This is a genomic window from Calidifontibacillus oryziterrae, from assembly GCF_000331575.1.
Lineage (GTDB): Bacteria > Bacillota > Bacilli > Bacillales > Bacillaceae_J > Calidifontibacillus_A > Calidifontibacillus_A oryziterrae.
Window position 1 is genome coordinate 1,313,270 of record NZ_KB223527.1, and the last position, 115,343, is coordinate 1,428,612.

The following is a 115,343-nucleotide window of genomic DNA, read 5'->3' on the forward strand; positions in this document are numbered from 1 at the left end:
CTAAAAGTTTATTATAAACGGCTTCATTGATGGCCATCGTAGCAATTTGGTGTGTCTTACTTTCGGCTATGCTCATTAAAGTAGGCTGTATTCCTTTATTAATGATCCACAAGCCTTGAAAAGTGAATAGAAAAAAAATTATGAATGTAATTATAAAAACATATCGAAAAGGCAAAGGTCCTTTTCGGGGTAAGCGCCTCTTTATTCTCGCCAATGGAAATCCCCCCTCTAAACAAGTGTATGTTTGAAAAGGGGGGACTATTTCATTTTTTAGACATTAAAGAAGTATCAGTCTCAACGATAACTACTGCTAATTCATCCTTTAAATCCAGCTCATACGTTGCTTCGATAATTTTTCCATCATGATCAAAAATCCTTATTACCGGGCGATCACTTAAGCCGGGATTTTGGCGAATAACAACACCCCTTCGACCATCACTTAAGCGAACGGTTAACCCTACAGGATAAGCAGCAATTGCACGTCTAAATGCTTCTACCATATGGATCTCAAATTTAGTGCCCGCCCCCGCATACAATATTTCAAGACCTTCTTGCGGAAGCATCGCCTTTCGATATACACGATTGGATGTAACAGCATCGTATACATCCGCAATCGCTAATATTCGACTATAATAATGAATATCTGCACCGGCTAAACCACGCGGATATCCACTCCCATCCAATCTTTCATGGTGCTGATAAGCACAATGGGCTGCTGTTAACGGAATGTTAGGAACGTGGCGCAACAAACTAAAACCATCTTCGGCATGCTTTTTTATGACATCAAATTCATCATTTGTTAGCTTTCCCGGCTTGGATAAGATTTCTGAAGGTACGACCCGCTTTCCAACATCATGAAGCATCGCTCCCATCCCAAGTTCTTCTAATTGCCTATAGGACAAATTAAGCTCCATTCCTAAAGCAAGGGAATAAATCGTAACATTTAAAGAATGTGTAAAAATATAATTGTCATATGCGCAAACATCAGCTAATAAAGAAATTACATCTTTGTGACTTTTCACTTGTGACAAAATATCCCTTACAACAATCGAAAACTTCTTAGCAAGCCTATCAAAAACAAAGGTTTTCGCTAACCGTCGCTCATCCTTGACAATATCAAAGGTTTCCTGTATCGTTTCGATCGCTTCTCTACGAGAGCGCTCAGAAATTGGCTCATGTATCTCTATATCATCAGTTTGTGGATCCTCGATGTATACATAGGTAATTCCTAGGTCTATTAAACGATCAATCATTCGTTTAGTTAGTGGTACACCCTCACTTATAAGAACCTGCCATTTTTCATTAAAAATTGACTTCCCTAATGTCATGTTTTCTTGTAGATAATTCGTTGATATTAATCTCATATATTTCCTTCCCCAAGTTGAAGCTATTCATGAGTGTTTGCTTGTTATTAACCTGATGCCAGTTTCAATAACTCACGTCTATATATTTTCTATTTAGTATAATTGATATTATACTAAAATTGTCTACACATTTCGAAATTTATCGAATCTTGTAGAAAAATGGGTTTGTTTGTATAATTAACTTACAAAATATTTACCATTATTACTATTCTAGTAGCATTTACTTAGGGGGAATTTAAAATCCTGTTGACGAATAACATATCAAACAGAACCAACAGGAAATAATTTGTATATTTTTGTCACATTTTCTCAAATATTGTAAGAGTTCTTTCAAAACCATATCACTAAAGCATTTTTAGCATAGCTTCCTTCCCAATCATGCCAGCTGTAATTCCGTGTTTTTCGGCCTCGATAGTAACTGACTCTAACGGCGCTTCTAACAGCTGTTCAATTGTTCGCACCCCAACAGCACGACCAGCAATAATCCCTCTATCCTTCAACTTTTCATTTAACAACCCAATATCTAAAGCCCCACACATTATATAGCCATTATCACAAGCTACTGCCAATAAATTGGTTTTCGGTAATGCCACGGTAATCGCAGTAAATTGTTGATCATTTATTTTAATCGGCTCCATTTTAATCATGCTTCTCTAGCACTCTCCTTTCCACTATACTTTATGTCCAACTCAAAAAAACGTGTGGGTGTTTGTCCGTTTTCCATTTTTTGCCGGGGTCAGGAACCTCTATGGCTACCTCTATGGACACCGCCCTAGCACCTAAACAACAAAAAACTCGAGACCGGTATTCCAGCCTCGAGTTTTGAGTAGCATATTATATTTGTTAACCAATAGAACCTTCCATCTCGAATTTGATTAAGCGGTTCATTTCAACTGCGTATTCCATTGGAAGCTCGCGCGTAAATGGTTCAATAAAGCCCATTACGATCATTTCAGTTGCTTCTTGTTCAGAGATTCCTCTACTCATCAAGTAGAATAATTGCTCTTCAGATACTTTCGAAACCTTCGCTTCGTGCTCAAGCGAAATATTTTCGTTTAAAATTTCATTATACGGAATAGTATCTGATTTTGATTTATTGTCCATTATTAGCGTATCACATTCGACATTAGAACGAGAACCGTCTGCCTTACGTCCAAAGTAAACAACCCCACGATATGTTACATTTCCACCTTGCTTTGAAATTGATTTTGAGACAATCGTTGATGATGTATTTGGCGCTAAATGAATCATTTTCGCACCTGCATCTTGGTGCTGTCCTTTTCCAGCAATTGCAATCGATAATGTTAATCCTCGGGCACCCTCACCCTTCAAAATGCAAGCAGGATATTTCATCGTGAGCTTTGAACCAATATTGCCGTCAATCCATTCCATAATCCCGTTTTCATCAACCGTAGTACGCTTCGTAACGAGATTAAAGACGTTGTTCGCCCAGTTTTGAATCGTCGTATAACGACAGCTAGCGTTTTTCTTAACAATAATCTCAACAACAGCACTATGAAGTGAATGTGTTGTATAGACAGGTGCAGTACAACCTTCAACATAATGAACGGAAGCATCATCATCAACGATAATTAATGTCCGCTCAAATTGTCCCATATTTTCAGAGTTAATACGGAAGTATGCTTGAAGTGGAGTTTCACATTTCACACCCTTTGGAACATAAATGAATGATCCGCCTGACCAAACAGCTGAATTAAGAGCCGCGAACTTATTGTCTGCAGGTGGAACAACTGTTCCGAAGTACTCTTTGAAAATATCTTCGTTTTCGCGCAACGCAGAATCTGTATCCTTAAAGACAATTCCTAATTCCTCAAGGTCTTTTCTCATATTATGATAGACTACCTCAGATTCGTATTGGGCAGACACCCCTGCTAAATACTTTTGCTCTGCTTCAGGGATTCCTAACTTATCAAACGTATTTTTGATTTCTTCAGGTACTTCATCCCATGACCTTTCCGACTTCTCAGAAGGTTTTACATAATACGTAATTTCATCAAAATTTAATTCTGATAAATCGCCACCCCATTGTGGCATTGGAATTTTATAAAATAAGTCTAATGATTTTAAACGAAAATCAAGCATCCATTGCGGCTCGTTTTTCATCTTTGAGATTTCTTCAACAATCTCTTTCGTAAGACCACGTTTTGATCTAAAAATAGATACGTCCTTATCCTTAAAGCCGTATTTATAATCACCGATATCCGGCATTTTTTTTGCCATCGTTAAGGTCCCTCCTTATGCTAGTTGATACAACAATTTAGTACCCCCAAAAATAACAAATTTGAAGCAAGCAGTACTAGAAAACAAGCTTTCGAGTAACAAAGTGTACATTTGGAAGGGTATATGAGTAACTCAGAAAAAGCGCAGTTGACAACGTAATGCAGCTTATCATTCGTTACCGAGACCTTTTTCCATCGCTTTCCAAGCCAACGTTGCACATTTGATCCGTGCTGGGAACTTCGCCACGCCCGATAGCGCTTCAATATCTCCTAAATCAAGGTCATCGTTATCCTCAAACTCTTTTCCTTGCATCATTTCGGAAAAAATCTTCGATAGCTTCAAAGCTTTTTCAATTTCTAAGCCCTTTATCGCTTGTGTCATCATCGAAGCTGAAGACATGCTGATGGAACAGCCCTCTCCGTCATATTTCACATCTTTCACAATCCCGTCTTCAACTTTAAATTGCAATTGAATTCGGTCGCCACAGGTTGGATTATTCATGTTAATTGTTACATCTCCATCTTCCATCTCCCCGCGGTTACGTGGATTTTTGTAGTGATCCATAATAACCTGGCGATAAAGTGTATCCAAATTTATATTTCTATTAATAGAGGACATTTCCAAAATACTCCTTTGTTTTGGTTAACCCTTTCACAAAAATGTCAACCTCTTCTTCAGTATTATATAAGTAGAAGCTTGCCCGAGCTGTTGCTGAAACCTTCAACCACTTCATTAACGGTTGGGCGCAGTGATGACCTGCCCGTACCGCAATCCCTTCAGCATCAAGTACGGTTGCTACGTCGTGCGGATGGACATCATCAAGATTGAAGGTTACAAGACCAGCACGATGCTTCGGTCCATAAACTGTCACACCTTCAACTTTACCCAACTGTTCAAGCGCATACTGTGCAAGCTTATGTTCATGGTCCGCAATATTATCTAAACCGATTCCTTCTAAAAAGTCGATTGCTGCTCCTAAGCCAATCGCACCAGCGATTATTGGTGTGCCACCTTCAAATTTCCAAGGCAGCTCCTTCCATGTAGAATCATATAAGTCTACAAAATCAATCATTTCTCCGCCAAATTCAATAGGCTCCATTTTTTCTAGCAATGCTTTCTTTCCATAAAGAACGCCAATCCCTGTTGGTGCACACATTTTGTGGCCAGAAAACGCATAAAAGTCACAGTCTAAATCTTGAACGTCCACCTTCATGTGAGGCGTACTTTGGGCACCGTCAACAACCATTACCGCACCATTTTTATGTGCAATCGCTGCAATTTCTTTAATTGGATTGATTGTGCCAAGAACATTCGAAACATACATCACAGATACTATTTTCGTATTGGCTGTTATTGTGTTCTCAACATCATCCAAAGAAATCGTGCCATCCTCTTGCAGTTGAATATATTTCAATGTCGCCCCAGTTGTTTTCGCAACCTGCTGCCATGGAATAATATTGCTATGGTGCTCCATTGGTGTTATCACGATTTCATCGCCTTTTCCCAAATTCGCACGTCCATAGCTAGCAGCGACTGTATTAATAGCTGTTGTTGTACCGCGAACAAAAATAACCTCCGCTGAAGATTTAGCATTAATAAACTTACGAACCTTCTCCCGAGCTCCTTCATAACCATCTGTTGCTAATGTTCCAAGCGTATGTACGCCACGATGAACATTAGAATTATATTCACGATAATAACGATCTACAGCCTCAATCACTTGGATTGGCTTTTGAGATGTCGCGCCATTATCTAAATACACTAGCGGATTATTATTAACTTGTTGGTGGAGTATGGGAAATTGCTTGCGAATTTCTTGAATATTCATTAGCGTACTTTCCTTTCAATGACTTCAATTAATTGACTCTTCACACTATCAATTGCTAGTTCATTGACAACAGGTGATAGGAAACCATGAATGATTAAACGTTCAGCTTCCTTGCGAGGGATTCCACGACTCATCAAATAATAAAGCTGTACAGGATCAACACGGCCTACTGAGGCAGCATGACCTGCCATAACATCATCTTCGTCAATTAATAAAATCGGATTCGCATCACCGCGCGCTTTTTCACTTAACATTAATACTCGTGATGTTTGTTCAGCATTTGACTTAGATGCACCATGTTCAATCTTGCCAATACCATTAAAAATCGTAGCAGCTTCATCCTTTACAACACCATGATTTAAAATAAAGCCTTCTGAATGCTTGCCAAAATGAATAATTTTCGTTGTGAAATTTTGTCTTTGTTCACCGCGACCAACAACTACTGTTTTGGAATCAGCAAAAGAACCGTCACCTTTTAAATTTGTTGTGTTATCAGAAATTGTATTACCATCATTCATTTGACCTAAAGCCCATTCAAGACGTCCATCCCGTCCGACAACACCTCGACGGTTGACATATGTTGTCATTCCTTTAGCAAAATGGTCAACAGCACCGTAATGTATCGTAGCATTCTCTCCTACAATAACTTCTGCAACGATATTAGCGATATTTTCTTTCTCACTGCTAGATAAGTAATTTTCTATATATGTTAAAGAACTGTTATCTTCTGCTATCAAAATTACATGGTTAAACAATGCAAATTCACTATCCTGCCAATTAATTACTTGAATTGGCTCTTCTACTTTAACGTTCTTTGGTACATAAATAAATGTCCCACCGTTTATAAGCGCAGCGTGTAAAGCTGTTAATTTGTGTTCATCCAGTTTTACTGCTTTTGTCATAAAATATTTTTGCAAAAGCTCGCTGTGTCTTTTTACTGCTGTTTGCATATCGGTTATAATAACACCTTTGTTTGCAACCTCTTCAGAAATCACAGCATAGGCTAAGGAACCGTTACGTTGGATCAGTAAAGTTTTAATTTTTGAATCAACTAACGCTTTTACTTCTGCTGGTAACTCATCAACAGAGTTAATCATTTCATCCTTATGTCCATGTTTAAATTTAGTAAAGTTCCAATTATCTATTTTCGTTTTATCAGGCCGTGGTAATGGCAGCACTTGAATCTTCTCCAAAGCATGAAGCCTCATAGAAAGTAACCATTCAGGTTCCCCACGTTCCTTTGAAAAATTACTTACATACGCAGCATCGTATGGAAGCTTTATATCTACTGTCATCAATTGTCCTCCTCACTATTAGAGGTTATTCAAAACCAATTTAATAAATCAGGCTTAGAACAATCTCTATTACGCTTCTAGCTCTACAGTTTCGTCTTCAATCCCTAGTTCTTTTTTAATCCAGTCATAGCCTTCAGCCTCTAGACGCTCAGCTAACTCTGGACCACCAGATTTGACTACGCGCCCTTGCATCATGACATGAACAATATCAGGCGTAATATAATTTAGAAGACGTTGATAGTGGGTAATCATCAAACATCCAAAATCCTCGTTGCGCATTTCATTAATTCCCTTCGAAACAACCTTTAGGGCATCAATATCTAAACCAGAATCGATCTCATCTAAAATTGCAATTTTCGGTTGCAGCATCATTAATTGTAAAATTTCATTACGCTTTTTCTCACCGCCTGAAAAGCCTTCGTTTAAATAGCGTTGAGCCATATTAATATCCATATCTAAAAATTGCATATTTTTATCCATTGTTTTTATAAATTTCATAAGAGAAATTTCATTACCTTCACCACGACGAGCGTTAATAGCTGAACGTAAAAAATCTGAAGTCGTTACACCGCTAATTTCACTTGGATATTGCATTGCTAGAAATAAGCCAGCGCGCGCACGCTCATCGACTTCCATCTCCAACACGTTTTGACCATCTAATTCAATACTGCCTTTTGTAACGACATATTTTGGATGCCCCATAATAGATGATGCTAACGTGGATTTACCTGTTCCGTTAGGCCCCATAATCGCATGGATTTCTCCACCTTTAACCTCAAGGTTTACACCTTTTAATATCTCCTTGCCTTCAATCTCAACGTGTAGATCTTTAATTGATAAAGTTGACGCCATGAATATACCTCCAATTTTATCGTAGCCCTTTATTTTCAACGTTTAAAATAAATGACTTTTCATTCTCAATCTATTCTCATTCTAATCTTATAACATCTGAAAAAACATATCAACCTACAAGATTTATGAAAATATATTTTTTAAACAAAAATGTTTAAAAAATACGCTCTATGTATGAAAAGACCACCTTCCTATGATAAAACATTTTAAATAAAAAGTAAAAAGTGATCTGATGGTAAAATCAGACCACTTTTCTAAAGTACGTAAAGTAAAGTTAATTCGATCTATTATTGTGCAGCCGGAATTACGGCACCATTGTATGTTTCATTTATAAATGCTGCAATCTCTTCTGATTGTAAAACTTCAATTAAAGTTTTAATCTCCTCACGGCTCTCATCCCCTGACCGAACTGCTACAAGGTTTACATACGGATTGTTTTCAGGTGATTCAACTGCAATCGGATCTTTCGCTGGATCTAGGCCAGCATCCAAAGCATAATTTGAGTTAATTAACATCGCATCGCCTTCACCGTTTAAATAGGCTTTTGGCAAAAGACCTGGTTCTACATCAGCTATAAATTTCAAATTCTTACTGTTTTCTACAATATCATCGATTGTTGCTCCTGTTATATCAATGCCTTCTTTTAGCTTGATTAAGCCTTTTTCCTCAAGCATTGATAGAATACGTCCATGGTCTGAAATGGAATTACTCATAATAATTTCAGCACCTTCCGGAAGCTCCTCAACAGATTTATATTTTTGTGAATATAAGCCGATTGGCTCAATGTGCACGCCGCCTGCATTTACAAAATCATATTTAAAGTCTTTCTTTTGTTTTTCTAAATATGGTACGTGTTGGAAATAGTTTGCATCAATTTCTTTATTTTCTAATGCTTTGTTTGGTAAAACATAGTCTTGGAATGTAATAATTTCAAGCTCAATACCCTTTTCAGCTAAAAGCGGTTGTGCAAATTCTAAAATTTCCGCATGGGGAACATTTGAAGCACCAACTACTAATTTAACTGGCTCTGTAGATTCTACCGGTTGTTCAGTACCTTCCTGACTTTCCGTCGCAGGAGCTTCACTTTCTTGTGTAGTGTTGCCACCCCCGCATGCTGCAAGTGCAAAAATTACGAATAACGCACTTAAAGTAAGTATTAATTTTCTCATTTTTTGTTGCCTCCCTTTTTTCCTTTTATCTTTTATCTATTTTAGAAGTGACAAAGTCACCAATAAACTGAATAACAAATACAATAATCAAAATTAATATCGTTGACACTACCGTTACATCGTTATGATTGCGTTGGAACCCCTCCATATAAGCTAAATTTCCGAGACCGCCTGCCCCGATAACTCCTGCCATAGCTGTGTAACCAACTAGCGCAATTGCTGTAACGGTAATTCCTGACACAAGTGCTGGCATCGATTCAGCTAACAATACTTTAAATATGATGGTGCTTGTTTTGGCACCCATCGCCTTTGCAGCTTCAATTACACCTTTATCAATTTCCCGCAAAGCAATTTCAACCATACGAGCATAAAACGGGGCGGCCCCGATAATTAATGCTGGTAATGCTGCCTTTGCTCCAAACATTGATCCTACTAAAAATGTCGTAAACGGTATGAGTAATATAATAAGGATAATAAATGGTATTGACCGAAAAATATTTACAAACGCTGCAACAATTGAATTAATCAGTTTGTTTTCCCACATATTTCCTTTTGATGTTAAAAACAGCAGTAGGCCGAGTAAAATACCAAGAAAAAACGTTGCAGCAACGGAAACAGCTGTCATGTACAAGGTTTCAACTGTAGCCTCCCACATGTTGTCCCATTTTACATTTGGAAGTAAACTCTCAATCATTTACAATCACCTCCACTTCCACTTTGCGATCGTGGATATAGGTAATTGCTTTTTCTATTTCAGCATGATCACCATCTAAATGTATAAATAGCGTTCCATATGCTCCATTTTGTGTTTGTGAAATTTTGCCTTGAAGTATATTTACATTGACATTAAATTTGCAAATAATATCATTAATTAATGGCTGTTCCGCATCATCGCCAACAAAGGTCAACTGAATAACTTGTCCGTTCGGATACTTTGATAGCAAATGCTCAATCGTTTCTTTTGTTTCCTCAGGCTCCGTTACTTGTTTCACAAACCTTTTTGTAATCGCTTGGGTAGGCTTCCTAAACACTTCTAGCACTGGACCTTGTTCAACTATCCTACCATTTTCCATAACCGAAACACGATGGCAGATTTTGCGAATAACATGCATTTCATGCGTAATTAATACAATTGTTAACCCCAGCTTTTCATTAATATCGACTAGCAAATCTAAAATCGAATCTGTCGTTTGCGGATCCAGGGCTGATGTTGCTTCATCACACAAAAGAACCTTAGGGCGATTGGCTAACGCTCTTGCAATACCAACACGCTGTTTTTGACCACCGCTTAATTGCGAAGGATACGCATTTTCACGACCCTCGAGACCAACTAGATTTATTAATTCATTGACCCTTTTGATCCGTTCTGCTTTACTTACTCCAGCAATTTCTAATGGAAAAGCAATATTATCACGAACTGTCCTTGACCACAGAAGGTTAAAGTGTTGGAAAATCATCCCAATTTCTTGGCGTGCCTTTCGTAATTCACTACCACTAATATTGGTCAAGTCTCTACCTGCAACTTCAATAGCTCCAGCTGTAGGCTCTTCAAGTCTATTTAACAATCGAATTAATGTACTCTTTCCTGCACCACTATAACCGATAATGCCATATATTTCGCCTTGATTAATTGTTAAATCCACGTTATCAACTGCTTTAACATCACCACTGGCTGATTTAAAAACCTTTTCAATTCCCCTTAGTTTAATCATGCTGTCCCTTCACCTTCTCTCATTTCAGTTTTCGACTTGTTAGTTATTAAAGGTACGCAATTACAAAAAGCCTTTCCACAGATAAGTGGAAAGGCATAAAATAGCTTTCCTCTCATCTTTCAAAGTTGGATACTTTGTGTGAATTGGCACCATTTCAGGGTCAAACTTGACCTTGACGGTTGCCGGGCTTCATCGGGCACTTCCCTCCACCTCTCTTGATAAGAGTATATCATTTTTATTCTATTAAAACGTACCGAACGACTAGAACATGAGCACGGATGAAGTTTAGCATGGATAGAATAAGGTGTCAATACTATATCTCAATTATAATTTGATGCGTTATACCATCATTAACGAACAAGTTAACTAATTTGATAATTGAACACGGTTAGAAGCAATACCTGTTGCTTTTTCAATCGCTTGCTCTAAATCGTCTAAAATATCATCAATATTTTCAATACCGATAGATAGACGGATTAAGTCCTCTGAAACGCCTGATTTTTTCAAATCTTCAGAGTTCAATTGTGAATGTGTTGTACTTGCAGGATGAATAATCAAGCTCTTTGCATCACCCACATTCGCAACATGTGACCACAATTCAACACTGTTAATTAATTTTGCACCTGCCTCACGTCCACCTTTAATTCCAAACACAACGACAGATCCTGCACCTTTTGGTAAGTATTTTTCCGCTAATTGTTTTGCTGGGTGGTTATCAAGCTCAGGATATAGTACCCATTCAACAGCAGGATGGTTTTCTAAGTATTCAACAACCTTTCTTGTGTTGGCAATATGCTCTTTCATCCGAACATGTAACGTTTCAAGCCCTAGGCTTAGTTGGAATGCATTAAATGGACTTAATGCAGCACCCATATCTCTCAGTAATTGCACCCTCGCTTTTATAATGAAAGCCGCAGCACCAATCGCTTCTGCATAGACAAGGCCATGATAGCTTGGATCAGGTTGTGTAAAACCTGGGAACTTTGGTGAATTCCAATCAAATTTCCCACCATCAACGATAACACCACCCAATGTTGTTCCATTACCACCAATCCATTTAGTTGCAGAATGAACAACAATGTCTGCACCAAAATCAATAGGTCGTAATAAGTATGGAGTAGCAAATGTATTGTCAACAATTAGAGGAACACCTGCTTCATGAGCAATATTCGCAACAGCTTCAACATCTAAAACTTGTAAACTCGGATTACCAATTGTTTCAGCAAAAATAGCCTTCGTTTTCTCAGTAATTGCCGCACGGAAATTTTCTGGGTTTGACGGATCTACAAATGTGAATTTAATTCCATATTTAGGAAGAGTGTTTGCGAATAAGTTATAAGTACCACCGTATAGTGTTGATGCTGCAACGATTTCGTCTCCAGCTTCAGCTATGTTTAATATCGCTAATGTAATTGCTGCAGAACCACTCGCTAATGATAGTGCACCAACGCCACCTTCTAGTAAAGCCATCCTTTCTTCAAAGACAGTACATGTTGGATTGTGAATTCTTGTATAAATATAACCAGGTTCTGCTAAAGAAAATAAATTTGCGGCATGATCTGCATCTTTAAATAAGTAGGCATTGGAAGGATAGATGGCTGTTCCTTGCGCACGTGTCCCTTCGTCTAATTGCAATCCCCCGTGAATTCCTAAAGTTTCAATCCGATAATTTTGTTTTCCCATTACTAATCATCTCCCATTTCAATTTTGTTTCATATTCCTTCTTTTAAAACGTAGCGCCCCCGATAAGAGATATTTGCTATTGCGATGATAGTACCAGCCTAATAATGCTTGATAGTACCAAAAACCCCTCTTCGATAAGAAGAGGGGTCAACAATAACAGTCTCTGCTTATCTTTCAGAGTGTATACACACTCTGTAGGAATTGGCACCGTGTTTTTTGTAAAAACCGGTTGCCGGGCTTCATAGGGCCAGTCCCTCCACCTCTCTTGATAAGAATAATATTAACTTTTTGAAAGCAAAAATTTAAAATGCATTTTAAATTATGGTAATCTTATCACCTAAGTTGGTCTTTGTCAATTTACTTTTTCAAAAAATATTTTAGCAAATTTCGCCATTATTTCCCAAGAAATAATTTGAGCAAAATTAGTTAGCTTTTTTGTCTGTTTTTGAATTTCCGTTCGCTTTCGGGTTTGCTTTTGTGTCTATCTTCGTATTCCCATTCGCTTTCGGGTTTGCTTTTGTGTCTATCTTCGTATTCCCATTCACTTTCGGGTTTGCTTTTTGGTCTACTTTGGAATTTCCGTTCGCTTTCGAGTTTGCTTTTGTGTTTGCCTTCGTATTTCCGTTCGCTTTCGGATTTGCTTTTTGGTCTACTTTGGAATTTCCGTTCGCTTTCGGATTTGCTTTTTGGTCTACTTTGGAATTTCCGTTCGCTTTCGAGTTTGCTTTTATGTTCTCCTTCGAATTTCCATTAGAATTTGGATTTGCTTCAAAGTCCACCTTCATATTATCATTAGGATTCGATTCCGATTTCGGTGTCGAATCTGTCTTCGGACTTGAATTATTGTTATTTCTATTTTCTTTATTTGAAGCTTTTTTATCCTGACCAATAATATTTTTTGTTGAGCCGTTATTATTAGTCTTTCCGCCATTTTTCAGTTCATTATTACGTTTTAATGTGTTGTTTTTAATATTTTGCTCTTTGTTAATTTTAGAGTCTTTTTGACTATTATTGTTTTCTGGTTGATTCCCCTTACTATTAGCACTATTTATAGCAGCATTTTTTCTACTATTTTCGAGTACACTTTCTTTTTTATCCGGACCCAGCTTTTCGTATATTTCACTAACGGAAAGATCCTTCGCTTCCTCTAAAGTGAGAGTTGTAGTTTGAACTGCTTGCTTGTATATTTCGTACTTTCCTGGTGAAATCCCAACATTTTTTGCTTCCTCACGTGTTTTTTCATCTGTTATTAATTCCTCTACCACGATTCCTTGTTCACTTACCTCTTGCTTTATTGCTTCAATATTCGTTTCAATTGTCTCAACTGTTTGTTTATCTATTGCTGTGGCTGTTAACAAAATATCTTTTTTATCATTTAAATAGCCCTGTTGCTTCGCAATATTTATCGTTTGATTAACAAATTGTGTTAACGTTAACTCGGTAATATCTCCTTCGTAGCTATCGACTATTTTTTGACCATCTTCATTTAAGGGGGTGACTTCTACTATATGAAGGTGCTTATCTACCCCTACCTCCAAACTAGGATTTATATCTAGGTTTACATAAGCAGCAATAACCATATTATTATTTAGATTAAATGGTAAAAGCTGACTCGCTAAAAAAATTACAATAATAGCAGCTGCAGCAGCTAGCGCTAGTGACTTTGAGCCAATTTTAAAACGAGTAGTTTTGGTTGGCATCACTATTTCCGCGCCAACTTCAACGTGCTGACCATTTTGAAGCTTCACATTTTCAAAGGATCCTTCCTTTGTTAATACAATGGCATTTCTATTTTTGATTTCCAGCACAACACCTTTCATTTTAATCCCCCCTCTGGCTCAATATAGGATTTTAAGGTTGTAAAATTACCTATATAAATTAGCGCCATAGCAATAATATACTTCCGATTTCTTTCAATCGTTTTTCTGCTACAAGCTACAATATCTTCTAATTCACTTACTGGCAAACGTCGTTTTTCTTCCAAATACGATCGAATATGATGATTTTCATATACTACTTTAGCTATTTTTTTAGCATTTTCTCTTGCATCTATATGTTTAGGACATTGTGAAGTTAAAACTTCAAAAGTAATATCGTAGGTTAATAGTAGTTTTTGGTATTCGAATATTTCCTCGGCACGGGCCTTACTTTCTAGCTCTATTTCATACTTTTCTATAGATGTTCGTCTCTCAATTACATTTTCTTGAACGTTCCCTTCCTCGTCCTCTTCCTCATTAAGTAACACATAATTGTGCCTGCTTTCTTTGCGGATATGATCGATAATTCTTCTATGTATAACTACACTCGCAAAAGTTAGAAATTTATTCCCTTGCTCTTTATCATATTGATCAATCGCTTCATTGAAGGCCAACAAGCCAATACTATATTCATCCATAGATTCTGATATATATCGCTTACAAGCTTTAGAAGCTACTTTTTTTATAAATGGCCGGTACTGTTCTAATAAATCATGGCGAATGCATTCATCCCCATTTTGAGCTTTAGAAACTTGTGTTTCTAAATCGCTTCCTAGCTTTGAATGCTTACTCTTGAACCAAGATTTTATGCGGATAGGCCCCATGCTTACACCTCATTCCCCATAATAATTCGAAAGTATATATATTTTTCTGGGGTTTAATTTAAATTTATATATAATTTTATAACATAACTATACTAGTAGTTGTTAGATTTTAACTAGTAAATGAGGATGATTTATCCACCTTTGCCTCTAGTGCCGATTAAAGACTAAGATTTAATTTTTCCTTTTATATTTCATAATAACATCATAAATGTTAGTAACTGACTGAAAGGCATATATTTTTTCAATGACTTTTCCACCTTGCCACACTGTCAAACAAGGGACGCTTTCTATTTCATACTGCCTCGCAATTACTGGCGTGTAATTTACATTGCATTTATAGAATATGATATCGCGAATCGTCTCGCTTACTATTTCAATCATTTTGCCTGCAAGCTGACAAGTCCCACAAAGAGGTGTATAAAAATAAACAAATTGCACCTCTTGATCGCAAATTATTTCAGCCAAACGACCTTTAGCTATTTCCACCATTTTTGTAGTTTCAGTCATGTTTATGTTTCTCCAAATATATTGGATGCACTTCAATATTTTTGCTAAGTAATTGTAGAGCAAGGTGATATTCCGGCGTAGTTTCAACTTGACGATATACTTTATCAATATAAATGTGGGTTGCATTAGGAAGCTCACGTTGAAATTGTTTTCTAAGCTTTTCGCCCGCTTCGTCTGCATCAGCAAATATATATACATCCTTATACTCTAATCCAAATTCATCCACGATATTTTCAATTTTTTCTGTGCTGACAGTACCATTTGTGCAAATAATTTCGATCGGTTCGGAAATGATTGGGGCAATTTTATTCTTATCTGATTTTCCTTCAACAATAATTACTTTTTGTGGTTCTGTATGTTTCATTAATTTCCCACCCTAAAAAATTATACTTATTTTACATGTTATAACAAAAACGCGCCGCCTGCCATTCAAGACAAACGCCGCGCTTTGAAAATATATTCTTTTGAATTTTAATCTCCTAGACTATTTGGTTAATCTTCGTTAATCATTTCCTCGTATGCTTGTGCTGTCATTAAATTATCCAATTCAGACATATCAGATGGCTCTATAACAATCATCCACGCCTTTTCATACGGAGCTTCATTGACCAATTCTGGACTATCCTCAAGCTCTTCGTTAATTTCAACCACTTTTCCACTTACAGGTGCATATAGCTCTGATACTGTTTTAACAGATTCAACACTCCCAAATGGTTCATTAGCGGTAAGCTCCGCGCCAACTTCTGGAAGTTCAACGAAAACAATATCCCCTAGCTCTGATTGTGCAAAATCAGTAATTCCAATTCTTACTTTATCGCCTTCCACCTTTGCCCATTCATGCTCTTCCGAATAACGTAAATCTTTAGGTAAATTCATACTAACCCCTCCATATGTAGTTCTATACTTTTTAATACTTTCCTAAAAGGACAAGATATAACCATTGTTTAATAAATAATAAATATACATTCATTGAAACCAGTTTCTTGGTGTTTTATGAACAATAGGTCTACCTATATTTTATTTCTATTTAATACTTTAAGTCTATAACCATGTATCTTTATATTGCTGTTCATTAAAACCTACAGTAACTTTTGTCCCATCTGTTAAAATCGGACGCTTTATTAACATCCCGTCTGAGGCTAACAATTCGAATAGTTCTTCGGCGTTAGCTTGAGCAACCTTGTCCTTTAACCCAAGCTCACGGTATTTTTGTCCACTTGTATTAAAAAATTTCTTTAATTCCAATCCACTTTTTTTATAGAGCTCTGCAATTTCATTCTGTGAAGGCGGATTTTCAACAATTTGTATTTCATTAAAGTTAATATTGTTTGCTTCTAACCATTTCTTGGCTTTACGGCATGTCCCACATTTAGGATACCAATAGAACGTTAATGCCATTTCCAACCTCCCTTTCCATATTAAAGATATTTTATCATATAGACGTATGATTTCATAACTTTTTCTAAGGATAATCAGTCTATCCTTTTAGCTTACAGACATCAGGTACCCTTATGCAAAAAGTCCAAATCACGATGTGATTTGGACTTTTAATAGCTGCATTTGTTTTGTTTCTCCATGATTCAGAACTACTTATTGGTCATTAAGGCTCTACGAAGCTACAATTATTTTGTTACTTATACTATATATTTTTGTTCCTCAATGATTCCAACCGCCACTTCACGTTTCTTCGCGATTACGTTAATTGGTGTATAACGTGTAAGCTTACGCAGTGCAGAAAGCATCATTTTTAACATATCGCCTTCTTCTGAAGCAATGATTGTTTCTTTTGCATGGGCTTCGATTTCATTGAACGCCTCTTGGCAATATACTTGTGTGTACAACACTTTTTGCTTGTTCTTTTCTAATCCACTGTTCGCAATTGCTTTTTCCGTTCTTAATACAGCAGATTCCATTGCATAAATGTTGTTGACAATATCAGCAATATTAACAAGAATTTCTTGTTGTTTATCAAGGGCTGGACCGAATTTTTGGACAGCTACTCCAGCAGCAAGCAAGGCAATTTTTTTAGCGTTTCTTACTAAATATTTTTCTTGCTCAAGAACACCGTCACCAACCTCTTCTGGCATCATCATCATTAATTCGCCTTGAAGTGCTTGTGCTTTTTGGAGTAGTGGCAGTTCACCCTTCATTGCTTTTTTCACTAAAGTACCAGGAACGATCATGCGGTTAATTTCGTTTGTTCCTTCAAAAATACGGTTAATACGAGAATCACGATAAATTCTCTCAATCTCGTACTCTGCCATGAATCCATAACCACCATGAATTTGTACACCCTCATCGGCAGCATAATCCAATGTTTCGGAACCGAACACTTTACCGATTGAGCACTCAATCGCATATTCAGCTATTGCCTTTGCCACTGCTTTAGGGTCCTTTTGCTCCTCATCAGATAATGCTGCAAAGCGGTCTTCAAACAATCCAACCGTTCTCCATACAGAGCTTTCTAGCGCGTATAACTTTGTCGCCATATTTGCAAGCTTTTCTTGAATTAAACCAAATTTAGCAAGCGGTGTTTTAAATTGTTGACGTTCGTTTGCATATTTTGCAGCAAGCTCAAGTGCGCGCTTTGTACCTCCAATTGTTCCAACCGCTAGTTTATAACGACCAACGTTTAAAATATTGAAGGCAATCACATGCCCTTTCCCGAGCTCACCTAAAAGGTTTTCTTTCGGCACAAGTGCATCCTCTAAAATTAGCGTTCGTGTAGAGGAACTCTTAATACCCATTTTCTTTTCTTCTGCACCAGTTGATACACCTGGGAATTCACGCTCGACAATAAAGGCTGAGAAATGCTCGCCATCGACTTTAGCGTATACAACAAATACATCAGCAAACCCAGCATTAGTGATCCATTGCTTTTCTCCATTTAAGATATAATGTGTTCCTTCTGCATTCAGCTTTGCTGTTGTTTTTGCGCCTAAAGCATCAGATCCAGAGCTTGGTTCCGTTAAAGCATACGCTGCAATCTTCTCGCCTGTTGCAAGTGCTGGAAGATATTTTTTCTTTTGCTCTTCGTTACCGAAAAAGACAATTGGTAGCGAACCAATTCCAACATGAGCTCCATGGGAAATAGAAAATCCACCCGCTCTAGAGAACTTCTCCGCAATTAACGCTGAACTTACTTTATCTAAGCCAAGTCCACCGTACTCCTCTGGAACATCAACGCCTAATAGTCCAAGCTCGCCAGCTTGCTTTAATAGTTCAACTGATTTCTCAAATTTATGAGCCTCTAGGTCGTCTACATTTGGCAACACTTCATTTACGACAAAATCCTCTGTTGTCTTTGCAATCATTTTATGTTCATCAGAAAAATCCTCTGGTGTAAACACTTGCTCGTATGAAAAGTCTTCAACTAAAAATTCTGCCCCTTTAATTAACTTATCAGTTTGCTTTGACATTTTATATTCCTCCCATAATAATTTAAATTTAATTGTCTTATTAATCATGGCGCTTAGATTCCAGTTAAATTCCCGGTAGGCGATCTTACTCAACCACAGGAATCATTCTTCCTGAATCTTAATGTCTCAAAATAGCGAGATACAATTACTACCTTCACCGCTAATTAAATGAGCTCGAATACTCCTGCTGCTCCCATTCCGCCACCAATACACATTGTGACAACACCAAACTGAACATTGCGGCGTTTCATTTCGTGAATCAAACTTAAGGTTAGCTTCGTTCCTGTACATCCTAATGGATGTCCTAATGCGATAGCACCACCATTTACATTTACAATATCCTCGTCTAGACCAAGCTCGCGAATAACTTGAATGGATTGTGATGCAAATGCTTCATTCAATTCAAACAAACCAATATCAGCTACTGATAAACCTGCCAATTTAAGCGCCTTTGGTATGGCAACGATTGGGCCAATACCCATTAATTCTGGTGGAACACCGCCAACTGCAAACGAGCGAAACTTCGCAATCGGCGCAAGCCCTTCTGCTTGTGCTTTTTCACGATCCATTAATAATACACTTGCAGCACCATCACTCATTTGTGATGAATTACCAGCTGTAACTGAGCCTGCAATATTGAAAGCTGGCTTCAATTTACTAAGTCCTTCTATGGTTGTATCCGCGCGGACCCCTTCATCCTGACTGAATAAAACTGTCCGTTCCTGCACCTTGTTATCGGCACCGATAGAGCGCATGACTACTTCAACTGGTACGATCTCATCATTGAATTTACCTTCTGCTATCGCTTTTGCTGCACGAGCATGACTTCGGACCGCAAAATCATCTTGTTCCTCTCTGCTAATCTTGTATTTATTAGCAACGGCCTCTGCTGTATGCCCCATTGACATGTAGTATTCAGGTGCACTTTCAACAAGCTTTATATTTGGTTTAATCACATGGCCTGCCATTGGAATTAAACTCATCGATTCTGCGCCACCAGCAATAATCGTATCGGATTGCCCTAGCATAATTCGCTCCGCACCATAAGCTATCGCTTGTAGACCAGACGAACAATAACGATTAATGGTGATTGCCGGCGTTTCATAAGAAAGCCCAGCTAACGCTCCAATTTGACGCGCCATATTCATCCCTTGCTCAGCCTCAGGCATCGCACAGCCAATAATGACATCATCAATATTTCCTTCGTAATTTCCTGCACGCTTTAGCGTTTCTTTTATTGTTAATGCCCCTAAATCGTCTGGGCGAACATTAGCAAGTGTACCTTTTTTTGCTTTTCCTACTGGTGTTCTAGCACCAGCAACAATTACCGCTTCTTTCACACCTTTCCCCTCCTTATAAATTTCCTGCAAAATCTACATTTCTTATAAAAATATAGCCAAAGATTCTGCATTAAAATTGCTGCCCGCAAACCATTAGTTTCATAGTTTCGTATAGTGTCGTTTGACATATGCATCGCTTAGTTAAGATGAATTAGTTACGAAGAGGTTTCCCCTTCACAAGCATGTGCTGCATTCTTGCCTGTGATTTCGGCTCAGCAATTAAGCTAAGGAATGCTTCTCTTTCTAAATCTAATAAATATTGTTCATCAACTAACGTTCCCTCTGGAACACGACCGCCTGCAATCACGTGAGCTAATTTCCCAGCTATTTTTAAATCGTGATCCGAAATATATCCTGAGTTTTTAAGATTTTCTGCACCTAACATCATTGTTGCTAGGCCAGCTTCGCCGACAACTGGAATCTTCTTTCGCTGTGGTGCATGATAACCTTTTTCAAATAAACTAAGTACAGTTTGTTTTGCATCATGCAACAAGTGGTCACCATTAAAGCTAATACCATCTTGAGCACGTATGAAACCAAGTTCCTTCGCCTCATGAGCAGATGTTGAAACCTTTGCCATTGCCACCGTTTCGAAAGTACGGATTGCGATTTTTTGCAGGTCACTATGACTAGCTTCCTTAGGTAATTTTTCGAAATGGCGAATATACAATTCTTTATTTCCACCGCCACCCGGGATCAGCCCTACACCAACTTCAACAAGACCCATATATGTTTCACTAGCGGCTTGGATACGAGCGGCAGGTAATGAAATTTCAGTTCCACCGCCTAATGTCATTCCAAATGGTGCTGATACAACAGGTCGACTGCTATATTTAATATTCATCATCGCATTTTGGAATTGACGTACAACGAAATCTAACTCAAAATAGTTTTCGTCCTGCGCTTCCATTAGCATCATCGCTAAGTTAGCACCAACACAGAAGTTCTTGCCTTGATTCCCAATAACAAGACCTTTGTAATTTCGCTCAACTTCTTCGATCGCAAAGTTTACCATTTGGATAATATCTAAACCGATCGCATTATTAGGAGAATTAAATTCAAGTCCAACTACATCATCACCAAGGTCAATTAAGCTTGCACCGCTGTTTTTCTTAATGACATCCTTTTGCTCTTTAATCCGCTTTAGATGAATCACTTTCGGGTTTTCTTTCAGTACTTTGCTCTCACCTTGATGGTAGTATGTTACCTCACCATTTTCTTTCCCATAAAAAGACGTAGCTCCTGAGGCCAATAGCTTTTTAACCCAAGCAGGAATTTGTTCTCCTTCTTGTTCCATTTTTGCAATAGACTTTTCTAAACCAATTGCATCCCAAGTTTCAAACGGTCCTAGCTCCCAGCCAAAGCCCCATTTCATTGCTTGATCAATAGAAACAATATCATCTGCAATTTCACCAACTAACTGCGCTGAATATAGTAGTGTTGGCTTTAAAATATTCCATAAAAATTGTCCTGCTCTATCTTCGGCATAAACTAAGGCACTGAGCTTATTTTTTAAGCCTTTTACTTGCTTTGTCATCTCTGTTGAAGCCGTTTTCATTTTTTTGCGTGGTTCATACTCTAATGTTTCTACATTTAATTCAAGAATTTCTTTCCCTTGCTTTAAGAAAAAGCCTTGACCAGATTTACTTCCAAGCCAGCCTTTTTCAAGCATCTCCTTCATAAAGGCAGGCACTTCAAATACTTTTTGCTCATCGCCTTCAACTTTTTCATACACATTTTTGGCTACATGTGCAAACGTATCTAACCCAACAACATCGAGCGTTCTAAAAGTTGCACTTTTTGGTCTACCAATCATTGGTCCAGTTACAGAATCTACTTCTCCGACACTGTAGCCACCTTTTATCATTTCGCGGACAGTTACGAGTAAACCATATGTGCCGATGCGATTGCCGATAAAGTTCGGTGTATCCTTTGCTTCTACAACGCCTTTACCAAGAACATTTTCTCCAAACGTCTTCATAAAGCTGAGAACCTCTGGATCTGTACTCTTCGTCGGAATAACTTCAAGCAGCTTTAAATAGCGTGGTGGATTAAAGAAATGCGTCCCGAGAAAATGCTTTTTAAAATCATCTGATCGTCCTTCTGCCATCGCTTCAATTGAAATACCTGAAGTATTTGAGCTTACAATACTTCCAAGCTTACGAACTTGATCTATTTTTTCGAACACCGCTTTTTTAATATCTAATCGTTCAACAACAACCTCAATAATCCAATCAACTTCACTTAGCTTCCCAAGATCGTCCTCCATATTCCCAACTTCAATTAAATGAAGATTTTCCTTTGAAGTTAATGGAGCTGGTTTTTGTTTTAATAATTTTTGCTTGGACTCAGCTGCTAAACGGTTACGAACCTGCATATCCTCTAATGTTAAGCCCTTTGCTTTTTCTGCTTCAGTTAGCTCCCTTGGTACAATATCAAGTAGTAATGTCGGAATCCCAATGTTGGCTAAATGTGCAGCAATGCCAGACCCCATTACCCCTGATCCTAAAACTGCAGCTTTTTTGATCATTCGACTCATTTTTTCTCCTCCCCTATCCCTATTGAATGAACACTCATTCATTTTACTGGTAAAAAAATAAGATAATTATTACATAATTTATCTCCTGTAGTTATAACTATAAATTATTTTTAAAATTTTATCAATATTTTAAATAAATATATTATAAGCTTTTTAACCAATATTATTTAACATTTTATTATTGATCATTAAGACAAGTTTGCCATGTTTCCAAAGAACCAAAAAAAGTGTCAACCCATCCTTCTAACTTGACAGAGTTAGTAGTATGACTCTTTCTTTAGTTCAATGGAACACTAAAAATTTCGGATATCATACAAGATTTCTATATTTATATTGAAGATTCATAGATAATCTTATTAAATACCGACCCAACTTACTATATAAACATAGAGAAAAGCCATCCCTGTTAGTGTTAAAAAATACTTACCATTCCACCTAAATGCTACAGTTAAACCATTTTTTCTAACGCATTGGCTAATAATGATATTCATTGCATTTAATGGAGAAATTGCAGATGATAGCATCCATGTAAAAATACACATAAACGCTATAATAACTGCAGATATATGAATTTCTGAAAGATTCAATGATGTTATAATTAGCGGAATCACAATGATTTGATGAACACCTAGGAATGCCATTAGTGTAACAAAAACAATAATGAAAAGAAATAAGATCCCGACTGACTTTGTTGCCGACCATTGCATAATCTGTTCTAAATGCCCTTTAATTGGTGTATGAGAAATCGCATTGCCAAATAAACCGGCACTTAAAAATAGACAAATCTCAGTTTTTTGCATAATGACTCGATCTTTATATTGAGCAACCTCCTCCATAATTACATTGGTCCTTTTTCTTAATAATACCCATATAATTGGAATAATTAAACAAACAACGCTAACTAAAAGAAGCATTGACTTATTAGTTAGTTGTTCCAACACGATTAATAACGCTACGAGACCAAAAACAAATACGATTAATAAGGATAAATGTTTTTTTTGATGAATGTTGAGTGGCACTTCCTGTTCTCTACCAGTAACGTTATTTGAATTTTCAAAGCTTCTTGGTCGAAGGATCGAATACCCAATAGCAATTTGGATAAGTGCAAATATCGCCCCAACTGCCACATAAGAAATATAAGTAATATCAAGATAATAGACAACAATTCCTACGGAAGCAAAAAATGGTGACCACATAACAGCTGGCGTAAATCCATAATAATACGAATTAGATAATATGTTAGGTGTAATTTTAATTTTTTCAACAAATCCATGAACAATCCTCAAAGCACCCATATTTAGTATAGGTGCAAGAATTAACATAAATGAGCTAATTCCATAAAAGATATTGCGGGGATTATTTTTCAATCCGTTTAAATAAAAAACAACAGTGTCCATCACTCCTTCTCTTTTTAATGGAACTGATAGCAATGGCGCTAATACAAGGATAGCTAGAAGAGCCATATTTTGAGTGATTCCTTGAAATAATGCAATTCCACTATCTCCTACAAAAAAGTGAATGACAATCCCTGTTAAAAATAAAGTTAGAGTGAATTTTTTCTGTTTGTGATCCAAGAGGGGAAATAAAAAAAGATAAACCATTACAGCTACGATATCAAATACGATAATTAACCCATCACTTTTAATAAATGATTGGAGAATGTATAGAAAACATAAACTCAATATTAACGAAAATCGCACCATTTTGCTCTAATCCATTCCCAAATTACTACACTCGATCACTACATGTAGTATTTTTAAAATGATTTGCTAAAGATTGTAGCTGAATTTCATACTCAGTAATGACTTCTTGAATCACTTCTTGGACACTTTTTATCTCATTTACTAGACCTACCGTTTGTCCTAAAGCTAAAACTCCACGATTATCATTACTAGTTGATATCAATTCCTGATAAGCTTCCCCACTTATAAACGGAAAAATTTCCTCAAATGATGCCCCATTCTCTTCTAACTTCGCAAGTTTTATGGCGACATCTGTTTTCATAACTCGCGCTGGCTTTCCAATTGACTTTTTTACTATTATTGTGTCCGTTTCCTGTAATTGGAGTAATCTACTTTTTAATAGTGAATGTAGTTGTACTTCCTTCGTCGCTAAAAATCTAGTTCCCATTTGGATTGCTTGGGCACCAAGAGCAAAGGCAGCTAACATTGATTTCCCAGTAGAAAATCCACCTGCTGCAATAACTGGTATAGACAACTGTTGAACAGCCTTTTGTACTAGGATAAGACTTGTTACTTCATCCTTGCCAGGATGACCACCGCATTCAAATCCAACGACTACAACCGCGTCACACCCAAGCTTTTCTGCTTTTTTTGCAAAGCGAATTGATGGAACGACATGAACTACCTTGATATTATGTCGTTTGAAAAGATCGATATATTTTTCCGGATTATTACCAGAAGTAAAAACGACTGGAATTTCGGCTTCAATTACACCTTCTACAAATTCATCCATCGGTTTACGTACACCAATTGTAATATTCACGCCAAACGGCTCTAATGTTAGTCTCCTTGTCGCCTCAATATCTCGAAGCATTTCTTCTTTCGATGAATAGCTTCCTGCTGTAATAAGGCCAAGACCACCTGCATTCGAAACTGCCGCTACAAGCGATGATGTACCAAGTCCCTGCAAACCTCCTTGGATTATCGGATAACGAATATTAAACATTTTTGTTATTGTTGTTTCTAGCATAGCGTTAAAATTCCTTTTGAATCTTTAAAAGCTCGCCACATAGAATTCCAAACTGAATTTTCACTAATTATAAATGAGTATTCACAAACCATAACACTACCGCCTTTCTACTCTTTCCACCATTTCCCTATTCAAAAAAGCAAGTGTGATGCGAAAAAAATATAAAAGAAAACCTCCCTGGTTATATAATTGAAGGACCTAATACCGCAACTATTCAACGCTGATCCACATGATTCCAAGGAGGCAATTATTGTTTAACATACTATGTTTGAAAATGTAATCTCTTTAATGTAATCTCTTTATAGTAGAATCCTCCTAAACTTGAAGGTTTTCAATAATAGTGGATATCCCTTGGCCACCACCAATACAAAGTGTAACTAATCCATATTTCTTGCCCCTTCGTTCCATCTCATGGAGAAGCTTTGTCATGATAATCGCCCCTGTTGCCCCAATAGGATGACCAAGCGCAATTGCTCCGCCATTTACATTAATTTTATCGATGTTCATGCCCGCTTCTCGGATTACAGCTAATGATTGAGCAGCAAATGCTTCATTTAATTCAATCAAGTCAATATCATCCATCGAAAGTCCGCATTGTTTTAAAGCTTTAAACGTTGAAGTAACTGGACCAATCCCCATAATTTCAGGGGAAACTCCACTTACCGCTTGAGCAATTATTTTTGCTTTAGGCTTCAATCCATAATGATTCATCTTTTCTTCTGTCATCATTAAGACTGCCGCAGCTCCATCATTACGTCCACTAGAATTACCAGCCGTAACACTACCATTTTCCTTAAATACCGCCCTCAGTTTTGAAAGAGATTCAATTGTCGTACTTCGCGGGTGTTCATCGGTATTAAATATCGTTGTAGCTTTCCTACTTTTTATTTCGATCGGAACAATTTCCTTTTCAAAACGGCCAGATTCAATTGCAGCATTTGCAAGCTCTTGGCTACGTAATGCGAATTCATCCTGATCAGCTCTTGAAATATTGTACTTCTCCGCTAAATTTTCCGCCGTCATTCCCATCGTTAAGTTTCCGTATGTTTCAATTGGCTGTGAACATGGTTGACTCTCTGTATTCGGGTCTAAAATAAGGCTATTGCCTGCCTGAATACCATAGCGAGCATTGCGGATGTAATAAGGAGCCGTACTCATACTTTCTGCTCCACCGGCTACTATTACATCAGAATATCCAAGTCTAATTTGCATATCTGCAGTGTTAATCGCTTGAAGACCAGATCCACATTGCCTATGTATGGTGAATCCAGTTGTTGTTATTGGTAATCCGGCTTTTAAAGCAGCTAAACGACCAAGATTGGAAGTATCCGCACTTTGCTTTGCCTGGCCTAAAATGACTTCATCCACTTCAACTTCTGGATTTGATCGAACTAGGACCTCTCTTATCACTTTCTCAGCAAGGACATCTACAGTGATATCCTTTAGTGTGCCTCCCATTCTACCGATTGCTGTTCTGACCGATTCAACGATATATGGTTGCTTCATCAATTATACCCCCACAATTTCACGTTTTAATTCATTTGCAATAATATTACGTTGAATTTCTGAAGTACCTTCATAAATTTTTGTAATCCTTGCATCACGGTAATATCTTTCAATTGGATAATCTCTCATATATCCGATTCCACCATGGATTTGCACAGCTAAATCAGCTACTTTGTTGTAAACTTCTGAACCAAATAATTTCGCAATCGCTGCTTCCTTTACAACCCTCATTTTTTGATCAGTCATCCAAGCAACACGGTAAGTGATCGATCTAAGTACTTCAATTTGCATACTCATCTCGGATAACATATTTTGAACCGTTTGAATTTCAATAATTGGTTTCCCAAATTGCTCACGTTCCTTCGCATATTGTAATGAATACTCAAGAAGCTTTTCACAAGAGCCTAAGTTTCTTGCAGCTAAACCAGCACGACCATTGGCAAGTATTTTTAATGCATTAATATATCCTTGGCCTTCAGCTCCAAGAACATTTTCCGCAGGAACTTCTAGATCCTCAAAAAACAGCTCAGCAGAATGGGAGCCTCTTAAACCCATTTTTTTCTCAACACTTCCGACAATAAAACCAGGAAAATCCTTTTCAACTATAAATGAAGTGATTCCCTTTGCACCTTTTTCACGGTCTGTAACAGCCATAACTGTAAAAATATGACCATCAACTGCATTCGTTATATAATGCTTAGAACCATTAATAATATATTTGTCACCTTTACGAACTGCAGTCGTTTTTAACGCTGCCGCATTTGAACCCGCACTAGGTTCTGTTAGAGCAAAGGCACCAATCCATTCACCAGTTGCCATCTTTGGCAAATACTTTTTCTTTTGTTCTTCAGTACCAAGTTCAACTATTCCGACAGATCCAATGCCTGAATGGGCGCCAATCAATGTTGTATAACCGTTATGAGTTTTTCCAAGCTCCTCATAAATCGCACACTTCCCAACCATGTCCAATCCAAGACCACCATATTCTTCAGGTATACTAAGTCCGAATAGTCCCATTTCTTTAGACATTTCCACTATCTTTTCTGGGATATGGTCATTTTCTTCAATTTCCATTGCAAAAGGATCTACTGCTTCCTTCACAAATTTCCGTACGTTACTTCTTAAAAATTCAATATCCTCTGAAAAACTAAAATCCATCCTTAACCTCTCCTTTTACAGATTTACAAACGTTGCTTTCCTTTTTTCTAAAAATGCTTCCGTTCCTTCATTTTTATCTTCCGTTCCAAATGCAATTGCTTGAGATAGCTTTTCTATTAACATTGCTGTTTCTAAATCAACATCAAAGCCTTTATGAATTGCTAATTTTGCTAGTTTTACAGCTACAGGTCCTTTTTCAATGACTTTATTGGCAACTGATTCAGCCTCTTCCTCTAACTTTCCTTCTTCAGCTAAATATGTAGCTAGTCCAATCCTTTCAGCCTCTTCGCCATCAATAATTTTCCCTGTAAGGATCATGTCTAAAGCTCTACCTTTACCAACAATTCTAGTAAGGCGCTGGGTCCCCCCTGCTCCCGGAATAATCCCAAGATTTAATTCCGGTAAGCCAAATTTCGCTTTTTTCGTCACTACCCGAATATCGCAAGCCATCGCCAGTTCACAGCCCCCACCAAGAGCGTAGCCTGTTACGGCTGCAATCGTAACCTTGCTACATTGTTCAATTTTCTTATAGAGACCTTGCATACCTGGAATTAGAGCATCTAGCATTTTCCTTTCACGAAGCTGTTTTATATCGGCTCCAGCGGCGAAGGACTTTTCTCCAGCTCCTTGTACAATAATAACTTTTACTTCATCAGTAGATTCTGCCCATGAAAAAGCATCCTCTATATCCTGTAACGTTTCCTTATTTAAAGCATTTCGAAGTTCAGGACGATTAATTGTTAACCACATTAAACCTCGTTCAACACGAACGAGAAGATTCTCATATTGTTGCATCTTATAATCACCCTCTTACGAATAATGATAGAAGCCACTACCGCTCTTTTTCCCTAGCCTTCCAGCTTTTACATACTTGAGAAGTATCGGGCTTGGACGATATTTTTCACCCAAGGTTTGATACAGATATTCCATATTTCGCAAACGCGTATCTAGACCAACTAAATCCGCGAGCTCTAACGGCCCCATCGGATGATTAAGTCCTAGTTTTATAGCTTTATCAATGTCTTCAGCTGAGGCTACCCCCTCCATCAACATGTTCATCGCTTCGTTTCCTATTAAACAATTCATACGCGATGTAACAAAGCCAGGGAATTCATTAACTTCAACTGTTTCCTTATTCAATTTTTCTGATATTTCTTTGACAATTCGAACTGTTTCATCTGATGTTTCTAGACCTCTAATCAATTCGATGAGTTTCATTTTATGAACTGGATTAAAAAAGTGCATTGCAATGACTTTATCTGGGCGAGCTGTTTGTGCACCAATTTCTGTAGGACTCATTGTTGAAGTATTTGTCGCTAAAATTGTGTCTGGTCGACAAATTGCATCCAACTTTTTAAAAATCTCAATCTTTAAATCTATTTTTTCTAATACTGCTTCAATTACTAGATCAGCATCCTTTGCAGCACTCTCTAAATTTGTTTCGAAAACTAGATTTTCTTTTGCTGTAGCAAGTTGCTCCGCTGAGATAAACCCTTTTTGACAACTGCCTTCCAAAAGTCCATATATATCTTGTTTCGCTTTCTCTAAAACTGTTTCGTTAATATCATTTAAAAACACTTTAAATCCAGAAATAGCACTTGTATAAGCGATGCCCTTCCCCATTACACCCGATCCTACGACGGTAATTATGTCCATTCCTTCTCCTCCTTATCCTGCAATTGGCTTATTGACGTCGATATCTTTTTTAACAAATTTCTGAAATACAAATACTGCTGCAAGAATAACAATACCGATTACATCCGAGGTGAATCCTGGGATAACCATTAATATCGAACCACTAAATAAAATGACCCTCTCATACCAAAAAGCATGACGTAACATCCATCCTTCTGCCGCAAAGGCCAAACCTATGATTCCGATTATCGATGTAACTACCGATAGAGCAATATCAGCAGCCCCTCCAACTAGAAGAAGGGTTTCACCATAAACGAACATAAATGGAACAATAAAGGCCGCTAATCCAAGTCTTACGGCAGTCAATCCAGTTTTCATTGGATCTGCTCCTGCAAGACCAGCACCTGCAAATGCAGCAAGGGCAACTGGCGGTGTGATTGCCGATAAAGCAGCAAAATAAAAGACAAACATATGGGCCGCAAGTGGTGATACACCAAGTTCAACTAATGCCGGTATAGTTAATGGCACCTGAACAATATATGCTGCAACTGTCGGGAGACCCATACCTAAAATAATGCTTGTAATCATAGTGAAGATAAGGGTAATAATCAAAATACCCCCTGATAATTCGATAATTATACTGCTAAATTTCAGGCCTATTCCAGTCAATCCAATAATCCCAATGATAAAACCTGAGGCAGCACAGGCAATTGCCGTCTCAATTGATGCTCTAGCTCCTAGTTCCAAAGCCTTAATAATTTTTGAAAAGGATAATCGGGTTGCTTTTTTCACAGCCGCAGCCACTATCGTTACAACGATTGAAAAAAGACCGGCTCTCATTGGAGAAGATCCACCTACGAGCATGACAACAATTACAATCAGTGGTATAAAGAACAGAAAGCCACCTTTAAATACATTCCAAAAATTTGGCAACTGATCTTTCTTAAGCCCAACTAACCCATTACGTTGAGCCCTTAAATCCACTTGGAAATATAAACACAAATAATAAAGCAATGCCGGCACGATAGCTGCAATCGCAATATCCATATACGGAACACCTAAATAGGAAGCAATGATAAAGGCCGATGCTCCCATAATAGGCGGCATTATTTGACCACCAGTTGAAGAAACAGATTCAACTGCAGCAGCAAAGTGTCCTCTATAACCTGTTTTTTTCATAAGCGGAATCGTAAAAGCCCCTGTCGTGACCGTATTCGCTACCGCACTACCAGAGATTGTTCCTAAAATTGAACTAGCCACAATAGCAGTTTTGGCTGGTCCACCACGATATTTCCCCATCCCTGCTACTGATAAATCTATAAAAAATTGTCCCGCACCCGATACCTCAAGAAACTTTCCAAACAAAATAAAGAGGAAAATAAAGGTTGCGGATACTCCTAATGGCGTACTAAATATACCTGTTGCAGTGTAGAAAAGATGATCCACGATCCACATTGTTGTAAATTCACGATGAGAAAGTGTCCCAGAAAGGAGATGGCCCCATACACCGTAGACTATACAAACGAATATAATGATTACTAACGTATTTCCAATGACACGTCGAGTTGCTTCTATTAATAACAACCCAGCAACTATTCCAATCCCTATCTCATATGGAGTCAGTTTTTCTATATAGCTCATTCGAGATGATATTTCTTGAGCATTCATGACAAAATAAGAATAAGCACCTATGGAAAGTGCGATAAACAACCAATCATACCAAGGAATATTTCCGTCCTTAACAACCTTTTTTGTTGGTTTGTAAATGGCAAATGTTAAAATTAATGCAAAAGCTAAGTGGGCTGAGCGTTGCAAAATAGACTCAAATACTCCAAAAAAAGCAGTATAAAGGTGAAATAGCGACATGATTACTGCAATCGATGCGATGATTATACCAGCTGCGCCCTTTAAAGAGCGCAGCTTTCCATGTTGTACACCATCCTCATCATATTCACTTTCAATATTATGATCTTGTACCTCTGTTTGACCTTTATTCATTAACTCACCTTCTTTTCAAAGAGGAATAGATTGTTATTATTGTAATGCCCCAATTTCTTTATAGTATCTTTCTGCACCTGGATGGAGATTCCCAACGTTATTTACTACTGAATATTCAGCATCAAAATCATTCATAATAGTTGACAAAGTTCTCCAAGTTTCAGCCTCTTCAACCATCATTTTTGTAAGTTTATAAACAGATTCTTCATCCATAAGATCATCGTTAACTAAAAGAACGGTATAACCCGCAACTGTTTTAATATCATCTTTTACGTTTGGATAAGTGCCGCCTTTAATTGTGTACTCTAAATAACCTGCATTTTTTTCATGTAATTTGCTAACAACTTCATCGCCTAATGGAATTAACCGGATTCCTACTGTTGTATCTAGTTCTTGGAATGTGGAAACAGGCGCTGATAGCATATTTGAAATCGCATCTATATGACCATCACGAAGCAAGTCAGCTGCATCTGCCGTACCAATATACTCAATTCCTCCAAGATCGTCATAAGACATACCAACTGCATCTAAAGCATCAATGAAAGCTAGCTCTCCACTATACCCTTTAATTCCAGGGCTTACTTTTTTACCTTTTAAATCTTCTAAACTATAAATATCTGAGTCTGCACGAACAGCAAGATGAAGAATGTTTGGATATAATGTTGCTACTGTACTAACATTTTCAATTTTTTCTTCAAACGGCCCAATTCCATTTAGCGCTTCTGGAACAGTTTGTCCATTACTAAAACCAAGCGCAAACGTACCTTGACTTAAACCGATAAGATTGGCAACTGATCCACCCTCAACCACTGTTACAGAAGAGTCAGGGAAAACTTCTTTCATTTTTTCTCCCATTGCTCCAGAAAGTGTGTACCAGAATCCACCAACTGTTGCTGAACCAAACGCCATATCTTTTGGTGGTCCTACTGGTTCTGAATTGGCGTCTCCATTGTTATTAGTACTAGCCTCATTATTGCTAGCCTCCTCTGAAGAACATGCAGCAAAGATCAATAAAAATAGTGACAACATAACGACTAATAATTTTTTCATTAAAAAATCCCCCTTAAATAACATTTGATTGTATTTGTAATACTTCAAAGCTTGCTTCTGTTATATCCCTTAATTCTTCAATAGATATATTTGATATGATTTCAACTAAATACATTTTCCCTTCTCTAAATTTGAAAACGGCATGTTCTGTTATCACCATATCAGCCCTCCGGTTCCCACTACTTGGGAACGTTAGCTTTTTTACTAGCTTTGGCGAACCGTCTTTAGAACAATGTGTAGAAGCAATAATCATTCGCTTTGCTCCTGCAACTAAATCCATCGCTCCACCAACACCTAGAATTGTTTCCCCAGGCACTGCCCAGTTTGCCACCTCGCCGGATTCATCGACCTGTAGCGCTCCTAAGACTGCCACATCAATATGCCCTCCCCTTATCATTAAGAAGGAGTCAGAACTGTCAAAAAGTGAGGCACCTACGTCAAATGTAATCGGTTTCTTGCTTGCACTGATCAAATCCATATCAACATCTACTTCTGCGGGAGTTGGCCCCATTCCTAAGAGACCATTTTCAGATTGAAGATACACTTTTTTCTCACCTAAAAAATCAGGAATGAGAGTTGGAATCCCGACACCTAAATTTACTATTTCGCCTTCTACTAATTCTTCTGCAACACGCTTGGCAATTTTGATGCGATCAGACTGACTCAACATATCTCCCCCCTTTTTTGATATATTTATTTAAAACTACATAATCCACATATACATGGGGTGTTACAATTTCTTCAGGAGAAAATGTGCCAACTTCAACAATTTCATCTACCTCTGCAATTACAGTTGTAGCTGCAGTAGCCATGACAGGATTAAAATTTCTCGCTGTTTTGTCATAGATTAAATTCCCAAGAGTATCAGATTTCTGTGCTTTAATAATCGCTACATCACCTTTAATTGCTTTTTCTAAAATAAAGGTTTCACCATCGATTATTTTTTCTTCTTTTCCTTCAGCAAGTTTCGTACCAACAGCCGTTTTTGTATAAAAGCCGCCTATCCCAGCACCGCCACAGCGAATAGCTTCAGCTAAAGTCCCTTGAGGTATAAGTTCTATCTCGAGTTTTCCATTTGACCATGCCTTGACAGCATCACGATTTGTTGTAAAATACGATCCCATTGCTTTTTTTAACTTACCAGCTACTAAAAGTTTCCCTAACCCTCTTCCCTCCTCACCTAAATTATTACTAATCACTGTTAAATCTTTTTTATCGGAATTTGCTATTTCATCAATGATTGTTAAAGGTGTCCCAGATAGACCAAATCCCCCGACAAGTAGGGTGTCGCCATTTCTAATAAATTGAATAGCTTCCTCCGAGCTTATTAATTTTTTCATTTTCTTCCCTCCCCTATTTTTGCTTGTTATATGCAAGATAGGACGATAATGCCTTAATTGCTGTATTCTCATGAAAAAAGATAGGGTATTTAGTATCTTTCAAAATCTCAGTTGCATTTTCATCTTGATAACCTTGAGACATGAAAATTGGAATAAAAATACATCTGTTTTCCATCATCAATTTTTTTATTTGGACAGATAAAACTTCATTTTCATAGTCAACTTGAAAAGGAAAAGGGACAATAATATTGTCAAAATCACCTGAGTCATACAATACATCCAGGCTGGAAGTGAGTTTCCTTAAATCGTCATAAACATAGGTTGTTAAATCTAAAGGATTCATAAATACCTTATTAATTCCTATAATTTTTGAAATTTTAGTCTTCAATTCTTCTGATAATGGTGCAAGCGCTATGCTATATTTACAACATAAATCTGCCAAATATATTGAAGTTGCACCTGCCCAAGTAAAGATAACCGTCCGGTCTCCCTTCCCCTCTCCATACGCATCAAACATCCAAGCTACCGCAACTAATTCATCGAGACTTTCTACTTTAATAAATCCTGGATGATTTACAATTTCCCAAGGAATTGCATTTTGATTTGTGCTACCAAGATGATATTTAATAGCAGTACGTGATAATTCATAGTTTCCAATAGGTAAGAAAAGAACAGGTTTTTTCCTTAAGTATGCTTCATGTAAAAGTCGAAAAAAGCGTTCTTCCTCTGTAATTGACTCAACAATTAAAATAATTGTTTTCGTTGAAGAATCATTAATTAAAAACTCAAAACAATCATTTGTGTTTATATCTAATTCATTGCCTGGTGAAAACCAATAGGTAAAGCCTAGCCCTTTTTCATTTGCATCAAGAACTGCTCTCCCTAAACTACCACCATGGCTAATGATTCCAACGGAACCTTTCACCAATTTTTTCGGTTCAAAACGAGGAGAAAACGAAATACCCCAACTATCAATAAATTGATAAAATCCAGGCGAGTTAGGACCGTAGACACTTATGTCTGTCCCTTTTAATATTTCTTTCAACTCTTTTTCCCTTGCAATTCCCTCTAAACCATTTTCAGAGAATCCTGAGCTAAGGATCATAACATTTTTCACATTCTTCCTTACACAGTCATGGATTATTTCTGAAATTCTGTCAGCTGGAATAATTACACAAACTATATCAATGTCTTCTTCAATATCTACTACACTTGGATAGGAAGGAATCCCTGAAATTTCCTCATATTTTGGATTCACTAAATAAATGCTGCCGTGAAAGTTTGATTTTTCAAGATTGACCATTACTCTACCAGCGTTTTTGTGAAAATTATCTGAGGCTCCAACAATCGCTATAGATTTTGGGGATACAATAGTTTGTAATTTACTTTTCATTCTTAAGATCCCCTTCCATATTTTTTACCTTTCTTACGATAGTAGATGGATTCACATCTAATAATCGTGCAATTCCACGATATGAGTGTTCAGTCAATGATGCTTTTCTTATTAGCTCTCTCTCTACTTCAGCGATTGCTTCCTTTAGTGGCATAACTTGATTTACTATAATAGCCTTGCTACTTTCGGCCTCTTGGTTCTTTCTTTCATATAAAATTTGTAAAACATCCTCTTCTTGAATTTCACCACTAACTGTTGTTACATAAAGTCTTTCTAGGATATTTACTAGTTCTCTAACGTTTCCAGGCCATTTATATTTAATGAGTGAACTAATTGCTCTTTTTGAAAAACTAAGGTGCTTATTATACTTAACAGAAAATATACTTGCGTATCTTTCAATTAATAGAGGAATGTCCTCCGTTCTTTTCCGCAATGGGGGGATGTATATCGGAATTACATTAAGACGATAAAACAGATCCTCACGAAAGGTTCCTTCTGTAACTAGATCTTGTAAGTTTCGATTTGTCGCTGCAATAACGCGCACATCAACCTTGATTGGTCTTGAACCACCGACTCTAGTAATCTCCATTTCTTGAAGAACTCGAAGGAGTTTAACTTGGAGTTGCAAAGGTATTTCCCCAATTTCATCTAGAAACAGCGTTCCATTATTTGCTTGTTCAAACAATCCAGCTTTACCACCCTTTAAGGCTCCAGTGAAAGCTCCGCTATCATAACCAAATAGTTCTGATTCCATTAAACTTTCCGGTATTGCACCACAGTTCACCTTAACGAATGGATGGTTAGCTCTATTACTTGATCGTTGAATAAGTTTAGCTATTTCCTCTTTTCCTACACCCGATTCACCATATAAAAGGACAGTTACATCTACTTTAGCAACTTGGTAAACCGTTTCGATAAGTTTTATCATTTCTGGCGAATTCGCAATAAAATGATCTTTATTGCTGGATAAATTGACGTTTTCAAGGATGAATTTTGCTTTTTCTAGTTCATTTCGTAACGCATCGATTTCAGTTATATCTTTAACATTTAAAACTATACGTTCTATCATTCTTCTACTATTTTTTAAAGGAACCGCAGATATGATTAAGGAATTTTGATTCTTCTGATTTTTTCTCATTACATTAAAGGGCTTACCTTTTCTAGACACTTCCATTACAATATCTTTGAAAAAAACAGGTACTTGATTCGACAACTGATTTTCGGGAAAAATTTCAATGAACCTTTTGTTTCTCTTTATAATTTTCCCGCTTTTGTCCATAATACAGATTCCATCACTAGAATTATTAAAAATTGTATCCTGTTCTTTTAGCAGTTGCTTAACAGACTCTAATTCATCAGCCATAAATTCAATTTCAGAGATATCTTGAAATACTCCAACTGCTCCAACAAGTTGTTCACCATCAAAAATAGGTGTACGATGTGATAAATACATTCGATTGCCTACTTTATATTTTTCCGAATGTCCCTTTCCTGTTCGAACAACTCGTAAAAGCCCGCCATTATGGACAATGTCTGTTAAAAAGCTCCCGATAGCCTTCTTTTTCTTTGTTAACGCCATTCTTTCTGCTGCAGGATTAATAGAAGTTATTTTGCCTTCTTGATCAATAGATAAAATTCCGTTGTGGGCAGAGTCAAAAATTGCATCTAGATGACTTAACTCTACCTTCGTGACTTTTAAATAGGACGTAAGATATTGTTCCTTTGTAATAAATCCTGTAATATGGTTGTTTTTATTTTGTACCGGCAAAACATCGTTTTTAAGATATTGAACTATTTTTAGATCATCATTCTCGTTGATAATATGGAGTTCCTTGTTATAAATCTCTTCTAAAGTTTTCTTCCCATTGATAAGACCTTTTAACAAATCACGTTCTGAAAATGTGCCCTTTAAAGCACCTTTTAGGCTATATACCAATCCACCTTTCATATCATCTCGCAACAATTTTTTAGCAGTTTCTTCAATGAAATCGTTTTCGTAAAACTTCGCAGATGTTCTCGTCATTATCCCTTTCACCAACATAATCCATACCCCTTTGAGATCACTCGTATTTTTATTATGCAAGAAGTGTGCCAATATAAAATATTTAAAAAAATACTAATATTTTAAATACTTCTTAAATTATATAATAATTCAAAGTTCCCAAAATTTGTTGCATTTTCGCAACATTTGTTGCATTTTGGCAACATTCGTTGGAAAACCTTTGTTGTTCTTTGTATAAAATTGTCGATTTCTCGCCGTATCATTAATTAGGTGTTGCGTTTTTGCAACACGCTGTTTTCAACTACAATTAGAAAGGGGTATATTGCAAATAATAAAAAAGTACCTTTCTAGTGGAATTAGTTTGTTTGTTAGTTAGTTGACAAACCAATACCAAAGTAAGGTACTTTAACTTTAAATAGATTAAATTGATAGTCTATCACAGTGTTTATCTATCACAATGATAGAAGAACATTACATGAATCCTATTCCTTCTTGGCTTTCAAAAAATGGGATCGACTTTTCAAGAAAATTAGCTACTTACACTACTTTTAATTTCTTCAATTAACAGTGGTACAACATCAAATAAATCGCCGACAATTCCATAATCAGCTACATTGAAGATGTTTGCTTCTGGATCCTTATTTACCGCAACAATTACTTTTGAATTAGACATACCAGCAAGATGCTGGATAGCCCCAGAAATACCTAGAGCAATATAAAGATCAGGCGTTACAACCTTACCTGTTTGCCCAATTTGTAATGAGTAATCGCAGTATTCCGCATCACAAGCACCACGTGAAGCACCTACTGCTCCACCCAATACATTCGCAAGCTCCTGTAACATTTTAAAGCCTTCGGCACTCTTAACACCACGTCCGCCGGCAACGACTATTTTCGCTTCAGAAAGATCTACACCTTCAGACGCTTTGCGTACGACTTCTTTAATTACTGTTCTTAGATCCTTAATTTCAACGTCTAATGATGCAACGTTTCCAGAACGTGACTCATCCTTTTCCAGTGGAGCAATGTTGTTCGGACGAACCGTTGCAAAAATAATACCGTCTGTAACAATCTTCTTTTCGAATGCCTTCCCTGAATAGATTGGACGCGTAAATATAATATTCCCGCCTGCTTCCTCAACATTAACACAGTCAGAAATCAAACCAGACCCAAGCTTTGCTGCAATTTTAGGTGATAAGTCTTTTCCAAGTGCTGTATGACCCATGATCATTCCCTCAGGATTTTCAGATGCAACAACAGCCAGCAATGCCTGCGCATAGCCATCTGGAGTATAATTTTTCAATTGAGGATTTTCAACAACTACGACACGGTCTGCGCCGTGTTGAATCATTGCATTTCCTTGAGATTGAACAGACTCTCCCATTAAGACAGCAACAACTTCTCCACCTTCTGCAACAAGCTTCCCTGCTGCAATGGCTTCAAATGATACATTACGTAAATTTCCGTCGCGAACTTCCCCTACTACTAAAACTTTTCTAGCCATCTTTTTCTCCCCCCGCCTATATTACTTTTGCTTCAGTTTGAAGTAATTTTACTAATTCTTTGACTTGATCATTAAGCTCACCAGACAATACTTTCCCTGCAGCTTTTTGCGGTGGCAAATAGATTTCAAGTGTTTTCGTTTTCGCAGCCACGTCATCTTCATCAATATCTAAATCATCAAGCTCCAACTCATCTAAAGGCTTTTTCTTCGCCTTCATGATGCCTGGTAAAGATGGATATCGTGGTTCGTTTAAGCCTTGTTGTGCAGTAACAAGCAGTGGTAGTGATGCTTCCACCACTTCACTATCTCCTTCCACATCACGGCCAATTACCGCAGTATTGCCATTAATATCGAGCTTTGTGATCGTTGTTACATAATTGATTTGTAATGCTTCTGCAAGGCGAGGTCCAACCTGACCGGAACCACCGTCAATCGCCACATTTCCGCCTAGGATGATATCATACTCTTGTCCTTTGAAATACTCTCCAAGTACACTTGCCGTTGTAAATTGATCCCCATCTTCAATATCATCTTCAATATTGATAAGAACAGCCTTGTCTGCTCCCATAGCTAGCGCAGTACGTAGCTCTTTCTCACTGTCTTCATTACCAATTGTTACAACAGTCACTTCCCCGCCATGTTTATCCTTTAGCTGAATCGCCTCTTCAATTGCATACTCATCATATGGGTTAATGATAAATTCAGCACCATCTTCACTAATCTTGCCATTGTTTATTACAATTTTTTCTTCTGTGTCAAATGTTCGTTTCATGATAACAAAAATTTTCATAACTACTCACCCTCGCTATTCTCATATTTAAGCCCTACTGATAATCCTTAACTCAGTAATTATTCATTGGAAGTTGTACTGATTCTTTTTATTAATTTGATTTAAAATTTCCTACCCATCCACCCACCAATTTTTCAAACCGAAAACTAAACATTAATCATTTCCCCCCATCTTCTTCATTCCTCACTATGTTCTATATGCAATTTTTATGCCACATTTCAAACAAGAGTCATTTGCATTTGAAAAATTATTTGACTTTGTACATTGAATAGAAGCGATGGTCTGAAAAAAGTTGAATATCCTGAAGGCTTTCGTGGAAAAATACGGACGAAAATAATTTGTTTATATTTTTAAGTAGTAACCTAATCTAAAATCAAATAACATAGGAGGAATCTACATGCAGCAGCAACAAAATATGCAATCATTACAGGGAACTTTAAATCAACAAACATTTATGGAACGCCCGCCAACAATAATTTCAACGAAGGATGAGCTTTATTTGAAGGATATGCTTTCCTGGAACTTACTTGCGATGAAAAAGGCGCACTTTTATGCAGCACAATGCACCGATCCTGAGGTTAAAGCCGAGCTTGACAAAGCTGGACAAATGCACCAGCGCCACTATCAAAAAATATTAAGTCATTTACAAAATCCAAATCAACCAACTGGCCAAATTCAATAAGGAGGTCCACATATGAATTATCAAAATCAAAACCAGAATCAGGCACTAAGCCAATCTCAAAATCCTAATCGAATCAAAAACCCCAAAACACAAGTGCCAGAAACACCACAAATGAATGATCGAGATTTCGCAAATGATATGCTTGCCACCGGAAAATATATGACAGATTCCTATTCAACTGTATTAAATGAAGCAAGTCATGAAAGTTTATATCAAGATTTATCAATGATTTTCAAGGAAACACAAGACTGCCAGCGAAATTTTTATAATTTAATGTTTAAAAAGGGTTGGTATAGTATTGAAGCGGCGCCACAGCAAAAGCTACAGCAGGATTATCAGCAATTTCAGGGCTATTCAACCCAATTCCCCTACAACAATAATACAATGCAATGAATGAAAAATTTTCATAAGGCAAATAGTAGAAAGACATAAAACAAAAAGGCATGGTCCAACATCGCACCATGCCTTTAAATAAAACTCAAAGTATATTTTGTTTTATTCCTCAAATTCATCTAGGAATCTAATTAAGTCACCTTGAATGACTTTATCTGATAGACGAAGCTCATGATCAGCTAAATCTTTTAATTGGCTACAATATTTATCTTCTGTCGGATTGCCATCCCAATTTTGGTAGCAAATGCCTTCAGTGTAAGAATAATAATCCGCTACAAAACTGCCATCTCTTAGAACTGCAAAATCTCTGCGGTTCTCATTAAATAAGTCTTCACCAAATTGAATATCTTTACCTGGTTTAATACCTAGTAGATTTAAGATTGTCGGTTTTACGTCAATTTGCCCACCTACAGTAGTCATTTCCTTGCCATCCATACCAGGAATATGGACAATAAACGGCACTTTTTGAAGCTTTAAATATTCAAAAGGTGTTACTTTTTTACCAATTACACTTTCCATTGCTCGATTATGATTTTCTGAGATTCCATAGTGATCCCCATATAAAATAATAATAGAATTGTCGTACAATCCGGTTTCTTTTAACTGCTCAAAAAATAGCTTTAACGCCTCATCAAAATAACGAACGGTTTGTACGTATCGGTTAACAGTTCCGCTACTTGTTTGTAACGTCGGAATCATAATATCCTCTTCATCAAGAACAAACGGATAATGGTTTGTTAGTGTAATAAATTTCGCATGGAATGGCTGCTTTAAATTTTGTAACTTCGGAATAGACTGTTCAAAGAAAGGAATATCCTTTAAGCCATAATTCACTGAATTTTCTTCGCTTACTTCAAAATATGTTTCATCATAGAAAAATTCATATCCTAAATTTTTATACATTAAATCACGATTCCAAAAGCTTTTATTATTGCCATGGAACGATGCAGTAGCATAGCCATTTTCATTTAAAATTGCCGGCAAGCCTTTATACGTATTTTGTGCATTCGTTGTAAATACAGCACCACGTGATAATGGATACAATGAATTATCAACTAAAAACTCAGAATCTGATGTTTTCCCTTGACCTGTTTGCTGGTAAAAATTTGTAAAATAAAAACTTTCTTTAACAAGTTGATTTAAAAACGGCGTTACTTCTTGACCTTCCACTTCATAATTAATGACGAAATCTTGAAGTGACTCCATTGAAATTAAGATTACGTTTTTATCCTTTGCAATACCTGTAAATTCATTTTCCTCATCGAAACCATCACTTACATAGTTCTCTACTTCGATAATATCACTGCTCTCCGCAAACGCCCTTTGAGCGGATGCTTTGGAATGCATGAATAAATCATAAGCATGGTAATTATATACCCCGAGATATTTGACAAGCATTTCACGGTCAAACGTTCTTGTTAATAGCTGTGGCCGTTGTGTTTCAGCAAGCATAACATTAAAGACAAGTAACGCTGCCGCAGCAACAACTAAAAATCTTCTAGCAAGCTTCGGAACTACAATCGACTTAATCCCTTTTTTTCGTCCGAAGAATGAAAGTATAAATAAGTCAACAAACAGCAAAAGATCCCAAGGATTCATTAATCCTTTGGCACTTCCACCTAAGTCTCCAAAGTTTTGAACCTGAAACAATACAGGGATTGTAATGAAATCATTAAAAAACCTGTAATACACTAAATTTGCATACAGTAAAAAAGTAAAAAGTAGGCTTAAAACAAAAATGCCTTGTCTACTCAACTTTCTTCTAATCACCAACGCTCCAATAAATAAAATCAACACAGAGCTAATTGGATTGATTAGCAAAATAAACTCTTCAATCGCATTTTCCAGCGGTAAATCAAAAATAAATCGACTTACAATATATGATTTTAACCAAAGAAATAATATTGCTACTCCAAGAAACTTCTGGTCTATATTTAAATGAAAGCTTTTTATTTTATCTATTAGTACTTTCATTTAATCTCCCCCTTACATAATTTAAAGCAAGTTTTTTTATTTAAATTTCAATAAAATATCATTATAAAATCATTGTAAAAAAATAGCTCAATGAAATGTATCTTACTACGATTCATCTAAACATGCAACAATTTATTATAGTAAATTTGTTAGTTACTTCTAGTTTTTACCAATAATAACCATTTCAACTCCTTTGTTTTTCACCGACAAAAAATTACATATTTATAGACGATTTTCAAAAAGAAAAGTTTCATTTTTTCTAATGTAAATATTTCCCTACCCAATGTAAATATTTCCCTAATGATCTAATTCTAACAATCAATTATACTCCTCAAATTTTAAAAAAACAAAAAAAAGCAAACCCATTTCCTGTTTGCCGCTCTGGGAATTTAGTGACTTAGCAAAAGTTTGAACCTATTTCCCACTTTTTCTAATTAATTTCATACCAATATATCCAATTGTAAAAAATATTGATGTAATGATAACAGGTTCAATATAAGGTGCGGCAACCTCATCAATGTGCTGCCAATTTTCTTCAAGCTTTACACCTATATATAAGAAAAAAACCGTCCAAGGGACAATTGCACTAATCGTATAGAAGGTGAACTTTTGCCATGACATTTTGGCTATCCCAGCAGGTATTGAAATGGCATGACGAACGACTGGAATAAACCGCGCCGTAAATATTACACCCGGTCCGTACTTTTCAAACCATTTTTCAGCTATTGTAATGTGTTTTTCACGAATAAAAATGTATCTTCCGTACTTTAGCAAAAATGGTCTTCCACCATAGAAGCCCGCCCAGTATAAAAACAACTGTGCAAAGGTACCCCCGATTGTTCCAGCAATTACTGCTCCAAAGAAGTTTATTTTCTCTTGCGAGACTAAAAAACCCCCATATCCAAGTACAATTTCACTCGGAATGACTTCAATCATGAGGCCAACAGCAATTCCAACGTAACCAAGGCTAGCTAAACTATTTAAAAATATTAAGATGAACTCATCCATAATTGCTCCCCCATTACTATAGGAAAAATGAAGGTTACCTTTACATGAATAAGAAAAACGCGAATTCACAAGTAAAATGGAAAAATTCAATGTTTTTTTATAATTGGCTTCGTTAATCAACAGACAAGTTTAACAGAGCCTTATAATTAGTCCATTTACAAAGTTAAACTAACTTAAGGAAAAAATAAGAGATTGACCACCTGTGCTTGTCACATTTGTTGGGTCAACCTCTATTTATTTATGATTCTTCATATAAAAATATGACTGTGATTTTTATAGGCAAGTTTGTCCGCTTATTTGCATATGAATCTATTATGGAGCCACATCTAATAAAATCGATGGGCAATTCTACATCTCGAAATGTGTGTATTTCGTAATGCTAATTTGTTTAGTCTTGTTCCGTTAACAAACTTGAAAAAAAATTGGAGTATGATCATGATAATTGCGTTGTTCGTTGTCTTTATTCTTGTCCTGTTATTTCCATTTACGCTTAAAGCCGTTGAGAAAAATCTAGAAGTATTTTTATTTATTATGGGTATTATTGCTGCATTAATAAGTGGTGTATTCGATGGGCCGTTGTTTGTTAAGGCCGCTAGTAATCCGATTAAAATTACGTTAGCAGTATTTATTGCCGGACTTTTATTTAAATGGCTACAGCAACCGTTAGAAAAATCAGTAACTCGTATGAGCAGGATCATTCCGTTTCGGCTTTTTATATGTATTGTCGTCATCACTCTAGGCTTCATTTCTAGTTTAATTACCGCTATTATCGCCTCCCTTGTACTTGTCATGATTGCTAGTTCACTTCATCTTGATCGCGACTCTGAAGTTCGTTTTGTTGTCATTACTTGTTTTTCGATCGGCCTTGGTGCAGCATTAACACCACTTGGAGAACCATTATCAACCATTGCTGTAAGTAAACTTCATGGTGACTTCTTCATCCTTTTGCGGTTAATTGGTACAAAAATTATTGCAGCCATATTGATATTCGGATTGCTAGCAGGATTATTAGTACATCCACCCAAAAAAAATCTTGCCTCTTTCCAGAAGAAACTTAACATCGAGAAGTATGAAGATATTGTTATTCGTTCTTTAAGAATTTACTTTTTTGTAATGGGATTAACCTTTCTTGGAAGTGGCTTTGAACCCCTGATTAATCGTTATTTGCTCGGATTAGACCCATTGCTACTATATTGGGTAAATATGATTTCAGCTGTATTGGATAATGCGACACTTGCGGCAACAGAAATAAGCCAAGTCATGGACCACTTTACAATTGAAGCAATTTTACTTGGTCTACTTATAAGTGGTGGTATGCTAATCCCCGGGAACATCCCTAACATCATTGCAGCAGGTAAACTCCAAATGACTAGTAAAGAATGGGCAGTTGTCGGCGTTCCAATTGGAATTGTTTTAATGATTCTATATTTTTGTATTTTAGTATTTTCATCCTAAGCGGTAGGTTCCCTGCCCTTGGGATTTTTTATGGCTGATGCTTGTTTCAGTTTCTATTGAGCTAGAAGAGTGGAATATGCAGGGCGGAATGTGAAACCGTAAACGGGAATGTGAAGGGTGGAATGTGAAATGAAAGCGTGAATTATGCATTGAAAGTTCGGAATATTGAACACGAGACAATTGAAGTTTCATTGGTTCCTTGTAATAAGTTTCTATTGAATCACGTATCGTTATGTAATAAAATAAAGTCCTTGAGTAAATTGTTACTCAACGTGGTTCGAAACCATCCCACGAAAAAAAACTAAGGAGCGAATTTAATATGAAAGTAAGAGTGCTTGTTGGTAATGGAATTTTAGCAGCGCTTTATATTGCTGTGTCCATGCTTATCCAACCATTTGGGTTTACCCAGGTTCAGTTTCGAGTTTCTGAAATGTTTAACCATCTTGTTGTGTTTAACAAGAAATATTTTTTTGGAATTGTGCTGGGCGTATTTTTAACAAATTTATTTTTTTCACCAATGGTTGCCTATGACTTAATTTTTGGAGTGGCCCATTCGGTGCTTTCATTAGGAATTACAATTATTTGCAGCCGTTTTATTACAAGCATTTGGAAACGGATGATTGTAAACACCGTTGTTTTTACGTTTATGATGTTTTTAATTGCGCTAGAGCTTAAGCTTGCATTTGATTTGCCATTTATGTTTACATGGCTTACAACAGCAGCAGGTGAGTTCGTAGTTTTGGCTGTTGGTATCCCAATAATGTATGCTCTGAACAAACGAATTGGATTTAAAAAGTTATTATAGATTTAGGCACGGACTACGATTTGGATAAACCACCGAAAAAACGCAGGAAATATCAAAAAACATTAGAACTGTATTAATTTTTGAAAAGCATTTGTGAATGTGTTCCAAATGCTTTTTTTATATGGCAAAAAATTTTTACGGACATCAGTTCCGTTATTGCCTAAAATTTCTGCACTTTAACATTAATTCCGGACATCAGTTCCGTTATTTCTTAATAATCATAAGGAAACTGCCTTAAACTAAATAAATAGCGGATCTCATGTCCGATAAATTTGAAAAATAAACCTTCTTCGACAAATAACGGAACCATTGTCCAGTTAATATAGAAAAATTGGAATACATGAGAATTTGAGTTAAAAAAATTTTAAAAATTTTAGTTTACAACTGTTCGTTTCTCGCATACAATAATTTACAAGTTTCCTCAAGGAAACATTGTTTTGTTAGTTTAATACTTTTATGTATGGTAAACATGGTTGTTAAATTAAGGAGGTTATAATTAAGAATGACTGAGAATTTACTACTAGCCTTTGGATTAACTTTGATGGCAGGTCTTGCAACGGGGATTGGTAGTGTTCTTGCTTTTTTCACATCTTCTACTAATACAAAATTTTTATCACTAGCTCTTGGGTTTTCTGCAGGAGTTATGATTTACGTCTCTATGATTGAAATTTTTGTAAAGGCACAGGATGCACTTGTTTCAGCAATCGGTGAAGGATTAGGGAACTGGCTGACAGTGGCAGGATTTTTCGGCGGGATGATTTTAATTGCATTAATTGATAAATTTATTCCAAAGCAAGGGAATCCTCATGAACTTAAAAAAGTAGAGGACATGAATAAACCTGACATAACGAAGGATACACAGCTTTTGAAAATTGGCACATTTACAGCTCTAGCTATCGGGATTCATAACTTTCCTGAAGGGATTGCGACGTTTGCATCTGCCTTACAAGATCCAGCTCTCGGTGTCGCCATCGCAATCGCTATTGCGATTCATAACATTCCGGAAGGGATCGCGGTGTCTGTCCCTGTTTATTTTGCTACAGGAGATAAGAAAAAAGCATTCAAGCTTTCATTTTTATCTGGCCTATCTGAGCCAATTGGCGCGCTTGCCGCATACTTTGTACTACTGCCATTTTTAAATGATATAGTGTTCGGGATTATTTTTGCTGGTGTCGCAGGGATAATGGTTTTTATTTCTTTAGACGAACTTCTGCCAGCAGCTAAAAAATATGACGAGGCCCATATTTCTATTTATGGTTTAATAGGCGGCATGGGTGTTATGGCATTAAGTTTGTTATTATTTATTTAAGGCTGGATAGTACGTTCTTTTCGATAAATAAAAATCTTACGTGTATGCGAATAAAAAAATAATTGCCATTTGCATAATTACTAATCGATGCTTGTCTGCCCATTTTTACTCACGTATAATAAAAGGACACTGAAGTTAAAAGGTGGTATTATCATTGCCTACACCTAGTATGGAAGATTATCTTGAGCAAATATATATACTTATGGATCAAAAAGGATATGCACGGGTTTCCGACATTGCTGAAAATTTATGTGTCCAACCCTCTTCCGTAACAAAAATGATCCAAAAGCTAGATAAGGATGAATATCTCATTTATGAAAAATATAGAGGCATTGTCCTTACTGCAAAAGGAAAAAAAATCGGCCAACGCTTAGTTTACCGACATGAGCTACTGGAGCAATTTTTAACATTAATCGGTGTGAAAGCTGAAAATATTTATACAGACGTAGAGGGGATCGAGCATCATTTAAGCTGGAATTCAATCGACCGCATCGGCGACCTTGTTCAATACCTGGAAAATAATAAAGATTTCGAGAAGTATTTAAAAGAACTGCAAAACAGTGAGAAGAAATAATTGCTTGAAACTTTTGAAAGAACCATTCTATTTGATGGTTCTTTTTTTGGTTCTTTGTCAAATGGTATTGGTGAATAATTTTATTGACATTAGCCGGTAAAATGTAATCAATTAGCTTAGAGGTTGTTTATTTCCTCTAAGCTCTTTTTATTGTCGCTAAATTTTGGGTAATGAGAATCCGATTTTTGAAATGGTAGAAACATCTATAACCAAATGCGATTCGCTTAATTACTTTAGTTTTATTATTAATACCTTCTAAAACACCGTTATTATAATCGTATGTAAGGGTGTGCCCCACATAGTTTATGTATTTCCTAATTGTATTGATGGCCGTTTTCATATAGCTAGAAACGCTCATATATTTGGTAACTAAAGCCTTCTTCAGAAGCTCAAAGTCTTTGTTTTTCATGCAGTAACGCACGTCATGATATAGCTCATATGAGGCTTTTAATTCTGGGTCAAGCTTTAATAAATAATGAATGATATCAATTTCACGCATTAGCTTTCTAAAGCAACGATGGTACGTATAGTTGGTATAATCAATTTTTGTTTGATCTTTTAGGATGAGCTTCCAGTATTTCTTTAACTTGTTATAATGCTTTTTATCTTGATTCATTACTTTGATTCGAGTTTTGTTTAAAGCTCGACTAAATAATTGAATAATATGGAACTTATCAATGATGATCTTAGCTTTAGGGAAAACATCTTGAATCAATGATATATAAGGACTATACATGTCAATCACAATCGTTTGAACAGAGAATCTTGTCTGTTTTGAATAACGCAGGAAATAATCTTTCAGAACATGTAGTCTTCGATCTTCAATGATGTCCACAATTTTTCCTGTTTCAGAATCACAAAATATAAAGGACATGGCACCAGCCGCTGACTTTACTGACTTAAACTCGTCAAAACACAAGTGTGTTGGGAGATAGTTATAATTTGGCTTGTTGTAGGCATAAAAACTATCAATCACTCTACTGACAGTGGAATGAGATACATTATGACTTTTCGCAATATCCTTCTCAGATATTTTTTCTTTCGCCTGAAGGGCAATTGCCGATTTCGTATTATTGGAGATACAACAGTTTTTATCAACCACATCGGTTTGTAAAATAAAAGTTGATTGACAATGTTTACAGAAATATCGTTGTTTTCGAAGATTTAGGTATGTATCAAAACCAGATACACTAGGTATTTTAATGAAGGAAGTTTTAAAACCATGTTTAATAATGCGAGCATCAAAAACATGACCACATTTGTAACAAGCCTTTGGCTGATAAGTCAAAGTGCCATGAAAAACCTTTGATTTAACTCCTTTTATCGTTTCTTCAGAACAAAAATTTTCATCAAAAAGGATACTATTACCTTTTATATTTAGTAAATTAGTATAGAATTATGATGAGACATGTAACATTACTCCTTTTAAAATGTGGTTTGGCGATTACATTTTACCAGAGTTTTGTCACATGTCTCTTTTTTGTGTAAAAAAATTGGTGCTGGTTTAACCACCAACACCAAAAATTATAGAGCCTGCGAATTGTACTCCTATAAGTGTTCTATTTTTTGTTTTCTCTTCCTTTTAAATATCAATTATAATATTTCGCAAATTTTCAAGCATAAGCTTTCATGTTGCGAAAATTTATGGTTGAAGTCTCATCGAGCAAAATAAAAAACCACCAACTATGTATTGGTGGAGACGGTGGGAATCGAACCCACGTCCAGAAATAACGGCACTTAAGCTTCTACGAGTGTAGTCGATATATTAGTGTTTCGCGATTTTTTCTGCCTATCGACGGGCGTCCAAATCGCTAGTCTGATTGTTCTCTTCCTTCATCCTCAGACTGCGGAATCCGGCGTAGCCCACTAAGAGTGAGTCCCTTACCCTACCACATGGGCAATGGAGGGAGGAACCGCTAAGTGCCTATTAGGCAGCTAAAGCGAAGTTGTTTTGTTCTTTGCCAGTTATTGGCTTTGACGTTTTAACGAGGCCGATCCCCTCGACTCGCCACTTAAGCTCGAACTATCCCTGTCGAATCCGTAGCGTCCCCATATATAAAATAGAGAAAGAGCTACTATGATTAAAAAAATTACTTATGAGATAGATTTAGCTTGTTGACTTATTCAATTAGCTTACGTGTTTAATTATAACATATCAGCAGCTACGTTCAACTGCTAATAAAAGAGTAATTCACTAGTATTTTACAATTTGTCCTAGTAGGTCTAGGATTGAATTTATTATTATCCCTATAATATCGTCGTTGTAATAATGACAAAGTTACACCAATGAAAAATAAGTGATTTATTAAAATACAAACTCAACTTAAGTTGAGTTGCATTAGATCCAACTTGCTTCTATTTATATTCTCTACGTTATTATATATTCTCTACGTTATTATATATTCTCTGCGTTATTATATATTCTCTGTGTTATTATATATTCTCTGCGTTACATTTTCTGTCTTTCTCTAAATGCACGCTCGACTTCACGTTTTGCTTCTTTCTTTTTCATATCCTCGCGCTTATCATATTTTTTCTTACCCTTTGCGAGACCAATCAAAACCTTTGCATAACCATTTTTCAAATAAAGCTTTAACGGAACAAGTGAATAACCAATTTCCTTCGTTTCACCAATAAGCTTGCTAATTTCTTTGCGGTGAAGAAGCAACTTTCTTTCACGGAGCGGATCGTGATTATAGCGGTTCCCCTGTTCATACGGACTAATATGCATTCCAATTAAATATACTTCCCCGTTATGAATTCTCGCGTACGCATCCTTTAAATTCACTCGTCCAGCGCGGATTGATTTAATTTCTGTTCCTTGAAGAACGATCCCTGCTTCGTATGTTTCTTCGATAAAATAATCATGATATGCTTTTTTATTTTGCGCAATAACCTTCCCTGCACCTTTAGGCATAAAGATTCTCCTCCTACACCAACCAAAACAACTTTACTTTTACTATACCAAATGAGTTAATGATGTATCAAATTGTTAATTAACCACCATTTAATATACGCTAATATTGCTGAAAAAAGCATCAGTAGCAATTAGGCTACGGGTATTATATTAAAGCAACCATCAAAATGAATAAACTAGCAACGATGAATGTTAACTCGTTACTATCTATCATGAATGTCGTACAAATCATGCTTTGGTGATGATAAATCGCTTTTATCGTCACGTAAAATGATTTCAATGCGTTTTGCTGATAATAAACCGCTTTTATCGTCACGTAAAATGATTCCTGCGAGTTTTGCTGATAATAAATCGCTTTTATCGTCACGTAAAATGATTTCAATGCGTTTTGCTGATAATAAACCGCTTTTATCGTCACGTAAAGTGATTCCTGCGAGTTTTGCTGATACTAAATCGCTTTTATCGTCACGTAAAGTGATTCCTGCGCGTTTTGCTGATACTAAATCGCTTTTATCGTCACGTAAAATGAATTCAATGCGTTTTGCTGATAATAAACCGCTTTTATCGTCACGTAAAATGAATTCAATGCGTTTTGCTGATAATAAACCGCTTTTATCGTCACGTAAAATGAATTCAATGCGTTTTGCTGATACTAAATCGCTTTTATCGTCACGTAAAATGATTTCAGCGCGTTTTGCTGATAATAAATCGCTTTTATCGTCACGTAAAATGATTTCACCGCGTTTTGCTGATAATAAATCGCTTTTATCGTCACGTAAAATGAATTCAATGCGTTTTGCTGATAATAAATCGCTTTTATCGTCACGTAAAGTGATTCCTGCGCGTTTTGCTGATACTAAATCGCTTTTATCGTCACGTAAAATGATTCCTGCGAGTTTTGCTGATACTAAATCGGCCTTGTCTACGAACAACGATTCAAATGATGCTCTTGCGCGTATGCGTATAAATCACTTTCATCCACCATCAACGATCGTTCCATTGAGTATAACGACAGATAATATCCAAGACCTTTACCACTTTCAAGGTAAAGGTCCTCTGTTCTCATTTATTTCATTTTACCATGACAAACACTCTATCACTTTTTCTTCTTCTTTTTCTTTTTACCGATATTTCTGTATTGCGGTTTTTCCTGTTTTTTCTTGTTGCCACTTTTTTGTTTTTTATCACCATTAGACTTGCCTTTGCCACGACTATGAATAACCTTTGGCTTTTGTTTGCGTTCTGGGCGTCTTGATCCTTTCATTCCAACAACTTCAAAGTCAACAATGCGTTCGTCCTTGTCAACATTAATGACGCGAACGGTAATTTCGTCACCAATTCTAAAAATGTTACCTGTCCGTTCACCAATCATTGCATATTGACTTTCATCATAATGGTAATAATCATCAGTCAAATAGCCGACGCGAACTAGGCCCTCTACTGTATTAGGAAGCTCGACGAAAAGCCCAAAATTTGTAACGGAGCTAATGATACCATCGTACTCTTCACCGATTTTATCTAACATATATTCGGCTTTTTTCAAATCATCTGTCTCACGCTCTGCATCAACAGCTCTTCGTTCCATGTTAGAAGCATGCTCGGCAATAAGCGGTAGTTTCTCTTGCCAAGACTGCCTTGTTCCTTCATCAACTTTTTTCTCGAGCAAGTAGGTGCGAATAAGTCGATGAACAATTAAATCGGGATAGCGACGAATCGGCGATGTAAAATGAGTATAAAACTCAGCTGACAATCCAAAATGGCCAAGGCTTTCCGCTTCATAGCGGGCTTGCTTCATTGAGCGTAGCATAACTGTAGAAATAACCGTTTCTTCCGGTGTATCTCTAACATCCTCCAAAATTTGTTGGAGCGCACCTGGATGCACTTCGTTCGCCGATCCTTTTACTACGTAACCAAAGTTTGTTATAAACTCAAAAAACTTTGATAATTTTTCAGCCTTTGGCTCTTCATGAATTCGATAGATAAACGGCACATTCATCCAATGAAAATGCTCGGCAACCGTTTCATTGGCAGCTAGCATAAATTCTTCAATTAGGCGCTCAGCAACGGAACGCTCACGCAGAACGATATCTGTTGGCTTTCCTTCTTCGTTGACAAGTACTTTCGCTTCCTTAAAGTCAAAATCAATCGCGCCACGTTCAAATCTTTTTTTTCGAAGAATTTCAGCCAGTTCCTCCATATGTTGAAACATTGGAACTATTGGTTCATACCTTGCCAAAACATCAGCGTCTTTATCTACTAAAATTTTATTTACATCTGAATACGTCATACGCTCAGTCGTTCTAATAACACTTTGAAAAATTTCATGGCTGACAACTTGTCCTTGAGAACTTATCTCCATTTCACAGGACATTGTTAGACGATCAACCTGTGGATTCAAACTACAAATTCCGTTTGAAAGCCGATGGGGAATCATCGGTATAACACGATCAACAAGGTACACGCTCGTACCACGCTCTAAAGCCTCCCTATCAATCGATGAATTTTCGGTTACATAATGGGATACATCCGCAATGTGCACACCTAATTTATAATTCCCATTTTCTAATTTTGTTACCGTTACAGCGTCATCTAAATCTTTTGCATCCGCTCCATCTATTGTAACAATAATTTGATCGCGCAAATCACGTCGATTTTTTAATTCACTTGGGTCAATTTCATCCGGTGTTTCATTTGCCTGTTCCATAACCTCTGGTGGAAATTCACCAGGTAAGCCGTGCTTGTGAATAACCGAAAGGATATCAATGCCTGGATCATTTTTATGTCCTAGGATTTCAATAATTTCTCCTTCAGCATTCATGCGTCCTTCTGGATATTTTGTTAATTTTATAACAACCTTATGGCCATCAACGGCTCCATTTTTTGCTTCAGTGGCAATAAATATATCGCTTACAATTCGCTTGTCATCTGGAATAACAAATCCAAAATGTTTATTATCAACGTATGTACCTACTAACTGTTTGACACCACGTTCAATAATACGAACAATTGCCCCTTCGGGACGACCTTTGCCAGGTCGACTATCGATACGAGCAAGGACAATATCACCATGCATAGCACTTCTCATTTCCGAAGGTGGAATAAATATATCATCTAAAGATTTATCCTCTTGTTCAACGAAGGCAAATCCTTTTGAATGCGCAATAACTCTACCACGGACCATGTTCATTTTTTCAGGTACACCGTACCGGTTACTTCTTGTACGGATGACAAGACCCTGCTCTTCCATAGTCACTAGAGCTTTTACAAATTCTTTAAATTCACTTGAATCTTCAACCCCAAAAGCCTCTTCTAGTTCTTTTACTGTAAGCGGCTTATATGTTTCTTCACGCATAAATGATAACAAACGTTCAATATGCTCTTGACTCATTTCATTCACTCCTTACTAAATTTACATCTTTAAATATTGATTAGACTGTATTCCTAAGTAATAAGTCAACTATCTTCCTTAAATTAAATTGAATTAAAATTTTGTTTGATAGGTTTGGTTAAGAGTCCGAAAGCCCGATCTGAATTCACCAATTTACTTTTTCTAAAAATTGATAAATATCCTCGTGTAGCTCGTCCCTTTCTTTATCTAGTGTTATTACATGCCCTGATTGTTCGTACCACTTGATATGTTTCATATCTGCTTGGACTTCATTAAAGATAATATTGGCACTCTCGGGGTTTATCATGTGATCATGCCGCGCCTGAACAACGAAAGTGGGCGCATAAATGTGATCAACATGTTTTCTGACATCTTCGATAAACTGTTGTAATGCAGATAAAGTATTCATTGGCGTTTTTTCAAACCGCTCCATTTCAGCTTGAATTTGCTCACTGGATTTTCCTTCCTGCGTTTTATATTCTCTAGCAAATTGTAAAATCCCTTTAAACATTGTTTCCTCACTTTTGATATACATTGGAGCGCACATCGGAATTATTGCTTTTATTGGCTCAGTATAACCTAATTTTAGGGAGAACACTCCCCCTAAGGAAAGACCGCAAACTGCTATTTTTTCATACCCCATGTCCTTTAAGTGACGATAACCGATTACTACATCGTGCCACCAATCATCAGGACCTGTTTGAACCAATTGTTCAGGTGGCACACCATGTCCCTTATAAAGAGGTGCATGACAAGTATAGCCTTTCTTTTCAAGAAAACGGCCTAGCATTCTAACATCTGCTGTATGCCCAGTAAAACCATGGAGCAAGAGAACGGCTCGATCACTTGCTTCTGCTTCAAATGTAAATGGCTTTGGCACGATCATTTTCATGAAGATTGAACTCCTTTTCTTTAATGAAGGAATAAGTGAATGCATAGGGTAACCGATAACATTTATGCATGGAACTAGTAAGTAGTATGACAATTCAATTGCAATTCAAATCAATCTAACTGGTAGGATGTCCCAGCTTACTACTACGATGTCCCAGCTTACAGACGAGATGTCCCAACTTACAGACGAGATGCCCTAACTTATAGACGAGATGCCCTAACTTATAGACGAGATGCCCAACTCATAATCGAGATGACTAAACTTTCAGTCGGGATGCTCAACCTACTTCAACTTTCGTATATCTTATAGTTTGCACAAAACCTATGTATAATAAGCAAAAAAGCAGCAGGCATCATCCGCCTGCTGCTTATTATGCTCTCATTAAATTAAACTTCAAGATAGGTTACAGCGATTGCTAGAATAAAGAATAAAATTGCTAAAACAATCGTAATCTTATGGAAGACTGCATCCATTCCGCGTGCTTTTTGCTTACCAAACAACTGCTCTGCACCACCAGAGATCGCACCTGATAAGCCCGCGCTTTTTCCTGATTGTAATAATACAACGACTATTAAACAAATAGATACTATAATTAACAGCGTTACAGCGACTGCATGCATTGCTATACCTCCTACATACGCACTTTGCAATACTACAACTTTACCATACCTTTTCAGAAATAACAAGTAGAGAACTATAAGTGATTTCCATTTTTTGCCGGGGTCAGGAACCTCTATGGCTACCTCTATGGACACCGCCCTGGCACCAACCCCGGTACGGCTTAGGGACCGGGAATAAATAGAAAGAAAAAGCTGGGACTCGCTTCATTTACAGCGAGTCTCAGCTCTTTATTAGAATTTTTATTTTAAGTTGTAGAAAGCCGCTGCGCCAGCGTATTTGCTTACTTCGCCGAGTTGGTCTTCGATGCGAAGCAATTGATTGTATTTTGCGACGCGGTCTGTACGAGACGGTGCACCTGTTTTGATTTGGCCTGCATTAGTTGCAACTGCAATATCGGCAATTGTACTGTCTTCTGTTTCACCAGAACGGTGTGAGATGACAGCTGTGTAGCCGGCACGTTTTGCCATTTCTATTGCATCAAAAGTTTCAGTTAATGTACCAATTTGGTTTACTTTCACTAAAATTGAGTTGCCTACTCCTTTTTCAATACCTTGTGCAAGCTTCTTCGTATTTGTAACGAATAGGTCATCACCAACAAGTTGAACTCGTCCGCCTAAACGTTCTGTTAATAGTTTGTGGCCTTCCCAATCATTTTCATCCAAGCCGTCTTCGATTGAAATGATCGGATACTTATTGCAGAGATTTTCATAAAAATCAACCATTTCAGCAGATGTTTTCACAACACCTTCACCACTTAAATGGTATTTTCCGTCCTCTTTGCTATAGAACTCAGATGACGCAGCATCCATAGCAAGCTTTACTTGTTCGCCTGGCTTATAGCCTGCTTTCTCAATCGCTTCGATAATCGTTTGAAGTGCTTCTTCGTTTGAACCTAAGTTTGGTGCAAAACCGCCTTCATCCCCTACAGCTGTATTTAAGCCTTTGCTCTTCAAAACTGCTTTTAGGCTATGGAAAATTTCAGCACCCATTCGTAATGCTTCACGGAAGCTTTCAGCCCCTACAGGCATAATCATAAATTCCTGAATATCAACGTTGTTGTCGGCATGAGCCCCACCGTTAATGATATTCATCATTGGAACTGGTAATGTTTTCGCATTAAATCCACCTAAATATGCATATAACGGCATTTCTAAATAATCTGCTGCCGCACGAGCAACAGCCATTGATACACCAAGAATTGCATTTGCACCTAAGTTTCCTTTGTTTTCAGTTCCATCAAGTTCGATTAAGCATTTGTCAATTGCAACTTGTTCTGTCACATCATAACCGATTATTTCTGTAGCTATTTTTTCATTCACATTTTCAACTGCCTTTAAAACACCTTTCCCTAAATAACGGCTTTTGTCACCATCACGTAATTCAACTGCTTCATATTCTCCAGTAGATGCACCGCTTGGAACTAAAGCGCGCCCCATTGCACCTGATTCTGTATAAACTTCTACCTCCACTGTCGGATTTCCGCGAGAGTCTAGCACTTCACGAGCATACACATCAACAATAAATGGCATTTCAAAATCTCTCCTTTACACTTTTTATTAAAATTCTTCTATATTGAATGTCAATTGATAGACCTCAAATCAACGCCTTTCGACGGACCTAAGGCTATGTTAGCAAATTCAACGATCATTTTTTTATCAGTGATTTCCCCGTCATTTCTTTTGGCGGATCAACATTAAGCAGGTCTAATAATGTTGGTGATAAATCCCCTAAAATCCCATCCTCACGCAATGTTAATCCTGCGCGAGTCACAATCACTGGCACGGGGTTCGTCGTATGAGCCGTCATTGGATTCCCGTCTATTGTGATTACCTCATCCGCATTTCCGTGGTCTGCCGTAATAATAGCTGCTCCACCTTTAGCAATAATAGCGTCAACAATTTTCCCTAAGCATTCATCAACCGTTTCTACTGCCTTAATGGTTGGTTCAAGCATACCTGAATGGCCAACCATATCCGGATTAGCAAAGTTCAAAATAATAACATCATGTTTATCCGCTGCGATTTCCTTCAAAAGTGCATCCGTTACTCCATATGCGCTCATTTCCGGCTTTAAATCATAGGTTGCAACCTTTGGTGAATCGATAAGGATGCGTTCTTCGCCTGGAAACTTATCCTCACGACCGCCACTGAAGAAAAATGTAACATGCGGATACTTTTCCGTTTCCGCAATTCGCAGCTGCGTTAAGCCATGCTGCGAAACGACTTCACCAAATGTATTGTCTAAGTTCACTGTTTTAAAAGCAACATAGCCATCGACAGTTTCACTAAAATGAGTTAAACAGACAAAATATAAATCCTTTGGCGCCCTTAGGCCACGGTCAAATTCGCGAAAGTCTTCATTCGTAAATGCCCGTGAAATTTGAATGGCACGATCTGGTCTAAAATTATAAAAAATGACCGCGTCGTTCGAATCAATTTTGGCAACGGGCTCACCATTTCCACGAACGATGACAGACGGAATGACAAATTCATCGTAAATCCCATTTGCGTAAGAATCTTCAATACATTCACTGGCAGATGAATATGTCGGCCCTTCTCCGTAAACCATAGAATCGTAAGATTTCTTAACTCGATCCCACCGTTTATCTCGGTCCATTGAGTAATAGCGACCGGAAATGGTGGCAAACTGACCAACACCTATTTCCTTCATCTTTTGCTCTGCGTCTGCAATAAAGCCTTTCGCTGTTTGCGGGCCAACATCACGTCCATCTAAAAATCCATGAACGTATACACTTTCTAATCCTGCTTCCTTTGCCATTTTCAATAATGCATACATATGGTTTATATGACTATGTACCCCGCCGTCAGAAAGTAATCCAAAAATATGAAGGCTTGTACCATTTTGCTTTGCATGCTCAATTGCTGCACAAAATGTTTCGTTGTTGAAAAATTCACCTTCGCGAATTGAAATATTGACACGGGTTAAGCTTTGATAAACGATTCGGCCTGCACCTATGTTTAAATGCCCCACCTCTGAATTCCCCATTTGGCCTTCTGGTAGACCAACAGCCTCACCACATGCCGTTAAAGTTGCATGTGGGAATTCATTCCAATACCTGTCAAAATTCGGCTTTTTCGCCTGCGCGACTGCGTTCCCTTTTACCTCATCACGCAAACCAAATCCATCTAAAATAATTAAAGCATATGGTATTTTACTCATTTTTAATTGCCTCCAAAAGCTTGAGGAAGGATCCGGAATCTAAACTTGCCCCACCAACTAGCGCTCCATCAATATTCGGTTGTGCCATATATTCCCCAATATTCTCCGGTTTGACACTACCACCATATTGGACCCGCACAGCATCAGCAACTTCTTTTGAAAAAAGCCTAGCAACAACAGCACGGATATACCCACACACTTCATCCGCATCTTTAGCTGACGAAGATCTCCCTGTGCCTATCGCCCAAATTGGTTCATAGGCAATAACAACTTGCTTTGCCTGCTCTGGAGTTAAATTCGCTAGCCCTTTTTCAACCTGCGAACCAACAATCTCATTCGTTGTACCCGCTTCGCGCTGTTCGAGCGTTTCACCACAGCACATAATTGGTAGAAGCTGGTGTTTAAAAGCTGCATGTACTTTTTTATTAACCGTTTCATCTGTTTCTGCAAACATTTCTCGACGTTCAGAATGACCGATAATTACATAGTCGACATCTATATCCTTTAATGCGACTGGACTAACCTCACCAGTAAAAGCACCACTGTCTTCGAAATGCATATTTTGTGCGCCAATTTTCAAATCACTACCGTTTGCCGCCTGAACTAGACGATCCAAAAATAAAAACGGCGCACACACGACAGAATCAACTTGATCAGGACGAGGAATGGAGCTCTTTACTTCGTCCACAAAGTGAATTGCCTCAGATAAAACCTTGTTCATTTTCCAGTTACCTGCAATAATTGGTTTCCTCATGCTAGTGAGCCCACCTCCATAAATGTATTTAAATATAGGCTATGCTAAAGCACAACTTATAAATTATTACTTATCATTAAGAGCAGCAACCCCTGGTAGCTGTTTTCCTTCCATAAATTCAAGTGATGCTCCACCACCAGTTGAAATGTGATCCATTTTATCAGAAACATGAAACTTTTCAACAGCCGCTGCAGAATCACCACCACCAATAACTGTGTAGGTATTTGGTGCTTCAGCTAAGCTTTTCGCTACACCGATTGTCCCATTTGCAAACTTTTCAAATTCAAAAACTCCCATTGGACCATTCCAAATAACTAGCTTAGAGCTTTGAATTACTTCACGGTACTTGTCCACCGTTTTTGGACCAATATCTAAAGCTTGTGCATCCGCAGGAATTTCATCGATATTAACAACCTTCGCTTCCGCATCTGCAGAGAATTCATTAGCAATGACTGCATCTACAGGCATGACAAAATTCACACCTTTTTCCTTCGCTTTTTCAATAAATGACTTAGCTAATTCAATTTTGTCTTCTTCTAAAAGCGACTTACCAATCTCATAGCCTTGAGCTTTAATAAACGTATAAGCTAGGCCACCTCCAATAATAAGATTATCTACCTTCTCCAACAAATTTTCAATAACACCAATTTTATCTTTAACCTTTGCCCCACCGATAATTGCTGTAAAAGGTCGTTCAGGATTCGATAATGCTTTCCCTAAAACTTCAAGCTCTTTTTCCATTAAAAAGCCTGCAACCGCTGGAAGATGGTGGGCGATCCCTTCAGTTGATGCATGGGCACGATGTGCTGCTCCAAAGGCATCATTCACATAAATATCTGCTAGGCTTGCAAATTGACGAGCAAGTTCAGGATCATTTTTTTCTTCACCCGGATAAAACCGGACGTTTTCTAATAATAGCAAATCTCCATCACTTAACTTGCTAATTGCGACATCAACTTCAGAACCAAACGCTTCATTTGTCTTGATAACGTTTTTGCCTGATAGGTCTGTAAGCTTTTTCGCGACCGCATCCAAGCGCATTTCTTCTACTACTTTGCCTTTTGGACGACCTAAGTGGCTGGCAAGAATTACTTTCGCACCATTTTCACTTAAAAATTGAATCGTAGGCAATGCAGCCCGAATGCGAGTATCATCGGTAACTTGACCATTTTGCATCGGGACATTAAAATCCACGCGGCAAAATACCTTTTTACCCTTTACATCGATATCTCGTATCGACTTTTTATTCATATTTGCAGCCCCCTTTAAATTAAATGATCATTTCGAATAATAATTGGCAGTTTGCCACTATCTCTCATCGATATAATGGCTATGTACAGAAAAAGAGGGAAAATAATGGTCATTCTGCTTAATTCTCCCTCTACTACCTATATTTGATTATAAACTTTTCACGTTATCAGTTCACTAAAGATTCTTTACTTTTTCTAACTTTTTCTTATAAAAAATTACTTTGTTAAATTCCTTTTTTAGCAATGAAATCAATTAAATCAACAACTCGATAGGAGTATCCTGTTTCATTATCATACCAAGATACAACCTTCGCCATATTTCCGTCAATAACCATCGTAGATAAAGCATCAATCGTCGATGAAGCGGGTGAGCCATTGTAATCTCTTGAAACTAATGGTAATTCGCTATAATATAAAATACCTTTCAATGAACCTTCAGCTGCTTCTTTAAGGGCTGCGTTTATTTCTTCTACTGTTGTATTTTTTTCAAGCTCTACAACTAAATCCACCAAGGATACATTTGGGGTAGGCACGCGCATTGCCATACCGTTCAATTTCCCTTCAAGCTCTGGAAGGACCTTTGAAACCGCTTTTGCTGCACCTGTTGTTGTTGGAATTATTGATTCAGCTGCAGCCCGAGCACGACGATAATCCTTGTGCGGTAAGTCTAAGATTTGTTGATCATTCGTATAAGAATGAACTGTCGTCATCATTCCTCGCTTAACACCAAATTTATCATTTAAAACTTTTGCAAATGGAGCTAAGCAGTTCGTTGTACAAGATGCATTTGAAATGACATGATGATTTGCAGGTTCATACTTATCATCATTTACCCCCATTACAATTGTAATATCTTCATTTTTTGCAGGAGCAGAGATTACAACTTTTTTCGCACCAGCCTCTAAATGCTTTGCAGCATCTTCGCGCTTTGTAAATCGCCCTGTTGATTCGATCACAACGTCGATACCTAACTCGCCCCAAGCTAACTTAGCTGGATCACGTTCAGCTTTAACGATGACTTCTTTTCCATCAACAACTAAATTAGTGCCGTTTACTTCAACTTTAGATTCAAATGTCCCGTGAACTGAATCATATTGAAGAAGATGTGCCAGCATATTTGCGTCTGTTAAATCGTTGATGGCAACTATATCAATATTAGGGTTTTTACTAGCTGCACGAAATACTGTTCGACCAATTCTTCCAAATCCATTGACTCCTACTTTTATTGCCATTCTATTTCCTCCTTATCATTTTGAAGCTTTGTCTTTATTTTTAAGAGATTGCTCTCTTATTATTTTTTTCGCTGCACCTTCATCAGTAATTAAAATATGGTCTTTCCCTTGCTTCATAACAGCCTCGATTGCATTAGCTTTTGAAGAACCGCCAGCAACTGCGATCACTGTTGTTGCATTATTCAAATCATCCAATTGGAGCCCGATGGTCCTAATTTTATGAACAATTTCCCCTTGCTCATTAAAATAATAACCAAATGCTTCACCAACTGCATGACCTTTTACTAGTTTTTCGTAACAATCCTCACCCGCCTGACGGCGGTTTGCCATTATAATAGCATCCCCAATTCCATGCACGACCATGCTAGCCGATTTAATTAAATCTAATGTTGATTTAATTGAAGGTTCTTCAACAATTGATTCATACATCTTTTCACTGACTTGATCTGGAACATGGAGAAGCCGATAGTGACCGCTACTGTTTTCAGCCATTTTGGCACAAATATTATTCGCTTGATTCTCAACACGCTCCCCAAGCCCTCCTCTTGCCGGTACAAATAAGAGATCCCGATCATTACCATCAGGGGTAATCATTTCAGCAGCTGCAGCTAACGTGGAGCCACCGGTAACAGCAATAATATTATTTGCTTGAAAGCAATCCTTCATTCGGTTTGCACATGCCCTCCCCAGCTCTCTTTTCACTAATAGATTTTCATCGCTGTCACCGGCAACAACAATGACTTCCCCAACATTTAAAAGCTGTTGAAGCTTCTTCTCCAAATCCTTCAACCCAAAAATATTATTCATCAAATCCTCAAGGTCAGTTATTAATGACATCCCTTCGACAGTTAAGCTCATCCCGCTTGTATTCACATCTAAAAATCCTTGTCCCTTTAAAAAAAGTACTTCTCCACGAAGAATTCGTTCGGTCATCCCTAAATGTACTGCTAAACTCCTTCTTCCAATCGGCTGTAGCAATCGAACGTATTTTAAAATTTCATAACGTTTTTGGAAAACCTCGAGAAGCTCTGGTATCAATTTTTTTTGAATTCTTAATAATGTTTCCACTCTTCACGCTCTCCTTAAATGGTTATCACCGTCCGTGACTATATTAGTCCCGCGTAGACTCATTATGTCCCGCTATAGGTAAAAAAAACCATTTCTGTTACAATTCCCATTTTAACAGGTTTTTTAAGATGATTCAACTATGTTTCGTCATTAATATGTAAATTTTGTAAATATTCTCGTACAATATCCTTTAAAATAGTACCGTAATCGACTTGTACTCCTTCAATTTCGACAACTGGTATCATTAGTTGGTATTTTTCAAGGAGTTCATCATCCTCGTATATATCTATTTCCTTTATTTCAATTGGATATTCATTCTTTAGCTCTTCTAATATTTCTTTAGCATGGTCACACAAGGGGCACACTGTTCTTGTATAAAAATTCACCTGGATTGTTTTATTCATAAGTCAATGCTCTCCTTATTTAGTACACCGTAGATAGACTGGATGCTTACTATTCTTTTCGCTATATGAAGTCCGGTCGCTGTTTTACTTGGTTTTTAAGTATCTGGATGCTTACTATTCTTTTCGCTATATGAAGTCCCCCTATTTTTAAGACACGTTAAAATCGCTTTCGTTTTGATGACGGAAGTATTTTAAGCTGATCACGGTATTTTGCAACAGTTCGTCGCGATATTTGCAGACTGTGCTGTTCTTTCAATATACTTGCAATTTGTTGGTCAGAAAGTGGTTTTTTCTTATTTTCCTCATCAATCATTTTTGAAATGGCAGCTTTTACCGATTTTGAAGATGTATCCGCCTGATTAGGTGCTTGAATACTAGATGAAAAAAAGTATTTTAATTCAAACACACCTTGCGGGGTTTGCACATACTTTCCATTTACAGCTCTACTTACGGTTGATTCATGTACACCAATGGCGTCGGCAATTTCTTTCATTGTTAAAGGCTTAAGCTTTGATTCATCATGGTAAAAAAACTCTTCCTGCTCGGCAACAATTGCCGTCATGACTTTTTTCATCGTATTTAACCTTTGTTCAATCGCACGCTTAATAAAGTGAACTTGATTAAGCTTATCCTGTAAATATTCATGGGAATCATGTTCCTTCATATTAATATATGGTTTATATTCAGCTTCTATTTTTATTTTCGGGATTAAATGCTCATTCAAAGTAATCCGCAAACTACCATCCTCTTCCGAGACTATTAAATCCGGGATAATATATTCTGGCTTTGTATTAGAAAAACGACTGCCAGGACGAGGATTGAGTGATTGAATTAAATCGAAAGCACCTTGAACCTCTTCTACTGTGGCTCCTGTTTTCTTGCTGATTTCTTTCCATTTCCGATCCGCGAGAGCTTGTAAATAATTCGCTACAATTAACTCGGCAAACTCATTTCTAGGTTGTCGGTTTTGAAGTTGAATTAACAAGCATTCCCGTAAATTTCTTGCGGCAACACCAATTGGCTCGCACTCTTGAATTTTCCTCAATGCAAGCTCCACTAAAGGTAAAGTTACATTCAACTTTTTACTTACCTCTTCTATATCACCGTAAAAATACCCATGTTCATCGATTAGTAAAATTATATAGTTCATCACTTTCCGTTCTTGTAGGCTCACATTTAATAATCCAATTTGTCTAATTAAATGGTCTTGAATCGTCATTTTAGACTGATCATCAGCAATAGGAATTTGTCGTTCAGTAGCATGGATTGTCGTCTTTTTTATCCGATCAAATTCTAGATTAACTGAATCAACACATAATAGCGGATTTTCAATCGCCTGTTCTTGAAGAAATTGAACTAATTCAATGCTGGAATATTGTAATAATGAAATTGCTTGGCGAAGTTCAGTTGTCATTATTAGCTTTGTAGTTTGCTGTTGAAATAATTCCTGCCTCATGTTGATCCCCCCAATCAGCATGATGATATTTATTATTATAACTCAATCTATGTGAAAACGCTTTCTGAAATTTTGCTATTTCTCAAATTCCTTTTGCACTATTTTCGCACTATTTTTGCACTATTTTTGCACTATTTTCGCACTATTTTCGCACTATTTTCGCACTATTTTATATATAAAAAACACTCTTCAATATTGATATACCAATATTTCAGAGTGTTGTTTGTGTTTTTTGTTTGTATTTATTAGTCAAACAGAGTTTGCTATGAATACGCCCTCGGAGGGAATCGAACCCCCAGTACAAGAACCGGAATCTTGCGTGTTATCCATTACACCACGAGGGCAAATGTATGAAGTGCGTATTTTCTTAGTAAGAAAGAGCACGCATTTAATTATATGAAAGAACAATATTTTTTGCAAGGGTTAGTGGCGCTTTATTTAGTAGAGCATAATATTATCGCATTGCTCATACTGTAAATTATAATTAGAATATAATCACGATTATCGTAGCTCTTCGTTTTCAATATATAAGTTTATATAAGTTTATTTTTTTCTAAAAAAGGTTATTATTAAGAAAGGCTTAATATGAACAATAATACGAAGCATCTTGTTTGACCTTTTCTGACCTTGCATGTATTATTTAAATTAGAAGTATTTATTGGATAAAGGAGGATTTCTTATGCATTTAATTCCGACAGTTATTGAACAAACCAATCGCGGTGAAAGAGCGTATGATATTTACTCAAGGCTATTAAAGGACCGCATCATTATGTTAGGAACAGCAATCGATGATACAGTTGCCAACTCGGTTGTGGCCCAGCTGTTATTTTTAGCTGCTGAAGATCCTGACAAAGATATCTCATTGTATATTAATAGCCCGGGTGGTTCAATTACAGCTGGTATGGCGATATATGATACAATGCAATTCATCAAGCCAGATGTATCCACAATTTGTATTGGTATGGCAGCATCAATGGGTGCATTCTTACTTACAGCTGGTGCAAAAGGGAAACGTTTTGCACTACCAAACAGTGAAGTTATGATTCATCAGCCTTTAGGTGGAACTCAAGGTCAAGCAACTGACATTGAAATCCATGCTAAACGAATTATTAGAATGCGGGAAAAGCTAAATCAAATTATGGCTGAAAGATCGGGTCAACCAATTGAAGTCATTAATCGTGACACAGAACGCGATAACTTTATGTCAGCAGAACAAGCTAGAGAATATGGATTAATCGATAAGGTGATTACTTCTAGCCCTACTCCAGACAAAAAATAAGTCCATATTTCATGTTCATTATAGTACGAAAAAGGCTTCCACTAACACGCGGAAGCCTTTTATTTACCATCATTTTTAATCTTCTTTTTCAATAAATCTCATAAGGGAGAGAATTGCCTCTTGCTCATCATTCCCATCAGCGATAAGTGTAACCTCTGCACCAGAGTTTACAGCTAAACTCATCAATCCCATAATGCTTTTTGCATTTGCCCTTTTGCCATCTTTTTCCAAAAAAATATCAGATGAAAAGCGATTTGCTTCTTGTACGAATAGTGCTGCCGGACGCGCCTGCAAACCCGATTTTAATTTAACTGTAATCGTTTTCTCTTTCATTCATACTCCTCCTAACATACACAACACCATTTTAACCTATTATGATAGTAGTGGCGATAAAAATTGTTTCATCATTGTTACAAAAACAATTCTACCCTTTAGCCTATTGTTATTTATAATATTATCTCGATTTCGGACTGGAGACCATTTCGCAATCTATATAATAATACGCTTAGACTTAGGAACCATTTCACTATCTATATATATTAATATGCTCAATTTCAGACATCTTTTCACTATTTATATATTAATACGTATAGACGAAGGCACACCCGTTCACTATCTATATAATAATACGCTTAGGACTTCGGCAACGTTTCACCTAAACGTAATTTATTTGCAATTTCATCAATTTTTCTAAGCCGGTGATTTATTCCTGACTTACTAATCCCACCACCTGATAACATTTCACCGAGTTCTTTCAAGGAGACATCTTGGTAAGTAATTCTTAACTCAGCTATTTCCCGTAATTTTTCCGGCAATGTTTCAAGTCCAACGGTCTCTTGAATGTAACGGATATTTTCTACCTGCCTGACAGCAGCACCAATTGTTTTATTCAAATTCGCCGTCTCACAATTTACTAAGCGGTTAACAGAATTTCTCATATCACGAACAATGCGGATATCTTCAAAATGAAGCAATGCTTGATGCGCTCCTATAATATTTAAAAACTCACTTATTTTTTCTCCTTCTTTTAAATACGTAATATAACCTTTCTTACGTTCTAATGATTTCGCATTTAAATCAAAAGTATTCATTAAATCGCATAATGAATGATTGTGCTCTTCGTATAAAGAAAAGATTTCTAAATGATAGGAAGAAGTTTCTGGATTATTTACCGAACCCCCTGCTAAAAATGCCCCCCTTAAATAAGAACGTTTACAGCACTTTCTCATTGTAAACTGTTTTGATATCGTTCTAATAAAAGTAAAACCGTCACCAAGGATCCCAAGTTGTTCAAGTAATTCTTTCGCGTGGTCAATCATTCTGACAATATAGACATTATTTTTTTTCAATCTCATTTTTTTACGAACTAACAGCTCCACTGGTATATCATATTCTCTTTTTATAAGGGAATAAATTCTTCTAGCAATGGCCGCATTTTCAGTTTGCACATCGACAACTACTTTTCGATTCATAAATGACATTGAACCGTTCATCCGGATTAATGCGGAAAGCTCTGCCTTTGCACAACAGTCTTTAATATCAAGATTTGTAAGTTCTTTTTTCGTTTCAGAGGCAAAAGACAAATTTTCGCACCTCCCTAATACCATATTTTAGGTAACACGCATTTAGTATATATATTGAAAGATTATTTTTTCGAACAAAAATTATCTTCTCAACAATTATTCAGCAAATGTTGCCAGATTACTGATAATTTAGATTAACGAATAAATTAATTTTGCTATTTTTTCTGTATCATGGCGGATAACGCCGTTTTCAATATGAACTAAATCTCTATTAATAATTTTCAAACCATACTTTTGCAGTTTTTCATGATCATATAAAACAGGCTCTGCATTTTCCCGTTCATAACGCACAAGCACGTCGGCTGGGATTTCCGTATCATTAACGATAATCATATCCAAGAATGCGCATTTTAGGTGGTCGTATAAAGCTTTGACATGGTCACTGGCAGTATAACCCATTGTTTCACCCGCTTGCGTCATTACATTACAAACATAGATTTTTTTTGCGTTTGAATGGCACAACTCATGGCTTATTTTTTGAACGAGTAAGTTTGGTAAAATGCTTGTATATAAACTCCCAGGACCAATGACGATAATATCGGCTTTTTGTAATTCAGTTAATGTCTCTGATAAAGGCTCGACATCTTCAGGTGTTAGAAATACACGATTTATTTTTTTCTTTTCAGCTGGTATTTTTGATTCACCTGTCACAATTGCCCCATCTGCAAACTCGGCATGAAGTATGATGCCGCGATTAGCCGCAGGTAGCACTTTTCCCTTCACATTTAAAACTCTGCTCATTTCGCGAATAGCACTAACAAAATCACCAGTTAATGTTGTCATTGCTGCTAATAATAGATTTCCTAAAGCATGGCCGGATAAATCATTGCCATTATTTTTAAAGCGATGCTGAAATAAACCCTCAACTAATGGTTCAACTTCAGATAATGCTGCTAATACATTCCGAATGTCGCCGGGCGGTGGGATATCCAAATCTGTACGCAATCTTCCGGAGCTCCCCCCATCATCGGCAACTGTTACAATTGCAGTGATGTCAATTGGATAGCGCTTTAATCCCCGAAGCAATACAGGCAGACCTGTCCCGCCACCTATAACAACAACCTTAGGTAGCTTTTTCCATTCCATTATTTTTTATCCTTTCTTTTCTGAATATCTCGATGACTACAACTTACTAAGTATTCTTTTTCATAATACTCTCCTAGGTGTTCAACCAATGTAACGGAACGATGCTGACCACCTGTACAGCCAATTGCTATGACGAGCTGACTTTTCCCTTCACGTTTGTATAAGGGCAGCATGAAAGATAATAAATCCTTGAGTTTATCTACGAACTTTTGCGTCTCTGGCTGCTTTAGTACATAGGCGGAGACTTCCTCATCTTGACCAGTTTTTGGTCGAAGTGCATCAATATAATGAGGATTCGGCAAAAAGCGCACGTCAAAAACTAGATCCGCATCGATCGGAATACCGTATTTAAATCCAAATGAGATGATATTAACATTAAATACTTGCTGTTTTCCCTTTGAGAATCCACTAATAATTTTTTCACGAAGCATTCTTGGCGTTAGCTCAGAAGTGTCAATGATAAATTGCGCCCTTCCTTTTAACTCATCCAATATGTCGCGCTCCTGCTTAATTCCTTCTAAAGGTAACCCACTTTTCGCTAGCGGATGCGATCTTCTTGTTTCTTTATAGCGGCTTACTAAAACTTGATCACTAGCATCAAGAAAGACAATTTGCGGCGTAATCCAATTTACTTCACTCATACTATCAATTGCATCTAGTAATGTTTCAAAAAATTCACGCCCACGCAAATCCATAACAAGGGCAATTTTGTTCATTTTAAAGCCAGACTCTTTCACTAATTCCATGAACTTCGGCAGCAATGTTGGTGGCAAATTATCAATACAAAAGAACCCTAAATCTTCAAAGCTTTGGACTGCTACCGTTTTCCCTGCTCCACTCATTCCTGTAATTATCACTAATTGGACTTCTTGATTTGCTACAACCATCTTCCATCTCCCCTTTGATTTGTAAAAATAAGAACTTTTTTTGTGAAAAATTTGTTTATTAAGATGGGTTGTTCTTTGCCAATTATTTAGAATACTTCAATCTCAGTTTCTTATTTGTAAACTGGGCTTACACTCTTTATTTACTATTTTCAGATGAAAGATGAAGAGAGATTACTTAGTAAATATACTCTGCGATGGATCTAAACGATATGAAATTCGTTCAAACGTTACAACCGCTGTTGCCCCGTTTGTACTTGACATCTACGATGGATCTAAACGATATGAAATTAGTTCAAACTCTGGTGTATATGTGAAACTACCATACATAACTTCATTTCCGTTTAAACAATAATCAATGATATGATAATCACCTGGCGCCATTGGCAGTTCGGGTATTTTTTCGATTGGATGCCATTCGGTTTTGCCTTCCTCTGAGTCAACATTAATTCCATCAAACTCATCAGCAAAAAATGTGAACATCATCCATTCTGAAACAATCTCGTCGTTATTCTTAATTATTATTGTAAAAATCCCTTTTATTTTTGGGTTTTTTATATATATTCCGGTTTCTTCACGATATTCTCGAATAACAGTATCCCTAATTGATTCACAAGATTCCATCTTCCCACCAGGGGCAACCCACCAGCCACGTCTCGGCTTTTGAAGGAGCAGGATCTCATTCCCCTTCCGTAACACACAGTTTGTAACACGTTGCAACATTACCACCTCATCACACGAACACATTGTTTTCATTACTAATTATACTATTATTATAAATTGGTAACAATGAATCTCATCCGATGTCGTGTTGAACTGAGATCGTAGGGAAGCTATTGACTCTATGTGGAACTGGTATCGCCTAGAAGCTATTGAGTTCATGTGAAACTAAGATCATCGAGCAATTTTGGACTACATGCGGAATTGTCATCGTCGAGAAGCTATTGAGTTCATGTGGAAATGAGATCGTCGGGAAGCTTTGGACTACTTGCGGAATTGTCATCGTCGTGCAGCTTTGGACTTTATATGGAACTGGTAAGCAAAAATTTTACAAAAAAAAGAGGCACCACCGTTCTGTGCCTACTCAATCATAATAGAAATTAAAAGGGGGTCAAATCTTATTTTTAGAATACCCCATTTATATTTCACACATATTACAAAATCATTAAATGGTTGTTAATTTTTGCCTGCTGTTTCTTTTATTTCCTCATCAAGGGATTCAATATAATACTGGGCACTTTGGGCTGCGATGCTTCCATCACCAGTGGCTGTAACGATTTGGCGAAGCATTTTTTCCCTAATATCACCAGCTGCAAAAATGCCTGGTATCTTTGTTTCCATCATCTCATTTGTTACAATATATCCACCTTCATTGGTAATACCAAGGTTTTTGAATGGCTCACTTAACGGAACAAGTCCTACATAAATAAAGATTCCGTCTGTCTTAAAATCACGTTGTTCGCCCGTTTTCACATCTTCAATTGTTATGCTTGAAACTTTCCCATCAGTGCCGTTAATTGCCTTTGGTACATGGTTCCAAATAAACTCAACTTTTTCATTTTCAAATGCGCGCTTTTGGAGTATTTTTTGCGCACGTAGCTCATCGCGACGATGTATAATTGTTACTTTTGAAGCAAACCGGGTTAGGTAAATTCCTTCTTCAACTGCAGAATCACCGCCACCTATAACCACTAACTCTTTATTTTTAAAGAATGCACCATCACATACCGCACAATACGAAACACCGCGTCCACTAAGTTCTTTTTCACCAGGTATGCCTAGATGCTTGTGCTCAGCACCTGTTGTGATAATTATCGCTTTTGTTTTATATTCTTTATTTCCACAAACAACTGTTTTATAGGGCTTATCATCTATAATTTCCTTTATTTCACCGTACGCATACTCAGCACCAAATTTCTTAGCATGCTCAAACATTTTTGTGGAAAGATCAGGACCTAAAATACTATCATAGCCTGGATAATTTTCTACTTCCTCTGTATTAGCCATTTGTCCACCCGGCATTCCCCGCTCAATCATTAGCGTTGAAAGGTTGGCGCGAGATGTATATACAGCTGCAGTCATTCCTGCCGGTCCAGCACCTGCAATGATAACATCATAGATTTTTTCTTCACTCACAACAATCACTCCTTATTGGATTAGGTCAACTTAATTGAGGTCCGAAGCATTTCTGTCTTGAATATCTTTTTCTGCCCTAAATACCCCATACCCTATATTTTGTATCCTACTTGATTTCGGCTGTTTCGTCTATTTTTTTGCTCAAAAAAACCATTTACACTAAATTGGTAACCAAATTCATGTATTTTCTTAAGGTTGAAGTTGAGATTTGATATTTTTCGGCAATTTCCCGCTGTGTGACATTAAACTCTTCAGCACGTAAACAGCAATATTCAATAGCCGCCGCCCACGCCTCACTATTTTTAAATCTGGTTTCCGCCTTTTTTCCATTTAACAACACGCGGAACCAGAGCATATAACATTTTTGCTCAATCGCTTGCGACCAATGAGCATGGTGGGCCAAGGTATCAATAACTTGAAGACCGTCGCCAATCGTTGATGATACTTCATGATTATTATTCGTTAGTTTGTTCAACATTAAGTTCACAAATTCTTGAACATAGGGAGCTTCTTTATTCGATAAGATATATGTTTGTAACTCCTGTAATGATGTTACATTTCCAGCTCTCATTAACAATAATAGGATTAAAAGCTTCTTTTCCTCATTATCGCTACCTTTAAATTGTTCAATTAACGAATATTTTTCCGTCTGATTTTTGTCGTTTGTTTTGACCTTCAACCATGGCTCGGCTCCCTTTTTTTCAGGATTTAACTTAATAACCTTTTGCCAAGCATCATAGGCAAGCTGTTTGCGGTTTGTATAATACGCAGATACGGAAAGCCAATAATAAAAGGCGGCATCCCCATCGTATCCATATTTTTGTAACCAACGTAGCCATTTGAAGGCTTCCTCATATTTTCCAATTAATGCGTATGTTACTCCTAACTTTGAACGATGATCCATATCGATTGGGTAAACAACCGCAAGTGATTTTACTAAAGTATCGACTTCGTGCCGACGTCCAAGAAAATGATAAAAAACAGCCAAATTACAAAGCGCATGGAGATTGCCAGTATTTTTTTTCAAAACATCTTGGCTTAATTTAATCGCTTTATTTACGTTTCCTAGATAAAATTGTGCCAATGCTAAATTATTAAAAGCAGACCAAAACTCGGGATATTCTTTTATAAGTATTTGCAGTTCACGACTTGCTTCTTCTAATTTCCCATCCTCAAGTAGTTTACGAGCATATTCCTGCTTTATTATTAAGTCGTCCTCATCTTCACTCTCGTGAGTACCATGTAAAATATTCGATTCAATACTTAATAATTCTAGTAAATCCTCCGTATCTTCATAAAATTCTCCATCCGGGGAATACTTCAAATATAGCTTTGCGTATTTTTTCGCTTCGTGAAACAAACCTAAATAAGCATAATTATTAGCAAGAAAATAATAACATTCATACATTTCCGGTTCGAGATTTTCGACAACTTGTATTAACAATAAGTTAGATTCCTCAAACTCACCTAATTCAGCTAATACAGCGGCAAGCTGACACAAAAAAACGGGTTCCTGTGGGTCAAAGCTAACAGCTCGTTGAAAATATTTTTTTGCTTTATATAAATCACGGTGGCGATAAAATTTTATTCCTTTATTAAAAAAATACTCTCCATCCTGGGCAAAACAAACAATTTGACCAATTGTTTCGGTTTCCCCAGACTTAGATTGTTGTCTTCCCATATGTCCTCCATCGATTGTTACCATATCGTTTATCACTCCCTTTAAGCAGCCGATTTAATGCAAAAGCGCAATGTTTCTAACCCATACCAATTAGGCTGAAAAATTTAGGTTAAAATGAAATCGATCAATAAGATTAGCACGATGAACAATGAGCTAATTTTAGGATAAATCGAATGATAACAATAATAATTATTCAACTATATAGTATATCATACTTGATAAGCTAGAAGGAAGGCAGTATACCAACACAATTACCAATGATGGGACTTTGTATGGTGGAACTTTTAGGAGGGACACAGTAGGTGCCAGGGCGGTATCCATAGTGGGTACCATAGAGGGTGCCATAGAGGTTCCTGACCCCGGCAAAATTTGGAAACAAAAAGTATGATGTATTTGTGACTGCTGACTAACACATCATACTTTATTTATTGCTCGAGCGGGGCCACACAAGAGCTGGACTAATTTATTTTTTATGATGCCGTTCTGCTAACACTTCTAAAACAACGTCTAACGGAAGCTTTTGTTCTCGTAGTAAAACTAAGAGGTGATAGAGTAAATCTGCAACCTCCCATTTTAGCTCTTCGTGACTGCGATTTTTTGCGGCGATAATAACTTCGCCTGCTTCTTCACCGACTTTTTTGAGGATCTTATCAACGCCTTTTTCAAATAAATACGTTGTATAAGCACCTTCTGGCATTTCAGCTTCCCGTTCAGCAATGACTTTTTCAAGCTCATTAATGATGGCGAAGCGATCACCGTTTGCTTCACGGCTAACAGCGGTCGACACTTGCTCAGAGGCATGCGCTCCATCTTTGTCATGGAGTGATCCGCTAAAGCAGCTATATGTACCTGTATGACAGGCCGGACCAGCTGGTACAACTAATACAATTAACGCATCTTGATCGCAGTCATACTTTATATCGATAATTTTTTGCGTGTTCCCAGACGTAGCTCCTTTGTGCCAAAGCTCCTGTCTGGAGCGGCTCCAAAACCACGTTTCTTTTGTTTCGAGTGATTTAGCCAATGATTCCTCATTCATGTATGCTAACGTTAAAACTTCTTTACTTACAGCATCTTGAACAATCGCCGGTATTAATCCATTTGCATCAAACTTTAATTGTGAGGAATTCATCGCACATTCACTCCTTTTCTTCTAAGATATTCCTTTACCTCTTTAACTGACGTTTCTTTATAATGAAAAATTGATGCAGCCAAAGCAGCGTCCGCTTTCCCTTTGATAAAAGCATCGACAAAGTGATCGGCATTACCGGCTCCACCTGAGGCAATGACCGGTACAGAGACAGCTTCACTTACCGCTCTCGTTAACGCTAAGTCAAACCCTGACTTTTCACCATCTTTATCCATGCTCGTTAATAAAATTTCACCTGCGCCTCGCTTAACTACTTCTTTTGCCCACGTAATGACTTCCCACTCTGTCACCTTTCTACCGCCGTGCGTATAAACGCGCCATGAGCCAAGCTCGTCGTCATACTTCGCATCAATTGCAACGACAATACATTGTGAACCAAAAAAATTAGCACCTTCAGTAATTAATTCAGGTCGTAAAACAGCCGCTGTATTCAACGAAACCTTGTCAGCACCAGCACGTAAAATTCGCTTCATGTCGTCTAACGTATTAATACCGCCACCGACAGTAAACGGAATTGCAAGCTTAGCCGCCACACGTTCAACAACATCAACCATTGTTTCGCGACCTTCATGTGAGGCAGAAATGTCTAAAAATACTAACTCATCAGCACCTTCTTGATCATAAAACTCTGCCAATTCAACTGGATCACCTGCATCACGAAGCTGAATAAATTGAACTCCTTTTACAACGCGACCTTCCTTCACATCTAAACACGGAATAATTCGTTTTGTAATCATTTCCCGTTCACCTCTCTTAATGCTTCACGAACAGTAAACTGCTTCGTATATAGCGCTTTTCCAACAATTGCTCCAGAAACACCTTTAGCTTCATACTGTTTCAAGTTCACTAAATCAACTAACTGACTGACACCACCAGAAGCAATCACTTGCTTACCTGTTGCTTCAGCCATTTCGGCATTTGCCGTCAAGTTCGGCCCAGATAACATTCCGTCTGTTGCAATATCAGTAAAAATAAACACTTCTGCTCCAGCGTCAGCTAATGTTTTGCCTAGCTCTGTCGCTTTTACATTTGAAGTGTTTAGCCAGCCCTCCGTTGCCACATAGCCATCCTTGGCATCAATGCCGATTGCAATTTTTTCTTTGTATTTTTTCAACATTTCTTTCACGAAATCTGGATTTGAAATGGCCGCACTCCCAAGAATGACACGGCTCACACCGTTTTCTAAGTAAAACGCTACATCATCCTCAGAGCGGATACCACCACCAATTTGGACCTTGACATTTAAGTTATTTGCCACTTGCAACACATATTCATGATTTACACGCTTACCGGCTTTTGCCCCATCTAAATCGACCATATGAATCCATGATGCACCCTCGTCGGCAAATACCTTCGCCATTTCAAACGGTGAATCTCCATAAACCGTTTCTTTATTATAATCCCCTTGCAACAAACGCACACATTTTCCCCCACGCATATCGATTGCCGGATAAATCGTAAATGCCATCGCCTCTCTACCTTCCTTCCACGATACTTAAAATTTTTCGTGGTAAAACTCTTCCACTATTAACACTTTGTAATTTTTTGACTTTATTCCTAGAGTAACTTCCTAGACCAACTTTCTAGAGTAACTTCCTGTTATGATATTTGAAACCCCTTCCCTTTGGCAAACTTTCTCCCAAGTCCCGCTCGTTACGATTCCTGAATCCTACCCTTCAACAATACTTGCAAAATTCATTAAAATCGCTAAACCAATCTCGCTACTTTTTTCCGGGTGAAATTGGGTTCCGTACACATTCCCCTTGCCAACGATAGCAGGAACTTCTACGTCATAGGTGCTACTTGCCAAAATGACATCCTGATTGCCCGGAACTGCGTAATAGGAGTGAACGAAATAAACGTGACCTTGTTCAACACTTTTAAGTAATGCTGATTCTGGATGATGGAAGTTAAGCTTATTCCAGCCCATATGAGGAACTTTATAACTTTCCCCTGAAGCTGTTGTCCCTGAAAAACGAACAATTTTCCCTTGCAAAAATTGCAATCCAGTTGTAATGCCATTTTCTTCGCTTTCATCAAACAATAATTGCATACCAAGACAAATCCCTAAGAGCGGTTTCCCTTGAGCAACCTCATCCTTTATGAATGATGCCAAACCAGTTTCATTTAAAATCGTCATCGCATCACGAAACGAACCAACCCCTGGCAAAATCAAACCCTTGCAGCTATGGAGCTTTTCCTTGTTGTCCGTGACAATATAATTATAATTCATTCGTTCTAGCGCCTTACTAACGCTATACAAATTCCCCATTCCATAATCAATAATACCAATCATTCTAACAATCCTTTCACTGGTGGGACTACGCATATTTTCCAATTATTGCCAGGGTCAGGAACCTCTATGGCACCCTCTATGGCACCCTCTATGGCACCCTCTATGGACACCACCCTGGCACCACCGCGACAAAGTTATACTAAGTTGGCTCTCCTTTGGTAGACACCCAGGACTACATAAGGATTTGCCCACTATGCTATTATACGCCTATAACATTCCTTTTGTAGATGGAACTCCTTTAATACGTGGATCAATCGATGTTGCCTCATCAAGTGCTCGACCAAGCGCCTTAAATATTGCTTCTATAATGTGGTGTGTATTTTGACCGTAATGAACAATAACATGCAAATTCATTCTTGCTTCTAGTGCAAGCTTCCATAAAAATTCATGAACAAGCTCAGTGTCAAAGGTTCCTACTCGTGAGCTTGGCATTTCTGCACGAAATTCAAGATGAGGTCGATTACTCAAGTCGACAACTACTTGTGCTAATGCCTCATCCATTGGAACAAATGCATTACCATAGCGCTTAATTCCTCGTTTATCACCAAGCGCTTCACGCAAGGCATGTCCTAAACAAATGCCGATATCCTCAGTTGTGTGGTGATCATCAATTTCAACATCACCCATTGCATCAATCGTTAAATCAAACTGTCCATGCTTAGTAAACAAGTCAAGCATGTGATTCATAAATGGTACACTAGTTTCTAATTGGGCAATTCCTTCTCCGTCAATTGAAAAAGAAAGTTTAATATCCGTCTCATTCGTCTTTCGTTCAATCTTTGCCTGGCGAATATCTTCAATCATCACATGTCCTCCTTTTATATTTGCTGTTATATTTTCGATTTCATTACCTGCTTCTCGTCAACATGCAACCTATTCAAAATATTTGTCTACGTTCTACTTCTATATTTGTCTACATTCTGCCTCTATATTTGTCTACATTCTGCCTCTATATTTGTCTACGTTCTGCTTCTATTTTAATCGTTGTTCAACAGCTCGTGCGTGCGCTTCTAAACCTTCCAGTCGTGCTAACGCAGCAATTTTATGACCGTTATCAACTACTGCTTTTTTACTATATAAAATAATGCTAGATTTTTTCACAAAATCATCGACGTTTAACGGGCTTGAAAATCGAGCCGTTCCGTTTGTTGGTAACACGTGGTTTGGTCCCGCAAAATAATCACCGATTGGCTCAGAGCTATTTTCACCGATAAATATTGCACCTGCATGGCGAATTTGACCAACTAGGTTCATCGGGTCAGCAGTCATTAACTCAAGATGCTCGGGTGCTAATTCATTCACCGCTGCAATCGCTTGTTCCAAAGTTTCCGTGACATATATTGCCCCATAGTCGCGAATCGCGGGGCTAGCAATGCCTTTTCTTGGTAGTGTTTCCAGCTGCTTTTTTACCTCCTCAGCAACTTTTTCCGCAAGCACGCTGGATGGGGTTACGAGTACAGCTGAAGCTCGAATATCATGCTCAGCTTGGGAAAGTAAATCAGCCGCAATATAGCTTGGATTTGCATGTTCATCTGCTAACACTACTATTTCACTTGGACCAGCAATCATATCAATATCCACGTCACCAAATACTTCCCGTTTTGCAAGTGCAACAAATATATTGCCAGGACCAGTAATTTTATCAACGGCTTTAATGGTATTAGTACCATAAGCCAACGCTCCAATCGCTTGTGCGCCGCCTACTTTATAAATCTCCTTAATGCCACACTCATTTGCAGCAACTAATACACCAGCTGGTAATTTCCCATCCTTCCCCGGGGGTGAAACCATGGCAATCCGTCCTACACCTGCTACCTGCGCCGGAATGACATTCATCATCACTGATGACGGATACGCAGCTGTCCCCCCAGGAACATAAACACCAACGGCATCAAGCGGAGTTATTTTTTGCCCCAAAATCGTACCGTTTTCTTCAGTTGTTAGCCACGATTGGCGAACCTGACGGGCATGATAGCTCCGAATATTTTCAGCAGCTTCTTTTAAATAGCAGACTAACTCAGGAGCAATTGCTTCATATGCATCCTCAATTTCCTGTTCGCTTACCTTAAGGGAATTAAGCCTCACGCCATCAAATTTTTCCGTGTATTGAAATAACGCTTGATCCCCTTCGCTTTTTACCTTTTCAAGTATTTCTAATACTGCATTTCGTTGTTGTTGTGTACCTGAATCCAAATCTCTTTTTAGCGATAATGAATCAGTTACCTTGACGATCTTCATTTCACTTCGCTCCTTTTATTTTTAAAGCAAAAATAAATGAAATTGAGCTGTTTGTATACTCCCATTCTATTTTGCTCCTTCTATTACAGCTGAAAGTCGCTCAACCATATCATCAATATATTGATCCTTCATACGATAGCTGACTGGATTTACAATTAATCGGGATGTGATATCTTGAATCCGTTGTAGCTCCACTAGCCCATTTTCTTTTAACGTACGTCCGGTTGAAACAATATCAACAATTCTCTCTGCCAGACCAATTAATGGTGCAAGCTCGATTGAACCATTCAGCTTAATAATTTCAACCTGTTCACCTTGCTCCCGAAAATAGGATGAAGCAATTTTCGGGTATTTCGTCGCAACCTTTGGAGCTACGCCATATGTCGTATCAGGTAAGCCTGCTACGGCTAAATAACAAGCACTTATTTTTAAATCTAAAACTTCATAAACATCGCGGTCCTCTTCAAGCATCACATCTTTCCCTGCTATCCCAAGGTCAGCCACACCATGCTCAACATACGTTACGACGTCCATCGGCTTGGCCAAAATAAATCGTAAGTTCTCTTCAGGAACATCGATAATTAGTTTTCTAGAGTCATCAAATTCCGGCGGAAGCTTATACCCTGCTTTTCGCAAAAGCTCAGCAGCTTCCTCAAAAATCCGACCTTTCGGCATCGCTATCGTTACCATCGTTGCACTCATTGCCCGTTCTCCTTTATTGAAAATACTAGTTTCATGTCCATTAATTGTCATAGAGCTATATCGCACTTCCGTTTTGTTAATTTTTTTTTACTAGTTAAACTAAACTACTCACAATATTCGCTTCAATATTTTTGTTATATATCGTCACATCAGTTATATTTATCTAAACTCTAATTTCCCGCAATTTTCTATCGAATTACGCTTTGCCTTGTTTCCCGATAAAATAAACTACATCTTCATATCGACTCGTAAATAAATCGACGTCCTCTATTCCTGTTATATCCTGTAAAACAACACTATCTCCACATTTTCTTTTTTCAAGAGCGAGCTGAATCGCCTCATGACGATGTTCTTGACTAAACAAAATTAAGGAGGTCGGTGCTGACCGATGACCATTACCTAGCGCCTCAACAAGGCGGTCAAGTCGAATTCCAAAGCCTGTTGCGGGTGCAGCCCGATTAAACTTTTCAAGCAATTGGTCATAGCGACCACCATTACAAAGCAGAAAGCCCAAATTTTGCGCATACCCTTCAAATAAAATACCTGTATAATAGCTCATATGACTAACAATATTTAAGTCAATTTTTACATAATCTGTAACTCCATAAGACTCTAGCTGACTCCATAATAGGTCTAGTTCTTCAATAGCTTTACGCGCATCTTGGTTTTCCGTCATCTCGCGTGCCTCGGCAATTTTTTGATGATCTCCACGTAATTGTAAAAGCTGTAAAAGCTGCTGTTTATCAATCGATGACAACGGTAAGTTTTTTACATGCTCGCGAAATCCGACGTAATTTTTTTCATATAGAAAGCGGCGCAAACTGTTAGCACGTTCTTCATTTCCTAAAATCTCAACAAACAACGCGTTCACAAAGCCAACATGACCAATGGCAACAGAAAAATCTTCTAAGCCTGCATTTTTTAAAGCTGCAATCATTAATGCGATAACCTCTGCATCAGCACTTGAAGTTGAATCGCCAATTAACTCAATCCCAACCTGTTCAAATTCAGCAGGACGCCCACCTTCACGTTGCTGTGCCCGAAAAACATTGGCATCATACGCTAATCTCAATGGATATCCTTCTTCCTTCAGTCTTGATGCTGCAACGCGGGCAATTGGTGCAGTCATATCCGGCCGTAGCACTAACGTATGGCCTTGTTGATCTAGCAATTTAAAAAGCTGGCGATCTTGTATGGCCGATGCCGCCCCCACCGTTTCATAATATTCTAATGTTGGCGTTTCAATTGTTTGATAACCCCACGCGCTGATTTCATCTGCCAGTTTCGTTCTCACATGCTTTTTAACTTCATGGAGCTGTGGTAACGTATCTCTCATACCAAGTGGTTTTTCAAACATAAAAAGCTTATTCATTGTTGACACACCCTTATTTTAAAATTTTATATATTCACTACTTCCAAAAGTTTAATTACTAGCTTACAAAGGAGTTGACATTTCCTTATTTTAATAAGTTAATATGTTCATTACTACAAATAGTTTAATTACTATCTTACGTAGGCGTCTAAACTGCCTTATTTTAATAAGTTAATATGTTCATTACTACAAATAGTTAAAATAATCGCTTACAAAGATGTTGATACTGCCATATTTAAAAATTTTATATATTCACTACTAAAAAGGTTTAATTACTAGCTTACGTAGGCTTCTAAACTACCTTATTTTAATAAGTTAATATGTTCATTACTACAAATAGTTAAAATACTCGCTACAAAGGTGTTGATACTGCCATATTTTAAAAATTCTATATGTTCACTAACAAATAGTTAAAATACTCGCTACAAAGGTGTTGATACTGCCATATTTTAAAAATTCTATATGTTCACTAACAAATAGTTAAAATACTCGCTACAAAGGTGTTGATACTGCCATATTTTAAAAATTCCTTAATCCTTAATACTAGATATAATAACTAGTTCTTATGCTTTAGTTCGCTAATGTGCTAACAAGTTAAAATGTAATTACTTGTTAGTCTACATCTGAATTGTTAAGGCGTCAATATGAATATAAAAAATGCTTTATTTATTATTTTGACAATTGGAACAACAATACCTTTGAAAAATTTAGTTTATATCATACAGTTACCCACAAATAACCCATTTTTCATTCAAAATGATAGAAATCAACGGTAAGCGATAATATATTGAACGAAACATCATTTTTTAGGGTTAAATGTAAGCCGAAATATGTATAAGAAATGTTGGAATCACTAGTTGATAATGGTTATTGTCCGAATACAGCAACTTATCAACTGGATTCGAAGATTTATTGACCAAGTTTCCTATTTTATTAGCCAAAATCAACTATTTATTAGCCTAGTGCCTTTTTATGGAAGTAAGTTGTCGTCGTTTCACTATTTTATAGATAAGGAAATTTTCTGAACAATTGATCTAAACAAAATAGGCTTAGTTTCACGACTAAGCCCATCAATTACTATTGATAATTTAACTATAGAAACATCCGCCAATCGAAGTACCGACGATTATGGCCAACTACTATTTGAAAAATGCAACTATAAATACCTCGCCAAATCTCGAAACCGACGATCTGTCCGTCTTCGCCAATTTGCCCGCATCCTCCTATTGCTTACTATCCGGATCTCCAACTACTATTTGAAAGCCCCACCTTTAAATTACGCCTACTCTCGTTCCTTTGCTTCCATTTCTTCTTTTGTATAAATGACTCGCATTGGATTGCCGCCAACAAACGCGCCTGCAGGCACATCCTTATGCACAAGTGTTCCTGCTGAAACAATTGCCCCATTGCCAATCTCCACTCCTGGCAAAATCGTTGTATTTGCACCAATCATAACGTCACTACCAATGACCACTTCGCCTAAACGGTACTCTTTTATTAAATACTCGTGAGCTAAAATCGTTGTATTATAGCCGATAACCGTATTATTTCCGACTTTTATTTTCTCAGGAAACATAATATCAAGCATAACCATTAATGCAAATGACGTGCTTTTCCCAACCTCCATATGGAGAAAGGTGCGATAGAGCCAATTTTTCAACGGCAAAAACGGAGTATAACGGGCCGTCTGAATTACAATAAAATTTTTCACAACCTTCCAAAACGGTACTGTTTTATAAACATGCCACAATGAATTTGCCTCGGTTACACGATAACGTGTCGTACGCCTCACGCTTCTATTCCCCCAACAATCTCAATAAGATCTGACATTTTCTCAAGCATAAAATCCGGATTATATTTTTTTAAATAGTCAGGACCTTTAAGCGACCATGTCACACCAGCTGTTAATGTTCCTGCATTTTTCCCCGCTTCAATATCATGATGATTATCGCCAACCATAATCGTATGTTCAGGCTTTGACCTCAGCTGCTCTAAAGCCAAAAAGATTGACTCTGGATGAGGTTTAGCATGTGCTACATCATCTACTGTAATAACCACTTCAAAAAATTGCTTAAGTCTAGACAATTTCAAACCCATCTCTACGGTATTCCGTGTTTTTGAAGTCACAACACCAAGCTTATAGCCTTTTTCATAAAAGTATTCAATCGTTTCATACACTGTATCGTACTCTTTAACAAGCTCGTCATGCTTTTCCTTATTAAATTTCCGGTAAACTTCGACCATCTCTTGTGCTTTTTCTGGATTCAACATATGAAAGCTTTCATATAAAGGTGGTCCCATAAACTTCAAAATATCTTCTTTTTTAAATTGACTCGGTGAAAAAAACTGCCCAAGAGTATGCATAAATGACTCAATAATTAAATCATTTGTATCAATTAACGTACCATCTAAATCAAATAGTAACGTATCAACCTTCATAACTCGAAATCCCCTTTCTCGCACCTACTTCTATACGATGCCAAATTGACGCCACCAAAATTGTTAGGAAAATTGCAACACTTAAGCGAATTACTAGCAAAGGCCAGACCGGGATTCCAAGCGATAAAAATATGAGGGTATCCTCGATGACTGCATGACAAGAGACAAGAAAAATAAACGCTAAATATAAGTCCTTTTTGGAAACGCCGTCTTCCCGTACCGCTTGAATCATAACACCTGCCCCATAGGCAAGACCAAAAGCAACACCAGCCGCCAAAGTAGTTGCTGTATTTTCCTTCATTCCTAACAATCGCGTAAAAGGAGCCATCATTTTTGAAAAACGATCAATCCATTTCAAATCCTTCAACAGTTGGATAAAAACCATTAATGGAAGGACAATAATCGCAATTTGAACAATCCCTATAGATGCTTTTGTAATCCCATCCCATATTATTGCACCAATCCCAGTTACAACCTGTTCAGATTGATTTGAAATAAGTCCATATTGAGCCAGTTCATTCCCACCGTTCCAAAGATGATGGATGAAGAAGCCCGACACTAACGCAAGAATAATTCTTATTGACGCTACTACCCAAAGCTTTACGCCAACCTTAGCAGCAACAGTTGATTCTACAATTAAATTATGGGCAAATGACATCATCATCGCTAAAATAAATACTTCTTTTACAGTAAAGTCAATTGTCAAAATCGCACCAATTCCTGCGTATAAGTTTAAAAAGCTAGCTAATACCAATGGAATCGCAGCATCTCCTGGAAGACCAATCCACCCCATAAACGGCTCGATTAGGTTTACAATCCATTGTAATAATGGTGTATACTGAAGTAATGTTACTAGTAACGTAACTGGAAATATAACCTTACCCAATACCCATGTTGTTTTTATTCCGACGAGTAAACCTTGCTTAATTGTACGCAAGACCCTTCCCCCTACTCTTGGTGTATAGTCTTGATGAACTATTCACACTATCTTATATGCATGGTGATAAAACTAAACTCTTTTTATCGTGAAGATGAATGCTTGAATGCTTGAATGCTTGTAAAAATAATATTATATACCCACAAGTTTGACTAACAAATTAAACAAAGATTATCTAGAATGAAAGCTGCAAACTCCCCTAACAAAAACCTGCTACATTTTTAAGAGAAATTCCAATCTCTTGCGTTTCCATATTTCAATATTTTTGATTTGGTGATTACTTTAATCTATTACTATTACGGGATGCTAGTCACATTGAATTCTCATTATCTAAATAGTTCGCCTTTGCATAACCCTTAGAGCGACGATACCACCATGTAGACACAGCAAATATGATTAACAAAATTGATATAAACTGTGCCATTCGTAAATATTCAGTTAGCATCAGACTATCTGTCCGCAAGCCTTCAATAAAGAAGCGGCCAATTGAATACCAAATTAAATAGCTTAAAAATATTTCTCCACGCTTTAAATTTACTTTTCGTAATGACAAAAGAACGACAAAGCCTAGTAAATTCCAAATTGATTCATATAAAAAAGTAGGCTGGAAATAGTGACCCTCTATGTACATTTGATCGATGATGAATTTTGGCAAATGAAGGTTTTCTAGAAACGAACGAGTCACCTCTGCACCATGCGCCTCCTGATTCATAAAATTTCCCCAACGACCAATTGCTTGAGCTAAAATGATGCTAGGAGCCGCAATATCAGCAAGTTTCCAAAATGAAAGCCCTCGTTTTTTTGTAAAAATATACCCTACTAAAAATGCACCAATCAGTCCCCCGTGGATGGCAATACCACCCTCCCAGATTTTTATAATATCACCAGGATTTTGTGAATAGTACTCCCATTTAAAAATAACGTAGTATGCTCTTGCTGCCAGAATAGCGACTGGAATTGCTATAATAACTAAATCAACAAATGTTTCTTTCGGAAGTCCTCTCCGAACACTTTCTTTTGTTGCAATCCAAAGTCCTAGCAACGCTCCGAATGCAATGATGACGCCATACCAATATATTGTAATAGGACCAAGCTCTAAAAACACCCGATTCAGCTGTTGAATTTCCGACTCCATATATGCTCACTTCCTTTTATTTGCTAGTGCTTCGTTGCGTTGTGATGCAAATTTCAATTAAAGATTATTACTATCAAAGAGGGAATACCTCATTGTAAAGTTGTTTTCTGCCTAATTCGTTTCAATCACTTTGAAGGTTCGGACACAATTTTGCTACTTCGGCCGTTTTCTGTCCGAACTACCACCAAGTTCGGACACAATTTTGCTACTACGGTCGTTTTCTGTCCGAACTACCACCAAGTTCGGACACGAATTTGCTACTACGGCCGTTTTCTGTCCGAACTACCACCAAGTTCGGACACGATTTTGCTACTACGGTCCATTTCTGTCCGAACTACCACCAAGTTCGGACACAATTTTGCTACTACGGCCGTTTTCTGTCCGAACTACCACCAAGTTCGGACACGAATTTGCTACTACGGCCGTTTTCTGTCCGAACTACCATTGAGTTCGGACACGAATTGCCTTTTCACAACACTTTCTGTCCGAACTACCACCAAGTTCGGACACGAATTTGCTACTACGGCCGTTTTCTGTCCGAACTACCACCAAGTTCGGACACAATTTTGCTACTACGGCCGTTTTCTGTCCGAACTACCACCAAGTTCGGACACAATTTTGCTACTACGGCCGTTTTCTGTCCGAACTACCACCAAGTTCGGACACAATTTTGCTACTACGGCCGTTTTCTGTCCGAACTACCACCAAGTTCGGACACAATTTTGCTACTACGGCCGTTTTCTGTCCGAACTACCACCAAGTTCGGACACAATTTTGCTACTACGGCCGTTTTCTGTCCGAACTACCACCAAGTTCGGACACAATTTTGCTACTACGGCCGTTTTCTGTCCGAACTACCACCAAGTTCGGACACAATTTTGCTACTACGGCCGTTTTCTGTCCGAACTACCACCAAGTTCGGACACAATTTTGCTACTACGGCCGTTTTCTGTCCGAACTACCATTGAGTTCGGACACGATTTTGCTACTTCGGCCCTTTTCTGTCCGAACTACCACCGAGTTCGGACACGATTTTGCTACTACGGCCGTTTTCTGTCCGAACTACCACCAAGTTCGGACACGAATTTGCTACTACGGCCGTTTTCTGTCCGAACTACCACCAAGTTCGGACACGATTTTGCTACTTCAGCCCATTTCTGTCCGAACTACCACCAAGTTCGGACACGAATTTGCTACTACGGCCCTTTTCTGTCCGAACTACCACCAAGTTCGGACACGAATTTGCTACTACGGCCGTTTTCTGTCCGAACTACCACCAAGTTCGGACACGAATTGCCTTTCACAACACTTTCTGTCCGAACTACCAACAGATTCAGTAGAGAGTCGCAATATTTAATTTAGAAGCCTATCACTTTATAAATCATCGTGTTCCCTTTCTTCAATCACATCTGTTAATCGATTTGAAAACTGTTCCGCCGCGTTAACACCCATCCGTTTCAAACGGAAATTCATCGCGGCCACTTCAATAATAACAGCTAGGTTTCTCCCTGGTCGTACTGGTATCGTAATTTTCGGAATATCCGCATCGATGATTCTCATTTTTTCTTCCTCAAGTCCAAGGCGGTCATAAACCTTTTTTGGATCCCAGAGCTCTAGCACAATAACTAATGATATTTTTTTTGAGTTTAGAATAGCACCAGCGCCAAACAGTGTCATTACATTAATAATTCCTAAACCACGAATTTCTAATAAGTGTTGAATTAACTCGGGTGCACTTCCTATTAATGTATCCTGATCCTCTTGCCTAATTTCAACACAATCATCGGCCACCAATCGATGCCCCCGCTTAACAAGTTCAAGGGCAGTTTCACTTTTCCCTACTCCACTTTTACCAGTAATGAGAACACCAACACCATAAATATCAACCAAAACTCCATGAACAGCTGTAGTTGGCGCAAGCAGGCTTTCTAAATAATTCGTCACACGACTTGATAGTCGCGTTGTTTTATAGTGAGAACGGATAATCGGGACATCACTTTCCTTTGAAGCCTCAATTAACTCCATTGGAACCTCTGCACTTCGAGAAATCATAACTCCAGGTGTAATATCTGTGCATAACATTTCAAAGCGCTCCTTACGAACTTCAGGCGCTAATGCATTAATAAAAGATAGCTCTGTCCTTCCTAATAACTGCAGCCTTTCTGAAGGATAATGCGCAAAATATCCAGCCATTTCAAGACCTGGGCGGGAAATATCACTTGTCGTAATAGGGCGATGAATTCCTTCTTCTCCACAAACAAGCTCGAAATTAAATTTTTCGATTACATCCTTTGTTCTCACTTTTACCATTGCCGCTTCCCCCAATAATGTGAATGCTGGTTACTATTTTATCATTTTTTTAGACAAACACGAAATATGCGGCTTATTTTTATACAGAAAAACAATAATAGTAGGAATACATCTATCCGCACACCTAGAAGGAAGATTATAAGGTGTGACCTAACTCCTCATCTCCCAAACTTATTCTTAATCGCTTATCTAAAGCTACCCTTACAAAAATAAAAACGCCCTTCCGCAAGGACGTTAGCTTTACAACAGTATTAAGTTAATAATTGCGTTGCTTTTCCCTTTTCTACGCAAGGACGTAGCTGTGCCAAATTAGACAAGCTACTCGAATACAATTTTAATCAGTTACATAAGTTAGTCTAGCTTTAAGTTAGTCTAGCTTACTTACAACAGTACCTTTTTGCCATCCAAATGCTTCTTCTAAAAAATTTGAGTTACTAATGTTTGTTTCCAACAGCACGTTTTACAATTTATTTTTCTTTCTCATTTAACGGTTCAATGACAACCTTTTGGATTAGCATGTTTAAAATAGAAATGACTATAGCTGCCAAAATTGCCGCCCCAAAGCTTTCAATTTCAAATGCTGCCCCCATCAATTCATCTGTGATCATAAGGGTAATCGCGTTAATGACAAATAAAAATAGCCCAAAGGTAATGACAGTAAATGGAAGTGTTAGCAAAATTAAAATCGGCTTAACGAAAACGTTTAAAATAGAGATGATTAAACTCGCAACAATTGCAGCCGAAATTCCATCTAGGTAAAAAGATTTAAAATAACCAGCTACAACAATTAGTACTATAGTATTAATTAGAAGGTGTATTAGCCATCTCATTAGCTAATCACACCATCATCATTCGGTATAATAAAGGCGCAAATCAAATAAGCAAGAGCAAACGGAAAGAACACTGTTACGATCGAAAGGATGACAAATAATACTCGTAATAATGTTGGATCGACGCCTAAATACTCACCAAATCCTCCTAAAATACCCGCGAGTTTGCGATCGGTGCGTGACCGATATAATTTTTTCCTCATCGTTACCCTTCCTTTCTATCAGATCTTTCAATACTCTTAATTTTTTAAGTTTCTTGTCACTTAAGCGTACTTTACTATTCGAATTGCGAATTCCCTCTTAAGTTTTCAATAATTTGTAAGTTCCTTGTTACCTACTGAGATTTACTATTCGACTTGAAAACTCTCTTAACTTTCAATAATTTATAAGTTCCTTGTTACTTAAGCGTGAATTACCATTCGACTTGCTAATTCCAGCTTAAGTTTTCAATAATTTCTTGTTACTGTTCAATCCTCTTGACTACAATTGAGCCCGTTCTTGATTCTGCATCTACGTATAGCTTCCGTTCTTGACCACGATTTGCTACAAAACTCATTTCCTTTTGGACTACATCTTTTTTCTCATCCAAAATTTCTAAGTTTGTAAGCTCACAAGTAAATCCACCTATATTTGATTTTAACTTACCATTAACCTCAAGATTCGTATTGTCAGCTACAAACAAGTCAATGCTACCTGTTTTTGACTTCACCAATACGGTTTCGCTCCTTGAATCAAGAACCTCACAAATAATATTACCACTAAAGCTCTGTAAATCTGTTTTCACAAATGAACCGTTAGCTTTGATTGTCCCATTTAATGTTTCAGCCTCTAATTCATGTGCACGACTATTTTCTACTCGTATATGGCCATTTGCTGTCTCAAATTCAAAGTCGTTCCCACTCAAATTTGAAAATTGAATATTACCATTTGCCGTTTTTGCCTTAAACATTTTTACATTAAGATTCTCCGCCTTTATATGACCATTAAACATACGAATTGTAATTTTTTCATAAAGGAACCTAGGAATATAAAAAACCGTATTCATTTTAATTTGTTTTGGCTCAACTGAAAACCTCATGGCATCCCCATCGATCGAAAAATACACACTTTTTAAGAATTCCTTCTTTGCTTCCTCCTGTGAGGATACTTTGTAAACTTTAGCCTGACATTCAACACGCACATCACGTTCATCCCAAGGTAAAATTTTAATATCACCATTAGATATATCCAAACTCATATTAACTAAATAAACATCACGGTGCTGAAAAATATGATTTACTTCTTTGTGAGGACCAAAATTAAAATCTAAGTCGACATCTTTAATTTTTTGAAATGTACTATCAATGAAGTCTGTAAACTTATCCATGAATGATGGACGCTTATAGCTTTTGTTTTCGTAATTGTTAGACGATGATGAATCAAAATTCACATGTGGTGAAGGTTCAGTCGTTGTTTCCGATTTTTTAGTTGGGTTTTCCAAAGCCTCAATTAATGTAATCGCCTCCGCCGCCGTAATCTTACCTTCTTCAACCATTTTCAAGATCCGTTTCTTTTCTTCCTGCATGTTTTGCCCCTCCTTTTAAAAATTTGAATTGTGTTAAAGTAGACGATTGATTTTTAATTAGTCAATTAAAATTTTAACCCCTTTTACAACATTCCAAATCAGAACCCCGATATTAATAGCTCCTATTAATAAAAACGCAAAGATTCCACCTACTGCTAGCATTGTCGGTTCTCCACTTGAAAGTAAAACTGGAACTGCTACAATTGGCACTGTAATGATGGGTATTAAATGAGAAAGAAATGACTTTTTCGCATGGTTTTTCACTTCTGAATGATCCACGATAAAATAGACGATAATTGGAAATAAGAACGGTGCAAAAAACAAACTAAAATAACAAAGTGATGAAACGATACGATTGGTATCCATATACAATCCTCTCCTTTGTTAATATATACGGATTGTTGCTTTAAGACGTTTCACAAAAACGTGAAATAAATAAAAATCAGTCTCAAGACGGAGTCTCATATTTTTTGTAGCTACAAAAAAGACATGAGTCGGTACCACTTAAAGCCTTACTTTGAGCTTAAAGTACTAAAACGTCCTCATGTCCAATATACAATATTCTACTAATATTATCTTAATAGTTAAACGGAATAATTGTAAGTTAACTTTTGTTTTGTCAATATCGCTTCTTTTACAATATTATCTTAACAGTTAAACGGATCGATTGTAAGTTAACTTTTGTTTTATCACAACCAATTCTTTTACAATATTATCTTAATAGTTAAACGGAATAATTGTAAGAGTTATACAAATATTTTTTGAGATTTATATACATTTCTAGTTAAGCGTTAAACGAATGTTTTTACTTTGTTATGGAATACTGTCGTCCGATTTCTTCCATCAGTTTTCGATTGATAAAGGGCAGAATCTGCTCGTTCTATAATCTCTTCCGGATGTTTGTCTCCTTTTTGATACTCAGTAATCCCTAATGAAATTGTTATAGCCTCCCCTGTAGGGCTTGCCGTTTCTGCAATTTTCTCTCTTAACTGCTCAGCAGCTTCAAACGCAGACTCTATATTTTTATTTTTCATTAAAATTACAAATTCCTCGCCACCATAGCGGAAGCAATACATTTCATTTTTGCAAACACTGTTAATCATCCCTGCCAAGTATCGTAATACGTCATCACCGACAAGGTGCCCAAACGTATCATTTACTCTTTTGAAACGATCAATATCAAGAAGTATGATTGAAAATGCAATATCTTTTTCGACCCATTCTTTCATAATGGAATCGAATGCTTTACGATTAGACAATCCTGTCAAACCATCGATTTCAATCTGCCTGTTTAATAAATTCAAATAATTATTCATATGGTGATAAAGATGATGAACTTCAAAAATATGTGAATTAATTTTCAGTTTTTCAAACCTGACGATTTTATTTTCATGAATGGCATTTTCGGAATGCTTTGCGATGACGTTAAGTGGTCTCGAAAGATTGTTTGCTAGCACCGAAGCCAACAATAATATCAATAATAATAGTGGCAAGCCCTGAAAGAACATGCTTTTTCGAACATTTCCTAATGGTTCTGCAATAATGCCTGTTGGAGTTTGCGATATAATTCCCCAGCCACTCACTTTTTCAAAGGCATACCCAGCATAAAATTCATTCCCTTGAGTATTGACAACTTGTGCAGACCCACTTTTCCCTTGCAAAACGTTACGGACTGCTTCATTTTTGGTGACAATATCATTTATCCGGCTAGGGTCAGGATGAAATATAATTCTGCCTTTTTGATCAACAACATAAACGTAGGAACCATTTGCATATTGATGTTTATCTAACGTATTCTTTATTACATTTTCACCTTCAAGGTTAATCGTTCCTGCAACTAAGCCTTTAAACGATCCGTTATTATCAAAAATCGGCGCTGAAACAAGTAATACTCTTTGGCCAGATAAGTCGTTATATGGTTCCGAAATTAGTGGCCTTTTCAATTCTAAAGCATTTTGTATAGCATTTGAAACTAACTTCGTGTTTGCTTTTACTTCAGGCCCTTTGTTATAACGAACCACGGATGGACTTATGACTTGGATAACCCCATTTGGGTCCGTGATTAATAACGCACTAAAATAACTGCTATTAGTAATTCGATATGAATCTAGTATATCTTGAGAAAATGACTGTCTTCCAACAAAGACAGCAATCCCGTTAATATGCTCCTGCATATGAATTAATAAATCACTCGTACTTAATGACAACTTATTAGCATAATTGCGATTGCTTTCTAAATAATTTTCCGCTAACGAGTGTTTTAATGCGTTTGTTGCAGAATACCAGCTTACACCCGCAGTTAATATTACTGTCATAAGCACTAACAACCCAATTGCATAGCGAAGCTTAACTTTTCGATCAAAAGGCATTACATTTTTCGACTCCCTAAAATTAAAAATCAATTCATCTTATCATACCAGAGAAACATTGAATTACCAATATATTTTTTGTAATAGTACGAATTAATTAACAATTTGAAATATTATATTCAAAATATGTCATACACACGTATTAATTCAATTTCCGACACCTGAAATCCCGGAAAAACTTTATGTATGAGGATTTATGTATTTACATAAAAGAAAGACCATCAGCTGAGGAATGAAGATCACCTCTCTACTGATGGCTTACTTATCTTTTGTTTTATTGTTGTTCGATCTACTGCGACCGTTTTTCTACTCTATCTTTAATTTTTACCTTTGGGTATATTTCATACAGTCGTTTTTGAAATATCAAGAAAGAGATAACCTGATGATTTATTATCCATACTTTTTTATTTTACCGTTGCTTCGATCTACTGCGACCGTTCTTCTACTCTATCTTTAATTTTTACCTTTGGGTATATTTCATACAGTCGTTTTTGAAATATCAAGAAAGAGATAACCTGATGATTTATTATCCATACTTTTTTATTTTACCGTTGCTTCGATCTCCTCAAGGCGCTGTACCATTCTGGCACGATCACGATCTAACACAGGATTTAAGTACTTTCCAGTATAGGATGCCGAAACCTTACAAATTTCCTCAGGAGTACCGGTTGCAATGACCTGACCTCCATTTGCGCCCCCTTCAGGTCCTAAATCAATGATATAATCAGCAGTCTTAATTACATCAAGATTATGTTCGATAACAAGCACTGTATCGCCATTTTCTACTAAGCGCTGCAGTACCTTCAATAACCTGGAAATATCATCAACGTGCAAGCCCGTTGTCGGCTCATCTAAAATATACAAGGAACGACCGGTCGAACGACGATGGAGTTCTGAAGCGAGTTTTACACGTTGGGCCTCTCCACCAGATAGCGTTGTTGCTGGCTGGCCTAATTTAATATATCCTAAACCAACATCAAAAATTGTTTGTAGCTTACGTTTTATTTTTGGCATATTAGCAAAAAATGCTAACGCATCCTCAACCGTCATATCTAAAATATCAGAAATATTTTTATCTTTATATTTTACCTCCAACGTTTCGCGGTTATAACGTTTCCCATGGCAAACTTCACAAGGCACATAGACATCGGGTAGAAAATGCATTTCAATTTTAATAATCCCATCACCACGGCAAGCCTCACAGCGACCGCCTTTAACATTAAAGCTGAAACGGCCTTTTTGATAGCCGCGAATCTTCGCTTCATTTGTTTGCGAAAAAACATCACGTATATCATCAAAAACACCCGTGTACGTCGCGGGATTTGATCGAGGTGTCCGCCCGATTGGCGACTGATCAATGTCGATTACTTTATCAAGCTCCTCAATCCCTTTTATTTCCTTGTGCTCTCCTGGTTTTTCTTTTGATCGATATAATTTTTTGGCAACGGCTTTAAATAAAACTTCATTGACTAGCGTACTTTTCCCAGAGCCGGAAACGCCCGTTACACAAACAAAAGTACCAAGCGGAATTTTCACAGAAATATTTTTTAAGTTGTTTTCCTTCGCTTTCACAATTTCTAAGTAGCGATCGTCACCTTTTTTCCGTTCAAGCGGTAAGGGGATGAACTTTTTCCCTGATAAATATTGGCCAGTCGGTGAATTCGGATCCTTCATAACTTCACTAGGTGTACCTTTTGCTACAACTTCACCACCGTGAACCCCAGCTCCAGGACCAATATCTATTAAATAGTCGGCTGCGAGCATTGTATCTTCATCATGCTCGACAACAATCAGCGTATTGCCAATATCACGCATATTTTTTAACGTATCAATAAGTCGATCATTATCACGCTGATGGAGACCAATTGAAGGCTCGTCTAAAATATACAACACACCTGTTAATCTTGAACCAATCTGGGTAGCTAAACGAATTCGTTGCGCTTCCCCACCTGATAGTGTTCCTGCTGTTCTCGATAGCGTCAAATAATCCAACCCTACATTTACTAAAAAGCCGAGCCGTTCAACAATTTCTCTAAAGACTAAGCGGGCAATATTCATTTCTTTTTCTGTAAGAGTAATCTTTTTGAAAAATTCCAATGCTTCTGTAATTGAAAAATTTGTAATTTCTCCAATATGTTTATGATCCACTTTCACAGCTAGCGTTTCTTTTTTTAAACGATGTCCTTTACATGCAGGACATGACTTTTGCACCATATATTTTTCCATCTGTTCGCGAATATAATCCGAGGTAGTTTCTCGATAGCGACGTTCGACATTGCGAATAACACCTTCAAATTCAATATGATTTTCGCGGACTTGGCCAAAATCATTTTCATAATGAAAAAAGATTTTTTCACCATTACTACCATAAAGAACTTTGTCTAATAAATGCTTAGGAACATCTTTTACAGGAATTGTCATATCGACACCGAAATGGTTGCAGACACACTCTAACAGCTGTGGGTAATATTGTGAACTAGTTGGCTCCCAAGGTGCAAGCGCATTATCCTTTAATGAGCGCTCCCAGTCTGGAATCACAAGATCTAAATCAACTTCAAGCTTCGAGCCTAAGCCGTCACAACTTGGGCAAGCACCGAATGGGCTATTAAATGAAAACATTCTAGGCTCAAGCTCCCCGATTGAAAAGCCACAATGAGGGCAGGCATGATGTTCACTAAACATCAATTCCTCTTCCCCAATCACATCGATTACAACATTGCCTTCGCCGAGCTTTAACGCTGTTTCTAATGAATCAGATAAGCGGGCGGAAATGCCATCCTTAATGACGATCCGGTCTACAACTACCTCAATAGAATGCTTTTTATTTTTCTCTAATTGAATTTCGTCACTAACCTCATGCATTTCACCATCGACGCGAACGCGAACATAGCCTTGTTTTTTTATATCCTCAAACGTTTTAACATGCTCACCTTTTTTCCCTCTAACGATTGGTGCTAGAATTTGCAGCTTTGTCCGTTCCGGATATTCAAGAATTTGGTCAACCATTTGTTCAATCGTTTGTGATGAGATTTCAATGCCGTGCTCTGGACAAGTTGGCCGTCCAATTCGAGCGTATAGTAACCGTAGATAGTCATAAATTTCTGTGACGGTTCCAACGGTAGAACGAGGATTGTTACTTGTCGTCTTTTGATCTATTGAAATCGCTGGTGAAAGCCCATCAATCGAGTCAACATCGGGCTTATCCATCTGTCCCAAAAATTGCCGAGCGTAAGCGGATAATGATTCTACGTACCGGCGTTGCCCCTCAGCATAAATCGTATCAAAAGCTAACGACGATTTCCCCGACCCTGATAGCCCTGTTAACACAACGAGTTTATCGCGCGGAATTTCGATATCAATATTTTTTAAATTATGGGTACGGGCACCCTTTATTACAATTTTATCTACTGTCATGCTTGTCTCCTTTCTAGAAATAGACCTAGTGGCAACGCGAATGATTTTTGGACTAGATTGGATCTCCCACGAGCTGAAACACTTCGCCACATCATCTGCAATCATCGCCTACCTAAATAGGTTAAATTGCTTCGTCCGTCGCACTGAAACACTTTGCAATCTCGTTATAGTACGAAGTCATCTGCTGAATTATTGTTGAAATTGGATTGGTCCTTACATGCGCTAAAACATTTTACTACCCTGATACAGTATACAATCATCGATTACAATATTGTTTAACTTGGATCGGCGCTTCATAACACTAAAACGTTTTGCCACCTTGATACATCTGCAGTTATCAACTGCCATAGTGATTTACGCTTAAGCTCATCCGCTCATGCTACCCTTCTGCCTTCAATTCTAGTAATAAGTCACGAAGCTCTGCAGCACGTTCAAAATTAAGCGCTTTTGCCGCTTCCTTCATATCTTTTTCAATTTGAATAAGGAGCTTTTCACGCTCTTGTTTTGTCAGCTTCGTTGGTTTTACAGGCGTATCATACACTGCTTCATCCTCAGCGGCCATTGTCGCGCGAATGACATCGCGAATTTCTTTTTTAATCGTTTGAGGTACAATTCCGTGCTTTTCATTAAATTCCTCTTGAATTTTTCGACGACGTCTCGTTTCGCTAATTGCAACTTCCATCGAATTGGTCACTCTATCCGCATACATAATAACATGACCGTTCGCATTACGGGCGGCACGACCAATTGTCTGAATAAGTGAGCGCTCCGAACGAAGGAACCCTTCTTTATCTGCATCTAGAATTGCCACCAGTGAAACCTCAGGTATATCCAACCCTTCTCTTAAAAGATTGATTCCAACGAGAACATCATATTTGCCAATCCGTAGATCGCGAATAATTTCAATCCGTTCTAACGTTTTTATTTCTGAATGGAGATAGGCAACCTTAATACCGATTTCCTTTAAATAATCAGTCAAATCCTCAGACATTTTTTTCGTTAACGTTGTAACTAATACTCGCTCATTTTTCTCGACACGCGCATTAATTTCACCGATTAAATCATCAATTTGTCCTTCAATTGGCCGAACGTCAATCACAGGATCTAATAACCCTGTCGGACGAATAATTTGTTCGATTACATCTGGTGCATGCTCAAGCTCATACGGGCCAGGTGTAGCCGAAATAAATAACGCTTGATGAATCACTTTTTCAAATTCGTCAAACATTAACGGACGGTTATCTAGCGCTGACGGCAAGCGAAAACCATGATCAACTAGCACTTGCTTGCGCGCTCTATCGCCGTTATACATTCCGCGAACCTGCGGTAATGTTACGTGTGATTCATCGACAACTAGTAAAAAATCATCAGGAAAATAATCAAACAATGTATACGGTGTAGATCCTGGTGGTCTAAGCGTTAAATGACGCGAATAGTTTTCAATCCCTGAGCAAAATCCCATTTCCCGCATCATTTCTAAATCATAGCGTGTCCGCTGCTCAAGGCGCTGTGCTTCAAGAAGCTTGTTTTCCTCACGAAGCTCCTTTAACCGTTCCTCTAACTCTGCCTCAATATTTTCAATCGCTACCTTCATTTTTTCTTCGCGGGTTACGAAGTGGGATGCCGGAAAAATAGCCACATGCTCACGATCACCTAATATTTCTCCTGTGAGCGCATCCACCTCACGAATCCGATCAATTTCATCGCCAAAAAATTCAACGCGAATGCAATGCTCATCACGTGATGCTGGAAAAATTTCAACAACGTCACCTCGAACTCTGAAGGTTCCCCGCTGAAAATCTATGTCGTTACGGTTATATTGAACATCAACAAGTTTTCGTAGCAATTCATTACGCTCAATTTCCATCCCGACTCGTAGCGATACAACCAATTCCTTATATTCTTCCGGAGAACCTAAACCGTAAATACACGATACGCTGGCAACAATAATAACATCCTTCCGTTCAAATAAAGAGGATGTTGCTGAGTGCCGTAGTTTATCGATTTCATCATTGATGCTGGCATCCTTCTCAATAAATGTATCTGTCTGTGGGACATATGCTTCAGGCTGATAGTAATCATAGTAACTAACAAAATATTCAACAGCATTGTTAGGAAAAAATTCTTTGAATTCGCTATATAACTGACCGGCTAACGTTTTATTGTGCGCAAGGATCAAAGTTGGTTTATTCACTTGCTGAATAACGTTTGATACCGTAAATGTTTTTCCCGTTCCCGTTGCACCAAGTAATGTTTGGTACTTTTTCCCGGCGTGAATGCCTTGAACAAGCTTTTCAATCGCTTTAGGTTGGTCTCCTTGGGGCTGGTATTTAGATTTAAGTTCAAATTGACCGTTCATTTTGAAGCCTCCGTTCATTAGCATAAAATCTATTTTTAAAAGCATCACTGATAACTAGTGTCTTTGATAACATCATTGATACCGAAATTGATAGCGCCATGTTAGTACCACATCGGTAACGCCACATTGGTAGCGCCACTGGTAGCGCCATGATAGTACCGCATCGGTAACGCCACATTGATAGCGCCATGTTAGTACCACATCGGTAGCGTCACTGGTAGCGCCATGTTAGTACCACATCGGTAACGCCACACTGGTAGCGCCACATTGGTAGCGCCACTGGTAGCGCTATGTTAGTACCACATCGGTAACGCCACATTGATAGCGCCATGTTAGTACCACATCGGTAACGCCACACTGGTAGCGCCATGATAGTACCGCATCGGTAACGCCACATTGATAGCGCCATGTTAGTACTACATTGGAAGTACCACATTGGTAGCGTTATGATAGAGACCTTGATTGTGGCACTAAAAGATTGGTCGGGTACTCTGGTACTCCATTTATTATTCAGTCAGCTACATGTAGCCAAATATTCCGTTTTCTATTAACCTGTAGCAAAAGTTCTTCTTCTAAATTCTGTAATACATTGTAACACATCGATAGTTCAGCACGCCAATTTTAACGAACGGATATTCGATTTATTCTCTCCGATCTTTTTGTCACCTAATTATTTCTTGCTTTCATCATCAAAAATCAGGGTTTTTATTAAAAAAATCAGGGGGCCATCGTTGGAATGTATTTATCATAGCTGAGTGTCTGTTAAACCATGCATTTTTTCCAAAATTTAGTTAACAAAATAGGGGACGTTGATCGAAAATATCTTTCAAATTCGCATAGCTTTTTTATTGAGAATCGTTATTGTCCAGAAATGCATACTTATTGTCCGAGATCGAGATTTATTAGCCGATTCCTTTTTTTATTGTCCAGAATTAAAGATTTATTGTCCGATTGCCGTTTAATGGAAATTATCCTTGTGATTCATGTGTTTTTTTGTCTCGCTCCTCGATTCATTATACTTTTACTTGCCCATTAAATTTCAATCAAGTTTGCGCCGGGCAATATATTCCATCAAGTAAAAAAGCATGAAGATTTTGCATTTCCTATTGCAAAACCCCATGCTTTGAGCGTTAAATATCCTTGTCAATAATCTCTACTTAGAAAAAAGAACTCCAAAGTAGCCACTGAGCAGCTACGAATATTTCTGCTTGTTCTTATCCTTTAACTTTTTCATCATTCGCGCTGAGACTACAAAGCCCGCAAGAACTGAAAATATCCAAGTAATCAGAACTAAAGTTGGTTCGCCATACCCTTTAAAAATAGCTAATATAATTCCTAATGTTAAAACTGTAGCTATGTAATGATTAAACGTTACCCGTGTAAAAAAAATAATCATTAGGAATGGTGCGAAAACTGCTAGGATGATTTTTGTCACTATAAAAACTTCTCCTTCCAACCATTAACAAACCCAATGCCAGTATATAAGTATATTTAGTCAAATTCTTCAACAAAAATTTGGTGTAGCGATGTATTCTCTTTTAAAACCAAAATTCGAACACCTATTAAACTAAGCTTGCAACAAACTAAACTTCCTGCACCTTTTAAAACTAAACTTCCTGCACCTTTTAAAACTAAACTTCCTACATTTATTAAAACCAAGCTTCCAACACCATTGGATCCGAAAACCGAAACCTTAAATTCTCTGTTGTCTACCTATTTGGTGAAAATGAAGATATTAAAATGGATATAAAAGGTTTTTATGTAATCTATTCGATTGTAGCATGAAAAGTACGGTCTGGACAGGGAAAAACTTTAAAGACCTTTTCGAACTCGACTATTGAAAAAAATTATATTCGAATTTAAAAAAAAATTCATTTCCTACTTTACCGATTGGTTTTATTGTATTATATTATAATTATTCTTCTGAGAAAGGAGAATCGTCTACTCTTCCGTATCAGAAAGACACAAAAAAAACTTTAATTCCACATCTAGGAGGGAACTATTTTGAATACATTTCTTGTTACCGTTAATATCGTGATACTTGTAGCGATCATTTTTGGATTATACACGATGCAAAAGAAACATGTCACATTCTCAAAACGTGTATTTGCAGGACTTGGTCTCGGTATTTTATTCGGGTTTATTATTAATCTTTTATATGGTACTACGTCTGAGGTTACGTCTACTACGATCCAATGGTTTAATATCGTCGGATCGGGTTATGTTAAGTTGTTGCAAATGGTCGTTATGCCATTAGTTTTCATCTCTATTGTTGGAGCGTTTACAAAGGTAAAGCTTTCAAAAAATCTTGGTAAAATCAGCTTTTATGGTATTGGGATTTTATTAGTAACAACAGGAATCGCTGCATTAATTGGAATTGCATCCACTTTAGGCTTTGGTTTAGATGGAATTGAATTGCAAGCTGGGGAAGCTGAAAATGCTCGTAATGCAGCACTTACTGAACGAGTTGCAACGGTAGAAAATATGACGATACCTGAACAAGTGCTTTCCTTTATTCCAGCGAATCCATTTGCAGATTTAACTGGTTCGCGTCCAACATCTACAATTGCAGTCGTTATTTTTGCATCATTCATTGGTATTGCCTATTTAGGTGTCAGACGAAAACAGCAGGAACAAGCTGAATTGTTCGCCAAAATTGTTGATTCTCTTTATGCCATTATCATGCGAATTGTAACATTAATCCTGCGATTAACGCCTTATGGGGTGTTAGCTTTAATGACAAAAGTAGCTGCAACAAGTAATTATGAAGCAATCATTAGCTTAGGTAAATTTGTTGTTGCTTCTTATGTAGCATTGATCGTTATGTTCCTTATCCACTTATTCATTATCAGTTTTGCAAAACTAAATCCTGTAACTTTCGTGAAGAAAGGTCTTCCAGCCTTAACATTTGCGTTTACATCTCGTTCAAGTGCAGGAACATTACCACTTAATATAAAAACGCAAACAGATGGATACGGTGTATCTGAAGGGGTAGCTAACTTTGTTGGCCCATTCAGCTTAACAATTGGCCAAAATGGATGTGCAGGCATTTATCCTGCGATGTTAGCAGTTATGGTTGCTCCCACTGTTGGTATTAATCCGTTAGATCCCGGCTTTATTGTAAGCTTAGTCCTTGTAATCATGATAAGTTCTTTTGGAGTTGCAGGTGTAGGCGGCGGAGCAACATTCGCTTCCTTAATCGTTCTTTCTGTATTGAACTTACCTGTCGCTATTGTTGGTTTATTAATCTCTGTAGAACCTCTGATTGATATGGGGCGTACAGCACTAAATGTTAGTGGAAGTCTGACTTCTGGTATTTTAACAAGCAAAATTACAGGCGATTTTAATGAAGATGTATATAACAACCAATCTAGCTTAGATGAAGTTGTTGAAGCGTAAATATATTAGATAGACACAAATGATCACACAAATTGGCGGAATTACTAAAGGTATAAGCTAAACAAAAACTAGGTTTTCTAATATACTTCCTAATTTGAATAATAAACGGGACTGTCCAAAGGTTATATAAAATGATCAATCTTTGGGTAGTCCCACTTTTTTAGAGAGCGATTAAATTAAAACCAATATGTAATTGTATCAAAAATTCCAAGAACAATCATAATCAATCCTGATAACTTTTGGATGATGGCCCCAACTTTTCGACCTTTCTTTTTCATTGTGGAACCACTAATACCGAAATACCAAATTAAGAAAATCGCAAATAGTAATGGCAAGGAAGTACCTATAGCAAATACGCTTGGTAAAATCACTCCGTATGATGTAGATAATACAATTGGCATTAATGTTATAAAAAACAGGATAAACATGGTTGGACAAAATCCTAGCGAAAACCCAACACCTAAAAAGAATGCTCCTAGTTTCCCTTCTTTTAATCTTTCAGGAATCTTCCCTAAAGTAATGAACCAATTCATCTTAATAATGCCAATCATGAAAATACCAATAAATATGAGAAAAGGCCCCACTGTTTTACGAATCCAAGGAAAAAATAATGGTAATTGGTCTTGAAATTCCCGTCCCAACAACCATACTAATAACCCTAACCCTGAAAAGACCATAATTTTCCCTAGGATAAACCAAATTATATTAAACCAAGGTATTTTGTTCTGTAGTGAACGGTTTCCATATATTGTAATAGCTCCAAGATTTCCTGTGAATTGACAAGGTGCTACAGCGCCTACTAGCCCTAAGAAAAGAGCAGCTAATATCGGAATCCCTTCAAATCCATATGCTAATTTCATAAACGGTTGACTTAGAAACCCACTAATTTGACTAAAAATCTCATACAATTAAACTCACCCCCTACTAATTCTTTCCTCGTATATCGGAAAAATGTAATTCCATACACCTACCATTCAGGTCAATAAGATTTTTGCTTGATTTGATCAAATTCATCTTCTGTTATTTGGCCCCTTGATAACCGTTCTTTTAGAATGTCAATGTGTGAACCATTTTTCATATTCTTACCGTTCATAAAAGTCTTTAAGAAATAAATTCCGAGAAAAATGAATAATCCCCTAAAAAATAAGCATACCTATCATCATCCCGCCCCTTGAAATCATAAACACTGATCAATCCAGTTCATCATTGTATATCCTCTCCTTGCTCTTTATTAATTCATTGTATCTCTTAAATGTGCAGATTTTTGGGAGAAAGAATCCAAGGGGACAGGTTCCGTGGCTGAGAGCCATGTTTCCTGTCCCCTTGGTTATAGGATGCAGCTTCTATAAGAATAAAGAGTATCCCTTTTACCTATCTATAACTTTTTATAAAATAGTTTTCAATCTGCAAAGTTTCTGGATATATACAAGCTATAATTAATTCGAATAATAAAAGGAGGTGGATTAGAATGGTAAAAAGGAAAATGATTGTAGGTATGCTTACTGCTGGGCTTGTTTTTGGTGCCATTGGTAGTGTCGCACTTGCAAACGAGAATCCAACTAAAGAGAATATAAAGCAAATGTTCGAAAATGGAATCCCTTCTTTTAGTGAAATGCTACCTTTTATGAAGGAAATGCATCCGAATTGGTCTGAAGAAGAATTAGAAGAGATGTATCAAGCATGCCATGGTGAAGGCGGAATGATGCAAAATCCTGATTCAATGCCCCAACAAAGTAAAATGGTGAATAATTTTTAACTATGCTTTCAAAAAATGAAAGGCTTGCGCCTTTCTTTTTTGTTTTATTTATTCATTTTTACCCTTGTATCCAATAATAAATAGCTAAAGACACCACTATTAATCCAATTATGACAAAATCAATTTTGATAAAGTCGCTCTTAGATTAAACAGCCTCGTTTGTCCACTCTTTATTATCCTGAATAAATAACAATCCTAACTCATGATGTTCCCCATCATATAATGCTCGCTGTACGAAACGAACTTCTCCATTATAATCAAGAACCTCGAGCTTACAAAATGCCCGATTAATTTGGAGTGCTTCATAAAATTCTTTTTCACTTCGAACTTGTTGCCCATTAACTCTTGTAATTGTTTCGCCAACTAGGATCGCCATTTTTTCTGCTGGAGAATCTGGTATGATTCCTAAAATAACCATTCCTAAATTACGACTGGCAAAATATGAAACATGATCATCATCGCTCATTTTTTGAATGACATTTATTAATTCACGTCCAATGATTGCGATAACAGCCGCAATTATTGCCAAAAACGGCAGCCAATACGCCCCAACTGTTAACGCCGTTACAAGTAAGCTTAAAACTAATACTCTTCTTCCAGTCAGCTGGATCGTATCTTTCGGTAAAGCGGCTTGGACTTGCTGTTGAAAACCAATTGCAAACGGTACGACTAATAAAGAATACGTTTCGTGAGGTGTTTGTAATACTGGCCACCAATCAACGAAGGATGAAAGTCCTTCCCCGGGGATTAACACTAATAGTGGAACCATCCATAACTTCCTTGCCTCGTGAGCACCGATTGGTTTTCCACGCTTACTTTTCTTCATGACTGGGGACGTATGGTTTGCTCCTTTTTTTAAAATAAAAAAACCTTCTACAACTAATAAAAGTGATAAAATCACGGCAAAAAACTGCAACGGAACCGTTGAAATTTCCGACATCAAAGTAGAAAATTGCTCATTTTGAATTGACAAATTTGGAACAACCAAAGCAACCAAAATCGAAAGACCAATAATATTAGCGGGTGACAACCAGCGTGTCTGTAATGTTAATAAAAGTGTAAAGGTAACAATGGCTGTTAAAACAATAAATCCATTTGGTATTACAAGACCTAAGCCGACGATTAATACGGACAAAAATAACCCGACAACAATGCCTGGTGATACTAAATCGGCTATTCCTAAAAATGATGAATGAATTCGGATATTAAAATCTCGTCGTTCTCGTTTCACCCGCCGGTATCCTAAGATCCAGGAGAATAAAAATAATATGTATAAAAGTGGATTTAGGAATAAACGAGCTATTCCCCACAATATTTCTGTCAGCCAAGTCTCGATCATAAAGGGAGCACCATCCTAATAAGATTACAATCTAGATTGAACAAATTGAGCTGGGATATATTTTATAAAATAAAATACAAGGTTCCACTCATTCAAACTACAACGGACAACTACTATAAATATAGTCTATCACAATTATTTAGTTAGGGTGATAGGTCCCTGTTAATTCCAAAAAAAAGAAATATACCCGAATTTCGATACGGATATATTTCGACACGTTTCTTTAGACTCCTGCCAAATTGACATTATCTGTATGGCGATTTTAAGAAATCTTAAGGTTTATTTAAATAGCATTTTTATTGCTGTTTGGAGTTGGTAGTCGTTTTTCTCATCTTTTACTTGTTCAATAATTTTTTCTTCAAGCTTAGCAGCCGTTTGTTTATCAATTTGACCGTTGACGGTCAAGCCGTTTTCCTTTTGGAACGCTTGAACTGCCACTTCTGTTTGCTTGCTAAAATAGCCGTCTACCCGACCAGGATCGAAGCCAATTCCCTTCAGCATTAATTGGGCATTTTTCACTTTTTCGTTATTCATGTCAAAAGCAAGTGCTTCCTCTTCAAGCTGGATTGGACTTGAATAAAAATAGTCAGGTTGCTTTACTTCAACAGTTGGCTCTACACCTTTTTCATGAATCCAATTTGAATCAGGTGTTAACCATTTAAACAATGTCAGCTTGACATTGCTGCCATCACTTAGAGGTACAGCCTGCTGCACCGTACCTTTTCCGTATGATTTTTCACCGATGATTTCATAGCCGCCTGCTTCTTTTAGTGCACCTGCCAAAATCTCAGAGGCAGAGGCGCTTCCATTGTCTATCAAAACGGCAATTGGATATGGCTTTTTCTCGGTGAGGGAAGAGAAGAACCGCTCTTTTTCACCATTACGATTTTCAATTTGCACATATGGCTTATCCTTTGTAACTAAGAGCTTCAAGATTTCCTCAACACTTTGTAAATAGCCACCTGGATTTCCACGAACATCAATTACTAAGCCAGCAATGTTCTTCGTTTCAAGCTCTGCCAACTGGGTCTCAAAATCAACAGCGGTATCCTCTGAAAAGCTTGTGATTTCAATGTAGCCGACTTTTTTATTATTATAATCCTTAATCGAGCTATAAACCGTTTCAAGAGGAATTTCATCTCTAATTACCTTTACTTTAAAAACCTCTTTAACACCTGGTCGCTCTACTTCAAGTGTGACAACCGAGCCCTTTTCCCCTCTGATTTTTAACACGGCCTCATAAAGGTCTAATCCAGAGAGGCTTTCACCATCAACCGTTAAAATTTTATCATTAGGCTTTAGACCCGCTTTTTCAGCTGGGGAATCTTTAAAAGGTGCAACAATTGTCACTTTGCCTTCTGTCATGCTAACCTCTGCACCGATTCCTTCGAATGTGGAATCTAATGATTCTTCAAACTGATGGGCTGTATCTTTATCCATATAAACGGAATAAGGATCCTCGAGTGTATTAACCATTCCGGAAATAGCCCCTTCAATAAGGTCCTTTTCCTCTACCTCTTCAACATAGTTTTCTGAAATAAGGTCAAGCACTTGCTTAATTTTTTCGATATCCTTTTCCGTTGTTGTATTTGTCCTCGCCATTACGTTCCCTGATTCCTTGCTACTGATCCCGGTTGCTAAGCCCGTCCCATTAAAAAAATAAGAAAGGCCTGCACCGACAAGTAGTGATAAAACCATAAGAACGATGGCATATCTCATGCGAATCCTCAATCCAATCACCCCAAATTCTGTCTGTTAAACAATATATCCTACTTTTTGAAAAATACACGCTACTTTCAATTTGACTATATAACTATATGAAAAAAAATAACGTTAGTCCACCATGGAGCTTAAATTAGGGACTTACATTGCATCCAAAATCGCAACCTAAATTAGAGCCTCTCATTCCACCCTAAATCGGAACCTTAAAATAGAGCCTTTAATAGCGCCATTAATCAGGAGCTTAAATTAGGGACTTACATTGCATCCAAAATCGCAACCTAAATTAGAGCCTCTCATTCCACCCTAAATCGGAACCTTAAAATTGAGCCTTACTTAAAATAGAGCCTTACATAGCGGCTAAATATAATAATTTCTATTTTAACATATTTGCTCGGAAGGATGGAAAAGGCATCACACCCTATCGTGCGATGCCTTGAATAACCTATCACTACTATATGCCTTGCTTGTACAATTTATGATTATAATTGAATACTTGTATCTATGTTTTGTGAGCATGTTAGTGGGATACGTACTTCTACATGTTCACGACAATTATCAAATGAGTTTACTGTATTGTAAGGTTTTGATTGTCGCTCCACAAAATTAAAAATTAACATACTTCTTCGGATCAACCGAATTCGATTTTTCATAATTCCAAGGGCCTTCATGGATTTCAAAATGCAAATGCGCTCCATATGATTGACCTGTGTTTCCCATATAGCCTATCAATTGACCTTTCGAAATCGTATCTCCTTCGGAGACTTTGCGGCTTTCCATGTGGGCATAAACAGTTGTGTACATTTTACCATTTAAATTATGAGATAAAAAGACAACATTCCCATAGGAGCTTGAATAATAGGAGCGGAATACAATTCCGTCAGCTGCAGCAACAATCGGCACATCGGATCCACGCTTCCCAATATCAATCCCGGCATGAAGCTTACCCCAACGTTTGCCATAATTTGAAGTAACAGGGCCGGTGGCAGGTCTCATAAATGTACCATCAGTGACAGGTGGTTTTTCCCCACGCTTAATGGCTTCCTGCTGTTCTAACCATTGCTGATACATCTTTTTGTACGCTGCTTCTTGTTTCGCCAGAATTTCATCTTGTTCCTGTAAGCTTAGAATTTCAGCTTCAATTTGTTCTTCTCTTTCCTTAAGCTCTTCCATTAGCTGTTCTTTTTCAGCTTTTTGAGCAATTAATGTTTTACGATCCTTTTCAAGGGTAGCCTTTTTTTGCTCGAGCTGGGATTTTTTATTTTCCGCTTCAATCTTTATTTCTTCTAAAGATTCTTTATCAGTGACATGGGAGCGGAGAATTTCTTTATCTTGTTCAACGATGGTTGAAACGGCATTTACGCGATTAAGAAAATCACCAAAGCTTTTTGATCCTAACAAAACATCTAAATAGCTAACAACGCCACCTGTCTCTTGAACAGTCAAAACTCTAGTTTTTAATGCCTCGTCGCGCTTTTTTATCCGTTCTTGAAGCTCAATAATTTCTGCTGTAAGCTTATCGATCTCAGCCTGTGTCCTTTTAATATCCGCTTCTTTTTGACGAATATTTTCAGCTGTCTCTGCCACAGCTAAGTCTAAGCGCTTAATCTCATTGTTCACGCGTACTTCTTCATTTTCAATTTGATTGACGAGATTTTGTTTGTTTTTTGAATCTTGCTTTAAATTTGCCCGCTTCCCTTGAACCTGGTTGATTTTCGACTTAAGATCTTGGTTGGCAGATGCGAAATCACTATATAAAGTGACACCACTTATAGCAATAATCATTGATAAAATTGCATATAAGACTTTTCTCATATTTGCAACCACCTCTTCTACCTTTTCTTAGCAATTATTCAAACGAATAGCTTTCTATGTAAAACTATCAATCTACGCTTTTAGAAATCTGCGTATTGACATTAAACTTCCCCATACACCAATGAAAGCACCTATTGCCACTAATATCCCGGCAACTTGGTATACGAACGGTGAAAATGGCAATAACGTTATAAATGTATCGCTTAGCTTAGGGCTGAGCGTTTCATATAAATAATCATAGGATAAGGAAATTAATAAAATTGGAATAATTGACCCCAATACCCCTAAAAGTAATCCTTCTAGTAAAAACGGCCAGCGGATAAAATTATTCGTTGCACCTACTAATCTCATAATTTCAATTTCTTTGCTGCGTGCTAAAATCGTAATTTTAATTGTGTTAGATATTAAAAACATCGCTGTGAAAATCAGACCGATGATCAAGCCCACACCAATATTTCTTGAAATATTGACAAATTTAAAAAGCTTTTCAACAGTTCCTTGTTCTTGTCCATAATTAACAAGAGCTGCATTTTCAAATTTCTCAATGATTTTAGCTACTGCCGGTGTATCCTGCGGATCCTTTGTTTTGACAACATAAACATCTCGCAAAGGATTTTCTTCCCCTCGCAACGATTCAAAAGCCTTTCCTTCTTCACCAAAGCTTTCAATAACAGATTCCAATTCTTTATCTTTAGGTGAAAACACAACCGATGCAACCTCAGGGATTTTTTCTATTTGTAATTTCAGTTCCTTTTGTTGAAGCTCATCTGCTACTAAATCTATATGAACGCGAATCTCGACATCTCTTTCAACTGTCGACGCAAAACTATTCAAATTCATCATAATAACTAAAAATATTCCAACTAAGAGCAGCGTTACTGTTACTGCACTGATCGAAGCAACCGTCATCGAACCATTACGGCCTATGTTTTTTACACTTTCTCTAATATGTCTCACCAAGGTATTAGTGGTCATAGCCGTAATCACCTCGGTTCTCATCTCTAACAATCCGACCATTTTCGATTGCAATTACTCGGTTTCGAATCGTATTAACAATCTCACGATTATGTGTCGCCATGACAACAGTTGTGCCTCTATTATTTATTTCTTCAAATAAATCCATGATTCCCCAAGACGAATCCGGGTCTAAGTTCCCCGTTGGTTCATCGGCTATCATAATTTTCGGGAAGTTAACAATTGAACGAGCAATCGAAACACGCTGTTGTTCTCCCCCAGAAAGCTCAGAAGGAATAAATCTCGCCTTATGTTTTAATTTTACAAGGTCAAGAACCTCCATAACACGACGTTTAATATTGCGAGGATGCTCTTCAATTACTTCAAGGGCAAATGCAACATTTTCATATACCGTTAACTTCGGAAGGAGCTTAAAGTCTTGAAAGACGACACCTATATTCCTTCGAAATAATGGCACCTTGCTTGGCCTAAGCTTTGAAAGGTTAATGCCATTAATCATTATGGTTCCTTTTGTCGGCTTTTCCTCACGATACATCATTTTTATAAAAGAGGATTTACCTGCCCCGCTCGGACCGACAACATAAACAAATTCACCTTGGCGGATATGTACATCAATCCCATTTAGCGCAAGTACGCCATTCGGATACTGCTTATATACACCTTGCATTTCTATCATTTAATATCACACCTAGTAGTTTAATCTTTGCTATTATTCTATTAAATGGAACGTCCTACAAATATCGAAATCTTGTACGGTATGTACGAGACCTGGGCTGATAGTAAAGTGTCACACTCTGATTTTGGAAAAAATCGTTCATAAAGAAATCTTAGGTTGAAGTGAGTGTTCACTGCATCGGTACGCACAAATCTGAGTGAAAATAGGTTTCATAAATTTGTGCACCAAAGTCTAATTATGTAAGACTATGACTTGTCCGATTATCATATAGCGATAATATAATATCAATTCTGACACCAATACTGCCATACCCAGTAAAATTTGCACATTCAAGCATATTGGTAGAAAAATTGCCAAAAAACGATATGCCTGACACACCTTTTTATTATACCATCACTATTTGACATTTTGAGGCAAAAAATATTAAATTTATGTTTCAAAGGGCAACTATTTATCGACAAAGGGGAAAAACATAGTATTTTTAGGGATTATAGAAAATAGTGGGAATATTTATAAATAAGATGTTTTAACGCAAACTGCAATAAGTAGGATATGTCAACGCAAACTGTTATTAGTAGGATGTGGATGTGGTAACGCAAACTGCAATAAGTAGGATATGTCAACGCAAACTGTTATTAGTAGGATGTGGATGTGGTAACGCAAACTGCTAGTTTCTGACAAACGAAAAAGAGCCTTCTATAATTATGTAGAAAGCTCTTTTGCATATATTGATTAAAATTATTTTTTAGTAGATAACCATTCAGCAACTACTTTCGCATCATCACCTGAAATTAATCCAGCAGGCATTGCACCCTGTCCATTAAGGATTACATTTTCAATTCCTGCAGCATCTAATTTGCTACCAATATTTGCAAGTGCAGGGAATGAATCTCCAAGACCTTCTAGATTTTGGCCGTGACAAGTAGAACAATTTTGTGCATAAAGACCTTCTGCTGCTCCAGCACTTTCTGTTTGTGCTGCTTGATCTCCGCCGTCAGCTGGAGCAGGCTGCTCAGCAGTATCTCCACCGCCGCCACATGCGCCAAGAACAAGTGCAGAACCCATAAACAATGCAAGTAACTTTTTATTCACTAGTTACTCCCCCTTTATTTTTGTAAAGAATTGGATAGTGTACCATAAATGTGTACACCCACCTATTATAAACAATACTACTACATTTTAAAACCCTCTGAGTTTGATTCTCATCACAATTCCGTCATATTTTTGACTATAATGTGAACAAAACTTTCAAAAATTGCTTGTTAGCAGTTTTGGATCCCATAATCTTCCTTCTGAATACTGACCGCCTATTCGTTTTAATCCCTGGATGAACGTTACAACCGGATGAATATCATAAAATATTTTTTACTGCACCAATAGTATTTACCTATCATCATAAATATATACAATTCTTGCAGATACTTTTCGCTTTTTGTTTCCAATTTTTGCCGGGGTCAGGAACCTCTATGGACACTGCTATGGACACCGCCCTGGCACCTTGGAAACAAAAAAACGGCTGATGTCGCTGTTATGCAGACAAAAGCCGTATATTTTGGTATTTAGTTTGTTCAAGTATAGGATTCAATGAAACCTAAAACAGAAATTTACGAACGTTTATAACCGTTTTATTGCAGTTGTTTAATTAAGTTTTGAGCGTAGATATGCATCAATGAATGGGTCAAGCTCGCCATCCATTACTGCCTGCGTATTTCCAACCTCGTAGTTTGTACGGTGATCCTTCACTAACGAATAAGGATGGAATACGTATGACCGGATTTGGCTGCCCCAGCCTATATCTTTTTGCTCACCACGAATTTCAGCAAGTTCAGCTTGCTGCTCTTCGATTCGCTTTTGATAAAGCTTTGCTTTGAGCATTTTCATCGCTTGCTCTCGGTTTTTAATTTGTGAACGCTCTGATTGGCACGTTACGACGATTCCTGTTGGTATATGTGTAATCCGTACAGCTGAATCTGTCGTATTTATATGCTGACCACCTGCACCACTTGAACGATACGTGTCAATTTTCAAATCAACATCGCGCACATCAATTTCAATTTCGTCATTAAACTCGGGCATTACTTCACAAGAAACAAACGAAGTATGGCGGCGACCTGATGCGTCGAAGGGCGATATCCGAACTAAACGGTGTACACCTTTTTCAGCCTTTAAATATCCATAGGCATTGTGACCTTTAATTAACAAAGTGACACTTTTGATTCCGGCTTCATCACCTGCTAAATAATCAAGCGTTTCAACCTTAAAGCCCTTTCGCTCAGCCCAACGAGTGTACATCCTTAGGAGCATCGAACCCCAATCCTGAGATTCAGTCCCCCCTGCTCCCGGGTGAAGCTCTAAAATTGCATTATTCTTATCATAAGGTTCACTCAATAAAAGCTGAAGTTCAAAGCCTGAAAGGTCCCTGGCCAACACTTTAATTTCAGTCTCAAGCTCCCTTTGTAGTTCATCATCTGGCTCTTCCTTAATCAATTCGAACGTTACCTCAAGATTTTCGAAACGATCGCTTAAATCATTAAAGGTACCAGCTGACTCCTTTAATCCATTCGCTTCATTAATCACTTGCTGAGCTTTGTCTTGATCATCCCAAAAGCTAGGCATTGCCATCAATTCCTCTAGCTCAGCAATCCGCTTCTCTTTCTCCTCTAAGTCAAAGAGACCCCCTAAATCCAGCTAACTTCTTAGCCATTTTTTCAAGCTCTTGCTTAATTTCTACAAAATCCATCGTTATCTATCACCTCAAAAAAATTGGGTTGCTTAATCTTAAATAGCATCGCTCTCTGATTCCGTTGTTTGGAATTTAATGGAGGGTCAATGCGGGTGCCAGGGCAGTATCCATAGTGGTGTCCATACAGGTAACCATAGTGGTAGCCATAGTGGTAACCATAGTGGTAACCATAGAGGTTCCTGGCACGGAGCCAGGGTAGGTGCCACCTAGGAGCCTGACCCCGGAAAAAATTGGTAAAACATTACCGTACCACTGCTTTTCAATTCAAACAAATTTCGAACAAATTATTTACCGCAGCATTGTTTATATTTTTTGCCACTGCCACATGGGCATGGGTCGTTTCGACCTAGTTCCATACGCTTCACATAAGGCTTACGTTTTGTTTCTTCTTCACCTTGGTTTGGCTTAACCGCTTGGCCTTCCGCGACTTTTTGACGCTCAAGGTTGTTACGGATTTGTGCTTTCATGATAAATTTCGTTACTTCCTTATCAATCGAAGCAATCATTGCTTCAAACATTGCGAAGCCTTCCATTTGATACTCGCGCAATGGGTCAGTTTGACCGTAGGCTCGCAAATGAATTCCTTGACGGAGCTGATCCATCGCATCGATATGGTCCATCCACTTTGAATCTACTGCACGTAACACAATAACCTTTTCAAATTCACGCATTTGCTCAGACGAAAGCTCAGCTTCTTTTTCGTCATATTTTACTTTTACCCGATCTAAAATAACATCGACAACTTCTTCGGGCTCTTTTCCTTTAATATCTGCTTCTGTTAATTCACCTTCATCAAAAAGATTGCCTTCTGCAAACGTAACAATACCTTTGAAATCCCATTCTTCAGGTAATGCGTCATTTGGCATATGGGCATCCACACTACTCTCAACCGTCCGACGAATCATATTTTCAACGACTTCACGAAGATTTTCTGCATCTAACACTTCATAACGTTGCTTATAAATTACATCACGTTGCTGACGTAGAACATCATCGTATTGAAGCAATGTTTTCCGCGCATCGTAGTTGTTTCCTTCTACACGTTTTTGTGCAGATTCTACCGCTTTTGATACCAGCTTACTTTCAATTGGCATATCATCATCCATGCCAAGGCGCTCCATCATCGCCTTCATATTATCTGAGCCAAAGCGGCGCATTAATTCATCTTCCATTGATAAATAAAACTGAGTAATACCAGGGTCTCCTTGACGACCAGAACGACCACGGAGCTGATTATCAATACGGCGGCTTTCATGACGCTCTGTACCAACAACCGCCAATCCACCAAGTTCAATTACACCTTCTCCAAGCTTAATATCGGTACCACGACCAGCCATATTCGTGGCAATTGTAACTGCACCATGCTGGCCAGCATTCTCAATAATTTCAGCCTCTTTTTCATGGTTTTTCGCATTTAATACATGGTGGCGAATGCCTTTTTTCTTAAGCAATTGTGAGATTAATTCAGACGTATCAACATTAACCGTACCAACTAGCACTGGCTGTCCCTTTTTATGCCGTGCTTCAATATCAGCAACTACTGCGCGAAACTTCCCTTCCATCGTTTTATAAATTAAATCTGGACGGTCATCACGAGCAATTGGTCTATTCGTAGGAATCGCAATAACATTCATATTATAAATATTGCGGAATTCCTCTTCCTCTGTTTTCGCTGTACCTGTCATACCGGATAACTTTTCATACATCCGGAAATAGTTTTGGAAAGTCGTTGTCGCAAGTGTCATGCTTTCGTTTTGAATTTTCAAGCCTTCCTTCGCTTCGATCGCTTGATGCAAGCCTTCACTATAGCGACGCCCCTTCATTAAACGCCCGGTAAATTGGTCAACGATGACAACTTCTTCATCCTGGACAACATAATCCTCATCGCGATGCATACTTACATGCGCCCTTAGCGCCTGATTAATATGATGAACTAATGTTACATTGGCAATATCAAACAAATTCTCAATGCGAAACGCTTTTTCAGCCTTCTCGATTCCTTCTTCAGTAAGCTGAACACCTTTAGTTTTTACATCATACGTATAATCCTGTTCTCCTCTAAGAGTTCGAACAAACGTATCAGCTGTTTGATACAATGACGCGGATTTTTTTGCAGTACCAGAAATAATTAACGGGGTACGAGCTTCATCAATTAAAATTGAGTCAACCTCGTCAAT

100 protein-coding genes, 1 tRNA gene, 1 other RNA gene and 3 riboswitches (2 of these 105 running past the window's edge) are annotated in these 115,343 nt (G+C 37.5%); of the genes, 9 read left to right on the plus strand and 93 right to left on the minus strand.

Translation table 11 applies throughout. The features are described 5' to 3' along the window. From yunB to D612_RS0115225, 35 genes are all read right to left on the minus strand, one after another. Positions 1-214: the start of a sporulation protein YunB gene (gene yunB / locus D612_RS0115055; RefSeq protein WP_017756317.1), read on the minus strand. It extends 542 nt beyond the left edge of the window; 214 of the gene's 756 nt are visible here — the first part of the coding sequence; the start codon lies at positions 212-214; its stop codon lies beyond the left edge, outside the window. Positions 215-263: 49 nt separating this feature from the next. After that, positions 264-1,364, minus strand: coding sequence for an HD-GYP domain-containing protein (locus D612_RS0115060; protein WP_017756318.1), 1,101 nt, complete (start codon positions 1,362-1,364; stop codon positions 264-266). Between the two features lie 344 nt (positions 1,365-1,708). Beyond that, positions 1,709-2,011, minus strand: coding sequence for a YunC family protein (locus D612_RS0115065; protein WP_017756319.1), 303 nt, complete (start codon positions 2,009-2,011; stop codon positions 1,709-1,711). A gap of 196 nt (positions 2,012-2,207) precedes the next feature. Then, the gene (sufB, locus tag D612_RS0115070) at positions 2,208-3,605 is read right to left on the minus strand and encodes a Fe-S cluster assembly protein SufB (protein ID WP_017756320.1); all 1,398 of its coding nucleotides are present in this window, start codon (positions 3,603-3,605) and stop codon (positions 2,208-2,210) included. 168 nt (positions 3,606-3,773) lie between these two features. Next, complete coding sequence (sufU, locus tag D612_RS0115075) at positions 3,774-4,223, minus strand: Fe-S cluster assembly sulfur transfer protein SufU (protein ID WP_017756321.1); 450 nt, start codon at positions 4,221-4,223, stop codon at positions 3,774-3,776. After that, a complete protein-coding gene (locus D612_RS0115080) occupies positions 4,210-5,433 on the minus strand; it encodes a cysteine desulfurase (protein ID WP_017756322.1) in 1,224 nt (407 codons plus the stop codon). Before D612_RS0115080 ends, sufU begins: the two co-directional genes overlap by 14 nt. Continuing rightward, positions 5,433-6,728, minus strand: coding sequence for a Fe-S cluster assembly protein SufD (sufD, locus tag D612_RS0115085; protein ID WP_017756323.1), 1,296 nt, complete (start codon positions 6,726-6,728; stop codon positions 5,433-5,435). The genes D612_RS0115080 and sufD overlap by 1 nt, the downstream gene beginning before the upstream one ends. A gap of 69 nt (positions 6,729-6,797) precedes the next feature. After that, entirely contained in the window at positions 6,798-7,580 is a 783-nt protein-coding gene (gene sufC / locus D612_RS0115090; protein WP_017756324.1) for a Fe-S cluster assembly ATPase SufC, read from the minus strand. 287 nt (positions 7,581-7,867) lie between these two features. Then, complete coding sequence (locus D612_RS0115095) at positions 7,868-8,749, minus strand: MetQ/NlpA family ABC transporter substrate-binding protein (protein ID WP_017756325.1); 882 nt, start codon at positions 8,747-8,749, stop codon at positions 7,868-7,870. Between the two features lie 25 nt (positions 8,750-8,774). Further along, on the minus strand, positions 8,775-9,443 hold the full coding sequence (locus D612_RS0115100; RefSeq protein WP_017756326.1) for a methionine ABC transporter permease: 669 nt from the start codon (positions 9,441-9,443) through the stop codon (positions 8,775-8,777). Next, positions 9,436-10,461, minus strand: coding sequence for a methionine ABC transporter ATP-binding protein (locus tag D612_RS0115105; RefSeq protein ID WP_017756327.1), 1,026 nt, complete (start codon positions 10,459-10,461; stop codon positions 9,436-9,438). The genes D612_RS0115100 and D612_RS0115105 overlap by 8 nt, the downstream gene beginning before the upstream one ends. Positions 10,462-10,570: 109 nt before the next feature. Then, a riboswitch (SAM riboswitch) is annotated at positions 10,571-10,686 on the minus strand. Positions 10,687-10,827: 141 nt separating this feature from the next. Continuing rightward, complete coding sequence (locus D612_RS0115110; protein ID WP_017756328.1) at positions 10,828-12,144, minus strand: O-acetylhomoserine aminocarboxypropyltransferase/cysteine synthase family protein; 1,317 nt, start codon at positions 12,142-12,144, stop codon at positions 10,828-10,830. Between the two features lie 164 nt (positions 12,145-12,308). After that, a riboswitch (SAM riboswitch) is annotated at positions 12,309-12,419 on the minus strand. 147 nt (positions 12,420-12,566) lie between these two features. Next, on the minus strand, positions 12,567-13,964 hold the full coding sequence (locus D612_RS0115115; RefSeq protein ID WP_017756329.1) for an anti-sigma factor domain-containing protein: 1,398 nt from the start codon (positions 13,962-13,964) through the stop codon (positions 12,567-12,569). Then, positions 13,961-14,725: an RNA polymerase sigma-I factor gene (gene sigI, locus D612_RS0115120; RefSeq protein WP_017756330.1), complete on the minus strand. Its 765-nt coding sequence runs from the start codon at positions 14,723-14,725 to the stop codon at positions 13,961-13,963. The genes D612_RS0115115 and sigI overlap by 4 nt, the downstream gene beginning before the upstream one ends. A gap of 171 nt (positions 14,726-14,896) precedes the next feature. Then, positions 14,897-15,232: a thioredoxin family protein gene (locus tag D612_RS0115125; protein WP_017756331.1), complete on the minus strand. Its 336-nt coding sequence runs from the start codon at positions 15,230-15,232 to the stop codon at positions 14,897-14,899. Further along, positions 15,225-15,596 (minus strand): toprim domain-containing protein, encoded by a 372-nt coding sequence (locus D612_RS0115130; protein ID WP_017756332.1) that lies wholly within the window; start codon positions 15,594-15,596, stop codon positions 15,225-15,227. Before D612_RS0115130 ends, D612_RS0115125 begins: the two co-directional genes overlap by 8 nt. Before the next feature lie 128 nt (positions 15,597-15,724). Further along, positions 15,725-16,108 carry a glycine cleavage system protein GcvH gene (gcvH, locus tag D612_RS0115135; protein ID WP_017756333.1) on the minus strand — a complete coding sequence of 128 codons (384 nt, stop codon included), beginning with the start codon at positions 16,106-16,108 and terminating at the stop codon, positions 15,725-15,727. A gap of 165 nt (positions 16,109-16,273) precedes the next feature. Further along, positions 16,274-16,630 (minus strand): arsenate reductase family protein, encoded by a 357-nt coding sequence (locus D612_RS0115140; RefSeq protein ID WP_017756334.1) that lies wholly within the window; start codon positions 16,628-16,630, stop codon positions 16,274-16,276. A gap of 236 nt (positions 16,631-16,866) precedes the next feature. Then, complete coding sequence (locus D612_RS0115145) at positions 16,867-18,651, minus strand: acyl-CoA dehydrogenase family protein (protein ID WP_017756335.1); 1,785 nt, start codon at positions 18,649-18,651, stop codon at positions 16,867-16,869. A 164-nt stretch (positions 18,652-18,815) separates the two neighbouring features. Then, complete coding sequence (locus D612_RS0115150) at positions 18,816-19,991, minus strand: acetyl-CoA C-acetyltransferase (protein WP_017756336.1); 1,176 nt, start codon at positions 19,989-19,991, stop codon at positions 18,816-18,818. A gap of 151 nt (positions 19,992-20,142) precedes the next feature. Then, positions 20,143-22,530: a 3-hydroxyacyl-CoA dehydrogenase/enoyl-CoA hydratase family protein gene (locus D612_RS0115155; RefSeq protein ID WP_017756337.1), complete on the minus strand. Its 2,388-nt coding sequence runs from the start codon at positions 22,528-22,530 to the stop codon at positions 20,143-20,145. A 356-nt stretch (positions 22,531-22,886) separates the two neighbouring features. Further along, positions 22,887-24,233: a hypothetical protein gene (locus D612_RS0115160; RefSeq protein ID WP_017756338.1), complete on the minus strand. Its 1,347-nt coding sequence runs from the start codon at positions 24,231-24,233 to the stop codon at positions 22,887-22,889. 25 nt (positions 24,234-24,258) lie between these two features. Further along, positions 24,259-25,242 (minus strand): NAD(P)H-dependent flavin oxidoreductase, encoded by a 984-nt coding sequence (locus D612_RS0115165; RefSeq protein ID WP_017756339.1) that lies wholly within the window; start codon positions 25,240-25,242, stop codon positions 24,259-24,261. Positions 25,243-25,557: 315 nt separating this feature from the next. Next, the gene (locus D612_RS0115170; RefSeq protein ID WP_017756340.1) at positions 25,558-26,748 is read right to left on the minus strand and encodes a thiolase family protein; all 1,191 of its coding nucleotides are present in this window, start codon (positions 26,746-26,748) and stop codon (positions 25,558-25,560) included. A gap of 3 nt (positions 26,749-26,751) precedes the next feature. Beyond that, positions 26,752-27,906 carry an acyl-CoA dehydrogenase family protein gene (locus tag D612_RS0115175; RefSeq protein ID WP_017756341.1) on the minus strand — a complete coding sequence of 385 codons (1,155 nt, stop codon included), beginning with the start codon at positions 27,904-27,906 and terminating at the stop codon, positions 26,752-26,754. Positions 27,907-27,921: 15 nt separating this feature from the next. Further along, positions 27,922-28,701, minus strand: coding sequence for an enoyl-CoA hydratase/isomerase family protein (locus D612_RS0115180; protein ID WP_017756342.1), 780 nt, complete (start codon positions 28,699-28,701; stop codon positions 27,922-27,924). 15 nt (positions 28,702-28,716) lie between these two features. After that, the gene (locus D612_RS0115185) at positions 28,717-29,562 is read right to left on the minus strand and encodes a 3-hydroxyacyl-CoA dehydrogenase (RefSeq protein ID WP_017756343.1); all 846 of its coding nucleotides are present in this window, start codon (positions 29,560-29,562) and stop codon (positions 28,717-28,719) included. Between the two features lie 12 nt (positions 29,563-29,574). Further along, positions 29,575-31,539, minus strand: a complete 1,965-nt coding sequence (locus tag D612_RS0115190; protein WP_017756344.1) for a TRAP transporter permease — start codon at positions 31,537-31,539, stop codon at positions 29,575-29,577. A 36-nt stretch (positions 31,540-31,575) separates the two neighbouring features. After that, complete coding sequence (locus tag D612_RS0115195) at positions 31,576-32,589, minus strand: TAXI family TRAP transporter solute-binding subunit (RefSeq protein WP_017756345.1); 1,014 nt, start codon at positions 32,587-32,589, stop codon at positions 31,576-31,578. A gap of 13 nt (positions 32,590-32,602) precedes the next feature. After that, complete coding sequence (locus D612_RS0115200) at positions 32,603-33,259, minus strand: 3-oxoacid CoA-transferase subunit B (protein WP_017756346.1); 657 nt, start codon at positions 33,257-33,259, stop codon at positions 32,603-32,605. Further along, complete coding sequence (locus tag D612_RS0115205) at positions 33,243-33,929, minus strand: CoA transferase subunit A (protein WP_017756347.1); 687 nt, start codon at positions 33,927-33,929, stop codon at positions 33,243-33,245. The genes D612_RS0115200 and D612_RS0115205 overlap by 17 nt, the downstream gene beginning before the upstream one ends. Positions 33,930-33,942: 13 nt before the next feature. Next, a complete protein-coding gene (locus D612_RS0115210; RefSeq protein ID WP_017756348.1) occupies positions 33,943-35,322 on the minus strand; it encodes a CoA-binding protein in 1,380 nt (459 codons plus the stop codon). After that, complete coding sequence (locus D612_RS0115215; protein WP_017756349.1) at positions 35,312-37,363, minus strand: sigma 54-interacting transcriptional regulator; 2,052 nt, start codon at positions 37,361-37,363, stop codon at positions 35,312-35,314. The genes D612_RS0115210 and D612_RS0115215 overlap by 11 nt, the downstream gene beginning before the upstream one ends. Before the next feature lie 490 nt (positions 37,364-37,853). Continuing rightward, positions 37,854-38,828 (minus strand): electron transfer flavoprotein subunit alpha/FixB family protein, encoded by a 975-nt coding sequence (locus D612_RS0115220; protein WP_017756350.1) that lies wholly within the window; start codon positions 38,826-38,828, stop codon positions 37,854-37,856. A gap of 16 nt (positions 38,829-38,844) precedes the next feature. Further along, entirely contained in the window at positions 38,845-39,618 is a 774-nt protein-coding gene (locus tag D612_RS0115225; protein ID WP_017755015.1) for an electron transfer flavoprotein subunit beta/FixA family protein, read from the minus strand. 397 nt (positions 39,619-40,015) lie between these two features. On the opposite strand from D612_RS0115225, the gene D612_RS0115230 reads away from it, so the two are divergent. Both D612_RS0115230 and D612_RS0115235 read left to right on the plus strand, forming a co-directional pair. Next, positions 40,016-40,300 (plus strand): ferritin family protein, encoded by a 285-nt coding sequence (locus D612_RS0115230; RefSeq protein WP_017756351.1) that lies wholly within the window; start codon positions 40,016-40,018, stop codon positions 40,298-40,300. Positions 40,301-40,312: 12 nt separating this feature from the next. Beyond that, complete coding sequence (locus D612_RS0115235) at positions 40,313-40,693, plus strand: spore coat protein (RefSeq protein WP_017756352.1); 381 nt, start codon at positions 40,313-40,315, stop codon at positions 40,691-40,693. Between the two features lie 102 nt (positions 40,694-40,795). Here the strand turns inward: D612_RS0115235 and D612_RS0115240 are convergent, their stop codons facing one another. Both D612_RS0115240 and D612_RS0115245 read right to left on the minus strand, forming a co-directional pair. Beyond that, positions 40,796-42,667 (minus strand): LTA synthase family protein, encoded by a 1,872-nt coding sequence (locus D612_RS0115240; RefSeq protein WP_017756353.1) that lies wholly within the window; start codon positions 42,665-42,667, stop codon positions 40,796-40,798. 414 nt (positions 42,668-43,081) lie between these two features. After that, complete coding sequence (locus tag D612_RS0115245) at positions 43,082-43,675, minus strand: DedA family protein (protein ID WP_017756354.1); 594 nt, start codon at positions 43,673-43,675, stop codon at positions 43,082-43,084. Between the two features lie 435 nt (positions 43,676-44,110). Between D612_RS0115245 and D612_RS0115250 the strand changes: the two genes are divergently transcribed. The 4 genes from D612_RS0115250 to mntR all read left to right on the plus strand — a co-directional run bounded on the left by D612_RS0115250 (position 44,111) and on the right by mntR (position 47,818). Continuing rightward, positions 44,111-45,130: a DUF1646 family protein gene (locus D612_RS0115250; protein WP_017756355.1), complete on the plus strand. Its 1,020-nt coding sequence runs from the start codon at positions 44,111-44,113 to the stop codon at positions 45,128-45,130. Positions 45,131-45,396: 266 nt separating this feature from the next. Next, a riboswitch (PreQ1 riboswitch) is annotated at positions 45,397-45,441 on the plus strand. An 8-nt stretch (positions 45,442-45,449) separates the two neighbouring features. Continuing rightward, positions 45,450-45,935 carry a QueT transporter family protein gene (locus D612_RS0115255; protein ID WP_017756356.1) on the plus strand — a complete coding sequence of 162 codons (486 nt, stop codon included), beginning with the start codon at positions 45,450-45,452 and terminating at the stop codon, positions 45,933-45,935. 502 nt (positions 45,936-46,437) lie between these two features. Next, positions 46,438-47,244: a zinc transporter ZupT gene (gene zupT, locus D612_RS0115260; RefSeq protein ID WP_017756357.1), complete on the plus strand. Its 807-nt coding sequence runs from the start codon at positions 46,438-46,440 to the stop codon at positions 47,242-47,244. Between the two features lie 154 nt (positions 47,245-47,398). After that, entirely contained in the window at positions 47,399-47,818 is a 420-nt protein-coding gene (gene mntR / locus D612_RS0115265; RefSeq protein ID WP_017756358.1) for a transcriptional regulator MntR, read from the plus strand. A 136-nt stretch (positions 47,819-47,954) separates the two neighbouring features. Here the strand turns inward: mntR and D612_RS0115270 are convergent, their stop codons facing one another. The 16 genes from D612_RS0115270 to D612_RS0115340 form a co-directional block, all read right to left on the minus strand. Continuing rightward, the gene (locus tag D612_RS0115270) at positions 47,955-49,106 is read right to left on the minus strand and encodes an ISL3 family transposase (RefSeq protein WP_017756359.1); all 1,152 of its coding nucleotides are present in this window, start codon (positions 49,104-49,106) and stop codon (positions 47,955-47,957) included. Positions 49,107-49,509: 403 nt separating this feature from the next. Next, positions 49,510-49,869: a transfer-messenger RNA gene (gene ssrA / locus D612_RS19125) on the minus strand. Positions 49,870-50,267: 398 nt separating this feature from the next. Then, on the minus strand, positions 50,268-50,735 hold the full coding sequence (smpB, locus tag D612_RS0115275) for an SsrA-binding protein SmpB (protein ID WP_017756360.1): 468 nt from the start codon (positions 50,733-50,735) through the stop codon (positions 50,268-50,270). Between the two features lie 203 nt (positions 50,736-50,938). Continuing rightward, complete coding sequence (locus D612_RS19780; protein WP_017756361.1) at positions 50,939-51,667, minus strand: hypothetical protein; 729 nt, start codon at positions 51,665-51,667, stop codon at positions 50,939-50,941. Positions 51,668-51,831: 164 nt separating this feature from the next. Then, positions 51,832-54,123: a ribonuclease R gene (gene rnr / locus D612_RS0115285; RefSeq protein ID WP_017756362.1), complete on the minus strand. Its 2,292-nt coding sequence runs from the start codon at positions 54,121-54,123 to the stop codon at positions 51,832-51,834. 145 nt (positions 54,124-54,268) lie between these two features. After that, entirely contained in the window at positions 54,269-55,015 is a 747-nt protein-coding gene (locus D612_RS0115290; protein ID WP_017756363.1) for an alpha/beta hydrolase, read from the minus strand. 386 nt (positions 55,016-55,401) lie between these two features. Continuing rightward, a complete protein-coding gene (secG, locus tag D612_RS0115295) occupies positions 55,402-55,635 on the minus strand; it encodes a preprotein translocase subunit SecG (protein ID WP_017756364.1) in 234 nt (77 codons plus the stop codon). Between the two features lie 240 nt (positions 55,636-55,875). Next, a complete protein-coding gene (gene eno, locus D612_RS0115300; RefSeq protein WP_017756365.1) occupies positions 55,876-57,165 on the minus strand; it encodes a phosphopyruvate hydratase in 1,290 nt (429 codons plus the stop codon). A 115-nt stretch (positions 57,166-57,280) separates the two neighbouring features. Then, entirely contained in the window at positions 57,281-58,816 is a 1,536-nt protein-coding gene (gene gpmI, locus D612_RS0115305; RefSeq protein WP_017756366.1) for a 2,3-bisphosphoglycerate-independent phosphoglycerate mutase, read from the minus strand. Continuing rightward, entirely contained in the window at positions 58,809-59,570 is a 762-nt protein-coding gene (gene tpiA / locus D612_RS0115310) for a triose-phosphate isomerase (RefSeq protein WP_017756367.1), read from the minus strand. The genes gpmI and tpiA overlap by 8 nt, the downstream gene beginning before the upstream one ends. 66 nt (positions 59,571-59,636) lie before the next feature. After that, complete coding sequence (locus tag D612_RS0115315) at positions 59,637-60,821, minus strand: phosphoglycerate kinase (protein WP_017756368.1); 1,185 nt, start codon at positions 60,819-60,821, stop codon at positions 59,637-59,639. Between the two features lie 223 nt (positions 60,822-61,044). After that, complete coding sequence (gene gap / locus D612_RS0115320) at positions 61,045-62,052, minus strand: type I glyceraldehyde-3-phosphate dehydrogenase (protein WP_017756369.1); 1,008 nt, start codon at positions 62,050-62,052, stop codon at positions 61,045-61,047. A gap of 15 nt (positions 62,053-62,067) precedes the next feature. Then, positions 62,068-63,120 carry a sugar-binding transcriptional regulator gene (locus D612_RS0115325; protein ID WP_017756370.1) on the minus strand — a complete coding sequence of 351 codons (1,053 nt, stop codon included), beginning with the start codon at positions 63,118-63,120 and terminating at the stop codon, positions 62,068-62,070. 137 nt (positions 63,121-63,257) lie between these two features. Continuing rightward, the gene (locus D612_RS0115330; RefSeq protein ID WP_017756371.1) at positions 63,258-63,524 is read right to left on the minus strand and encodes a glutaredoxin family protein; all 267 of its coding nucleotides are present in this window, start codon (positions 63,522-63,524) and stop codon (positions 63,258-63,260) included. Positions 63,525-63,681: 157 nt separating this feature from the next. Then, positions 63,682-64,980 carry an RNA polymerase factor sigma-54 gene (gene rpoN / locus D612_RS0115335; RefSeq protein WP_017756372.1) on the minus strand — a complete coding sequence of 433 codons (1,299 nt, stop codon included), beginning with the start codon at positions 64,978-64,980 and terminating at the stop codon, positions 63,682-63,684. 272 nt (positions 64,981-65,252) lie between these two features. Continuing rightward, positions 65,253-65,324 (minus strand) — tRNA-Arg (locus D612_RS0115340). Positions 65,325-65,659: 335 nt separating this feature from the next. Between D612_RS0115340 and clpP the strand changes: the two genes are divergently transcribed. Then, complete coding sequence (gene clpP / locus D612_RS0115345) at positions 65,660-66,259, plus strand: ATP-dependent Clp endopeptidase proteolytic subunit ClpP (RefSeq protein WP_017756373.1); 600 nt, start codon at positions 65,660-65,662, stop codon at positions 66,257-66,259. A gap of 75 nt (positions 66,260-66,334) precedes the next feature. On the opposite strand, the gene D612_RS0115350 is transcribed toward clpP, so the two are convergent. The 30 genes from D612_RS0115350 to D612_RS19540 all read right to left on the minus strand — a co-directional run bounded on the left by D612_RS0115350 (position 66,335) and on the right by D612_RS19540 (position 100,403). Then, positions 66,335-66,592: an HPr family phosphocarrier protein gene (locus tag D612_RS0115350; RefSeq protein ID WP_017756374.1), complete on the minus strand. Its 258-nt coding sequence runs from the start codon at positions 66,590-66,592 to the stop codon at positions 66,335-66,337. Between the two features lie 299 nt (positions 66,593-66,891). Then, positions 66,892-67,842 (minus strand): DNA-binding protein WhiA, encoded by a 951-nt coding sequence (gene whiA / locus D612_RS0115355; RefSeq protein ID WP_017756375.1) that lies wholly within the window; start codon positions 67,840-67,842, stop codon positions 66,892-66,894. Between the two features lie 129 nt (positions 67,843-67,971). Further along, a complete protein-coding gene (locus D612_RS0115360) occupies positions 67,972-68,928 on the minus strand; it encodes a gluconeogenesis factor YvcK family protein (protein ID WP_017756376.1) in 957 nt (318 codons plus the stop codon). Next, on the minus strand, positions 68,928-69,815 hold the full coding sequence (rapZ, locus tag D612_RS0115365) for an RNase adapter RapZ (RefSeq protein ID WP_017756377.1): 888 nt from the start codon (positions 69,813-69,815) through the stop codon (positions 68,928-68,930). The genes D612_RS0115360 and rapZ overlap by 1 nt, the downstream gene beginning before the upstream one ends. Before the next feature lie 261 nt (positions 69,816-70,076). Next, on the minus strand, positions 70,077-70,532 hold the full coding sequence (locus tag D612_RS0115370) for an NUDIX domain-containing protein (protein WP_017756378.1): 456 nt from the start codon (positions 70,530-70,532) through the stop codon (positions 70,077-70,079). 456 nt (positions 70,533-70,988) lie between these two features. Next, positions 70,989-71,948: a thioredoxin-disulfide reductase gene (trxB, locus tag D612_RS0115375; protein ID WP_017756379.1), complete on the minus strand. Its 960-nt coding sequence runs from the start codon at positions 71,946-71,948 to the stop codon at positions 70,989-70,991. 154 nt (positions 71,949-72,102) lie between these two features. Continuing rightward, a complete protein-coding gene (locus D612_RS0115380; RefSeq protein ID WP_017756380.1) occupies positions 72,103-73,653 on the minus strand; it encodes a tetratricopeptide repeat protein in 1,551 nt (516 codons plus the stop codon). A gap of 439 nt (positions 73,654-74,092) precedes the next feature. After that, entirely contained in the window at positions 74,093-74,761 is a 669-nt protein-coding gene (gene hisIE, locus D612_RS0115385) for a bifunctional phosphoribosyl-AMP cyclohydrolase/phosphoribosyl-ATP diphosphatase HisIE (RefSeq protein ID WP_017756382.1), read from the minus strand. After that, complete coding sequence (hisF, locus tag D612_RS0115390) at positions 74,758-75,516, minus strand: imidazole glycerol phosphate synthase subunit HisF (protein ID WP_017756383.1); 759 nt, start codon at positions 75,514-75,516, stop codon at positions 74,758-74,760. Before hisF ends, hisIE begins: the two co-directional genes overlap by 4 nt. Next, on the minus strand, positions 75,513-76,247 hold the full coding sequence (gene hisA / locus D612_RS0115395) for a 1-(5-phosphoribosyl)-5-[(5-phosphoribosylamino)methylideneamino]imidazole-4-carboxamide isomerase (protein ID WP_017756384.1): 735 nt from the start codon (positions 76,245-76,247) through the stop codon (positions 75,513-75,515). The genes hisF and hisA overlap by 4 nt, the downstream gene beginning before the upstream one ends. A gap of 201 nt (positions 76,248-76,448) precedes the next feature. Then, complete coding sequence (gene hisH, locus D612_RS0115400; protein ID WP_017756385.1) at positions 76,449-77,075, minus strand: imidazole glycerol phosphate synthase subunit HisH; 627 nt, start codon at positions 77,073-77,075, stop codon at positions 76,449-76,451. A 207-nt stretch (positions 77,076-77,282) separates the two neighbouring features. Continuing rightward, positions 77,283-77,879 (minus strand): imidazoleglycerol-phosphate dehydratase HisB, encoded by a 597-nt coding sequence (gene hisB, locus D612_RS0115410; protein WP_017756387.1) that lies wholly within the window; start codon positions 77,877-77,879, stop codon positions 77,283-77,285. Positions 77,880-78,047: 168 nt separating this feature from the next. Then, on the minus strand, positions 78,048-79,313 hold the full coding sequence (gene hisD / locus D612_RS0115415; RefSeq protein ID WP_017756388.1) for a histidinol dehydrogenase: 1,266 nt from the start codon (positions 79,311-79,313) through the stop codon (positions 78,048-78,050). A 66-nt stretch (positions 79,314-79,379) separates the two neighbouring features. After that, a complete protein-coding gene (hisG, locus tag D612_RS0115420) occupies positions 79,380-80,003 on the minus strand; it encodes an ATP phosphoribosyltransferase (RefSeq protein ID WP_034726742.1) in 624 nt (207 codons plus the stop codon). A 208-nt stretch (positions 80,004-80,211) separates the two neighbouring features. Then, entirely contained in the window at positions 80,212-81,387 is a 1,176-nt protein-coding gene (locus D612_RS0115425; RefSeq protein WP_017756390.1) for an ATP phosphoribosyltransferase regulatory subunit, read from the minus strand. 1,282 nt (positions 81,388-82,669) lie between these two features. Beyond that, positions 82,670-83,179: an acyltransferase gene (locus tag D612_RS0115430; RefSeq protein ID WP_017756391.1), complete on the minus strand. Its 510-nt coding sequence runs from the start codon at positions 83,177-83,179 to the stop codon at positions 82,670-82,672. After that, the gene (gene ppaX, locus D612_RS0115435) at positions 83,176-83,826 is read right to left on the minus strand and encodes a pyrophosphatase PpaX (RefSeq protein WP_017756392.1); all 651 of its coding nucleotides are present in this window, start codon (positions 83,824-83,826) and stop codon (positions 83,176-83,178) included. Before ppaX ends, D612_RS0115430 begins: the two co-directional genes overlap by 4 nt. Beyond that, complete coding sequence (locus tag D612_RS0115440) at positions 83,816-84,763, minus strand: nucleoside recognition domain-containing protein (RefSeq protein WP_017756393.1); 948 nt, start codon at positions 84,761-84,763, stop codon at positions 83,816-83,818. Before D612_RS0115440 ends, ppaX begins: the two co-directional genes overlap by 11 nt. 310 nt (positions 84,764-85,073) lie before the next feature. Next, positions 85,074-85,898 (minus strand): prolipoprotein diacylglyceryl transferase, encoded by an 825-nt coding sequence (lgt, locus tag D612_RS0115445; protein WP_017756394.1) that lies wholly within the window; start codon positions 85,896-85,898, stop codon positions 85,074-85,076. 1,374 nt (positions 85,899-87,272) lie between these two features. Beyond that, positions 87,273-88,208, minus strand: a complete 936-nt coding sequence (hprK, locus tag D612_RS0115450) for an HPr(Ser) kinase/phosphatase (RefSeq protein ID WP_017756395.1) — start codon at positions 88,206-88,208, stop codon at positions 87,273-87,275. A 467-nt stretch (positions 88,209-88,675) separates the two neighbouring features. Further along, positions 88,676-89,038: a phage holin family protein gene (locus D612_RS0115455; protein ID WP_017756396.1), complete on the minus strand. Its 363-nt coding sequence runs from the start codon at positions 89,036-89,038 to the stop codon at positions 88,676-88,678. Then, on the minus strand, positions 89,038-89,241 hold the full coding sequence (locus D612_RS0115460) for a PspC domain-containing protein (RefSeq protein ID WP_017756397.1): 204 nt from the start codon (positions 89,239-89,241) through the stop codon (positions 89,038-89,040). Before D612_RS0115460 ends, D612_RS0115455 begins: the two co-directional genes overlap by 1 nt. A 257-nt stretch (positions 89,242-89,498) precedes the next feature. Next, complete coding sequence (locus tag D612_RS0115465; protein ID WP_017756398.1) at positions 89,499-90,602, minus strand: DUF4097 family beta strand repeat-containing protein; 1,104 nt, start codon at positions 90,600-90,602, stop codon at positions 89,499-89,501. Positions 90,603-90,659: 57 nt separating this feature from the next. Continuing rightward, a complete protein-coding gene (locus tag D612_RS0115470) occupies positions 90,660-90,968 on the minus strand; it encodes a DUF4870 domain-containing protein (protein WP_017756399.1) in 309 nt (102 codons plus the stop codon). Positions 90,969-91,393: 425 nt separating this feature from the next. Beyond that, a complete protein-coding gene (locus D612_RS0115475) occupies positions 91,394-92,971 on the minus strand; it encodes a sensor domain-containing diguanylate cyclase (RefSeq protein ID WP_017756400.1) in 1,578 nt (525 codons plus the stop codon). Positions 92,972-93,511: 540 nt separating this feature from the next. Beyond that, positions 93,512-96,385 (minus strand): excinuclease ABC subunit UvrA, encoded by a 2,874-nt coding sequence (gene uvrA / locus D612_RS0115480; RefSeq protein ID WP_017756401.1) that lies wholly within the window; start codon positions 96,383-96,385, stop codon positions 93,512-93,514. Between the two features lie 379 nt (positions 96,386-96,764). After that, positions 96,765-98,744, minus strand: coding sequence for an excinuclease ABC subunit UvrB (gene uvrB, locus D612_RS0115485; RefSeq protein WP_017756402.1), 1,980 nt, complete (start codon positions 98,742-98,744; stop codon positions 96,765-96,767). After that, positions 98,728-98,934, minus strand: a complete 207-nt coding sequence (locus tag D612_RS19535; RefSeq protein ID WP_154649494.1) for a hypothetical protein — start codon at positions 98,932-98,934, stop codon at positions 98,728-98,730. The genes uvrB and D612_RS19535 overlap by 17 nt, the downstream gene beginning before the upstream one ends. Positions 98,935-99,936: 1,002 nt before the next feature. After that, positions 99,937-100,179: a DUF2198 family protein gene (locus D612_RS0115490; RefSeq protein WP_017756403.1), complete on the minus strand. Its 243-nt coding sequence runs from the start codon at positions 100,177-100,179 to the stop codon at positions 99,937-99,939. A 56-nt stretch (positions 100,180-100,235) separates the two neighbouring features. Next, positions 100,236-100,403: a hypothetical protein gene (locus D612_RS19540; RefSeq protein WP_017756404.1), complete on the minus strand. Its 168-nt coding sequence runs from the start codon at positions 100,401-100,403 to the stop codon at positions 100,236-100,238. A gap of 345 nt (positions 100,404-100,748) precedes the next feature. On the opposite strand from D612_RS19540, the gene D612_RS0115500 reads away from it, so the two are divergent. After that, a complete protein-coding gene (locus tag D612_RS0115500; RefSeq protein WP_017756405.1) occupies positions 100,749-102,143 on the plus strand; it encodes an L-cystine transporter in 1,395 nt (464 codons plus the stop codon). A 176-nt stretch (positions 102,144-102,319) separates the two neighbouring features. On the opposite strand, the gene D612_RS0115505 is transcribed toward D612_RS0115500, so the two are convergent. Together D612_RS0115505 and D612_RS20120 are read right to left on the minus strand one after the other, a co-directional pair. Further along, a complete protein-coding gene (locus D612_RS0115505; protein ID WP_017756406.1) occupies positions 102,320-103,051 on the minus strand; it encodes an urease accessory protein UreH domain-containing protein in 732 nt (243 codons plus the stop codon). A 71-nt stretch (positions 103,052-103,122) separates the two neighbouring features. Next, positions 103,123-103,236 (minus strand): SHOCT domain-containing protein, encoded by a 114-nt coding sequence (locus tag D612_RS20120; protein ID WP_083888525.1) that lies wholly within the window; start codon positions 103,234-103,236, stop codon positions 103,123-103,125. Positions 103,237-103,611: 375 nt separating this feature from the next. On the opposite strand from D612_RS20120, the gene D612_RS18440 reads away from it, so the two are divergent. After that, positions 103,612-103,899, plus strand: coding sequence for a CUE domain-containing protein (locus tag D612_RS18440; protein ID WP_017756408.1), 288 nt, complete (start codon positions 103,612-103,614; stop codon positions 103,897-103,899). A 145-nt stretch (positions 103,900-104,044) separates the two neighbouring features. Here D612_RS18440 and D612_RS0115515 read toward each other — a convergent pair whose 3' ends face one another. From D612_RS0115515 to secA, 8 genes are all read right to left on the minus strand, one after another. After that, positions 104,045-105,130: a PDZ domain-containing protein gene (locus D612_RS0115515; RefSeq protein WP_017756409.1), complete on the minus strand. Its 1,086-nt coding sequence runs from the start codon at positions 105,128-105,130 to the stop codon at positions 104,045-104,047. 387 nt (positions 105,131-105,517) lie between these two features. After that, complete coding sequence (locus D612_RS0115520) at positions 105,518-106,963, minus strand: S41 family peptidase (RefSeq protein ID WP_407637473.1); 1,446 nt, start codon at positions 106,961-106,963, stop codon at positions 105,518-105,520. Positions 106,964-107,563: 600 nt separating this feature from the next. Beyond that, positions 107,564-108,772, minus strand: coding sequence for a murein hydrolase activator EnvC family protein (locus tag D612_RS0115525; protein ID WP_017756411.1), 1,209 nt, complete (start codon positions 108,770-108,772; stop codon positions 107,564-107,566). A gap of 72 nt (positions 108,773-108,844) precedes the next feature. After that, complete coding sequence (gene ftsX / locus D612_RS0115530; protein WP_017756412.1) at positions 108,845-109,747, minus strand: permease-like cell division protein FtsX; 903 nt, start codon at positions 109,745-109,747, stop codon at positions 108,845-108,847. Then, positions 109,737-110,423, minus strand: coding sequence for a cell division ATP-binding protein FtsE (gene ftsE / locus D612_RS0115535; RefSeq protein WP_017756413.1), 687 nt, complete (start codon positions 110,421-110,423; stop codon positions 109,737-109,739). Before ftsE ends, ftsX begins: the two co-directional genes overlap by 11 nt. 738 nt (positions 110,424-111,161) lie before the next feature. Then, entirely contained in the window at positions 111,162-111,515 is a 354-nt protein-coding gene (cccB, locus tag D612_RS0115540) for a cytochrome c551 (protein WP_017756414.1), read from the minus strand. Positions 111,516-112,061: 546 nt separating this feature from the next. After that, positions 112,062-113,163, minus strand: a protein-coding gene (gene prfB / locus D612_RS0115545; RefSeq protein ID WP_154649495.1) for a peptide chain release factor 2 whose coding sequence is annotated in 2 segments (ribosomal slippage) — positions 112,062-113,090 and positions 113,092-113,163 — 1,101 coding nt in all. Because the reading frame shifts where the segments join, the coding sequence is not laid out codon by codon here. Between the two features lie 287 nt (positions 113,164-113,450). Next, positions 113,451-115,343 carry the 3' portion of a preprotein translocase subunit SecA gene (gene secA, locus D612_RS0115550; protein WP_017756416.1) on the minus strand. 618 nt of this gene lie beyond the right edge of the window, so the window shows 1,893 of its 2,511 coding nt (coding positions 619-2,511); its start codon lies beyond the right edge, outside the window; it ends in the stop codon at positions 113,451-113,453.

What these genes read in the sequence shown, in the direction of transcription:
- hisB (WP_017756387.1), bottom strand. Translation starts at nt 77,879, where the DNA reads ATGATTGAAGATATTCGCCAGGCAAAGATTGAACGAAAGACGAATGAG.
- D612_RS20120 (WP_083888525.1), bottom strand. Translation starts at nt 103,236, where the DNA reads ATGAACGGTAAGAATATGAAAAATGGTTCACACATTGACATTCTAAAA.
- D612_RS0115240 (WP_017756353.1), bottom strand. Translation starts at nt 42,667, where the DNA reads ATGAAAGTACTAATAGATAAAATAAAAAGCTTTCATTTAAATATAGAC.
- D612_RS0115170 (WP_017756340.1), bottom strand. Translation starts at nt 26,748, where the DNA reads ATGAAGCAACCATATATCGTTGAATCGGTCAGAACAGCAATCGGTAGA.
- D612_RS0115245 (WP_017756354.1), bottom strand. Translation starts at nt 43,675, where the DNA reads ATGGATGAGTTCATCTTAATATTTTTAAATAGTTTAGCTAGCCTTGGT.
- eno (WP_017756365.1), bottom strand. Translation starts at nt 57,165, where the DNA reads ATGCCATTTATTGTTGATGTGTATGCTCGTGAAGTGCTAGACTCTCGC.
- D612_RS0115200 (WP_017756346.1), bottom strand. Translation starts at nt 33,259, where the DNA reads ATGTTGAGTCAGTCTGATCGCATCAAAATTGCCAAGCGTGTTGCAGAA.
- D612_RS0115230 (WP_017756351.1), top strand. Translation starts at nt 40,016, where the DNA reads ATGCAGCAGCAACAAAATATGCAATCATTACAGGGAACTTTAAATCAA.
- D612_RS0115475 (WP_017756400.1), bottom strand. Translation starts at nt 92,971, where the DNA reads ATGCCTTTTGATCGAAAAGTTAAGCTTCGCTATGCAATTGGGTTGTTA.
- hisD (WP_017756388.1), bottom strand. Translation starts at nt 79,313, where the DNA reads ATGAAGATCGTCAAGGTAACTGATTCATTATCGCTAAAAAGAGATTTG.
- D612_RS0115130 (WP_017756332.1), bottom strand. Translation starts at nt 15,596, where the DNA reads ATGAAACATACAGAACCACAAAAAGTAATTATTGTTGAAGGAAAATCA.
- D612_RS0115470 (WP_017756399.1), bottom strand. Translation starts at nt 90,968, where the DNA reads ATGGATACCAATCGTATCGTTTCATCACTTTGTTATTTTAGTTTGTTT.
- D612_RS0115175 (WP_017756341.1), bottom strand. Translation starts at nt 27,906, where the DNA reads ATGGATTTTAGTTTTTCAGAGGATATTGAATTTTTAAGAAGTAACGTA.
- D612_RS0115235 (WP_017756352.1), top strand. Translation starts at nt 40,313, where the DNA reads ATGAATTATCAAAATCAAAACCAGAATCAGGCACTAAGCCAATCTCAA.
- D612_RS0115205 (WP_017756347.1), bottom strand. Translation starts at nt 33,929, where the DNA reads ATGAAAAAATTAATAAGCTCGGAGGAAGCTATTCAATTTATTAGAAAT.
- uvrA (WP_017756401.1), bottom strand. Translation starts at nt 96,385, where the DNA reads ATGACAGTAGATAAAATTGTAATAAAGGGTGCCCGTACCCATAATTTA.
- D612_RS19535 (WP_154649494.1), bottom strand. Translation starts at nt 98,934, where the DNA reads ATGGCGCTATCAATGTGGCGTTACCGATGCGGTACTATCATGGCGCTA.
- hprK (WP_017756395.1), bottom strand. Translation starts at nt 88,208, where the DNA reads ATGGTAAAAGTGAGAACAAAGGATGTAATCGAAAAATTTAATTTCGAG.
- secG (WP_017756364.1), bottom strand. Translation starts at nt 55,635, where the DNA reads ATGCATGCAGTCGCTGTAACGCTGTTAATTATAGTATCTATTTGTTTA.
- uvrB (WP_017756402.1), bottom strand. Translation starts at nt 98,744, where the DNA reads ATGAACGGTCAATTTGAACTTAAATCTAAATACCAGCCCCAAGGAGAC.
- hisA (WP_017756384.1), bottom strand. Translation starts at nt 76,247, where the DNA reads ATGGCATTTACGATTTATCCGGCAATCGATATGCGTGGGGGAAAATGT.
- hisIE (WP_017756382.1), bottom strand. Translation starts at nt 74,761, where the DNA reads ATGAATTCCTCACAATTAAAGTTTGATGCAAATGGATTAATACCGGCG.
- ftsX (WP_017756412.1), bottom strand. Translation starts at nt 109,747, where the DNA reads ATGACCACTAATACCTTGGTGAGACATATTAGAGAAAGTGTAAAAAAC.
- zupT (WP_017756357.1), top strand. Translation starts at nt 46,438, where the DNA reads ATGACTGAGAATTTACTACTAGCCTTTGGATTAACTTTGATGGCAGGT.
- D612_RS0115105 (WP_017756327.1), bottom strand. Translation starts at nt 10,461, where the DNA reads ATGATTAAACTAAGGGGAATTGAAAAGGTTTTTAAATCAGCCAGTGGT.
- D612_RS0115380 (WP_017756380.1), bottom strand. Translation starts at nt 73,653, where the DNA reads ATGGTAACAATCGATGGAGGACATATGGGAAGACAACAATCTAAGTCT.
- D612_RS0115060 (WP_017756318.1), bottom strand. Translation starts at nt 1,364, where the DNA reads ATGAGATTAATATCAACGAATTATCTACAAGAAAACATGACATTAGGG.
- D612_RS0115210 (WP_017756348.1), bottom strand. Translation starts at nt 35,322, where the DNA reads ATGAAAAGTAAATTACAAACTATTGTATCCCCAAAATCTATAGCGATT.
- D612_RS0115330 (WP_017756371.1), bottom strand. Translation starts at nt 63,524, where the DNA reads ATGAATAAAACAATCCAGGTGAATTTTTATACAAGAACAGTGTGCCCC.
- D612_RS0115525 (WP_017756411.1), bottom strand. Translation starts at nt 108,772, where the DNA reads ATGAGAAAAGTCTTATATGCAATTTTATCAATGATTATTGCTATAAGT.
- D612_RS0115125 (WP_017756331.1), bottom strand. Translation starts at nt 15,232, where the DNA reads ATGACTGAAACTACAAAAATGGTGGAAATAGCTAAAGGTCGTTTGGCT.
- D612_RS0115195 (WP_017756345.1), bottom strand. Translation starts at nt 32,589, where the DNA reads ATGAAAAAATTATTAGTCGTTATGTTGTCACTATTTTTATTGATCTTT.
- D612_RS0115465 (WP_017756398.1), bottom strand. Translation starts at nt 90,602, where the DNA reads ATGCAGGAAGAAAAGAAACGGATCTTGAAAATGGTTGAAGAAGGTAAG.
- D612_RS0115425 (WP_017756390.1), bottom strand. Translation starts at nt 81,387, where the DNA reads ATGAATAAGCTTTTTATGTTTGAAAAACCACTTGGTATGAGAGATACG.
- D612_RS0115115 (WP_017756329.1), bottom strand. Translation starts at nt 13,964, where the DNA reads ATGAAAGGTGTTGTGCTGGAAATCAAAAATAGAAATGCCATTGTATTA.
- D612_RS18440 (WP_017756408.1), top strand. Translation starts at nt 103,612, where the DNA reads ATGGTAAAAAGGAAAATGATTGTAGGTATGCTTACTGCTGGGCTTGTT.
- lgt (WP_017756394.1), bottom strand. Translation starts at nt 85,898, where the DNA reads ATGGAGTCGGAAATTCAACAGCTGAATCGGGTGTTTTTAGAGCTTGGT.
- D612_RS0115165 (WP_017756339.1), bottom strand. Translation starts at nt 25,242, where the DNA reads ATGCTAGAAACAACAATAACAAAAATGTTTAATATTCGTTATCCGATA.
- ppaX (WP_017756392.1), bottom strand. Translation starts at nt 83,826, where the DNA reads ATGAAGGTTGATACGTTACTATTTGATTTAGATGGTACGTTAATTGAT.
- D612_RS0115460 (WP_017756397.1), bottom strand. Translation starts at nt 89,241, where the DNA reads ATGAGGAAAAAATTATATCGGTCACGCACCGATCGCAAACTCGCGGGT.
- sigI (WP_017756330.1), bottom strand. Translation starts at nt 14,725, where the DNA reads ATGGGGCCTATCCGCATAAAATCTTGGTTCAAGAGTAAGCATTCAAAG.
- D612_RS0115095 (WP_017756325.1), bottom strand. Translation starts at nt 8,749, where the DNA reads ATGAGAAAATTAATACTTACTTTAAGTGCGTTATTCGTAATTTTTGCA.
- gap (WP_017756369.1), bottom strand. Translation starts at nt 62,052, where the DNA reads ATGGCAATAAAAGTAGGAGTCAATGGATTTGGAAGAATTGGTCGAACA.
- gpmI (WP_017756366.1), bottom strand. Translation starts at nt 58,816, where the DNA reads ATGAGTAAAATACCATATGCTTTAATTATTTTAGATGGATTTGGTTTG.
- D612_RS0115315 (WP_017756368.1), bottom strand. Translation starts at nt 60,821, where the DNA reads ATGAATAAAAAGTCGATACGAGATATCGATGTAAAGGGTAAAAAGGTA.
- D612_RS0115455 (WP_017756396.1), bottom strand. Translation starts at nt 89,038, where the DNA reads ATGAGATGGCTAATACACCTTCTAATTAATACTATAGTACTAATTGTT.
- D612_RS0115180 (WP_017756342.1), bottom strand. Translation starts at nt 28,701, where the DNA reads ATGCAACAATATGAGAATCTTCTCGTTCGTGTTGAACGAGGTTTAATG.
- D612_RS0115160 (WP_017756338.1), bottom strand. Translation starts at nt 24,233, where the DNA reads ATGGTGCGATTTTCGTTAATATTGAGTTTATGTTTTCTATACATTCTC.
- sufC (WP_017756324.1), bottom strand. Translation starts at nt 7,580, where the DNA reads ATGGCGTCAACTTTATCAATTAAAGATCTACACGTTGAGATTGAAGGC.
- rpoN (WP_017756372.1), bottom strand. Translation starts at nt 64,980, where the DNA reads ATGAGGCAGGAATTATTTCAACAGCAAACTACAAAGCTAATAATGACA.
- D612_RS0115215 (WP_017756349.1), bottom strand. Translation starts at nt 37,363, where the DNA reads ATGTTGGTGAAAGGGATAATGACGAGAACATCTGCGAAGTTTTACGAA.
- D612_RS0115065 (WP_017756319.1), bottom strand. Translation starts at nt 2,011, where the DNA reads ATGATTAAAATGGAGCCGATTAAAATAAATGATCAACAATTTACTGCG.
- D612_RS0115350 (WP_017756374.1), bottom strand. Translation starts at nt 66,592, where the DNA reads ATGAAAGAGAAAACGATTACAGTTAAATTAAAATCGGGTTTGCAGGCG.
- rapZ (WP_017756377.1), bottom strand. Translation starts at nt 69,815, where the DNA reads ATGGTTGTAGCAAATCAAGAAGTCCAATTAGTGATAATTACAGGAATG.
- hisG (WP_034726742.1), bottom strand. Translation starts at nt 80,003, where the DNA reads ATGGTAACGATAGCGATGCCGAAAGGTCGGATTTTTGAGGAAGCTGCT.
- D612_RS0115155 (WP_017756337.1), bottom strand. Translation starts at nt 22,530, where the DNA reads ATGAGTCGAATGATCAAAAAAGCTGCAGTTTTAGGATCAGGGGTAATG.
- hisF (WP_017756383.1), bottom strand. Translation starts at nt 75,516, where the DNA reads ATGATTACAAAACGAATTATTCCGTGTTTAGATGTGAAGGAAGGTCGC.
- D612_RS0115100 (WP_017756326.1), bottom strand. Translation starts at nt 9,443, where the DNA reads ATGATTGAGAGTTTACTTCCAAATGTAAAATGGGACAACATGTGGGAG.
- D612_RS0115185 (WP_017756343.1), bottom strand. Translation starts at nt 29,562, where the DNA reads ATGGACATAATTACCGTCGTAGGATCGGGTGTAATGGGGAAGGGCATC.
- rnr (WP_017756362.1), bottom strand. Translation starts at nt 54,123, where the DNA reads ATGAGTCAAGAGCATATTGAACGTTTGTTATCATTTATGCGTGAAGAA.
- D612_RS0115140 (WP_017756334.1), bottom strand. Translation starts at nt 16,630, where the DNA reads ATGGCATTAACGTTCTATTGGTATCCTAAATGTGGGACATGCCGTAAA.
- D612_RS0115250 (WP_017756355.1), top strand. Translation starts at nt 44,111, where the DNA reads ATGATAATTGCGTTGTTCGTTGTCTTTATTCTTGTCCTGTTATTTCCA.
- smpB (WP_017756360.1), bottom strand. Translation starts at nt 50,735, where the DNA reads ATGCCTAAAGGTGCAGGGAAGGTTATTGCGCAAAATAAAAAAGCATAT.
- sufD (WP_017756323.1), bottom strand. Translation starts at nt 6,728, where the DNA reads ATGACAGTAGATATAAAGCTTCCATACGATGCTGCGTATGTAAGTAAT.
- D612_RS0115190 (WP_017756344.1), bottom strand. Translation starts at nt 31,539, where the DNA reads ATGAATAAAGGTCAAACAGAGGTACAAGATCATAATATTGAAAGTGAA.
- D612_RS0115110 (WP_017756328.1), bottom strand. Translation starts at nt 12,144, where the DNA reads ATGGGAAAACAAAATTATCGGATTGAAACTTTAGGAATTCACGGGGGA.
- tpiA (WP_017756367.1), bottom strand. Translation starts at nt 59,570, where the DNA reads ATGAGGAAACCAATTATTGCAGGTAACTGGAAAATGAACAAGGTTTTA.
- D612_RS0115080 (WP_017756322.1), bottom strand. Translation starts at nt 5,433, where the DNA reads ATGAATATTCAAGAAATTCGCAAGCAATTTCCCATACTCCACCAACAA.
- D612_RS0115225 (WP_017755015.1), bottom strand. Translation starts at nt 39,618, where the DNA reads ATGAAAATTTTTGTTATCATGAAACGAACATTTGACACAGAAGAAAAA.
- ftsE (WP_017756413.1), bottom strand. Translation starts at nt 110,423, where the DNA reads ATGATAGAAATGCAAGGTGTATATAAGCAGTATCCGAATGGCGTACTT.
- D612_RS0115145 (WP_017756335.1), bottom strand. Translation starts at nt 18,651, where the DNA reads ATGTCAAAGCAAACTGATAAGTTAATTAAAGGGGCAGAATTTTTAGTT.
- D612_RS0115220 (WP_017756350.1), bottom strand. Translation starts at nt 38,828, where the DNA reads ATGGCTAGAAAAGTTTTAGTAGTAGGGGAAGTTCGCGACGGAAATTTA.
- D612_RS0115255 (WP_017756356.1), top strand. Translation starts at nt 45,450, where the DNA reads ATGAAAGTAAGAGTGCTTGTTGGTAATGGAATTTTAGCAGCGCTTTAT.
- gcvH (WP_017756333.1), bottom strand. Translation starts at nt 16,108, where the DNA reads ATGAATTTACCTAAAGATTTACGTTATTCGGAAGAGCATGAATGGGCA.
- hisH (WP_017756385.1), bottom strand. Translation starts at nt 77,075, where the DNA reads ATGATTGGTATTATTGATTATGGAATGGGGAATTTGTATAGCGTTAGT.
- sufB (WP_017756320.1), bottom strand. Translation starts at nt 3,605, where the DNA reads ATGGCAAAAAAAATGCCGGATATCGGTGATTATAAATACGGCTTTAAG.
- clpP (WP_017756373.1), top strand. Translation starts at nt 65,660, where the DNA reads ATGCATTTAATTCCGACAGTTATTGAACAAACCAATCGCGGTGAAAGA.
- D612_RS0115290 (WP_017756363.1), bottom strand. Translation starts at nt 55,015, where the DNA reads ATGAAAATGATCGTGCCAAAGCCATTTACATTTGAAGCAGAAGCAAGT.
- D612_RS0115360 (WP_017756376.1), bottom strand. Translation starts at nt 68,928, where the DNA reads ATGGAATGGAAAAAGCTACCTAAGGTTGTTGTTATAGGTGGCGGGACA.
- sufU (WP_017756321.1), bottom strand. Translation starts at nt 4,223, where the DNA reads ATGTCCTCTATTAATAGAAATATAAATTTGGATACACTTTATCGCCAG.